Raw genomic sequence first — 115,343 nt, forward strand, 5'->3', positions numbered from 1 at the left:
GGTCGACGAAGCCCTGTGCGGCGACCTCCTGGGCGGCCGCTCCGGTCAGGCCGGTGAGCTGGTCGTCGAGGCTGCGGAGCACCTCGATCGCGGGAGCCATCAGCTCGGCGAGCAGGGCTTCCTTGTTGGCGAAGTGGTAGAGCACCGTGGCCTTGGAGCAGCCGACCTCCCGGGCGATGTCCTGCAGAGAGGTGCCCCGGTAGCCGGTCACCGTGAACTGCCGCGCCGCCGCGGCGAGGATCTCGCCGTGCGTGTCGGGTACCGCTCTGACCATGCCCGGTCCACCTCCCGCAAACCAGCATGCCTGACCGATCGGTCAGACCCTGACCGATCGGTCAGATGGAAGCGGTGGCGTTCACCACACCCGCGCCGGGCTTATCCGGCGTGCTGGGCGTCGTACCTGGTCCGCGCCTCGGCGATGGCCCGGCGGTGCCGCTCTGCCCAGCTGGTCAGCGCGACCAGCGACTCGTAGAGCTCCAGCGCCATCGGGGTGGCCGTGTATTCGACCTTGGGCGGGACGGTCGGGTAGACCGTGCGGTGCAGCAGGCCGTCCCGCTCCAGGTTGCGCAGCGTCAGCGTGAGCATCCGGCGGCTGATGCCCTCGATGTGCCGCTCCAGCTCGGTGAAGCGCACCGGCCCGTGCGACGCGGCCACCAGGATGCCGATGCTCCACTTGCCGCCGACCCGGTCGAGCACCTCGCGGACGGTGCACGCCCGGGCCTGACCCGGGGTGAACGGCACGTTCTCAGCCGCGCAGGTCAGCTCGGCCTCGACCAGCGCGGACACATCGCTGTTCCTCTGGGACATCAAAGTGCCTCCTTCCGCTCCGGTTCATGGTCACAGACGATGACCTCGGTAACAAACCGTGCACCAAGGAGGGTTCCGTGGAGCGTGTCGCCCCATCCCGTTGGCCGGCGTTGCTGGTGCTCTGCGCCGGCAGTCTGATGATCATCCTGGATGGCACCGTCGTCGCGGTGGCGCTGCCCGCCATCCAACGCGACCTGGGCTTCAGCGCCGCCGGCCTGGCCTGGGTGGTGAACGCCTACCTGGTCGCGTTCGGCGGGCTGCTGCTGCTCGCCGGCCGGCTCGGTGACCTGCTGGGCCGGCGCAGTGTCTTCCTGGCCGGCGTCGCGCTGTTCACAGCGGCCTCGCTGGCCTGCGCGGTCGCCACCGGGCCGGCAGTGCTGGTGGGCGCGCGGTTCGGGCAGGGCGTCGGCGGCGCGCTGGCCATGGCGGTCAGCCTCGGCATGATCGTCCGGCTCTACCCCGAAGCGGCCGAGCGGGCCCGCGCCATCGCCGTCTTCAGCTTCACCGGCGCGGCCGGTGCGTCGGTCGGCACGGTCGCCGGAGGGGTGCTCACCCAGGCCGCCGGGTGGCGCACGATCTTCCTGGTCAACGTGCCGATCGGGGCGGCCATCCTCATCGCTGCCGTCCGTCGGCTCCCGGCCGAACGAGGGATCGGCCTGCGCGCCGGCCTGGACCTGCCCGGCGCGCTGCTCGCCACCGCCGGTCTGATGGCCGCCGTGTTGGGCATCGTCGGAACAGGGGAGCACGGCTGGACCAGCCCTCGGACGCTCGGCGCGGTGGCCCTCGCGGCGCTGCTGCTCGGCGGGTTCGCGCTGCGCCAACGCGTGGCGGCAGCCCCGCTGGTGCCGTCCCGGGTGCTGCGCGTCCCGGGTCTGGTGGCGGCGAACGCCGTGCAGTTCCTCATGGTCTGCGCGTACTTCGGGTTCCAGTTCCTGCTCGCCGTGGAGCTGCAACTGGTGCTGGGGCTGGACGCCGCCGCGACCGGCTGGGCCTTCCTGCCCACCCCGGTCGTGATCGCCGTGGTCTCGCTCGGCCTGGCCGGTCGGCTGATCGCCCGCTTCGGCGCCCGGATGGTTCTGCTGGTCGGGCTCGGCCTGGCGACCGTCGGCTTCCTCCTGCTCGCCCGGCTGCCCGCCGACGGCGCCTACGTCGCGGACGTACTCCCCGCGATGGTGATCTTCGGGGTGGCCGGCGGTCTGACCCTGCCGGCGGTCACCACAGTGGCCATGGCCGGCGCGACCGACACCGACGCCGGGCTCGCCTCCGGCCTGGCCAACACCACCCAACAGGTGGGCGGCGCGGTCGGCCTGGCTGCCCTGGCCACACTGGCCGCCACCCGCAGCGACGGGCTGCGGGCCGCCGGCTGGGCCGAGACCGCCGCGCTCGCCGGCGGCTACCGGACCGCGTTCGCCGTGGCCGCCGCTCTGGTGGTCGCCGCGTGGCTGGTGGCGCTGACCACAGTGCCCCGACACGCGGCCCGGCCGTCGTCGGCCACCGATCCGTCGGCCCGGCCGGGGTGGGTGCCGGAACAGATCCGTACCGAAGCGCCGCGTCCGGTTGACCAACGGCAGCGAGGCCGGGAGGGTGGTCGGGTGAGCGAGGCTGACGAGACCCGGGACGGCGTGGCCCTGACCAACCTGGACCAGCCGCTGTCCGACCGAGATGACGCGACGAAGCGTGACCTGGTCGACTACCTCGACGCAGTCCGGGACCGGCTCCTCCCGCAGCTGCGGGGTCGGCCGCTGTCGGTGATCAGGGTCCGCCCCGGCCAGCCGCCGTTCATGCAGAAGAACCTGCCCCGCTACACGCCGGACTGGGTCCGGCGGGCGCCGGTCTGGGCGGAGGCGTCGCACCGGGAGATCTCGTACGCCCTCTGCGACGACCGCCGCACCCTGCTCTGGTTCGCCAACCAGCGGGCGGTGGAGTACCACCCGACGCTGGCCACCGTGGCGGATCTGCACCGCCCGACCCACCTGATCCTCGACCTGGACCCGCCGGACGGCGACGGATTCCGTGCGGCGGTGGACGCCGCCCTGCTGGTCCGTCAGGCGCTTGCCGATGCCGGCCTGGCCGGTGCCGTCAAGACCAGCGGCGCCAAGGGCGTGCACGTCTTCGTCCCGGTGACGGACGAACCTACGGCCGAGGAGTTGGCCGCCGCCACCCGGGCGCTCGCCGTCCGCGCCGAGCGGCTCGATCCGGCGCTGGCCACCACGGCGTACATCAAGGAGGACCGGGGTGGCCGGGTCTTCGTGGACGCCACCCGGGCGGGCGGGGCGACCGTGGCCGCCGCGTACAGCCCCCGGCTGCGCCCGGGGATGCCGGTCTCGTTCCCGGTCGACTGGGCCGACCTGACCGAGGTGGCCCCCGCCGACTTCACCATCCGGACCGCGCCCGCACTGCTCGCCGATGACGACCCGTGGGCCGCGCTGATGCCGGCCCCGCAGTCGCTCCCCGCCGACCTGGTCGCCGAGGGCCGGACCATCCCGGTGGCCCGGGTGCAGGCCATGCACGAGGGGAAGCGCCGGGCCCGCGCCCGCCGCGAGGCCGGCTGACCGGCGCGTCGGCCCCCGGCTCGGCTCGTGCTCGGTCCCCGGCTCGGCCCGTGCTCGGTCCCGGCTCGACCTGCTCGCGCCCGGCGGGCGGCCGATTGTCGGTGGGTTGTGGCACGATTTCGCAGGTGAGCAGCAAAGCCGACGCGACCCAGCGACTGGCCGACCTGGCGCGGCTGCGCCGGGTCCGCGACCGGATCGACCGGGAGTACGCGTCTCCGTTGGACGTCGAGGCGCTCGCGCGTGGCGCGCACATGTCGGCCGGGCACCTCAGCCGCGAGTTCCGGCTCGCCTACGGCGAGTCTCCGTACAGCTACCTGATGACCCGACGGATCGAGCGGGCCATGGCCCTGTTGCGCCGTGGCGATCTGAGCGTCACCGACGTCTGTTTCGCGGTCGGTTGTTCGTCGTTGGGCACCTTCAGCACCCGCTTCACCGAGCTGGTCGGCGTGCCGCCCAGCGTCTACCGGCGGCAGGCGGCGCAGGCGACGGCGGGGATGCCGTCGTGCGTGGCGAAGCAGGTGACCAGACCGGTCAGGAATCAAGAAGCGCGGGTCACCGAGCCGCAACTAGCGTGACCAGCATGAACATCACCATTCACTCGAGTTTTCTTCCGCACACCGACCCTGATGCCTCGCTGGTCTTCTACCGCGACATCCTCGGCTTCGAGGTCCGCCTCGACGTCGGGTACGAGGGGATGCGGTGGATCACGGTCGGGCCGCCCGGCCAGCCCAGCACGGCCATCGTTCTGCACCCGCCGGCCGCCAACCCCGGCATCACCGACGACGAGCGGCAGACCATCCTTGAGCTGATGGCCAAGGGCAGCTACTTCGGCGTCAACCTCGCCACCACCGACCTCGACGCCACCTTCGCCACGTTGGAGGCGAGCGACGCCGAGGTCGTCCAGGAGCCGACCGAGCAGCCGTACGGCGTGCGCGACTGTGCCTTCCGGGACCCGGCGGGCAACATGGTCCGCATCCAGGAAGTGCGCTGAGTCCTGCGCGCCCGAGAGATGGAGTCACGATGAGCACGGCCAGCCAGCCGTCCGCACCGCACGTCGCCGACAGCCACGACCTGATCCGGGTGCAGGGCGCGCGGGTGAACAACCTCAAGGACGTCAGCGTCGAGATCCCGAAGCGGCGGTTGACGGTGTTCACCGGTGTCTCCGGCTCCGGCAAGAGTTCGCTGGTGTTCGGCACCATCGCGGCCGAGTCGCAGCGGATGATCAACGAGACCTACAGCGCCTTCGTGCAGGGCTTCATGCCGACGTTGGCGCGGCCCGAGGTCGACCTGCTGGATGGCCTGACCACGGCGATCATCGTGGACCAGGAGCGGATGGGTGCCAACTCCCGCTCCACCGTCGGCACCGCCACCGACGCCAACGCGATGCTGCGCATCCTGTTCAGCCGGCTCGGGCAGCCGCACATCGGCTCGCCCAACGCGTACTCCTTCAATGTCCCCTCGGTGAAGGCGACCGGGGCGATCACCGTCGATCGCGGCGCCGGCAAGACGAAGACCGAGAAGGCGACCTTCAACCGTCTCGGCGGCATGTGCCCGCGGTGCGAGGGCATGGGTGCGGTGACCGACATCGACCTGTCGGCGCTCTACGACGACAACCTCTCGCTCAACGAGGGCGCGATCACCATCCCGGGTTACAGCATGGAGGGCTGGTACGGCCGGATCTTCCGGGGCTGCGGCTACTTCGACCCGGACAAGCCGATCGCCAAGTTCAACAAGCGGGAGCTGCACGACCTGCTCCACCGGGAGCCGACCAAGATCAAAGTTGACGGGATCAACCTGACGTACGCGGGCCTGATCCCGTCGATCCAGAAGTCCTTCCTCGCCAAGGACATCGACGCGTTGCAGCCGCACATCCGCGCCTTCGTGGAGCGCGCGGTGACCTTCACGACCTGCCCCGAGTGTGCCGGCACCCGGCTCAGCAAGGAGGCCCGGTCGTCGAAGATCAAGGGCAAGAACATCGCCGACGCGTGCGCGATGCAGATCAGCGATCTGGCCGCCTGGGTGCGTGGGATCGAAGAGCCGTCGGTGGCCCCGCTGCTGGCCGGCCTGCAACACCTCCTCGACTCGTTCGAGGAGATCGGGCTGGGCTACCTGTCGCTCGATCGACCGTCGGGCACCCTCTCCGGTGGTGAGGCGCAGCGCACCAAGATGATCCGCCACCTCGGCTCCTCGCTCACCGACGTCACCTACGTCTTCGACGAGCCGACGATCGGGCTGCACCCGCACGACATCCAACGGATGAACGAGCTGCTGCTTCAGCTGCGCGACAAGGGCAACACCGTGCTGGTCGTGGAACACAAGCCGGAGGCCATCGCCATCGCCGACCACGTCGTCGACCTCGGGCCCGGCGCCGGCACGGAGGGCGGGACCGTCTGCTACGAGGGCACCGTGGAAGGCCTGCGGGCCAGCGGCACCATCACCGGCCGCCACCTCGACGACCGGGCGGCCCTCAAGGAGACGGTGCGGACGCCCACCGGCAAGCTGGAGATCCGGGGCGCCACGGCCAACAACCTCCAGGACGTGAACGTCGACGTACCCCTCGGGGTGCTCGTCGTCGTGACCGGAGTCGCCGGCTCCGGCAAGAGTTCGCTCGTGCACGGGTCGATTCCGGCCGGCGCGGGCGTGGTCTCGATCGACCAGGGCGCGATCCGCGGCTCACGGCGCAGCAACCCGGCCACGTACACCGGTCTGCTCGACCCGATCCGCAAGGCGTTCGCGAAGGCCAACGGGGTGAAGCCGGCGCTGTTCAGCGCCAACTCCGAGGGCGCCTGCCCGAGCTGCAACGGCGCTGGCGTCATCTACACCGACCTGGGGATGATGGCGGGCGTCGCCGCCGAATGCGAGGACTGCGAGGGCAGGCGGTTCCAGGCATCGGTGCTGGAATACCGCTTCGGCGGCCGCGACATCAGCGAGGTGCTCGCGATGTCGGTGACGGAGGCCGAGAAGTTCTTCGGCGCCGGCGAGGCGCGTACGCCGGCAGCGCACGCCATCCTCGACCGGCTCGCCGACGTCGGGCTCGGCTACCTGAGCCTGGGGCAGCCGCTCACGACTCTCTCCGGCGGGGAGCGGCAACGGCTCAAGCTGGCCACCCACATGGCTGAGAAGGGCGGCGTCTACGTCCTCGACGAGCCGACCACCGGCCTGCACCTGGCCGACGTCGAGCAACTGCTGGGCCTGCTCGACCGCCTGGTCAACGCCGGCAAGTCAGTGATCGTCATCGAGCACCACCAAGCGGTCATGGCGCACGCCGACTGGATCATCGACATCGGCCCCGGCGCCGGCCACGACGGTGGCCGGATCGTCTTCGAGGGCACGCCTGCCGATCTCGTCGCCGCCCGTTCCACCCTCACCGGCGAGCACCTGGCGGCGTACGTCGGCAGGTGAGCTCTGGGCGGCGACCGGCGGTCAGCCCTCCGCTCGGCGCGGCCGGCTGATGGGGGCGCTGAGCATTCCGGTGATGGCGTCGACGAGGAAGTCACCGACCTCGGGCCATCGGGGGTCTTCGCCGTTGCGTTCGGCGCGCGCCTCGACCTCGGCCGTCGTGGTGCTGACGATGCGGGTGATCAGGAGCGCCCGGCCGGCGACCACCTCCGGGTCGAGGTGCCGTAGCCGCCCGGCCAGTGACTCCCGCAGCTCTACTGCCTGTGGCGTGGTGTCCTGGGCTTCCCGCATGATCGGCAAAGTGGTGGGGTTGTGCAGCACGTGATCGAGGAACCGGGCCCGCCAGCTCGGGCGCGGTAGCTGGTCGAGGACCCGCATGCTCGGTTCCACGAGACCGCGGATGTCGCCGAGGACGGAGTCCTCGGGTGGAGGCATCCCCTCGCGTTGTTCCGCCACGTCGTGCACATGGCGGGCCATCAGCGCCCTCAGCAGGCCCTCGCGCCCGCCGAAGTAGTAGCGCACCGCCGAGTGGTTGGTGTTGCCAGCCGCCTCGGCCACTCTGCGGTCGGAGACCTCGGCGACTCCCGACTCGGCGAACAGCCGCTCGGCCGCGTCCAGCAGCGCGGTGCGTGCCGCCTCGGACCGCCTCATGACCGGCCCCCTCGTGTCCTCGCCCGGATGTGACTCAGGTCAACCTAGCCGGATTCCCGGTCCCGGCATCCGCCGCCTACAGTTTGTAAGTCAACTGGCGTACAAACTTGGTCTGGAGCGTGCATGGACACCGAAGCCGTGATCGAGGCTGCCGACGTGGTGGACGGCCGCCCGCCCGGCGCGGACCGCAAGGAACAGATCATCCGAATGGTCGCCCTGTTCGTGATGCCGTTCCTCATGGTCACGATGATGTTCGCGACCTACATGTCGACCATGCACTCACCGCACCCCCGGGACATGCCGGTCGCGGTCGTGGGCAGCGGCGCCACGGCGCAGGCCGTGGTCGACGGGCTCACCTCGGGCGACAGCACCGAGGCCACCCTGGTGGCCACCCGCGACGACGCGGTCGACCTGCTGCACGACCAGGAAGCCACCGGCGCGCTCGTCCTGCCCACCGACGGCAGCGCCAACGCCACCATCCTCACCGCCTCGGCGGCCGGAGCCTCACAGAACGCCACCGTCCAGCAGTTGCTCGCGCCCGTGGCCTTCCAGAACAGCTGGCAGACCACCACCGAGGACGTCGCACCGCTACCCGCCGGTGACTCGGCCGGCATCGCGGTCCTGTTCGCCGCGATGGGAATGATGCTGGCCGGGTACGTGCCACTGAGCATCATGGTGATGGGCGTCCCCCACCTGCTGCGGCTGCGACGGTTCCTGCCCGTGCTGGCCGGCTGGTCCGCGGTCACCAGCTCGATCATTTGGCTCATCCTCGGGCCCGTCGTGGGTGCCGTCGAGGGCCACTACCTCACCTTCCTCGGCGTCGGCATGCTCGCCACCGCAGCCGTCGGCCTGGCTCAACTGCTGCTCTCCAAGCTGGTCGGGCCCCTCGCGGTGCTGCCCGGCATGCTGCTCTGGGTCGTGTTCGGCATGCCCGCGTCGAACCTGGCCCTGTCCGTGCACAACATGCCCGGGTTCTTCCAGTTCCTGCACGGTGTGCTGCCGCTCCCGGCGGCCGGTGAGGCGCTGCGCTCGGTCCTGTACTTCGACGGCAACGGCCTGGGCACCCACCTGATCGTCCTGGCCGGGTGGATCGTGGCCGCCCTCGCGCTCTGCCTGCTCAAGGAGCGCAGCGCGAGCGGGAAGATGATCCCCGGCGTCCCGCCGATCGCCGACCCCGACGCGAACGCCCCCGCCCTGGCCGGCGGGCCGCCGCGCTCCAAGCGATTCCGGTACGTGGCCGCGGCCGGCTTCCCGCTGGCCATCCTCGTGGTCGTCGTCGGCGCCATGGGGTTCTCCATGCACAAACCGCAACCGCACGACATCCCGGTCGTGGTGGTCGCCGCCGCCCCTGGGCAGGCCCAGCAGACCGCTGCCGGTCTCAACGCACAGCTCGACGGCATCCTCGACGTCACCGTCGCCGACACGGTGGATGAGGCCACCGAGCAGATCCGCTCCCGCGACGTGGTCGCCGCCTTCGTCCTGCCGTCGGCAGCGGACACTCCGGCGACGCTGTACTCGGCGTCGGCCGCCAACGCCAGCCAGCAGTCCGCGATCCGCGCGATCTTCCAGCCGATCACCGCGGCCCAGGGCCTCCCGCTCACGCTGACCGACGTGCAACCTCTGAGCGAGACCGACACCGGCGGCAGCAACAGCATGTACGTCGGCATGTCCTGGATCATGGCCGGCTTCCTGTTCCTGGCCGTCCTGCGCGGCGGCGCCCCGCACGTGCGCCGCCTGCGTCAGTTCCTGCCGCTGCTGGGCGGCTGGGCGATCGGCATGTCCGTCTGGCTGTGGTTCCTCTTCGACGTCCTCATCGGCGCGATCAGCGGCAACGTCTTCCAGACGATCGGCTACGGCGCCCTGACCATCTTCTCGGTCTCCCTGGCCACCGGAGTGCTCACCCGCACCGTCGGCCTGGCGGGCATCATCCCGATGATGGTGGTGCTCATGATGGCCGGCGTGCCCGCCTCCGGCGGTGGCATGTCGGTGTACCTGGTCCCCGAGGTGTTCCGCCCTCTCCAGGACGTGCTGCCGTTGCCCGCGGCGGTCGACGTCGCCCGGTCGCTGCGGTACTTCGACGGCGTCGGCGTCGGACAGAACCTGCTGGTCATCGCCGTGTGGGGCGCTGTCGGGCTCGTCGGAAACCTCGTGATCGACCAGTGGCTCAAACGCCGCGAGCGCCGCGCGGACGCCGCCGGCCCGGACGCGGGTACGACACCCGAGGCGTACCTGAGGTTGGTGCCGGCCGAGGCGCACTGACCGGCACCGCGGCCCACCGCCGATCCCTCGCGATCGGCGGTGGGCTGCTCCTGCTGGTCAGCCGGCGTCGTACTCGACGGCGACGTCGAGCACCCAGGTGACGCCGAACCGGTCGGTGAGCATGCCGTAGAGGGGAGCCCAGCCGGCGGGCGCGAGGTCGACCAGGACGGTCGAGCCCTCGCTGAGCTTCTTCCAGTAGCCGGTGATCTCGTCGGCGTCGCTGCCCCGGACCGAGACGAAGAACGGGCTCTCGCCCTGGCTCCACGGCCGTGCCGACGGCACGTCGTACGCCATGATCTGGAAGCCCTCGGCGGACGTGACCTGACCCCACATGATCTGGTCGGCCTCGTCCGGGTTCTGCACGCTGTGGGCGTCGGCGTAGGTCACCGCGACGAGATCCCCACCGAAGACGGACCGGTAGAACTCGAGGGCGGCCCGCGCGGTGCCCCGAAGGTTGATGTGCGCGACGGTGTTGATGCTCATTGCTGCTCCTCGTGTGACGTGACCCGTGGCTGATGCCCGGGTGCAACAACGCCGACGATGGCAGGGGTAGCGGTCAGGTTCTGGCCGCTACCTGCGGCAGACTCGGATGCATGGCCACGACCTCCGCGAGACTGCTGTCGCTGCTCTCGCTCCTCCAGGCCCGACGTGACTGGCCGGGGGGCCTCCTGGCCGAGAGGCTGAACGTGAGCCCGCGTACGGTGCGGCGCGATGTCGACCGGCTGCGCGAGCTCGGCTACCCGATCAAAGCCTTCAAGGGGCCGGACGGCGGGTACCGGCTCGACGCCGGCGCCCAACTGCCACCGCTGCTGTTCGACGACGAGCAGGCGGTCGCCATCGCCGTCGCACTCCAGGTGGCAGCCCTCTCCGGGGCGGACGTCCAGGAGGGCGCAGCGCGGGCGCTGAACACCATGCGGCAGGTCATGCCCAGCCGACTGCGGCACCGCATCGATGCTCTCCAGGTCACCGCCGTCGGACAACCCACCACCCGGCCGGACTCCCCGGTCGACGGCACCGTGCTGACAGCCATCGGCGCGGCCGTCCACGCCCACGAGGTTCTGCGCTTCGACTACGCCTCGACGAGCGACGCCACCGATGTGCCGCCCCGCCGCGTGGAGCCCCACCACCTCGTCACCTGGAAGGGGCGCTGGTATCTCGTGGCCTGGGACCTCGACCGAGGCGACTGGCGAACCTTCCGTTGCGACCGGGTCAGCCCGCGTACCCCGACCGGACCACGCTTCAGCCCACGACAACTACCCATGGGAGACGTGGCCACGTACGTCACGACCCGCTTCCGAGGTTCCACCGACACCTCGGCGTGGCCCTGCGTGGGCGAGGTCGTCCTCGACCTTCCCGCCGCCGTCGTCGCCGCGTACACCCGCGACGGGCTTGTCGAGGAACTCGGCCCCGACCGCTGCAAGCTCGTTCAGGGCTCCTGGTCCTGGGTCGGCCTCGCAGCCGCGCTCGGCAGGTTCGACGCGGACATCGAGGTGATCGGGCCGACCGGGCTCAAGGCCGCCTTCGCGGGGCTCGCCCGCCGCTACGCCGAAGCAGCGGGATGACGGCAGGTTGCCGACCCCCCAACCGCGTCATCGGGTTCCGGACAGTGGCCCACTACAACCTGTTCAAGCGGATCATCAACTCCAACCAGGCCGCAGCCCAGCCGGACACCTTCAACCTGGCGGAGATCGACATCATCAACGCGTACCTGAACGGGACCGTGCCGGCCTGACACCTCGCAGTGATCGGGTCCAACTTGCCGGGACGGTCGGAACACGAAGAAGGCCTCTGACCAGGTTTCCTGATCAGAGGCCTTTCTGCGTTGCTCGGCAGTGGTGCCCCCGGCAGGATTCGAACCTGCGCCCCCGCCTCCGGAGGGCGGTGCTCTATCCCCTGAGCTACGGGGGCTCAGCGACTGGAGAAGACTAGCAAACCTCCTCCAGGAACGCCGAATCGGTATAGGCGCCCCAATCGTGTCACCGACCCACCGACTGCCTGGTGGTCAGGCCGCCGGACCGCCCGAAGCGATCAGGCGGCCGCGATCGCCCGCCCGCAACTGGGCAGCGGGTGCAGGACGATTCGCCGAGGGAGCCGCCGCGGCCACTCGTTGCGCGGCCAGGAGCCGTCCACGATCAGGTGGACCGTGCGCTGCTCCTCGCCACTGAGCCGCAGCACGAAGTCGCGGGGGAGCGGCGGGTCCACCGTCGGCGTAGTGATCATGAAGCGCACCCGACCGCGGGACGAGACAGCGGAGATCACGTCGGCGGCCGGCATCGTGCCGCGCAGCCGGACCCGGCCGATCCAGTAGACCTCCGCGAGGTGCTCCTGGGCGGCCCGGGTGATCCCCGGGTACTCGCTGCGGACCCAACGCTCGACCGCGCTGACGCAGAGCCCACAGGCCCGCTCGCGCGGCTCCCGCGGACCCAACCCCCAGGCCCGCAGGTACGCCCCGACCGCGCCAGCGTCCAGCGGCAGCTCGAAGCGCCGCTGGATGAGCGTGGTGAGGCTCTGCCGCGTCCACAGCTCCTCGTCCAGGCCGAACTCGTCGGGATGAACGCCCCGCAGCGTGTCGATCAACTCGAGTTCCTGTTCGCGGCTGAGCATTCCCGGCTCGCCCTGCCGCTGTCCGCGACGGACGGCTGCCACCGCCCCGTCACCACCGATGGTGTGGCGTCGGCACCAACTGGTGACCGAACGCCGTGCGTCTCTGAGTGCAACCCCCACGTCTTGGGCAACGAGCCCGAATCGCAACTGGTCACGATATGTGGGGAGAAAACTCTCTAAGCAACGTAATCGCCTGTGCCACGCAAAACGCCCACAAGGGACGAGAGGGGTGTTGAGGTCATACGCGACGGTCCTGACGGCCTTGATCGACTCGAGGTGGCGCGGGTCGAGCGGCGGTGCGCCCTGTGTCGACATGGTGCGGCCCGCGTCGCCGCCACAGAGCGGCGGGGACGCGGGCCGGTGCGCCGTCCGGTCGGTCAGCCCTTGGCCTGCGCCTGGAGCTGCCGGAGGTTGTTCAGTTCGGTCTGCTGGGTGGCCTTCATGGTGTTGGCCACCCGCAGCACCTCGGCGTTGTCGGTCGCGCCGAGCGCCGCGTCGATCATGTGGATGCCGCCCAGGTGGTGGTCGTACATCAAGGTCAGGAACTGCCGGTCGACCTCGATGCCCTGAGCGTTGCGCAGGGCGGTCATCTGTTGCGGCGTGGCCATGCCCGGCATCAGACCGTCCTTGACGGTGGCCCCGTCGGACATCCACGACATCGGCGGCTTCGACCCGGTCGGGCTGAGGCCCCATTCGCGCAGCCAGGTCTGCATCGCGCCGATCTCGCCCTGCTGCCCGGTGGCGATGTCGACGGCGATCTGCCGCACCTCGGGGAGGGTCGCCGACCGGTACGCGATCAGGCTCATCTCCACCGCCTGCGCGTGGTGGGTCGTCATGTCCCGGGCGAAGCCCGCCTCGACCGAGGCGTCACCGGGTCGGGTGATCCGTGGGGTGAGCAGACCGCCCGCGTACCCGAGGAGGAGCCCCACCACCAGCATGATGGCGAGCGCCAGCACGCCGTAGCGCGACGCCGGGGCCCGGCCGCCCTCGTCCGGGGCGGCCGGGATCTCGTCGTACTCGCTGTCGGTGGTTGCCGGAGCGGTCATTGCCGTCCTTACTGGGTGGGCTGCTGCTGTTGCTGGAGTTCACGCGGCGTGGTGCCGGTGGCGGTGATGCCGGTGTTGCAGAGCGCCGTCGGGCCCTCGACGGAGGCGTTCACCCGCAGGTCCTTGATGAACTCGTCGATCCGCGAGTCGTCAGCGTTGTCGACCTTGAGCTGGTAGCCCCAGGCCTGCAGCGAGATCGGCTTGTCCAGGCCCTCGTACGGGCTCATCAGGGTCTTCTCGACACCGCGCACCTTGCTGGCGAGCTTGTCGACCTGGTCCTTGGGCAGGTCCGGGCGGTAGGTGATCCACACCGCGCCGTGCTCCAGGCTGTGCACCGCGTGCTCGTTGGCGATCGGGGCGTCGTACACGTCGCCCATGCAGTTCTGCCAGGCGGCGTTGTGCACCCCACCCACCGGCGGCGAGTAGTTCCAGGTCAGCGGGCCCGACTTGTGCGACTCGTACTTCAGGCTGTCCGGGTCGGACTTGCGGATGTTGGCGATGCCCTCGATGGCGTTGGCCCGCTTGTCCCACGGCTTGGAGCCCTGGAAGGACGCCCAGGCGCCGTAACCGATGATGCCGGCCGCGAGCACGCCAACCGCGACGAAGAGCGCGATCGGCCCCCACGCGCGGCCCTGGCTCACCTTGACCGGGGTGACCGGCTTGCGCGGGCCCTTGCCCCCCGCCCGGGGGGAGCCCGTCGGCTTGCCGGAACCGGCCTTGGCGCCGGACGCCGGCCGGCCCGCGGCCGGCTTCTTGCCGGTGCTGACCACGGTCGGGCGGCGCTCAGGGCCACCCGGGGTGCTGATGCTCATCGTGCCTCGTCAAGTCGGTCGGTCAGGGGAGTGGCGGGCCGGATGACGCGCAGGGGAGCCGCCGAGTGCCCGAGTCTACCCCCGATAACATGGTTGGGTGACTCCTGCAGAACTAGCCTCGGTCGTCCTTGCCGCCGCCCACGCCGTCTTCGAGCAGCGTGGGCTGGACCGCGCCGCACTGCCGGCGAGCACGGTGGTGGAGCGACCGCGCAACCCCGAGCACGGCGACTACGCCTCGACGCTCGCGCTGCAGTTGAGCAAGAAGGTGGGCGTCCCGCCCCGGGAGCTGGCGACGGCCCTGGCCGACGAGCTGGGCCGGGCACCGGGGGTCAAATCGGTGGAAATCGCCGGGCCGGGCTTCCTGAACATCCGGCTCGACGCCGCTGCGGCCGGTCAGCTCGCCCGGGTGATCGTGGAGACCGGTGCGGAGTACGGCCGCAGCGACCGGCTCGCCGGCGAGAAGATCAACCTGGAGTTCGTCTCGGCCAACCCGACCGGGCCGGTGCACATCGGCGGGGTCCGCTGGGCGGCCGTCGGTGACGCGCTGAGCCGGCTGCTGCGGGCCACCGGCGCCGACGTCGGCACGGAGTACTACTTCAACGACGCCGGTTCGCAGATCGACCGGTTCGCCCGGTCGCTGCTCGCCGCCGCGAAGGGTGAGCCGGCGCCGGAGGACGGCTACGGCGGGGCGTACATCGCCGAGATCGCCACCGAGGTGCAGGCCCGCCGGCCGGAGGTGCGCTCGCTCGACGACGACGCCGCCCAGGAGATCTTCCGGGTCGAGGGCGTCGCGTTGATGTTCGACGAGATCCGCACCTCGCTGCGCGACTTCGGGGTGGAGTTCGACACCTACTTCAACGAGAAGGACCTGCACGACCGGGGTGAACTCGACCTGGCGTTGAACCGGCTGCGCCAGCAGGGGCACCTGTACGAGTCCGAGGGCGCCACCTGGCTGCGCACCACCGACTTCGGCGACGACAAGGACCGGGTGCTGCGCAAGTCCAACGGCGAGTGGACGTACTTCGCCGCGGACTGCGCCTACTACCTGGACAAGCGCGAGCGCGGCTTCGAGCGGGTCGTGATCATGCTGGGTGCCGACCACCACGGCTACATCGGCCGGATGAAGGCGATGTCCGCCTGCTTCGGCGACGACCCGGAGCGCAACCTGGAGATCCTCATCGGGCAGCTGGTCAACCTGCTGCGCGACGGCGCGCCGATGCGGATGAGCAAGCGGGCCGGCACCGTGATCACCCTGGAGGACCTGGTCGACGCCATCGGCGTGGACGCCTCCCGGTACGCGTTGGCCCGCTACTCCAGCGACTCCCCGATCGACATCGACATCGAGCTGTGGACCAGGGCGACCCGTGACAACCCGGTCTACTACGTGCAGTACGTGGCAGCCCGGACGGCGGGCGTGGCCCGCAACGCCGCCGAGGTGGGGCTGGTTCCGGGCGACGCCGACGCGTTCCGCCCCGAGCTGCTCGACCACGAGAAGGAGAACGAGCTGCTCAAGGCGCTCGCCCAGTTCCCCGCGGTGGTGGCGACGGCCGCCGAGCTGCGGGAGCCGCACCGGGTGGCCCGCTACCTGGAGGAGAGCGTCGCCGCCTCCTACCACCGTTTCTACGACAACTGCCGGGTGCTGCCGCTGGGCGACGAGGAGATCACCGACCTGCACCGCGCTCGGCTCTGGCTCAACAACGCCACCCGCACCGTGATCGCCAACGGCCTGTACCTGCTCGGCGTCTCCGCACCCGAGAGGATGTGACATGAGGGCTCACGAGGCCGGTGCGCTGCACGCGGACATCAGCAACCAGGGGCCGGCCTGGCTGCGTACCCCGGCCGACGTCAACGCCCTCGTGCCGGCGCTGTGGCCGCGGTCGGTGACGCGCGGCGCCGACGGCGCGGTCGCCGTCGCGGGCCTGAGCGTCCGCGACATCGCGGCCGAGTTCGGCACCCCGGTGTACGTCCTGGACGAGGCCGACCTGCGCTCGCGCTGCCGCGACTTCCGGGCGGCCTTTCCCACGGAGGACGTGTTCTACGCGGGCAAGGCGTTCCTCTGCCGGGCGGTGGTCCGGATGATCGCCGAGGAGGGGCTGCACCTGGACGTCTGCACCGGTGGCGAGCTGGCCACCGCGCTGTCGGCCGGAATGCCGCCGGAGCGGATCGGCTTCCACGGCAACAACAAGTCGGTCGCCGAGCTGGGCCGGGCGCTGGACGCCGGGGTCGGCCGGATCATCGTCGACTCGTTCACCGAGATCGACCGGCTCACCGCGCTGGCCCGCGAGCGCGGGGTCCGGCCGCGGGTGCTGGTCCGGGTCACGGTGGGCGTCGAGGCGCACACCCACGAGTTCATCGCCACCGCCCACGAGGACCAGAAGTTCGGCTTCTCGCTGGCCGGCGGTGCCGCCGCGAACGCCGCGTTCAAGATCCTCGACGAGGGCGTGCTGGAGCTGCGCGGGCTGCACTCGCACATCGGCTCGCAGATCTTCGACGCCAGCGGCTTCGAGGTCTCGGCCCGGCGGGTGCTCGCCCTTCAGGCGCAGATCCGCGACGCGCGGGGGGTGGAGCTGCCCGAACTGGACCTGGGCGGCGGCTTCGGCATCGCGTACACCACCCAGGACGACCCGGCGACCCCGCAGGATCTGGCCAAGCGGCTTCGCAAGATCGTCGATTCGGAGTGCGCGGCGGAGAACCTGGCCGTGCCGCACCTGTCGATCGAGCCGGGCCGGGCCATCGTCGGACCGGCCGTGTTCACCCTCTACGAGGTCGGCACGGTCAAGGACCTCGACGGTCTCCGGACGTACGTCAGCGTCGACGGCGGGATGAGCGACAACATCCGCACCGCCCTCTACGACGCGTCCTACTCGGCGACGCTGGCCTCCCGGGCCTCGACCGCTCAGCCGTTGCTCGCCCGCGTGGTGGGAAAGCACTGTGAGTCCGGGGACATCGTGGTGAAGGATGAATTCCTGCCCGCCGACGTGCAGCCCGGAGATCTTGTCGCAGTGCCCGGCACCGGTGCGTACTGCCGAAGCATGGCCAGCAACTACAACCATGTGCCCCGGCCACCGGTGGTCGCGGTGCGCGACGGCCAGGCGCGTCTGATCGTCCGGCGGGAAACCGAAGAGGACCTGCTCGCATTGGATGTTGGATGACGTCACCTGTGCGCTTGGCGCTGCTCGGCTGTGGCACTGTCGGCCAGGAGGTGGTCCGGCTGCTGCATGAGCAGTCGGCCGACCTGACGGCGCGGATCGGCGCTCCGCTGGAGATCGCCGGCATCGCCGTCCGTCGGCTCGGCCGCGACCGGGGTGACCTGCCGGTCGACGAGGACCTGTTCACCACCGACGCGCTCGGCCTGATCAAGCGCGACGACGTGGACGTGGTGATCGAGGTGGTCGGTGGCATCGAGCCGGCCCGGAGTTGGCTGGTCGAGGCGCTGCGCGCCGGCAAGAGCGTGGTCACCGCCAACAAGGCCCTGCTCGCCGAGGACGGCGTGGCCCTGCACGAGGCGGCGGCCGAGGGCGGCGGCGACCTCTACTACGAGGCGTCAGTGGCCGGGGCCATCCCGTTGCTGCGTCCGCTACGGGAGTCGCTGCACGGCGATCGGATCAACCGGGTCACCGGCATTGTCAACGGCACCACCAACTTCATCCTCTCCGCGATGGACGCGACCGGCGCCGGCTTCGCCGAGGCCCTCGAAGAGGCCACCGCACTGGGGTACGCGGAGGCCGATCCGACCGCCGACGTGGAGGGCTTCGACGCGGCGGCGAAGGCGGCGATCCTCGCCTCGCTGGCGTTCCACACCCGGGTCGGCGCCGCCGACGTGCACCGCGAGGGCATCACCGAGGTGACCGCCGCGGACATGGCCAGCGCCCAGGCGATGGGCTGCACGATCAAACTGCTCTGCATCGCGGCCCGGGGTGTCGACTCCACCGGCCGGGAGACGGTCAGCGTCCGGGTGCACCCGGCGATGATCCCGCGCAGCCATCCGCTCGCCAGCGTCGGGGACGCGTTCAACGCGGTCTTCGTGGAGGCGGACGCGGCCGGGCAGTTGATGTTCTACGGTCGGGGCGCCGGTGGCGCGCCCACCGCCAGCGCGGTGCTCGGTGACGTGGTCGCGGTGTCCCGCAACCGGCTCGCCGGGGTGCGCGCGGCCAGCGAGAGCGCGTACGCGGACCTCGCGGTCCGGCCGATGGGTGAGGCGTTGACCCGCTACCACGTGAGCCTCGACGTGGCCGACCGCCCGGGTGTGCTGGCCTCGGTGGCGAGCGTGTTCGCCCGGCACGACGTGTCGATCGCGACCGTGCGGCAGGGTTCGGCGGGCGGGCCGGCGGGCCGCGACGGCGACGCCGAACTTGTCATCGTCACGCATGTGGCACCGGACGCCGCGCTCGCCGCGACCGTCGGTGAGTTGCGCGGTCTGGACATTGTCCGGTCGGTGACCAGTGTGCTGCGGGTCGAGGGCGACGCCTGAGTCGTTGCATCATCGACGGGACGGCTCGCGCGTCCCGCCAGGTGGGTAGGCGGGGGTGGGCCATTGACCACTCCAGCAGGCTGGTCCAAGGTGGCCCTGACAATCGGCTGGGCGCGGCGGTAGAGGCGAGGAGAGCGACATGTGGCGGGGTCTGATCGAGGCGTACCGGGATCGGCTGCCGGTCACCGCGGCCACGCCGGTCGTCACGCTGCACGAGGGCAACACCCCGCTGTTGCCCGCGCCGGTGCTGTCCGCCCGGCTCGGTTGCGACGTGCACCTCAAGGTGGAGGGCGCCAACCCGACCGGCTCCTTCAAGGACCGGGGGATGACCCTCGCGGTGTCCAAGGCGGTCGAGGCCGGCAACAAGGCCATCATCTGCGCCTCCACCGGCAACACCAGCGCCTCCGCCGCGGCGTACGCGGCCCGGGCCGGGTTGACCTGCGCCGTGCTGGTGCCGCAGGGCAAGATCGCGCTGGGCAAGCTGGCCCAGGCGCTGGTGCACGGCGCGAAGCTGCTCCAGGTGAACGGCAACTTCGACGACTGCCTCGCGACGGCCGCCAAGCTCGCCCAGGACTACCCGGTCGCGTTGGTCAACTCGGTCAACATCGACCGGTTGCACGGCCAGAAGACCGCCGCCTTCGAGATCGTCGAGGCGCTCGGTGACGCGCCCGACATCCACTGCCTGCCGGTCGGCAACGCCGGCAACATCTCCGCGTACTGGATGGGATACGCGGAGGAGCTGGCCGCCGGCGCCACCACCCGCACCCCCAAGATGTACGGCTTCCAGGCCGCCGGGGCGGCCCCGATCGTGACCGGTCAGGTGGTGCCGGAGCCGTCGACCATCGCCACCGCGATCCGGATCGGCAACCCGGCGAGCTGGACCAAGGCGTTGGATGCGCGGGACGCCTCCGGTGGCCTGATCGCGTCGGTGACCGACCGGGAGATCCTCTCCGCGTACCGTCTGCTCGCCCGTGAGGTGGGGGTCTTCGTCGAGCTGGGCAGCGCGGCCAGCGTGGCCGGCCTGTTGCAGCAGGCCGCGGCGGGCGCGGTGCCGCCCGGTTCCACGGTGGTCTGCACGGTGACCGGCCACGGGCTGAAGGACCCGGAATGGGCGATCTCCACCGCGCCGGCGCCGGTGACCATCGCGAACGACCCGCTGGCCGCGGCGCGCGCCCTCGACCTGGCCTGAGCGCGCCGCCGTCCGGGGCGGTGATCGACGGCGGGTAGCTGAACGGCGGTGCGGCCCGGGGGCGGCGGGGGTCGGGGTATGCGAGTCCGGCACACTTTCGGGTATCCCCGCCCGCATTCTCGTTCAGGAGTGAGCCAGGCCGATGTCGCTGCTTGCCAGATTCAGCCTCGCCAACCGAGGGCTGATTGCTCTCATCGCGGTGGTGACCACGGTGTTCGGAGTGTTCGCCGTGCCGTCGCTGAAGCAGCAACTGCTGCCGTCGCTCGAGTTCCCGGCCGCGTTCATCGTGGCCCCCTACCCCGGCGCCGGCCCCGAGATCGTCGAGTCGCAGGTGACCGAGCCGATCGAGAACGCCCTCCAGGGCATCCCGGGGCTGGACCAGGTCACCTCCACCTCGCGCGAGGGGGCGGCCACCGTCCAGGTGACGTACGAGTTCGGCACCGACCTCGACGACGTGGTCAACAAGATGCAGACCGCGTTGAGCCGGATCGACGCCCAACTGCCGGAGGACGTCGACCCGCAGGTCATCGCGGGTAGTACCGACGATCTTCCGGCGGTGGTGCTGGCAGCGGCCGGCACAGCGGACGAGCGGGCGCTCGCCGAGAAGCTGCGCGCGACAGTGGTGCCGGAGCTGGAGGGCATCGAGGGGGTACGCACTGTCGAGGTGACCGGCACCCGCGACGACGTCGTGGTGGTCACCCCGGACCCGGCGAAGTTGGCCGCCGCGAAGATCCAGCCGACGGCGATCGGCGCGGCGCTGAAGACCAACGGCGTGGCGGTTCCGGCCGGCGCGGTGACCGACGGCGCGCTGGCCCTCCCGGTGCAGGTCGGCACCCCGATCTCCACCCTTGAGGAGCTGCGCGGCATCGTGGTCGCCCCGGCCGCGGCACCCGTTCGCCTCGGTGACGTGGCGACGGTCGAGCAGCAGCTCGCCCCGGCCACGGCGATCACCCGGACCAACGGCAAGGACAGCCTCGGTATCGCGGTCACCGCGGCGCCGGACGGCAACGCCGTGGAGATCTCGCACGAGATCCGGGACCGGCTCGACGACCTGAAGGACGCCTCCGGCGCGGAGCTGACTGTGGTCTTCGACCAGGCGCCGTTCGTCGAGAAGTCGATCGAGTCGCTGACCACTGAGGGTCTCCTGGGCCTGGTGATGGCGGTCATCGTCATCCTGGTCTTCCTGCTGTCGGTGCGCTCGACGGTGGTCACCGCGGTCTCCATCCCGCTCTCCGTGCTGGTGGCGCTGATCGCCCTGTGGATCGGTGACTACTCGCTCAACCTGCTCACCCTCGGCGCGTTGACCATCGCGGTCGGTCGGGTGGTCGACGACTCGATCGTGGTCCTCGAGAACATCAAACGACACCTGGAGTACGGCGAGGAGAAACGGCACGCCATCATCACCGGCGTCCGGGAGGTCGCCGGTGCGGTGACCGCGTCCACCCTCACCACGGTGGCGGTGTTCGCGCCGATCGCGCTGGTCGGCGGGTTCGTGGGTCAGCTCTTCGCGCCGTTCGCGATCACCGTGACGGTGGCCCTGCTCGCCTCGCTGCTGGTGTCGCTGACCGTGATCCCGGTCCTCGCGTACTGGTTCCTCAAGCCGCGCGGCGGCACCGCCGACGACGAGGCGGTACGGCACGCCGCGGAGGAGAAGGAGCTGCGCAGCCCGTTGCAGCGGGCGTACCTGCCGGTGATCGGGTTCGCCACTCGCAAGCGGTCGACCCGTTGGATCACCGTCGGGCTCGGCCTGCTGGTGCTCTTCGGCACCTTCGGTCTGGCGCAGAAGTTGGAGACCAACTTCCTGGACGACTCCGGCCAGGACACCCTCAACATGAGCCAGGAGCTGCCGGCCGGCAGTGGCCTGGCGGCCACCGACGCGGCGGCCAAGCAGGTCGAGTCGGTGCTGTCCCGTACCGACGGCGTCGAGACGTACCAGGTGACCGCGGGCGGTGGGGACAACCCGTGGGCGGGCGGCGGCGGCAACAACGTCGCCAGCTGGTCGCTGGCGCTCGACGGTGACACCGACGCGAAGCAGATGCGCGAGGTGCTGCGCAAGGAGTTCGACAAGCTCGGCGCCGGTGTGGGTGAGATCAGCTTCGGTGGCGGGCAGGAGGCGTCGACCAGCCAGCTGGAGGTGATCGTCCAGGCCAGCGACCCGGAGGCGCTGACCCGGGCCGCCGAGGAGGCGCGGGCCGCGATGGCCGGGGTCCCGGACGTCGAGGACGTCTCCACCAGCCTTGCCGCGCGGGTGCCGCGGGTCGACGTGGTGGTCGACCGGGTCGCCGCCGGTCGGGTCGGGCTCACCGAGGCTGCCGTGGGGCAGCTCGTGTCGCAGGCGTTCCGGGGAGCACCGCTGGGCCAGGTCGCGCTCGACGGCCAGCAGCAGAACGTGGTGCTGCGGTTGGGCACGCAGCCGCCGATGACCGTGCAGGCGCTGCGGGCACTGCCGGTCGGTCCGGTGAAGCTGGGCGACATCGCGCAGGTCACCCAGGGCGAAGGCCCGCAGCAGGTCACCCGGATCGACGGCGAGCGCAGCGTGTCGGTGACCGGCGCGGCGACCGGCTCGAACCTGGGCGCGACCAGCCAGGAGTTGCAGAAGCGGCTGGACGGCATCAACGTGCCGGGTGCGAGCTTCACCATCGGTGGTGTCAGCGCGGATCAGGCGGATGCCTTCGCGGACCTGGGGCTGGCGGTGCTGGCCGCGATCGCCATCGTCTTCCTGATCATGGTGGCCACGTTCCGCAGCCTCACTCAGGCGCTGATCCTGCTGATCTCCATCCCGTTCGCGGCGACCGGTGCGATCGGTCTGCTGTTGATCACCGGGACGCCGCTCGGTGTGCCGGCGCTGATCGGTGTGCTGATGCTGGTCGGCATCGTGGTGACCAACGCGATCGTGTTGCTCGACCTGATCAACCAGTACCGGGCGCAGGGCATGGGGGTTCGGGAGGCGGTGGTCGAAGGTGGCCGTCGCCGGCTGCGTCCGATCCTGATGACGGCGGTGGCGACCATCTTCGCGCTGCTGCCGATGGCGTTCGGGTTGACCGGTGAGGGCGGCTTCATCTCTCAGCCGCTGGCGGTGGTGGTGATCGGTGGTCTGCTCAGCTCGACGCTGCTCACGCTGATCCTGGTGCCGACGCTGTACACGATGGTGGAGCACACCAAGGAGTCGCTGCGGGCTCGGCGCGCACGGCGGCGCACCGGACGGTCGGAGGCGACCACGACGGAGACCGACGAGGTGCCAGCGCCGAACCAGGTCGCGGTGCCGAGCGGCGCGCCCGCCCCGGTCGCGGCCGAGGGTGTGCAGCCGGCCGGGCGACCCGCGCCGTCGGCCGCGTTGGTGGAGGGCACGGACCAGTTCGAGGTGCTGCGGCTGCCGCGTAGCCGTACCTCGCCACTGCCTCCGGCGGAGCCGACCGAGTAGGTCGCGGCCCGGTTTCGGAACGCCCCCGGCGGATTTTCGCCGGGGGCGTTCCAGGTTGATTCGACCGATAACACTCCGACGCGACGGCCCATACTTTGTGTGACTTCTTGCATACTCCTCGTAGGCAGGTGGGGGTGTGGGTGAAGCGGGGGCGGGCGGATGGCCGAGGGCGCGCGCGGGTGGGGGCGACGCGACCTGCTGCGCCGTGGCCTGATGGTGGCGGGCGGTGTGGCCATCGGTGCCGGGACGTCGGAGGCGTGGCGGGCCAAGCATCGCCGGATGCCGATCGCTGGCGGCCCCGCCAGCACCACCCTCGGTAACGGTCAGCAGGGTGTCGGCTCCGGCGCGCTGGAGGTCGTCTGGTCGGGGCGGACCAACCAGCGCCTGGTAGCCCTCACCTTCGACGACGGCCCGGCACCACAGTGGACTCCCATGGTGCTCGACACCCTGGCCCAGCACCGGGTCCCGGCCACCTTCTTCATGGTCGGGGCGCAGGTCCGCCGGCACGCCGACGTCGTCCGGGACCGGCTCGTCGGGCACGAGGTGGGAAACCACAGCTGGGAGCACCGGGACCTGGCCGAACTGAACGCCGCCGAGGCGTACGACGACCTGCACCGCAGTCACGACGCGATCGCCGACCTGACCGGGGTGCCGCCGGCGCTCCTCCGCCCGCCGTACGGCCACCTGGGCGGGGCGGTGCTGCACGCGGCGGCCCGGCTGGACTATCGGCTGGTGCTCTGGTCGTTGCAGATGGTGGAGCGCGAGTTCCCCGACGACCCAGCCGGTCACGCTCAACGGATCGTGGCCGCGGTCCGACCGGGAACGATCGTGCTCGGCCACGACGTGGGGGCGCGCCGACGGCTGGTCGCACTGCGGGGGCTGACCGACATGATCAACGGGCTACGGTCGCGCGGCTACACCTTCGTCACGGTCTCGGCGCTGCTGGGAGCAGGTATGGCTTCGACGACGACCAGGTAGGGTCGCGCTCCGTGGCGTCCACCCTCTCGGTTCTGACCGGCAATCGGAGCTTCCGCAACCTGTTCCTCGCCGAACTGGTGGTCTTCGGCGCCGACTGGTTCGTCATGGTGCCGCTGCTGGTGCTGCTGCCGCACCTGACCGGCAGCGGCGTCTGGGGCGCGCTGGTGTTGGCGGTGGACACCGGCATCGTGGCGTTGCTGCTGCCGTACACCGGCACGATCGCCGACCGTTTCGACCGCCGGAAGATCATGATCGCCGCGAACGTGGCCGCGCTGGCGGGCGTGCTGCTGCTGCTCGGCGTGCGCAACGCCGGAACGGCCTGGCTGGCGCTGGTCGCGATCGGCGTGGTGGCGGTCGCCAAGGCGTTCTACTCGCCGGCCGCCCAGGCCGCCCTGCCCAACGTGCTGGAGCCGCACGAACTCGCCGCGGGCAACGCCGTCGCCGGCTCGGCCTGGGGCACCATGACCGTGGTCGGTGCCTCGCTCGGCGGGGTGCTCAGCACCGCTGCCGGCCCGTACGTCTGCTTCTGGGTGGCGGCGGCGGGCCTGGCGGCGGCCGCGGCCCTCGCCACCCGGATCCGCCGGCCGTTGCAGGCGCCCCGGGACGCCGACCAACCAGCCCAGCGGACCTGGTCGGCGGTCCGCGAGGCGCTCGGCTACATCGGTCACCGCCCCCGGGTGCTCGCGCTGGTCACGGTCAAGTCCGCGGTGGGCCTGGGCAACGGCGTGCTGACCGTGTTTCCGCTGCTGGCCGGCGTGTACGGTGTCGGCCCGCTCGGCGCCGGACTGCTCTTCGCGGTACGCGGCGCGGGAGCGTTGGTGGGGCCGATCCTGATGCGCCGGGTGTTGACCAACCGGGCCTGGCTGCTGCCCGGGCTCGCGCTGTCCATGTCGCTCTACGGCCTGTCCTACCTGGGCACCTCGGTGGTGCGATGGTTCCCGCTGGTGCTGCTGCTGGTCTTCGTGGCGCACTTCGCGGGTGGCAGCAACTGGGTGATGTCGAACTTCGCCCTTCAGGGCGAAGTTCCGGACCGGCTGCGGGGCCGCGTCTTCGCCACCGACATGATGCTGGCGACGCTGGCGATCTCGGTGAGTCAACTGGCGGTGGCCCTGGTGGTGGACTCGGTCGACGAACGGGTGGTGCTCGCCGGCTGCGGTCTGATCACCCTCGTGTACGCGGTCGGCTGGCGCATCGCCACCCGCCGGCTGTCGCTCACCGATCCGGCCGTCGAGCCGGTGCCGGACCCGGCCGGCTGAACTCCGCGGTCCCAGGCAGCGGGCGCGGGACCGGTTCGTCGGTCCCGAGCCCTAGCATGAGCGCGTGCCGACGAACTTCACCGCCGAGCCGGTCCGGGTCCGCGTCCCGGCGACCAGCGCCAACCTGGGCCCGGGCTTCGACGCGCTGGGTCTCGCCCTCGGGCTCTACGACGACGTGGCCGCCGAGGTCGCCTCGGGTGGTGTCCGGGTGACAGTGACCGGGCAGGGCGCCGGTGAGCTGCCCGACGACGACCGGCACCTGGTGGTGCGAGCCATGCGCGCCGCGTTCGACGTGCTCGGGGCCCACCCCACGGGGCTGAGCGTGGAGTGCGTCAACCGGATCCCCCAGGCCCGTGGGCTGGGCTCCTCGTCCGCCGCGATCGTCGCCGGGGTGCTGTTGGCCCGCGCCCTGGTCGTCGATGGGGAGCACCGCCTCGACGACGCCGGCGCGCTGCGGCTGGCCGCCGAGATCGAGGGCCACCCCGACAATGTGGCGCCGTGCCTGCTCGGCGGTTTCACAGTGGCCTGGTCCGAGCCGGGCGGCGCCCGGGCGGTCTCCCTGCCGGTCGCCGCCGCGGTGCGGCCCACTGTTTTCGTTCCGGCGGAACGCGGTTTGACCGCCACCGCGCGGGCGGCTCTGCCGGCAACCGTGCCGCACGGTGACGCCGCGTTGACCGCCGGGCGGGCCGCACTGCTGGTGCACGCGCTCACCACGGACCCGACCCTGCTGCTGCCGGCCACCGTCGACCGACTCCACCAGGATTACCGTGCAACCGGGATGCCGGGCACGTCTGCCCTGGTCAGCGCGTTGCGAGCGGCTGATGTGGCGGCTGTGGTCAGTGGGGCGGGGCCGACTGTGCTGGCGCTCAGCCAGCCTCCAGCGGGCTTCCCAGTGGGAACAGACTGGGAGATCTGGCAGTTACCGATAGACGTCAGCGGCGCGCGGGTCGCTCGGGGTAGACTTGGACACGCCGAGCGGGACCCTGTTGCCGCAGGTCGGAAGAGTTGATTACGCTCTAGACCTAGCACAGCCGCGAAGCACGCGATCTCCTGCGGGGCGGCGCACCCCCGAAGCTCTCGGCGGTCAGCCCGTCTACCCCTGCCAAAGGCCCACGCCGCACCGCAGTTTCCACAGGTCGCCGCAGACGGCGAGACCTGCTCACCGACGTTGGTGAGTCGGGATACCGACCGGCTGCTGTGTCACAGACTCCCGCGACGCGTCCTTGCGAGGCGGGTGCACCGAGGCCGCCCGGCCACCTGAGCTCCGACTCCGGGCAGTCCCGGCCTTATCGAGGGAAGGAATCCATTGAGCGACACCACCGACGTGACGTCGGATGTTTCCAACGTCGCTGGCGATGCCACCGCCGCCGCTCCCGCCCGTCGTCGGCGTAGCGGCACCGGTCTGTCGGCGATGCTGCTGCCAGAGCTGCAGAGCCTGGCTGCGTCGCTCGGCATCTCCGGCACGGCTCGCATGCGCAAGGGCGAGCTGATCGCCGCGATTTCCGAGCGGCAGGGCGGCAACGCCGCCGGGACCCCTCGACCACGGGCCGAGGTCGCGGCCGCGGCCGCCCCGACCCGTGAGGGGGTGCGCGCCGAGGTGCGGGAGACCGCCGACCGGCCGGCAGCCGAAGGACGCGGTGCCGAGCAGGCGCCGGCCGAGCCGGCCGCCGAGACCGAGGGCCGTAGCCGCACCCGGCGGAGCCGGACCGCAACGGCGGAGGCCCGTACCACCGAGGCTCGCCCCGCTGAGGCGCGGGCGACCGAGGCGCGGGCTACTGAGACGCGTGCGACCGAGGCGCGCACCGACGAGGCGGAAGCCGGCGAGCGTGCCGACCGTGGCGAGAACCGCCGCGACCGGGCCGAGCGTCCGGAGCGCGCCGAGCGCGCCGAGCGTGCCGATCGGGGCGAGCGGACCGAGCGTGCCGACCGGGGCGAGCGTGCCGATCGGGGCGAGCGTGCCGATCGGGGCGAGCGTGCCGATCGTGGCGAGCGTGCCGATCGTGGCGAACGTGCCGACCGGGGCGAGCGCAACGACCGGACCGAGCGTGCCGATCGTGGCGAGCGTGCCGAACGCAACGACCGGGGCGAGCGTTCCGATCGGGGCGAGCGGGCCGAGCGCAACGACCGACCCGACCGCGGTGACCGCAACGACCGCAACGACCGTGGTCAGCGTGCCGAGCGGGACAGCGACGACGACGACGAGGGCGGCGGCCGGCGCGGCCGGCGCAGCCGTTTCCGGGACCGTCGCCGCGGGCGCGGCGAGCGCACCGAGACCGGTGCCGACACTGGCGGGCGTGAGCCGCAGGTCAACGAGGACGACGTACTCGTCCCGGTGGCCGGCATCATCGACGTGCTCGACAACTACGCCTTCGTGCGGACGACCGGCTATCTTGCCGGCCCGAACGACGTGTACGTCTCGATGTCCCAGATCAAGAAGTACGGCCTGCGCCGCGGTGACGCGATCACCGGTGCGGTGCGGGCGGCCCGCGAGGGCGGCAACAGCGGCGACCAGCGGCGCGACAAGTACAACCCGCTGATGCGGCTGGACACGATCAACGGGATGGAGCCGGAGGAGGCCCGGCGTCGTCCGGAGTTCTACAAGCTCACCCCGCTCTACCCGCAGGAGCGCCTGCGGCTGGAGACCGAGCCGCACATCCTGACCACCCGGGTCATCGACCTGGTCATGCCGATCGGCAAGGGCCAGCGGGCACTCATCCAGTCTCCGCCCAAGGCGGGTAAGACGATGGTGCTGCAGGCGATCGCGAACGCGATCACCCGCAACAACCCGGAGTGCCACCTGATGGTGGTGCTGGTGGACGAGCGGCCTGAAGAGGTCACCGACATGCAGCGGTCGATCAAGGGCGAGGTCATCGCGGCCACGTTCGACCGTCCGCCGCAGGACCACACCACGGTGGCGGAGTTGGCCATCGAGCGGGCCAAGCGCCTCGTCGAGCTTGGACACGACGTCGTCGTGCTGCTCGACTCGGTGACCCGGCTCGGTCGGTCGTACAACCTGGCGGCGCCGGCCAGCGGTCGGATCATGTCGGGTGGTATCGACTCCACCGCGCTCTACCCGCCGAAGCGCTTCCTCGGCGCGGCCCGCAACATCGAGAACGGCGGGTCGCTGACCATCATCGCCACGGCGCTGGTGGAGACCGGGTCCATGGCGGACACGGTCATCTTCGAGGAGTTCAAGGGCACCGGCAACGCCGAGTTGAAGCTGGACCGGAAGATCGCCGACAAGCGGACCTTCCCGGCCATCGACATCAACCCGTCCGGTACGCGTAAGGAAGAGGTCCTGCTCGCACCGGAAGAGCTGGCCATCATCCACAAGCTCCGGAAGGTGCTGCACTCGCTGGACTCGCAGGCCGCGATGGATCTCCTGCTGGACCGGCTCAAGCAGTCCCGCACGAACATCGAGTTCCTGATGCAGATCGCGAAGTCGACGCCGGGGGAGTAACCATCCCCGGGTGACGACGAAGGGGCACGGCCATCGCGGCCGTGCCCCTTCGTCATGTCCCCGGGTCCGACACCCGCGGTCGGCGGGAGCCGCAGCGGTCGGGAGATGACGCCCACGGCCGCGAGGTAGTGGAATTTTCCTTCGGTTCAGTCGACAGGTATTGAAACTTCTATTCATTGCCGGGTTGACTGTGGTCCATGCGTACCCGCAGACGATCCGCCCGCCGTACCGGCGTCCTGCTGCTGACGCCGCTGCTCGCCCTGGCCCTGTCGCCGCCGGCCACCGCCGCGCCCACCATCGACCCGCCCACCGTGGCCTCATCGTCCCTGGCCTCACCCACCATCGCCGAGGACGCGCCGCCCGCGTCCTCCCGCCCGGCCGGCTCGGTCAGCCTGGCCGCCGCCCCGACAGTCGCGACCGCCCCGACCGCCGACGCTGGTGGTCTGGAGCCGGCCGGCGGGCTGGAGACCACGAAGGCCACCCGGCCGGTCGCGCCGGGCGTGCAGCTGACGTCCTTCGACCGGTACGACGCCGAGGGCTGGCTGCGCGCCGATGCGCTCACCACCGACCTGGCCGGCGGCTCCACCGTCGACTACGTCAACTCCGGCGCGGTCAGCCGAGCCGAGCCGCTGCGAAAGGCGGTGGACCAGTCGCACGCGGTCGCCGCTGTCAACGGCGACTTCTTCGACATCAACAACTCCGGCGCGGCCCAGGGTGTCGGCATCCGGAACGGCGAGCTGATCCAGTCAGGGGTCAGCGGTCACCGCAACGCGGTGGCGGTCACCACGAACGGGCTCGGACGGGTGATCGAGGTGAACTTCGACGGCAGCGCCACCCTGCCCAGCGGGCCGGTCCCGCTGACCCAGTTCAACAACATGGTGCAGGCCGACGGCGTCGGCGCCTTCACCGAGCTGTGGGGGACGTACTCCCGGCAGCGTGCCGTGGAGGGCGCGGCCCGGGTGGTCGAGGTCACCGTGACCGGCGGTCGGGTGGCCTCGGTGGGAAGCGTGGCCGGTAGCGGACCGATCGTCGCAGGTAGCACCGTGCTGCTCGGCCGCGACCTCGGCGCGGACGCGCTGGCCGGCCTGCGCCCCGGTGACCCGGTGGCGGTGGCCTGGCGGCCGAAGCCCTCCGACGGCAGCACCCTGCACGCGGCGGTCGGGGGCGGCAACGTCCTGGTCCGCGACGGCGTCGTGCAGAGCATCGCCGACCCGACCCTCGCCCCCCGCACCGCCGTCGGGTTCAGCGCCGACGGTCAAAAGATGATCATGCTGACGGTGGACGGTCGTCAGGTCGACAGCCGCGGCGTGACGCAGACCGAGATGGGTCGGATGATGGCCGAGCTGGGCGCCCACCACGCGCTCAACCTGGATGGTGGCGGATCGTCCACGCTGCTGGCCCGGGAGCCGGGCGCACCCGCCGTGCAGCTGGAGAACGGCCCCTCCGACGGCAGCGAGCGGGCCGTGCCCAACGGCCTGGCCATCTATGCCCCGAAGGGGAGCGGGCGACTCACCGGCTACTGGGTCGAGACGGCCAGCGACCCCACCGCCGCCCCGGGCGTCTCACCGGTGCGCGGTGGTCGGCCCGACCGGGTCTTCCCCGGGCTGACCCGCACTCTCACCGCATCCGGCTACGACGAGACGTACGGCCCGGCGGCCGGCGCGCCCACCTGGCGGGCGACACCGGCGGTACGTGGTCGGGTCGATCGTGACGGTGTCTTCCACGCCGGCGCACCAGGGGCCAGCACGGTCACCGCCGCACGGGGGCGGGCCAGCGGCTCGCTGAACCTCACGGTGCTCGGCCCGCTGGCGCGGATCGGCACCACCGCGCCGCGGGTCGGGCTGACCGGCCGGGACGGTAACGCCCTGGTCGGCGTGGTCGGGTACGACGCCGAAGGCAACACCGCACCGATCGAGCCGGCCGACCTCACCCTCGACTACGACCGGGACCTGCTGCGGATCACCCCCACCGGTGACGGCAACCTGTCCGTCGCCGCGGTGCGGGACACCGGCTCGGGACTGGTGACCGTTCACGTCGGACGCACGAGCGCCGTCCTGCCGGTCACCGTCGGGCTGACCGACGTGCCGGTCGCCGGTTTCGACGACGCCGCGTCCTGGCGGTTCAGCCAGGCCCGCGCCAGCGGTTCGGTCGCGCCGGCGCCCGGGCACACCGGCACCGGCCTGCGCATGTCGTACGACTTCAGCCAGTCCACCGGTACGCGCGCCGCGTACGCCGACCCGCCCGCCTGGATCGAGGTGCCCGGTCAGCCGCAGGCCTTCGGGATGTGGATCCACGGCAACGGCACGGGGGAGTGGCCCAGCCTGCACCTGCACGACGCCCAGGACACCCAGCACGTGCTGCGCGGCCCACTGATCACCTGGACCGGCTGGCGGTACGTGGAGTTCGCGGTGCCGGCCGGCGTGCAGTACCCGGTGCGGGTACGCCGCTTCTACGTGGCCGAGACGAACGCCGCGGCGCAGTACACCAGCGAGGTGATCATCGACGACCTGGTGGCGAAGGTGCCCCCGACGGTCGACGTGCCGCAGGTGGCCCCGCGTACCGATCGGGTGGTGGTCCGCGACGGCACTGTGGACGGTGCGCCGTGGCGGTTCGCGGTGCTCTCCGACGCCCAGTTCGTCGCCGCCGACCCGGACAGCGACCTGGTCGCCCAGGCCCGGCGGACGTTGCGCGAGGTGCGGGCGGCCCGACCGGACTTCCTCCTGATCAACGGTGACTTCGTGGACACCGCCTACCCGGCCGACTTCGCGCTGGCCCGGCGGATCCTCGACGAGGAGTTGGGCGACGCGCTGCCCTGGTACTACGTGCCCGGCAACCACGAGATCATGGGCGCCCCGATCAGCAACTTCGCGGCCGCGTTCGGTGCCACCTCCCGGGTGTTCGACCACAACGGCACCCGGTTCGTCACGCTGAACTCGTCCACTGGGACGCTGCGCGGCGGTGGCTTCGACCAGGTACGGATGCTCCGCGAGACGCTGGACGCGGCGGCCACCGACCGGCGCGTGGGTTCGGTCGTCGTCCTGCACCACCACCCGCCGCGCGACCCCAGCCCGGCGCAGGCCAGCCAGCTCGGCGACCGCAAGGAGGCGGCGCTGCTGGAGCAGTGGCTGGCCGACTTCCAGCACCGCACCGGCAAGGGCGCGCTCTTCGTGGGCGGGCACGTCGGCACCTTCCACGCCGACCGGGTGGACGGGGTGCCTTACGTGATCAACGGCAACGCTGGCAAGACGCCGTCCACCCCTGCCGACCAGGGCGGCTTCACCGGCTGGACGGAGTTCGGCGTGGACCCGGTGACCCCGGCCGAGGCCGACCGGGCCCGCCGGAACCCACTCGCCGAGGGCCCGCGCTGGGTGGACGCGGAGTTCCACGCGCACGCCGACCGCCTCACGGTGGCCGCCCCGGCCAGCGTCGCGGTCGGCACCCCCGCGGCGGTCACCGCCACGCTGACCCAACCCGGCGGGCGTACGGTCCCGGTGGCCGCGCCGGTCAGCGCCGACTGGTCGGCCTCGCCGGGAGTGCACGTCGGCTCGGCGGCCGGGGTGCGCCCCTGGCACACCGCCCGATTCGACCCGGCCACCGGCGCCCTGACGGCACTGCGGCCCGGCGGGCCGATACGCCTGACGGTCGAGGTCAACGGCGTCCGTGCCGAGGCCACCATCACCGTCACCGGGTGAACTGTCCGGACGGGCCCCACGCGCGGGGCCCGTCCGGACACCTCAGAAGTCGCCGTCGGCCACCTGGAAGACGGTGAGGCCGAGGGATCGCCACATCTGGACCACCTGGACACGGTCGTCGAAGACGCCCGCCACCCGGTAACGGTCCCGGATCTCCCGGTCGTAGATCTCCCGCTTGACGATCGAGTCCTTCCGGGAGTCGCCGACGGCCCGCAGGTGCAGGCCCAGATAGGGCACTCGTACGTGCCGGGCCAGCCACGCCTCGGTGGCCGCGCGGGCGGAGGCGTCCCGCCCGGAGCAGAAGACCACCCCGTACCCGGCCGCGTGCATCGCCCGGACCGCCGCGATCACCGCCGTGTTCGGCTCGTCCTGGCCCACCCGGGTCATGTCGTACGGGCTGCGGGAGACGGCCAGCGCGACGGTGCCGTCGATGTCCACCAGGACGATCTCCGGCGGCTCGGTCGACGGCGGGTGCACCACGGCGGGGCGTCCGGTGCGGGCCTGCGGCACCGGCAACGGCAACTCCCGACCCTCCAGGTACCGCTCGTGCAGCCGGCGGATCGCGTCCGCGCCGACCTGGTCGGCGGCCGGCCGGGCGGCGTCGCGGCGCAGGCACTCGTCCAGCGGCACGTCGGTGAAGTCGTGCACCTCGAAGTCCGCGCCGTGGCGGGCGGCCAGCTCGGCCCAGCCCCGCAGGGTCCGTGAGCGCAGGTTGGTGTCGTCCACGCAGACGTCCGTTCGGGCCCGCAGCAGCGCCTCGACCTGAGCCTGTTGTACGGCGGTCACCTGCGCCTCGGCCCACTGGGTGAACAACCGTTCACCGTGCAGCATCCGGCGCAGATCGTCCCGGTTGACCCGCACCACGGACGGCTGGAGCGTCCGGGCGAACGTCGTCTTGCCCGAGGCGGGCAGACCCCGGGTGGCGATCAGGCGGGTCATCGACGCACCTCCGGCTCGACGGACGTACCCCGGCCGGGGTACCTGGCGGCGATCCGCCGGGTGCGCGAATGCCCCGCCAGGCGGCGGGAATGCGGACGGGTAGGCACGTGTTGACGATGCCGGACGAGGTGTGCGGCCCGACTACCGGGTCGGCTCAGGCCCATGGCACACTGGTCAATCGGCCACCGGTTCCGGTTCACGCCCGAGCCCGTCGCGTACGGCGCGACGAGCGATGACGGCGACCCGGCGACCACCAACGAGAGGACCGAGGCGAGATGAAGGCAAACATCCACCCGGAGTACGTGACCACCGAGGTCAGCTGCTCCTGTGGCAACACGTTCACGACCCGCAGCACCGCCAAGGGCGGGGCGATCCACGCCGAGACCTGCAGCGCCTGCCACCCGTTCTACACCGGTAAGCAGCGCGTTCTCGACACCGCCGGCCGGGTCGCGAAGTTCCAGCAGAAGTACGCCAAGGTTCAGGCCAAGAAGGCCAAGTAACTCCTCGTTCGGCGCCCGCGTCCGGTTTTTCGCCGGACGCGGGCGCCGTCCGCATTTTCCTCCATTTCCGCCCGGCCGCTGGCCCCCCGGCCCCGGCCCGGTCGTCGCGCACCGTCGAAGGAGCATCCGCAGCATGAGCAGCGAGCGTCTGGCCGGCCTTCTCGACGAGTACGCGGAGCTGGAGAAGCGGTTGGCCGATCCGGCCATCCACGCCGACCAGGCCACCGCGCGCAGGGTCGGCCGCCGGTACGCCGAGCTGGTGCCGCTGCACAAGGCCGCCGACGAGTTGGAGCAGGCCCGCGCCGATCTGGCGGCGGCTCGCGAGCTGGCCGCCGAGGACCCGTCCTTCGCGGCTGAGGCGGACGCCATCGCCGGGTCCCTGCCGGTGCTGGAGGAGCGGCTCGCCGAGCTGCTCATTCCGCGCGACCCGCACGACGCCAAGGACGTGATCGTCGAGATCAAGGCCGGTGAGGGTGGCGAGGAGTCGGCGCTGTTCGCCGGTGACCTGCTGCGGATGTACACCCGGTACGCCGAGCGGCACGGCTGGGTCACCGAGGTGATCGACGCGCAGGATTCCGACCTCGGCGGGGTCAAGGACGTCTCCCTGGCGATCAAGACCAAGGGTGTGCCGGACGGCGGCAACGGCGTCTGGTCGCGGCTCAAGTGGGAGGGTGGCGTGCACCGGGTGCAGCGTGTCCCGGTGACCGAGTCGCAGGGCCGGATCCACACCAGCGCCGCCGGGGTGCTGGTGCTGCCGGAGGCCGAGGACGTCGACGTCACCATCGACCAGAACGAGCTGCGCATCGACGTGTTCCGCTCGTCCGGTCCGGGTGGTCAGTCGGTGAACACCACCGACTCGGCGGTGCGGATCACCCACCTGCCGACCGGCATCGTCGTCTCCTGCCAGAACGAGAAGTCCCAGTTGCAGAACCGGGAGCAGGCGATGCGGATCCTGCGGGCCCGGCTGCTCGCCGCCGCCCAGGAGCAGGCCGACGCCGCCGCCTCGGACGCGCGCAAGGCGCAGGTGCGCACCGTGGACCGCTCGGAGCGGATCCGCACCTACAACTTCCCGCAGAACCGGATCACCGATCACCGGATCGGCTACACCGCGTACAACCTGGATCTGGCGCTCGGCGGCGAGCTGGATGGCGTCCTGGACGCCCTCACCGAGGCCGACCGGGCCGCCCGGCTCGCCGGCGACACCGAGCTGACCCGCCGCTGACCGCAGCCCCCCGTCGATCATGGACTTGTGGTGGGCGGATTGTCACACCGCGGGGTTTTCGCGAGGCACCACGACTCCTTGATCGACGCCAGTGTCCGCCGGGCGATCAGCTCGCGCGGGGGCGGGTCTTGGCGCGGAGCATCTCGCGGTCGGCCTGCTCGAACGCGACGCTGAGCGCGTCGCGCAGCCCGCTGCCACCGGAGACCTCGGCGAAGCCGATGCTGACCCCGACCGGGGTGCCGGGGACCAACGACTCCCAGTCCTCCAGGCGGACCGCGGTCTCGATCCGGCGGGCCACCTCGGCGGCCTCGGTCATGCCGGTGTCCGGCAGCACCACCACGAATTCGTCACCGCCGTAGCGGGCCACGAAGTCGCCCCGGCGCATCACCCGGTTGATCACACCGGCGATGCGTTGCAGCACCAGGTCGCCCGAGTGGTGCCCGTGCCGGGTGTTGACCGCCTTGAAGCCGTCCAGGTCGCAGACGCCGATCACCACTCGATCGCCGCGGGTGACCACAGCCGTGATGTAGCGCTCCAACCGGCGGCGGTTGGGCAGCCCGGTGAGCGGGTCGGTCAACGCCTCGCCCTCGAAGCGTGCCGCCTCGCGGCGCATCTCCTCGTGGTCGATGCGGGCGGCGATCCCGTCGATGTAGACGTCGCGCAGCCGGTCGTTGCGCTGCGCGGCGAGCCGGAACGCCAGCCGGTCGGCCCGGTGCGCCGTCAGGTGGTCCCCGGCGCGGGTCAACGCGATGCTGCGCAGCCGGGCCGGCTCGGCCGCCCCGAGCGTCTCGTTGGAAACCTGGACGGTGTCCAGTCGGGCGACCGCCTCGATCGGCCGACCGTCGGCGACGGCGAGGCACACCTGCCCGAGCTGACGCAGGTCGCGGGCGCGGGCGCTGTCCCCGCCGTGGGTGATCAACCGGGCCGGCTCGGGGCCTTCGGTCGCCACCTGGTCGCCGAGCGCGGCCTGTCGGGCCGCCGCGTAGCCGTACGCGGCGAGACTGCTCGGGCGTAGCTGGCCGGCCCGCCCGGCGCGGACGAAGCGGGCGAGGTCGGCGGCCACGTCCCGGAGCACCCGCAGGCAACCGTCGCTGTCGCCGTTGTGGTCCAGGGCCACGGCGTTGCGCAGCCGGATGCCCGGCGCGGCGAACGTCTCCTCCGGGATTCCGGCGGTCAGCCCGAGCTGCCGGGCCCGCTCGATGGCCCCCAGGGCGTACCCGTGGAAGCTGAGGTAGCTGTAGGCCATGGCCAGGTCGTGCCAACCCCAGGCGGTGTCCCGGTCGGGGTCGGCCACGGCGCCCAGCGCCCGGGCCGCCCGGACGAGGTGCATGACACAGCGGTCCAGTGCGCCCTGGTGGTGCGCGGCGAGCGCGGCCAGCGCGTTGAGGTGACCGTGCAGATAGGGCTCGGCGAGGTCGCGGACCGCCGCCGACGCCTCTTCGATGGCCCGGGTGAACTCCGCGGTCCGACCGAGATTGATCAGCGCGGAGAGGCGCTGCACCATCGCGTCCGCTCGCGCCGCCGGGTCGTTGGTGGTGCGGATCACACGCTCCAGCAGGACGTACGCCTCCGCGGAGCGGCTGGCCTCCTGCAACGCCCGGGCGTGCGTCAGGGCGTCAACCTGGTCATCGACCCGGTCGAGCCAGCCCACCCGCCAACCTCCTGTCGTGCGCGCCTGGGCGCACCTGTTCGTCACGCCGCCCGCGACGCTTCATGATTATGTCGTGAGTACTTTGCCGCAACACCCCCCCGAAGGGACAGGCCCCATCCGGCCGTCCGCCGCGGTGGCCCGAGCGGCCCGCGCGCTCGCCGCCGCCGGGGTCGGCTCCGCCCGGGTGGAGGCCGAGTTGCTGGCGGCGTACGTGCTCGGGGTTCCCCGGGGTCGGTTGGCTCTCGCCGACGACCTCAGCGACGACCAGCTGGTGCGGCTGGACGAGTTGACGCGCCGCCGCGTCGCGCGCGAGCCGTTGCAGCACCTGACCGGTCGGGCCGGGTTCCGGCACCTGGAGCTGTCGGTCGGCCCGGGTGTCTTCGTGCCCAGGCCGGAGACCGAGCTGTTGGCCGGCTGGGGTGTCGAGCAGGCCCAGGGTCGGCCCGACCCGGTGGTGGTCGACTTGTGTAGCGGCTCGGGCGCGATCGCCCTGGCGGTGGCCCAGGAGCTGCCGGGAGCACGGGTGATCGCGGTGGAGCGGTCTCCGGCGGCGCTCGCCTGGTTGCGGCGCAACGCGGCGGAGCGCGCCGCGGCGGGGGACCGGCCGATCGAGGTCGTCGAGGCCGACGTGACAGCGCCGGACCTGCTGGCCGAGCTGGTGGGCCGGGTGGACGTGCTGCTCTGCAACCCGCCGTACGTGCCGGACGACGTGGTGGTCCCGCCGGAGGTGGCCGGGCACGACCCGGCGGAGGCGGTCTTCGGCGGCGCTGACGGTCTGGTGGTGATCCGACCGGTCGTCGCCCGGGCGGCGGTGCTGTTGCGCCCGGGGGGCGTGTTCGGCGTCGAGCACGACGACACCCACGGCGCGGCGGTGCCCGAGCTGCTCGCCAGGGACGGCGGCTTCACCGCTGTCGCGGAGCATCTGGACCTCACCGGGCGTCCCCGCTACGCGACCGCGTCCCGACGGGCGGACGGCCAGCACGCCCCGATCGGGGCGGCGTGGCAGACTGACTCCTCGTGATGCTCTACGACTGCCGGTCGCCCGCCGATCGGGACCGCGGCATCGCTGCGGCGATCGAGGCGGTCAAGAACGGCGAGCTGGTCGTTCTTCCGACGGACACCGTGTATGGGATCGGCGCGGACGCGTTCACCCCGTACGCGGTGAAGGCGCTGCTCGATGCCAAGGGCCGGGGTCGGCAGATGCCGCCGCCGGTGCTGATCGGCTCGCGGCACACCCTGGACGGGTTGGTCTTCTCGCTGCCCACGGCCGCACGGGACCTCGTCGAGGCGTTCTGGCCGGGTGCCCTGACGATCGTGGTCGAGCACTCGCCGAGCCTCCAGTGGGACCTGGGCGACAAGACCGGCACGGTGGCGGTGCGGATGCCGCTGCACCCGGTGGCGTTGGAGGTGCTGCGCGAGACCGGTCCGATGGCGGTCTCGTCGGCCAACAAGACCGGCCAGCCGGCGGCGGTCACCGCCGACGAGGCGCGTGACCAGCTCAGCTACTCGGTGCGGGCCTATCTGGAGGCCGGCCCCTGCCCGGACCCGGTGCCCAGCACGATCGTGGATCTGACCGGTGAGGTGCCGCAGCTGCTGCGGGCCGGGGCGATCCCGCTGGAGAAGCTGCGTGACGTGGTTCCGGATCTCGTCGACGGTCGGGCGGTCTGAGTGCCCCCGTTCACTGTTCTGCACGTCTGCATGGGCAACATCTGCCGCTCGCCGATGGCGGAGCGGCTGCTGGCCCTGGCGGTGCGGGAGCGGCTGACCCGGCGCTCGCAGGACCCGGCCCAGGCCGAGGAGTTGGTGCACAGCCACAGCGCCGGCACGGGTGGCTGGCACGCGGGCGAGGAGATGAATCCGCCGGCGGCACGGCAGGTCACCGGCCGTGGTGGCGAGGTGGCCGGGTTCGCCGCGCGCAAGCTGCGCTCGGACCACATCGACGCCGCCGACCTGGTCCTGACCGCCACGGCGGACCAGCAGGAGTACGTGGTGGCGCTTCGTCCGGACGCGGCGGCCCGCACGTTCGTGCTGGGCGAGTTCGGCCGGCTGCTGGCCGCGGTGGACGCCGCCGCGCTGCCGCCGGGTGACGCCACTCCGGAGGCCGTGTACGCGCGGGGGGTGGCCCTGGTGGCGGCGGCTCACGACGCGCGGCTGGGCGCCTCGGCGCTGGCCACCGATGATCTGGACGACCCGTGGGGTCGTGGCGACCAGTGCTTCAGCCGGGTCGCCGACGAGATCGAGGAGACGGTCCACCCGCTGGCCGGCGCGCTGCTGCCCTGAGCGTGGTGCGAGTTTCCTCCGGGTTTGGGGAAAACCCAGGGCTAAAGGGGCGTTCCGGGTCATTCTGAACGGGTCCTAGCGTGACCGGCTCCTGCGGGGAGAGCTGATGATCCGGGCCCAACTCGACAAACTGCTGACCGTGGTGATCGCCGGAGTGCTGGCCGGGTTGGTGCTGGCCGCCGCCGCCCTACCCGCGGCCCTGGTCTTCGGGATCGGCTTCAGTGCCCTGTCGACGCCGTACTCGGAGCTGCCGAACACACTGCGGACGCCGCCCACCGCGCAGCGCTCCAACCTCTACGCCAACGACGGCACCACCCTGATCACCTCCTTCTACCAGGAGGACCGGGTGGACGTGCCGCTGCACGAGGTGGCTCCCGTGATGCGCCAGGCGATCGTGGCCGCCGAGGACGTCCGGTTCTACCAGCACAGCGGGGTCGACCTGCGGGGCGTGGTGCGCGCGTTCACCGTCAACAAGCGCGACGGCCGCACCCGGCAGGGCGCCTCCACGCTGACCATGCAGTACGTGCGCAACGTGCTCAGCAACGATCCCCGACTGACCGAGGCGCAGCGGGACGCCGCCACCGAACTCACCACCGTCCGCAAGCTCCAGGAGATGCGGTACGCGCTCGCGTTGGAGCGGGAACTCGACAAGGACGAGATCATGACCCGCTACCTCAACATCGCCTACTTCGGTGCCGGGGCGTACGGCATCGCGGCGGCCAGCAAGCGGTACTTCTCCCGCTCCCCGGCCGAGCTGACTCTGGCCCAGGCGGCACTGCTCGCCGGTCTGGTGCGTTCGCCGGACAGCGACGATCCGATCAACGGAGACGCCGACAGCGCGGTCGCCCGGCGGTCGTACGTGTTGGAGCGGCTGGTGGAGTCGGGGCAGGTGCCGGCGGACGCGGCGGCGGCGGCGCGCGCCGAACCGCTGCAACTGCGGCCCAGCGAGACCCCGAACGACTGCACGGGCGTACCCGACGCGCACAACGACTGGGGCTTCTTCTGCGACTGGTTCACCCGCTGGTGGAGCAGCCAGTCCGCGTTCGGGGCGACCGCCGACGAGCGGCAGCGCGCGCTGCGCCGGGGCGGGTTCTCCATCGTGTCGTCGCTGGACCCGGGAGTGCAGCGGGCCACCACCGAGCAGGTGCTGAAGATCTATCCGAAGACCAGGGCCGAGGCGGTGCCCACCGCCGTGGTGCAACCGGGCACCGGGCGGGTGCTGGCGATGTCGGTGAACCGCGCCTACAGCGTGGCGGACAACCCGGTCGGGCAGAAGAACCGCCCGAACACCGTCAACCAGTTGGTCGCCGGCGGCGGCGCGATCGAGGGGTACCAGGGCGGCTCGACGTTCAAGCTCTTCACCCTGCTGGCCGCGCTGGAGGCCGGCCTACCGCTGTCGACCGACTTCGTGGCGCCGACCCAGTTGCTCACCCGCTTCCCGGTGACCGGGGAGGCGAGCTGCGACGGACGGTGGTGCCCGGCGAACGCCAGCCCGTCGGCGATGGACGGCCCCCGCACCATGTGGAGCGCGTTCGGTCGCTCGGTGAACACGTACTTCGCCTGGCTCACGGAGAAGGTCGGCGCCGACCGGGTGGTGGAGATGGCCGAGCGGCTCGGCATCGTGCTGCGGGCCGAGTCCGACGCCAAGCTGGCCCGCTACGGCGCGAAGGACTGGGGTCCGTTCACCCTGGGCGTGGCCGCGACCACCCCGTTGGACCTGGCCAGCGCGTACGCCACGGTGGCGGCCGAGGGGACCTGGTGTGCACCGCTGCCGGTGGTCTCGATCACCGACTCGGGCGGCCGGCCGGTCGACGCCGCCAAGCCGGACTGCCGACAGGTGCTCGACCCCGACGTGGCGCGGGCGGCCACCGACGCGGCCCGCTGCCCGGTCGGCGACCAGTCGATGTACGGGCGCTGCGACGGCGCCACCGCACCCGGGTTGCGGGCGAAGCTCGGCCGTCCGGTGGCGGGCAAGACCGGCAGTTCGGAACGGTACGAGACGGAGACGGTCGTGGCGTTCACGCCGCAGCTCGCGGTCGCCTCGATGGCCGCGAACCCGGACGATCCCCGGGACGCTGTCGGTCAGGCGGTGCAGGCGCAGATGGTGAACGCGGTCGGCGAGGTGCTCGCCTTCGCCCTGCGCGACCAACCGGTCCGCGACTTCGTCCCGCCGAGCGAACGGACCGCCTTCCAGACCCAACCCCAGGCCGGCAACTGACCCCCGCCCCACCCCGCCGCCGACCCGCCCGTCGATCTTGCACTTTCTGCCGTGACAAAACGTGCCAAGGCCCGCAAATCGGCAACACAAAGTGCAAGATCGCGGGAGCGGGGAGCGGGGAGCGGGGAGCGGGGAGCGGGGAGCGGGGAGCGGGGAGCGGGGAGCGGGGAGCGGGGAGCGGGGAGCGGGGTCAGCGGGGTTGTTCGGCGTTGCGGGCTATGTTGCGGGCCATCCCGCCGAAGACCACAGCGTGGAACGGGGCCACCGACTTCCAGTAGGCGTGCCCCGGCAGGCCGCGTGGCAGGAAGACGGCGCGTTGCTGGTAGCGGCTGCGGCCGTCGTCGGCCGGAAGTACCCGCATCTCCAGCCAGGCCCGGCCGGGTAGCCGCATCTCGGCGCGCAGTCGCAGCAACTCGCCCGGGACGATCTCCTCGACCCGCCAGAAGTCCAGCGCCTCACCGACCTGGAGGCGGTGCGGGTCGCGCCGGCCCCGGCGCAGCCCGACCCCGCCGACCAGCCGGTCCAGCCAGCCGCGGATCGACCAGGCGAGGGGGAACGAGTACCAGCCGTGTTCGCCGCCGACGCCCTCGACGACCCGCCAGAGCGCCGCGGGTGGCGCGTCCACCGTCCGCTCCCGGACGTCGGTGTAGGCGGTGCCACCGGACCACACCGGGTCGGAGGGCAGTGGCTCGGCGGGTGCGTCCGGGCCGCTCGCGTTCGACCAGCGGGTCTCCACCTGGGCGTCGCGCACCTTGGTCAGCGCCAGCGCCACCGCCTCGTCGAAGCCGGTCAGCCCACCGGGCGGGTCCGGGACGTAGCGCGCGATGTCGTGTTCGTGGGCGACCGCCTCGTGGATCAGGCTCTCCACCAGCGGACGGGCGATCTTGTTCGGCACCGGGGTGATCAGCCCGACCCAGTGCGAGGAGAGCGACGGGGTGAGCGGGCGGACCGGCACGATGATCCGCTGGCGCAGGCCGGCCACCCGGGCGTAGCGCTGCATCATCTCGAGGAAGGTCAGCACGTCCGGCCCGCCGACGTCGAAGCCCCGGTTGACCTCCGCCGGCAGGGCGACGCAGCCGGCCAGGTAGTGCAGCACGTCGCGAACGGCGATCGGTTGGATCCGGTTGCGCACCCAGCGCGGCGTGATCATGACGGGCAGTCGCTCGGTCAGGTACCGCAGCATCTCGAACGACGCCGAGCCGGACCCGATGATCACCGCGGCGCGGAGCACCGCCGTGGGGACCCCGCTACCCAGCAGGATCCGGCCCACCTCGGCACGGGAGCGCAGGTGCGGGGAGGGCACCTCCGCGTCGGACGCCGGCTCCGGGCCGCCCAGGTAGACGATCCGCCGTACGCCGGCCGCGCGCGCCGCCGCGGCGAAGTTGGTCGCCGCCGCCCGGTCGGCCGCCTCGAAGTCGGACCGGCCCAACGAGTGCACCAGGAAGTACGCGACGTCCACGTCGGCGAACGCGGCGGCCAGCGTCTCCGGTCGACTCAGGTCTCCTTCGACGATCTCGGCCGCCGAGGCCCAGGGCACGTCGCGCAGCCGCACCGCCTTGCGGGCGAGGCAGCGCACAGTGTGCCCGTCGGCGAGCAGCAGCGGCGTCAGCCGCCCGCCGATGTAGCCGGTAGCGCCGGTGACGAGGCATCTCACAGGTCCCAGTCTGCGGCCCCCTAGACTCGTTCGCTGTGGAGACCGAGACGAGCACCTTCTGGGGGCCGGATTTCGCGCAGCTCAGGGCCACCGACCCGGAGATCGCCGGGGTGGTCCTCGGCGAGCTGGACCGGTTGCGCGGCGGCCTGCAGCTCATCGCCAGCGAGAACCTGACCTCGCCGGCGGTGCTGGCCGCGCTCGGCTCGACGCTGACCAACAAGTACGCCGAGGGTTACCCGGGCCGGCGCTACTACGGCGGCTGCGCCGAGGTGGACAAGGCCGAGGAGATCGGCATCGCCCGGGCCAAGGAGCTCTTCGGGGCCGAGCACGCCAACCTTCAGCCGCACTCCGGGGCGAGCGCCAACCTGGCCGCGTACACCGCGTTGGTGCAGCCGGGGGACACGGTGCTGGCGATGGACCTGCCACACGGGGGGCACCTCACCCACGGCAGCCGGGTGAACTTCTCCGGCAAGTGGTTCCACCCGGTCGGCTACCCCGTCCGGCCGGACACCGAGCAGATCGACTACGACGAGGTACGGGACCTGGCGCGGGCGCACCGACCCAAGCTGATCATCTGTGGGGCCACCGCGTACCCGCGCCTGATCGACTTCGCGCGGTTCCGGGAGATCGCCGACGAGGTCGGCGCGTACCTGATGGTGGACGCGGCACACTTCATCGGCCTGGTCGCCGGTCGGGCCATCCCGTCCCCGGTGCCGTACGCCGATGTCGTCTGCGCCACCACCCACAAGGTGCTGCGCGGGCCGCGCGGCGGCATGATCCTGTGCCGCGAGTCGCTGGCCCAGCGGATCGACAAGGCGGTCTTCCCGTTCACCCAGGGCGGCCCGCTGATGCACGCGGTCGCCGCCAAGGCGGTCGCGCTGCGCGAGGCCGCCCAGCCGGAGTTCCAGACGTACGCCCGGCAGGTGGTCGGCAACGCCCAGGCGCTCGCCGCCGGGCTGGCCGACGAGGGGATGCGCCCGGTGTCCGGTGGCACCGACACCCACCTCGCCCTGATCGACCTGCGGGAACTGGGGGTGACCGGCGCCGAGGCCGAGCGCCGCTGCGACGCCGCGTCGATCACCCTGAACAAGAACGCCATCCCGTACGACCCGCAGCCCCCGATGGTGGCCTCCGGCATCCGGGTGGGCACGCCGAGCGTCACCACGCAGGGGATGCGCGAGGGGGAGCTGCGCCAGGTGGCGACGCTGATCGCCCGTGCGGTGCGCACCGATCCCGGTGCTCCGGGCGGGGCCGACGAGCTGACCCGGCTCGGTGCCGAGGTGTCCGAACTGGTCGCGGCGTTCCCGGCGTACCCCCGTGGCTGAGCCCGGGGTGGTCGAGCCGGACACCGACCGGCGGTGGCGGCTGCGGCACCTGCCGGTGCTGTTGGGCGCGTCGGCGGCGCTCGCCGCGGTCGCCGCGGTGGTGGGCGGGGTGACCGGCGGCGTGACGGCGGCACTCGGCGCGGCGGCCGGCGTGGGCGTCACGGTGCTCAGCTACACCCTCACCACCGTGGTGCTGGCCCGGGCCGACCAGGTCAACCCGCAGTTGCTGCTGCCGCTCGGGGTGGGCCTGTACGTGCTGAAGTTCAGCCTGCTGGGTGTGGTGCTGGTGGCGGTGGCGTCGACCGGTTGGCCCGGGTTGATCCCTCTCTGCCTCGGCATCGTCGCCGGGGTGGCAGTGTGGACAGCGGTGCACCTCTGGTGGCTGACAGCGGTCCACGCTCGCCGGCCGCGCGGCTGACCTGGCGGTCGTCCCAACCAGCGGACGCGCCGCAATGTGTCGGCCTCCGGTCATTTTCCGACGGGCGGAAGGGGAGTAGCGTGCCCACAGACGACGGCGCCCACGAGAAGCCCACACAACGACGGTTGTGCGGGGGGTGAGGCACAGCCTCGTCTTCCCGGCTGATATCGTTCGCCCCGTCATGGCTGGTGACCAAACCCCCCGTCCCGCCGGTGAACCGGACGATTATCCGTCCGGCGCCGGTCAGGGTTGGACCGCGCTCAGCTACCTCATCGGAGGAATGCTCGTGTGGGGTTTCATCGGCTGGCTGGTCGACCAGTGGCTCGATACCGGTGGCGTCGCCACCGGGATCGGCGTCGTGCTCGGCGTGACCGGGGGGATCATCCTCGTCGTCCGTCGGCTCGGCACGCCTACTTAGGAAGGGACACGGTGTTCGGACAGGCGAACGTTCTGGCAGCGGGCCAGGCGGCATTCCCACCCAGTGTGGACGACTTCTACCTGCCCGCGATCGTGCCCTGGGGCGTGGAGAACGCTCCGTGGTTCACCAAGTTCACGCTGATGATCTGGATCGCGGTCGGCGTTCTGATCATCTTCTTCCTGGCGACCTATCGGAACCCGAAGTTGGTGCCGACCAAGAAGCAGTGGTTCGCCGAGTCGATCTACGGCTTCGTCCGGAACAACATCTCGGTCGACATGATCGGTCACCAGGGCGTGCGGTTCGCTCCGTACTTCACGACGCTGTTCTGCTTCGTGCTGCTGACGAACGCGTTCGCGATCATTCCGCTCTTCCAGATCTCGCCGAACTCGCACATCGCCTTTCCGGCGATCCTCGCGGTGATCAGCTACGTGCTGTTCAACTACATCGGCATCCGGCACCACGGCTTCGGCAAATACTTCAAGCACGCCCTGATCCCGCCGGCACCGTGGTACATCCTGCCGCTGCTGATCCCGATCGAGGCGTTCTCGACCTTCATCATCCGGCCGTTCTCGCTGGCCGTTCGTCTCTTCGCCAACATGTTCGCCGGCCACATGCTCCTGCTGGTCTTCACGCTCGGCGGCTTCGCGATGCTCAACGCCAACGCCTGGCTGGCGCCGATCTCGGTGGTCTCCTGGGTGATGACCGTGGCGCTGACCCTCCTCGAGGCGCTGGTCATCGTCCTGCAGGCCTACGTCTTCACCGTGCTGAGCGCCAGCTACATCCAGGGTGCGCTCGCCGAAGAGCACTGATCCACGCACCAACCGTTGTCGTCCCGCGTGAGAGTCACGCGTGATAACCAGGAGGAACCACACCAATGGACGCTAGCGTTCTCGCCGAGGTCACCGGTAGCACCGCTGCCATCGGCTACGGTCTCGCCGCCATCGGCCCGGGCATCGGCGTTGGCCTGGTCTTCGCCGCCTACATCCAGTCGACCGCCCGGCAGCCCGAGTCGTCGCGCATGACCCTGCCGTACGTCTGGATCGGCTTCGCCGTCATCGAGGCGCTCGCGCTGTTCGGCATCGCCTTCGGCTTCATCTGGGCCGGCTGATCCCGCCCCTTCCGACCGGGAGGTCACCCATGTTGTTCCTCCTCGCCGCCGAGGGTGGTGAGTCAGACCACAACCCGATCATTCCGATCTGGCAGGAGATCGTGGTCGGCACGGTCGCCTTCGCCGTGCTCTGCTTCGTGCTGATGAAGTTCGTCTTCCCGCGCATGGAGCAGACGTTCCAGGCTCGGGTCGACGCGATCGAGGGCGGCATCAAGCGCGCCGAGGCCGCCCAGGCCGAGGCGAACCAGCTGCTCGAGCAGTACCGTGCCCAGCTCGCTGAGGCCCGGACCGACGCCGCCAAGATCCGTGACGACGCGCGGGCCGACGCCGAGGGCATCCGGCAGGACATCCTCGCCAAGGCGCGGGAAGAGTCCGACCGGGTCATCCAGGCGGGCAAGGACGCGCTCGCCGCCGAGCGGGCCACCATCGTGCGCGAGCTGCGCGCGGAGGTCGGCACGATCGCGGTGGACCTGGCCAGCAAGATCGTTGGCGAGTCGCTGGCCGACGAGGCGCGGCGTAAGGGCACCGTCGACCGGTTCCTGAGCGGTCTCGAGAGCACGGGGGCCCGCTGATGCAGGCCGCCAGCCGGGAGTCGTACAAGGCCGGGGCCGAGCGCCTCGACGCGTACGTCCGCGGCACCGACGCGGTCACGGCGGCACACACCGCCAACGACCTGCTCGCCGTTGCCGGGCTGCTGCGGCGCGAGCCGCGGCTGCGCCGGGCCCTCTCGGACCCGGCCCGGTCCGGCGCTGACCGCGCCGAACTGCTCGGCGGGATGCTGCGCGGCAAGATCGGCGACGGCGCGCTCGACCTGCTCGCCGCGCTGGTCTCCGGCCGTTGGTCGGCGCCGTCGGAGTTGCTCGACGGCGTCGAGCGGCTCGGCGTGGAGGCGGCACTGGCCAGCACCGAGGCCTCCGGCGATCTCGGCGAGGTCGAGGACGAGCTGTTCCGCTTCGGGCAGGTCGTCGCCGGCCAGCCCGAGCTCTCCGCGGTGCTCTCCAACCCCGCGGTCCCGGTGGACCGGCGGGGGGTCCTGGTCGGCGAGCTGCTCTCCGGCAAGGCCCACCTGGCCACCGTCCGCCTCATCGAGGTGGCGCTTGCCGGCTTCGGGGGGCGTTCCTTCAGCGGATCGCTCACCCGGCTCGTGGAACTCGCCGCCGAACGGCGGGACCGTCAGGTGGCGTACGTCACCGTGGCGGCCCCGTTGAGTGACGAGGAGGAGCGCCGGCTGGGTGTGAGCCTCGCCGCGATATACGGTCGAGAGGTCTCCGTCAAGCAGACGGTCGACCCCCACGTCCTGGGTGGCGTGAGCGTGCGGGTCGGCTCCGACCTGTACGACGGCACCGTCCTGCGCCGCCTCAACGAGACCCGCAACGCGCTCGCGAAGCGCTGAGCGGCTCCGCCGCCCAGCAATGCGGTGGCTTCGCCGCCCAGTAGCTGAGCGGCCTTGCCGCCCAGCTTTGGGGTGGCTCCGCCGCTCAGCGCCCGGATTGACAGACGCCATTCGGACCGGTCGGTACTAGGTATCCCGGGCCCCTGAATTTTAAGGAAGCAGAGGATGGCCGAGCTGACCATCTCGACGGAGGAGATCCGCGGCGCCCTGGAGCGCTACGTCTCTTCCTACTCGTCCGACGTCTCCCGCGAGGAGGTCGGCACCGTCGCCGACACCGGTGACGGTATCGCCCACGTCGAGGGCCTGCCCTCGACCATGACCAACGAGCTCCTGGAGTTCGAGGACGGCACGCTCGGCGTGGCCCTGAACCTCGACGTCCGGGAGATCGGTGTCGTCGTTCTCGGTGACTCCGCCAAGCTGGAGGAGGGGCAGCGCGTCAAGCGCACCGAGCGGGTTCTCTCCGTTCCGGTCGGCGACGCCTTCCTCGGCCGCGTGGTCAACGCGCTCGGTGAGCCGATCGACGCGCTCGGCGACATCGCCAACGAGGGCTTCCGCGAGCTGGAGCTGCAGGCTCCGAACGTGATGTCCCGGCAGTCCGTCGACGAGCCGCTGCAGACCGGCATCAAGGCCATCGACGCGATGACCCCGATCGGTCGGGGTCAGCGGCAGCTGATCATCGGTGACCGGAAGACAGGTAAGACCACTGTCGCCCTGGACGCCATCCTGAACCAGCGGGACAACTGGCGCACCGGCGACCCGAAGAAGCAGGTTCGCTGCATCTACGTCGCCATCGGCCAGAAGGCCTCCACGATCGCCTCCATCAAGGGGCAGCTCGAGGAGGCGGGCGCGATGGAGTACACCACCATCGTCGCCTCGCCGGCCTCCGACCCGGCTGGCTTCAAGTACCTCGCCCCGTACACCGGCTCGTCCATCGGGCAGCACTGGATGTACGGCGGCAAGCACGTCCTGATCGTCTTCGACGACCTGAGCAAGCAGGCCGAGGCGTACCGCGCCGTGTCGCTGCTGCTGCGTCGCCCGCCGGGCCGTGAGGCGTACCCGGGTGACGTCTTCTATCTGCACTCCCGCCTGCTGGAGCGCTGCGCGAAGCTCTCCGACGAGCTGGGTGGCGGCTCGATGACCGGTCTGCCGATCATCGAGACGAAGGCCAACGACATCTCGGCCTTCATCCCGACCAACGTCATCTCGATCACCGACGGCCAGATCTTCCTGGAGACCGACCTGTTCAACCAGGGCGTCCGTCCGGCGATCAACGTCGGTACCTCGGTCTCCCGGGTCGGTGGCGCCGCGCAGGTGAAGCCGATGAAGAAGGTCGCCGGTTCGCTGCGGCTCAACCTCGCCCAGTACCGCGAGCTGGAGGCGTTCGCCGCCTTCGCCTCCGACCTGGACCGGGCCTCCCGGGCCCAGCTGGACCGCGGTTCGCGCCTGGTGGAGCTGCTCAAGCAGCCGAACTACTCGCCGTTCCCGGTGCAGGAGCAGGTCGTCTCGGTCTGGGCCGGCACCGAGGGCAAGCTGGACGACATTCCGGTGGGCGAGGTCCGGCGCTTCGAGTCGGAGTTCCTCCAGTACCTGCGGCACAAGCACCAGGGTGTGCTGGCCGGCATCGCCGACAACCAGTGGAACGATGAGATCATCGGCTCGCTGGACAGCGCGATCGCCGAGTTCAAGCAGGTCTTCCTCGGCAAGGAGGACGAGCGCAAGGTCAACGACGCGCCGGCCGCGCCGCTTGAGGGAGACGAGAACCGCGAGACGGTGACCCGCTTCCGCGACGGCGCGACCGACCGCCCGGCCGAGAGCTGATCCCATGGCGGCCCAGGTACGCGTTCTTCGTCAACGGATCCGCTCGGCGAAGTCGATGAAGAAGATCACCAAGGCGATGGAGCTCGTGGCGACGAGCCGGATCGCCAAGGCCCAGGCCCGGGTGCAGGCGTCCCTGCCGTACGCCCAGGCCATCACCGGTGTGCTCACGGCGCTGGCGTCCAACGCGCGGATCGACCACCCGCTGCTCACCCCGCGTGAGCGGGTGCGGCGGGCCGGCGTCCTGTTGGTCACCAGCGACCGTGGCCTGGCCGGCGGTTACAGCTCCAACGCGATCAGGATGGCGGAGTCGCTGATCGCGCGGCTCAAGGCGGACGGCAAGGAGCCGGTGCTCTACGTCATCGGGCGTAAGGGCGTCGGGTTCTACCGGTTCCGCGAGCGGCCGATCGAGGCCAACTGGACCGGCTTCAGCGAGCAGCCGTCGTTCGAGGACGCCCGTACCGTTGGTGAGACGCTGATCAAGGCGTTCACCGCCGGTGCGGACGACGTCGACGGCGGTGCCGGAGCGGACGGGGTGCTCGGGGTCGACGAGTTGCACATCGTCTACACCGAGTTCCACTCGCTCATGACGCAGAACCCGGTCACCAAGGTCATCGGTCCGATGCAGGTGGAGGACCGGCCGCGCTCCGAGGGGTTGCTGCCGGCGTACGAGTTCGAGCCGGAGGCGGAGGCGCTGCTCGACGCGCTCCTGCCGAGGTACATCAACACGCGGATCTACGCGGCGTTGATCGAGTCGGCGGCGAGTGAGTCGGCGGCACGGCGGCGGGCGATGAAGAGCGCCACCGACAACGCCGAAGAGATGATCGAGAAGTACACGCGCGAGATGAACTCGGCTCGCCAGGCCGGGATCACCCAGGAGATCAGCGAGATCGTCGGCGGCGCCAACGCGCTGGCCGCGTCGGGAAGTGAAGTGTGATGACTGCACCAGTAGAGACCAAGACGGCCACGGGTCGCGTGGTCCGGGTCATCGGCCCGGTCGTCGACGCCGAGTTCCCGCGCGACGCCATGCCGGCCCTGTTCAACGCCTTGAACGTGAAGGTGAACCTGTCCGGCGGTGAGAAGACGCTGACCCTGGAGGTCGCCCAGCACCTGGGTGACAACCTGGTCCGTGCCATCTCGATGCAGCCGACCGACGGCCTGGTCCGTGGCGCCGAGGTGCGCGACCGCGGCGAGCCGATCACGGTGCCGGTGGGCGACGCGGTCAAGGGCAAGGTGTTCAACGCGATCGGCGAGGTGCTCAACCTCACCGAGGGCGAGACGTTCGAGGCCGACGACCGGTGGGGCATCCACCGCAAGGCCCCGGCCTTCGCGGACCTTGAGCCGAAGACCGAGATGCTGGAGACCGGCATCAAGGTCATCGACCTGCTCGCCCCGTACGTCAAGGGCGGCAAGATCGGCCTGTTCGGCGGCGCGGGCGTGGGCAAGACGGTGCTCATCCAGGAGATGATCACCCGGGTCGCCCGGAACTTCGGTGGTACCTCGGTCTTCGCCGGCGTGGGTGAGCGCACCCGTGAGGGCAACGACCTCATCGCCGAGATGACCGAGTCCGGCGTCATCGACAAGACCGCGCTGGTCTACGGCCAGATGGACGAGCCGCCGGGCACCCGGCTGCGGGTGGCGCTCTCCGCGCTGACCATGGCCGAGTACTTCCGGGACGTGAAGAAGCAGGAGGTGCTGCTCTTCATCGACAACATCTTCCGCTTCACGCAGGCCGGTTCGGAGGTGTCCACCCTGCTCGGCCGTATGCCGAGCGCCGTGGGTTACCAGCCGACCCTGGCCGACGAGATGGGCGAGCTCCAGGAGCGGATCACCTCCGTCCGGGGCCAGGCCATCACGTCCATGCAGGCGATCTACGTGCCGGCGGACGACTACACCGACCCCGCCCCGGCCACCACGTTCGCCCACCTGGACGCGACCACCAACCTGGAGCGGTCGATCTCCGACAAGGGCATCTACCCGGCCGTGGACCCGCTGGCGTCCTCGTCCCGGATCCTCGCCCCGGAGTTCGTCGGCAACGAGCACTTCCAGGTTGCCACCGAGGTGAAGCGGATCCTGCAGCGCTACCGCGACCTGCAGGACATCATCGCCATCCTCGGTATCGAGGAGCTCTCCGAGGAAGACAAGATCACCGTGGCCCGCGCCCGGCGGATCGAGCGCTTCCTCTCGCAGAACACCTACGCGGCGGAGCAGTTCACCGGCGTGCCGGGCTCGACGGTCCCGATCAAGGAGACCATCGAGGCGTTCCGCAAGATCAGCGAGGGTGAGTACGATCACTTCCCCGAGCAGGCGTTCTTCATGTGCGGCGGTCTCGAGGACCTGGAGCGCAAGGCTGAGGAGCTGATGAAGGGCTGACCAGCCCCCATCCGATCCGTAGCAAAAAGACTGCCCCGGCAATGCCGGGGCAGTCTTTTGTTCATGTTCGCGTCTTACCATCGTCGCGGTCCGTTACTCGTGGTCGTCATTCCGGAGGGTCCCGAGCTACGGTTCGTTCCGCGCTCACCTGAACGAGCGTTGATCTTTGCAACCTTTCGACGACGTGCGCCCGTCTTCCTCGTCGTGGGCGTAACGAACGGAGCTGCTCGTGGGTAAGGCCGGCAAGAGTGGCCGCAAGCCGTCCATCTGGCGAGGCGTGCCGCGGTGGGCCAGGCTCTGCACGGTGTTCGGCACCGTGCTGACCGTGCTCAGCGGCGCCGTGCTGGTCGGCACCGAGGTGCTCATGGCCCGCTACGAGGGTGCTGTCGGCAAGGCCGACCTCTTCGGCGACCAGGCGGCGGGCGCCCAGGCGAAGAAGAGCGAGATCAAGGGTCCGCTCAACATCCTGCTCGTCGGCATCGACCCACGTACGCCGACGGCCGCGCCGCTGGCCGACTCGATCATGGTGCTGCACGTGCCGGCCTCGATGGACCGGGCCTATCTGTTCTCGCTGCCTCGTGACCTCTACGTGCCGATCCCGCCGTTCAAGAAGGCCGACTTCCCGGGCGAGACCACGAAGATCAACGCCGCGATGTCGTTCGGCAGCAAGGTGCCGGGGGGCAACCCCGACGCGGCACGGGGCTTCGAGTTGCTGGCCACCACCGTGCAGAACGTCACCGGCATCAAGCGCTTCGACGCCGGCGCGATCATCAACTTCACCGGTTTCCAGAAGATCGTCGACGCCATGGGCGGTGTCGACATGTACATCGAGCGCGACGTGAAGTCCGAGCACAAGCAGCCGGACGGCAAGCCGCGGCCGGGAAACACCGGTGGTGAGGGCTACGTCGGCCCGCAGGCGATCTACAAGAAGGGCAACCGGCACCTGAGTGGGTGGCAGGCGCTGGACTACGTCCGGCAGCGGTACCCGAAGAACGGTGTTCCGGATTCCGACTACGGCCGACAGCGCCACCAGCAGCAGTTCGTCAAGGCCATGGTCGGCCAGGCGTTCAGCGCCGACGTGGTGTCCAACCCGATCAAGCTGGACAAGGTGCTCCGCGCCGCCGGCCAGTCGTTGATCTTCAACGGTCGAGGCAACAGCGTCGTCGACTTCGGGCTCGCCCTGAAGGACATCCGTCCGAACACGATCGAGATGATCAAGCTCCCCGGTGGTGGCGTCTTCGAGGGCAAGAGGTACCTGGGAGAGCAGTTCCAGCCGGGGGTCCCGGACTTCTTCACCGCCCTGCACAACGAGCAGCTCGACCCGTTCCTGCTCGAGCACCCGGAATTCGTGAACAAGACCAAGTAGTCGGGTCCGCGTTGTCCCCACCCGCGTTGGGCGCGCCGCATCGTCAGGCTAGACTTTCGGCAATCCGTAGCCGCAGCAAGGAGACAGCGTGGCACAGCAGCTTCACGTCGAGCTCGTCGCCGTCGAGGAGAAGGTCTGGTCCGGTGACGCCGAGATGGTCGTCGCCCGGACGACCGAAGGCGAGCTCGGTGTCCTGCCGGGGCACGCGCCGCTGCTCGGCCAGCTCGCCGAGCCCGGCCAGGTACGCATCAAGCTCGCCGGCGGTGAGCAGGTCGCCTACGACGTGGCCGGCGGCTTCCTCTCGGTGAGCGCCGACGGTGTCACCGTGCTGGCCGAGAGCGCAACCCCGGTCTCCGCGCAGAGCCGCTGAGCCACACCGGGGATGGAGATCGTCGAAGGATTCGGAATCGGCGTTGTCGTCATCCTCGGCGCGCTTCTGATCCTCTTCGTCCGGCGAGCTCTCGTCACCCGCAGCGGTGGCATCATCCGGCTCAGCGTCCGGGTCTCCACCATGCTCGACGGCCGCGGCTGGTCGCCCGGCTTCGGCCGGTTCGCCGGTGACGAGCTGCGCTGGTACCGGATGTTCAGCTTCGCGATCCGACCCAAGCGGGTGCTCTCCCGCAAGGGGCTGGCCGTGGAGCGCCGCCGGTTGCCCGAAGGTCAGGAACGGTTCTCCATGCCGGCCGACTGGGTGATTCTCCGCTGTACCAGTCACCACGCACCGGTGGAGATCGCCATGGCGCGATCGACCGTGACCGGTTTTCTCTCCTGGCTCGAGGCCGCCCCTCCGGGGGCGGTCTCGCCGCGTATGGCCTCCCAGGACTGGCCGGCTGCCTGATCGGCTCTTCTGTGGTTGCTCTTGGCGTCCTTGGTCACTCTTGTGGTTTCCGGGGGAGCCCGCCCGGCGCAGGGATCAAGCCTGACCGCCCGGAGCCGGACGGGCTCCCCCGGAAACCTCTCGTTGCCGCTGTGCGTCGTTCCAGCGGGCTTTGATCATCTGCCGTTACCGGTGCGGCTGGGTCCCGCCTCCTCGGCGCGCGCAGTGAGCCGGCCTGCGGGGCGAGCGCGTCGGGCGAGTTGATCTGGGCGCCGGTCGGCCGGGCTCGCCGCGGGGCCCAGGCGCTGGTCGGCCTGGCTCGCGAGGAGTCAGCCCTGGCTACGCGTGGTGGCGGGCAGAGTGGGAACCCAGACCTCGACGTGGTGCGGAGCGCCGACGTTCAGCGCTTGCCGCCCGGCACCCATAGCACGTCTCCTGCCGGATTTGCCGTTCTTGACAGGATAAAGAGCAGATCGGAGAGCCGGTTGAGATACTTTGCCGGGAGCGTGCTGGTTCGTTCCGGATCGTGGCTGACCAGCGCCCACGCTGCCCGTTCGGCACGCCGGGCAACGGTCCGCGCCACGTGCAGCAGCGCCGCACCTGCGGTGCCGCCGGGGAGGATGAAGGAGTCGAGCTTGCTCAGGCGTGCGTTGTACTCGTCGCACCAGCTCTCCAGGCGCTCGACGTACTCCTCGGTCACCCGCAGCGGCGGGTACTTCGGCTCCGGCTCGACGGGGGTGGACAGGTCGGCGCCGACGTCGAACAGGTCGTTCTGCACCGACCCCAGCACGCCGCGAAGCTCCTCGTCGAGGTTTCCCAGCGCGAGCGCGACGCCGATCGCCGCGTTGCACTCGTCGACATCCGCGTACGCGGCGATCCGTGGATCGGTCTTCGGCACCTGCTCGTTGTTACTCAGCCTGGTCATGCCGGCGTCGCCGGCCTTGGTGTAGATGCGCGTGAGGTGGACGGCCATGACGCACAGCCTACGGATTCCCGACCTGACGATCCCGGCGCGGCCGGACAGCACCGCCGGCTGGCCGGTGGTGGTGGGCCCCGGCGACGCCGGCGACTCGGCGGTCAACGATGTCGACGTCATCCGGGTACGCGGTGACGCCCGACTGTCCGGCACCGTGCACGTGGTCGGTGCCAAGAACTCGGCCTTGAAGCTGATGGCCGCCGCGCTGCTCGCGCCGGGCCGCAGTGTGATCACCAACGTCCCCCGAATCACCGACATCGCGATCATGGGCGAGGTGCTGCGTCGGCTGGGCTGCGACGTCCAGTTCGACGCGGACGACCCGGTCGACCCGATGGTCGCCCGTGGCGGCGTGGCCCGGTCCCGGTCGGTGACGATCGACGTACCCGAACAGCCCGGCGCGGAGGCCGACTACGACCTGGTGCGACGGTTGCGCGCGTCGATCTGCGTGCTCGGCCCGTTGCTGGCCCGCCGGGGGTACGTGCGGGTGGCCCATCCCGGCGGCGACGCGATCGGGTCGCGGGGGTTGGACATGCACGTCTCCGGGCTGACCCGGATGGGCGCGGAGATCTCCGGTGAGCACGGGTTCGTCATCGCCTCCGCCCCGCACGGGCTGCGTGGCGCGGACATCGTGCTGGATTTCCCCAGCGTCGGCGCGACCGAGAACCTGGTGATGGCGGCCGTGCTGGCCCAGGGCACCACGATGATCGACAACGCGGCCCGGGAGCCGGAGATCGTCGACATCTGCACGATGCTCAACCAGATGGGCGCGCGCATCGTCGGCGCGGGTACCTCGACGTTGCGGATCACCGGTGTGCCCGGTCTGCGTCCGGTGCGCCACGCCACGGTGGGGGACCGGATCGTCGCCGGCACCTGGGCCTTCGGCGCGGCGATGACCCGGGGCGACGTGACGGTGACCGGGCTGGACCCGGCCTTCCTGGAGGTCGCCCTGGACAAGGTGGTGGCCGCCGGTGGACTGGTGGAGACCCGGGGAGACGGCTTCCGCGTACGGATGGACGAGCGGCCCCGGGCGGTGGACGTGGTGACGCTGCCGTACCCCGGCTTCGCCACCGACCTGCTGCCGATGGCGATCGGGCTGGCGGCCGTCAGCGACGGTGCCTCCCTGATCACCGAGAACATCTTCGACGGTCGGTTCATGTTCGCCAACGAGATGATGCGGCTCGGCGCGGACATCAAGACCGACGGGCATCACGCGGTGGTCCGGGGCCGGGACCGGCTCTCCGGTGCCCCGGTGCGGGCCACCGACATCCGGGCCGGAGCAGGGTTGATCATCGCCGGACTCTGCGCGGAGGGGGTCACGGAGGTCTCCCACGTGCACCACGTCGACCGGGGCTACCCGGACTTCGTGGCCGACCTGCGTGCGCTCGGTGTGGCGGTCGAGCGGGGGACCACGCCGGAGGAGCCGGAACTGGAGATCTGAGGCCCCCACGACCCGGCCCGACCGCCACTTAGCCATCGTTCAGGCTCGCCGACTAGGGTGCAGGCAGGCACTCAATCGCAGCGAGGGAGAAGCAGATGGCGGGTCGACTCGCGGTCGTCGGGGCCGGGTTGATGGGTTCCGGCATCGCCCAGGTGGCGGCGCAGGCGGGCTGGCAGGTGACGCTGCGCGACCTGGACGACGCGGCCACCACCCGGGGTCTGGGCGGTATTCGGAAGTCACTGGAGAAGTTCGCCGAGAAGGGCAAAATCGAGGCGTCCGAGGTCGAGGCGACGCTGGCTCGGATCACCCCGACCACCGACCTGGAGGCGGCGGCGGACGCGGACATCGTGGTCGAGGCGGTCTTCGAGCGCCTGGAGATCAAGCACGAGGTGTTCCGCGCCCTGGACAAGATCTGCAAGTCGGACGCCGTGCTGGCCACCAACACCTCGGCGATCCCGGTCACCCAGATCGCCGCGGTGACCGAGCGGCCCGAGGCCGTGGTCGGCACCCACTTCTTCTCCCCGGTGCCGATGATGCAGCTCTGCGAGCTGGTGCGCGGTTACAAGACCAGCGACGCCACGCTGGACACCGCGCGGGCTTTCGCCGAGGAGATCGGTAAGACGGTCGTCGTGGTCAACCGGGACATCGCCGGCTTCGTCACCACCCGGCTGATCTCCGCCCTGGTGATGGAGGCGGTCAAGCTGGTCGAATCCGGGGTGGTGTCCGCGGAGGACCTGGACACCGCCTGCCGGCTGGGCTTCGGGCACGCGATGGGCCCGCTGGCCACCACCGACCTGACCGGCGTGGACGTGCTGCTGCACGCCTCGAAGAACATCTACACCGACACCGCCGACGAGAAGTTCTTCCCGCCGGAGCTGCTCCAGCGGATGGTCACCGCCGGCGACCTGGGCCGCAAGACCGGCAAGGGCTTCTACACGTACTGAGTTGTGCCGACCGGGGCGGGTGACCGCCCCGGTCGTCCGCTCAGCCGTCGCGCTTGGTGGTCCAGCGGAAGGTGGTCAGGCAGAGCACCACGCCGATCACGCACCACAGGGCCAGCACCACAGCCACCCGGCCCAGTTCGAACGAGCCGCCCGGCTCCTGGGCCCCGAAGCTCTCCGGCAGGAACACCGACCGCAGCCCCTGGCACATCCACTTGAGCGGGAACACCGCCGCCACCTGCTGCATCCAGGTGGGCAGGTCGGTGAAGACGAAGAACACCCCGGAGATGAACTGGAGCACCAGGGCCACCGGAGTGACCACCGCCGAGCCGCTGCGGGCGGTGCGGGCCAGCGACGAGATCGCGATGCCGCACAGGGTGCACGCGGTCACCCCGAGCACGGCGACCCAGCCGAAGGTGAACCACTTCGCGGCGGTGCCCGGCAGGTCGAGGTCGAACAGTGCCACCGCGACGGCCAGCAGCAGGACCGTCTCGGCGATCCCGATCGCCACCACCATGATCACTTTGCCGGCGAACCAGACCCACTTCGGCATCGGCGTGCCCCGGTAGCGCTTGAGTACGCCCCGGTCCCGCTCGATCGGGATCCAGATGCCGAGGTTCTGGAAGCTCACCGTCATCAGGCCGGTGGCGATCATGCCGGTGATGAAGTACTGGGTGAACTTGACCCCGCCGCCGATCGTGCCGTCGAAGATCGACGCGAAGATCAGGATCATGATGATGGGGAAGCCCATCGTGAAGACCACCGACTCCCGGCTGCGCAGGAACTGGGTGATCTCCAGTCGGCCCTGGCGCAGGGCGAGCGCGCCGGCACCCGGCCGCCGGCCGCGGGTCGCGGTGACCGGCGTCGCCGGCTTCGTCGTGGTCGTCATCGCGCGTGTCCGATCATGGTGAGGTAGACGTCCTCCAGGGTCGGCCGGGTCACCGTGAGCCCGGGGACCTCGCCGCCGTAGCGCGCGGCGAGGTCGGCCACGAAGGCCGTCGGCGTCGCGCTCTGCGCGCTTTCCAGCGTCCCTTCCGGGGTACGCCAGGAGACCGTCGCGAGGGCCTCCTGCCGATTGCCGAGCCGGTTGGGGGCGGCGACCTCGACCAGCCGGCCGCCGGCGATCACGCCGACCCGGTCGGCGAGGGCCTCGGCCTCGTCCAGGTAGTGGGTGGTGAGCACGATGGTGGTGCCGGCCGCGGCGAGATCGCGGATCAGCTCCCAGAACTCACGGCGGGCCTCCGGGTCGAAACCGGTGGTCGGCTCGTCGAGGAAGAGCAGCTCGGGGCGGCCGATGATGCCCAGGGCCACGTCCAGGCGGCGCTTCTGCCCGCCGGAGAGGGTGTGCGTCCGGGCCTTCGCCTTGTCGGCCAGCCCGACCCGCTCGATCACCTTGTCCGGGTCGTCCGCGTCGGGGTAGAAGCCGGAGAAGTGCCGGATCACCTCGGCCACGGTCAGCTCGTCGAACTCGCCGGTGCCCTGGAGCACGATGCCCACCCGGGAACGCCAGTCGGCATCCGGTTGGGCCGGGTCGACGCCGAGGACGGTGACCTCACCGGCGTCGCGGCGGCGGTAACCCTCCAGGATCTCCACCGTGGTGGTCTTGCCGGCGCCGTTCGGGCCGAGCAACGCGAACACCTCGCCGCGGCGGACGTCCAGATCCACGCCCGCCACCGCCACGTTGTCGCCGTACGCCTTGCGCAGCCCTCGGACGGAGATGGCCAGCTCGTCATCCATGCCGTCCAGTGTGCGTCCTGGCCTGGGCGAGGTGGTGCCCGGGGTGTGGCGGTCCACGCCACTGCGGGCGCTTGCCACCCGGACGTCCCCGACATGGACCTGTGTGGTTTTCCACAGCTCCTTTTACTGAACGGTAACTTAGACTCCGGCCATGGATGAGACGGCATTCCCGGGGCGACTGCCCGAGCGGGACCGCCCGTGGGTGATGCGCACCTACGCCGGCCACTCGTCGGCCGCCGCGACCAACGCCCTCTTCCGCCGCAACCTGGCGAAGGGGCAGACCGGCCTGTCGGTCGCCTTCGACCTGCCCACCCAGACCGGGTACGACCCGGACCACGAACTCGCCTCCGGCGAGGTCGGGCGGGTCGGCGTGCCGGTGGCCCACCTCGGCGACATGCGGGCGCTCTTCGACGGCCTCCCGCTCGCCGACACGAACACCTCGATGACCATCAACGCCCCGGCGATGTGGCTGCTCGCCCTGTACGGCACCGTCGGGCTGGAGCAGGGCGCCGACCTGGCCCGCTGCGCCGGCACCACCCAGAACGACATCATCAAGGAGTACCTGTCCCGGGGTACCTACATCTTTCCGCCGGCGGCGTCGCTGCGGCTCACCGCCGACGTGGTGGCGTACACGCTGCGCGAGATGCCCCGGTGGAACCCGGTCAACATCTGCTCGTACCACCTCCAGGAGGCCGGCGCCACGCCCGTGCAGGAGGTCGGCTTCGCGCTGGCCACCGCGGTCGCCGTGCTCGACGCGGTCCGTGACTCCGGCCAGGTGCCGGCCGAGCGGATGGGCGACGTGGTCCAGCGGATCTCATTCTTCGTCAACGCCGGGGTGCGCTTCGTCGAGGAGATCGCCAAGATGCGCGCGTTCGGCGTGCTCTGGGACGAGATCACCCGGGACCGGTACGGGGTGACCGACGCCAGACAACGGCGGTTCCGCTACGGGGTGCAGGTCAACTCGCTCGGCCTCACCGAAGCGCAGCCGGAGAACAACATCCAGCGCATCGTGCTGGAGATGCTCGGCGTGACGATGTCCCGTGACGCCCGGGCCCGCGCGGTCCAACTGCCCGCCTGGAACGAGGCGCTCGGCCTGCCCCGCCCGTGGGACCAGCAGTGGTCGCTGCGGATGCAGCAGGTCCTGGCGTACGAGTCGGATCTGCTCGAATATCCCGACCTCTTCGCCGGCTCGCACGTGATGACCGCGCTGGTCGACGAGGTCGTCACCGGGGCGCGGGTCGAGCTGGACAAGGTGCTGGAGCTGGGCGGCGTCGTCGCCGCCGTGGAGACCGGCTACCTCAAGAGCGCGTTGGTCGCGTCGCTGGCCGAGCGCCGTCGGCGGATGGAGTCCGGTGCCGACGTGGTGGTCGGGGTCAACCGGTACACCGAGACCGAACCCTCGCCGCTGACCGCCGCCGGCGCGGGCGCCGTCGAGCAGGTCGATCCCGCGGTCGAGGCGGCCGCCGTGGACGGCGTACGCCGGTGGCGGGCCGACCGGGACGCGGCCGTCGTCGACGCGGCGCTGGCCCGGCTGCGCGCGGACGCCGCGACCACCACCAACCTGATGCCGGCCACCCTGGAGTGCGTGCGGGCCGGGGTGACCACCGGCGAGTGGGCCGGCGCGCTGCGCCAGGTCTTCGGCGAGTACCGGGCGCCGACCGGCCTGGCCGGTGCCACCGGCGGCGGTGGAGAGCCGGGCCTCGTGGCGGTCCGCGAGCGGGTCACCGCCACCGCGCGGGAGCTGGGCAGCGGCCGGCTGCGCCTGCTGGTCGGCAAACCCGGCCTGGACGGGCACTCCAACGGCGCGGAGCAGATCGCCGTACGCGCCCGCGACGCCGGCTTCGAGGTCGTCTACCAGGGCATCCGGTTGACCGCGGGGCAGATCGTCGCCGCCGCCGTCGAGGAGGACGTCGACCTGGTCGGGCTCTCCGTGCTCTCCGGGTCGCACCTGGCCGCCGTGCCCGCCGTGCTGGACGGACTGCGCGCCGCCGGACGGCCGGACCTGCCGGTCGTGGTGGGCGGCATCATCCCGGCCAGTGACGCGGACACCCTCCGGGCGGCCGGTGTCGCCCGGGTCTTCACCCCGAAGGACTTCGCCCTCACCGGCATCATCGACGACCTGGTGACGGTCATCCGTCACGCCAACGACCTGCCCTGAACGCTGTTGGGGCAGGTCGCCGGCCGGCGTGGGTCAGCGGCCGGCAGGTCAGCGCCGTGGTTGGCTGGTCAGCGGCCGGCGTAGGTCATGCAGTCGGCCATGTCGTTGTCCGGGCCGACCCTGATCGACGCGGCATGGCACTCCAACTGCTCGTTGTGCCGGCAGTCGGAGCGCTGGCAGGCGCCCACCTGCGCGATCAGGCTCTCCACGCCGCCGCGGACGGGCGATTCGACGAAGGTGTGGCAGTGGGCGTGATCCATGCTGCCGATGGTGATCGCGAAGGCGTGGCAGTCACCCGACTGGTTGTACGCGCACGCGGCGACCACACACTCCTGGACTCGGGGCATCTCCAACGCTGCGGTCATGCCGACCTCCTCTAGGTTCTTGCCCCGATCCTAGGCTTTTGTCGGCCCGTGGAACCCCGGTATGGCGTGCCGCCGATCCGCCGCCCAGCGTGATCGACTCGGGTTTCCGGAACGCGGGGTGTCCCGCTGCGGGGGATGGCCCGGTCTCCAGGAACCCGAGTCGATCACGCGTCAGACGCGGAAGCCGGCGGCGCGGGCGGCCTCCCGTTCGCGGCGTCGTTCCGATCGACGACGGAAGAACCAGAAGGTGAAGAACGCCAGGCCGACCAGGGCGACGAGCACCAGCACCGGCAGGATGATCGCCACCAGCGAGACCACCACGCTGGTGGCGTCCTCGGCGGTGCTGGCGACCGGGGCGCCGATTCCGGCGGTGGTCGCGTTGATCACCGGACGGGCCGCGGACTTGAGCAGGTGCACGCCCAATGCCAGCAGTACGCCGGTGACGACCGGCACCCACTGGTGGGACGAGAAGAAGCTCCCGGGGTCGCTGACCGTCACCGTCTCCGACGAGGAGCCGGCGCCGAAGGCCAGGCCACCGGCGGTGGGTCGGACCACGGTCTGCACCACGTCGTTGATGTGGTCGACCACGGGCACCTTGTCCGCCACCATCTCCACGGCGAGCAGCACGGCCATGATGGCGATGACCCAGCCGTTGCCGAGCCAGGTCCAGCCGCTGGGCAGGTCGATCAGGTCGGTGTAACGGCCGAGCAGGCCGAGGATGAGCAGGGGTATGTAGGCGTTCAGCCCCGCCGAGGCGGCGAGACCGGTGCCGGTGAGGACTTCGAACACGGTCTCAGCATCGCATCGACGCGCCAGTGCCGCTCGCTGGCGACCGGGGGGTGCTCGGCTACCCTCGTCGGGTGCGGTTGGTCATTGCGAAGTGCTCGGTGGACTATGTCGGACGGCTCTCGGCTCACCTGCCGCTGGCCACCCGGTTGCTGATGGTGAAGGCGGACGGGTCGGTGTCCATTCATGCCGACGACCGGGCGTACAAGCCGTTGAACTGGATGAGCCCGCCGTGTCGGTTGGAGGAGGCCCCCGGTGTGTGGCGGGTCGTCAACAAGGCCGGCGAGGAGCTGCGGATCACCCTGGAGGAGATCTTCCAGGACACCTCGTACGAGCTGGGTGTGGATCCGGGCCTGCGCAAGGACGGGGTGGAGGCGCACCTGCAGGAGTTGCTGGCCGCCAACCCGGGTGCCCTGGGTGAGGGGTTCACGCTGGTCCGCCGCGAGTACATGACGGCCATCGGCCCGGTCGACCTGCTGTGCCGGGACGCCAACTCGGGCTCGGTCGCCGTCGAGGTCAAGCGGCGTGGCGACATCGACGGGGTGGAGCAGTTGACCCGTTATCTCGAGCTGATGAACCGTGACCCGCTGCTCAGCCCCGTCGTCGGGGTCTTCGCCGCCCAGGAGATCAAGCCGCAGGCCCGGGTGCTCGCCACCGACCGGGGCATCCGGTGTGTGGTCGTGGACTACGACAAGCTGCGCGGCATCGTGAAGGACGAGCTGACCCTCTTCTGAGCGGCGTCCTACCCGGTGCGCACCGCGATCAGTGACTTCGGCAGACCGAACACCCGCTCCACCAGCATGGTCGAGTCGGGGAAGTAGTGGCGCATCTGCGAGCGGTCCAACAACTCGGTCCAGAGCACCTGGTGGATGGCGGCGTCGTGGCTGCGGGTCGGCTTGTGCCCCAACGGCCAGCGTCGGGCGAACGCGGTGCGCAGTCGTACCGGCAGGAACTGCATGCCGGGCGCGATCCAGTGTGGCTCGATGGGGAAGTAGCGGTAGGGCGTCTGCACCCAGTGCCGGTCGGCCAGTGAGCGGGCGGCGGCGGCGAAGCGGATCCGGCGTTCGTGCCCGCCCACATGCTCCAGCACCGAGTTCGAGAAGACCAGGTCGTAGCTGCCCTTGGTCAGGTGCGGGGGCAGGTCGCAGGCGTCGGCCTGCTCGACGTGGGCCCATTCCGGGACGACGGTGGGCGGCTGCTCCAGGTTGACGACCGTCACCCGGGCCGGTCGGACGGTGGAGCGGTGCCAGGTGCCGAGCCGACCACCGAGATCGACCACGTGCATGTCGCCGATGTCGGGAAAGGTGCGCGCCAGCCAGTCCGAGCGGTGCCGACGCCGTCGGGCGCTCCACGACTGGTCACTGTCGACAAGGCGGTAACGCAATCGATTGGGGCCCATTTAACGCAATGTACCGCCGTGACCACAGCGTATAAACATGTGGATACACCGATCCTTGTTGATGATCGGTTATCCGACACTTACCTCCCGTACATGACCTTGATGGCCTTGACGAGTCGGGCCACGTCGGCCGGGGTGCGCTCGAAGGTCATCGACGGCAGCAGCGACCGGGCACGACGTCGGGTGATCGCCTTGGCCCGACCGAACTCACGCAGGCCGTCCTCCCCGTGGATCCGCCCGAAGCCGGAGTCGCCCACACCGCCGAACGGCAGGGTGGACATGCCGGCGAAGGTCAGCGTGGAGTTGATCGACGCCATCCCGGAGCGCAGTCGCCGGGCGGTGGCCACCGCCCGGCGCCGGCCGAAGACCGAACCCCCGAGGCCGTACGACAGGGCGTTGGCGCGGGTGACGGCCTCGTCGGCGTCGCGGACCCGGCTGATGGTCAGCGTGGGGCCGAAGGTCTCCTCGCGGACGGCGGCCGACTCCTCCGGTACGTCCACCAGCACGGTGGGGTGGACGTACGGCGGCTGCACGGCGCTCGGGCCGCCGAGCACGGCGCGCCCGCCGGACGTGATCGCGGCGTCGATGTGCCGGCGGATCACGTCGATCTGCTTGGGCATGGTGATCGGGCCGATGTCGGTGCCCTCCGGCCCGACCGTCAGCCGACCGGCGCGGGTCACCACCTTGTCGACGAAGGCGTCGAAGACGGCGTCGACCGCGTACACCCGCTCGATGCCGATGCAGGTCTGGCCGGCGTTGGTCATGCCGCCCCAGACACACGCCTCGGCGGCCGCGTCCAGGTCGGCGTCGCTGTCCACGATCATGGCGTCCTTGCCGCCGCCCTCGATGAGCACCGGCGTCAGCGTCTCGGCGCAGGCGGCCATCACCTTCCGGGCGGTGGCGGTGGAGCCGGTGAAAGCCAGCTTGTCGACGCCGGAGCGGCACAGCGCCGCGCCCACGTCGCCCAACCCGTGCACGGCGGTGAAGACCGGCTGCTCGGGCACCACCTCGGCGAAGCTGTCCACCAGCCACTGGCCGACGGCGGGCGTGTACTCGCTCGGCTTGAGCACCACGGCGTTGCCGGCGGCGAGGGCGTACGCGGCGGAGCCGATCGGCGTGAAGACCGGATAGTTCCACGGCCCGATCACGCCGACCACCCCGTGCGGCTGGTATTCGAGGTGCCCGGAGAACTCGGCGAGGATGAGCCGGGACCGCACCCGGCGTGGACCGAGCACGCGGCCGGCATTGCGGGCGGCCCAGTCGATGTGCTCGATCGCGGTGACGATCTCGACGATGGCGTCGGCGGTCGGCTTCCCGCCCTCGACGTGCACCAACTCGGCCAACTGCTCGATGCGCCTGGCGAGCAGGGCACGCCACCGCAGCATCCGCTGGCGGCGGCCGGTGAAACCGAGACCCGCCCACCACTCGCCGGCGGTGCGGGCGCTGTCGACGGCCTGCCGCACGTCGGCGTCGGTGGCGATCGGGAGGCGACCGGCCTCAGCGCCGGTCGCCGGGCTGGTGGAGACCAACTGGCCCGCGTCGATGACCGGAACGCCCGGGATATGCACTGCCGTCATGGCGGAAGTCTAGACCCGAGGATTACTCACCGGTAGGGTCGCCGATTCGGGGCCGGGGGACCGGCGTCGCACCAACCCGGCCGATCGTTGATCAGTGCAGGTCAGGGCGTTGGTGAAGGATGCGGCCCGCCCGAATCGTCGAACGGCAGGTGGCCGGGAGGTGACGAGAGGCTGACCGGCCGGTCGGTATTGACGACTACCGTCTGATGGCAAGCTGACGCGCGGAGTGACGGTGTGGGGTGGAGGGCTGACTGTCCATGGAGGAACATCCGGAACTGATGCCGCTGTTGACGGTCGCGGGTGGACCGATGCGCGGCGCGAGCTTTCGCATGCGAGCCGAAATACAGGTGATCGGCCGAGCGCCGACCGGTCAGGTGGTCATCAACGACCCACACCTGAGCCGTCGCCACGCCGAGGTGTGGTTGGCGCCGGAGGGCCCGTCCCTGCGGGACCTGGGCTCCACCAACGGCACCTGGCTCAACGACAAACGGATCACCGAGGTGGAACGACTCTCCGACGGTGACGTGATCCGGCTGGGCCGTACCGAACTGCGCCTGTTCGACCCCGGGGTGGCGCTCACCGACCCGGTGGGGCTCAGCTTCGGCCCGTCCCGGCGCGACGTCCGACCGACGCTGCCGCTGCCGCTGGCCGCACCACCGGGCTCGCGTCGCTGATCTGGCGGCCGGCCACACCTGGCAGCTTTGTTGGGTGGCGGTCCGACACCTGGACCGGCGGGTACACCCGTGGCACCATGCCGCGGATGGAGACCGAGCAGCGGACCGTGACGGCGAACGGCATCACCCAGGCGGTACGGGTGGCCGGCCCGCCGGACGGCACACCGGTGCTGCTGATCCACGGCAACTGCTCGTCCGCGCTGTTCTGGGAGCCGCTGGTCCGCCGTCTGCCCCCGACGCTGCGGGTGGTCGCCCCCGACCTGCGGGGGTACGGCGACTCTGCGACCGCCCCGGTGGACGCCACCCGGGGCCTGCGGGACTTCGCCGACGACGTGGCCGCCCTGCTGGACGACCCGACGCTCTTCGACGCCGACGCGCGCCCGGTGGTGGTCGGGCACTCCCTCGGCGGCGGGGTGGCGATGCGCCTGCTGGTCGACCATCCGCACCGGGTGGGGGCGTTGCTGCTCGCCGCACCGGTCTCCCCGTACGGCTTCGGCGGCACCCGCGACCTGACCGGCACGCCGACCACCCCCGACTTCGCCGGCACCGGCGCCGGCACGGCGAACCCGGACTTCGTCGCCCGCCTCGCGGCCGGTGACCGGAGCACGGACGCGCCGGCCAGCCCGCGCGCCGTGCTGCGAGCCACCTATGTGGCCGACCCCGCCGCTCTGGTCGAGGACGAGGAACTGCTGCTGGACACCGTGCTCTCCACCGCCACCGGCGACGACAACTACCCGGGCACGGCGGTGCCGTCGGAGAACTGGCCGGGCACCGCGCCGGGGGAGCGAGGGGTGCTCAACGCGCTCGCGCCGACCTGGTTCCGGCTCGCCGACGAGCTGGTGGCCGTCGCCGAAAAACCGCCGGTCACCTGGGTACGCGGAGACGTCGACGTCATCGTCTCGGACACCTCGCTCTTCGACCTGGCGTACCTGGGTTCACTGGATCTCGTGCCCGGCTGGCCCGGCGCGGACGCCTGCCCACCGCAGCCGATGGTCGGCCAGACCCGGGCGGTGCTCGACCGGTACGCGGCGGCCGGCGGCGCGTACCACGAGGTGGTGCTGCCCGGTTGCGGGCACAGCCCGCACCTGGAACGCCCGGCGGAGTTCGTCGCGGAGTTGTTGGCCCTGACCAGCCTGTCGGCCGGGTAGCGGTGCCGCTGGGCCGTGGGTGAAATATGCCACGGCGTCTCGACAACTCACCGTCACGTGGCAGACTCGCGCGCATAACCTTAGCGGCCGTTCAGTGGCCGTGCGGAGTCTCTGGGGAGGCCGGTCGTGGCGCGCGAGTTCAGCACCGTGGGTGTGGTGGGGCTGGGCACCATGGGTGCCGGCATCGTCGAGGTCTTCGCCCGCAACGGCATCGACGTGGTGGCCGTGGAAATCTCCGCGCCGGCGCTGGAACGCGGCCGGGCCACCCTGAAGGGCTCCACCGACCGGGCGGTCGCCAAGGGCAAGCTCGCCGAGGCGGACCGCGACGCGCTGCACGAGCGGGTGCACTTCGCGGTCGGGCTGGACGCGCTGCACTCCGTCGACCTGGTCATCGAGGCGGTGCCCGAGCACCTTGACCTCAAGCAGCGGATCTTCGCGGAGCTGGACCGGGTCTGCCGACCGGAGACGATCCTCGCCACCAACACCTCGTCGTTGAGCGTCACCGAGATCTCCGTCGCCACCAGCCGACCCAACCAGGTGATCGGCATCCACTTCTTCAACCCGGCCCCGGTGATGAAGCTGGTCGAGGTGGTCCGCACTGTCGTCACCGCACCCGAGGTGGTCGCCGACGTGGAGGCGCTCTGCGCCCGGCTCGGCAAGGTCGACGTCACCATCAACGACCGGGCCGGCTTCATCGCCAACGCGCTGCTCTTCGGCTATCTCAACCACGCGGTCGGGATGTTCGAGTCGCACTACGCGACCCGGGAGGACATCGACGCCGCCATGAAGCTCGGCTGCGGCCTGCCGATGGGCCCGCTGGCGTTGATGGACCTGATCGGCCTGGACACCGCGTACGAGATCCTGGACACCATGTACCGGCGCGGCGGGCGGGACCGCCGCCACGCCCCGGTGCCGCTGCTCAAGCAGATGGTGACGGCAGGGCTGCTCGGCCGGAAGTCGGGCCGGGGCTTCTACACCTACGAGCGGCCCGGCTCCCCGGTGGTCGTACCGGATGAGGCGACGCCGCTGGCCACGGACGCCGCGCTCGCCGACGGCGCGCGCGCCATCGCGAAGGTCGGCGTGGTCGGCTCCGGAACGATGGCCACCGGGATCATCGAGGTCTTCGCGAAGGCCGGCTACGAGGTCGTCTCGGTGACCCGCGGCATGGAGAAGTCCGCGAAGGTCTGCGAGGCGGTGAAGACCTCGCTGAACAAGGGCGTGGTGCGCGGCAAGCTCGCCGAGGCCGACCGGGACGCCGCCCTGGGCCGGATCAGCTGGTCCGCCACGCTCGACCATCTCGCCGACGTCGACCTGGTGGTCGAGGCGGTCGTCGAGGAGTTGAGCGTCAAGAAGGCTCTCTTCGCCAGTCTCGACGAGATCTGCAAGCCGGGCGTGGTGCTGGCCACCACCACCTCGTCGCTGCCGGTGATCGACGTGGCGATGGCCACCCAGCGGCCGGCCGACGTGGTGGGGCTGCACTTCTTCAACCCGGCGCCGGTCATGCCCCTGGTCGAGGTCGTCCGCACCATCCGCACCTCCCCGGAGGCCACCGCCACCGCCCGCGCCGTCTGCGCCGCGCTCGGCAAGACCGGTGTGGTCTGCGGCGACCGGTCCGGCTTCATCGTCAACGCGCTGCTCTTCCCGTACCTGAACGACGCGGTGAAGATGCTGGAGGCCAGCTACTCGACGGCCGACGACATCGACCACGCCATGAAGTTGGGCTGCGGCTACCCGATGGGCCCGTTCGAGCTGCTCGACGTGGTCGGGCTGGACGTCTCCCTGGCCATCCAGCGCGAGCTGTACCTGGAACTGCGCGAGCCGGGCTTCGCGCCCGCGCCGCTGCTGGAGCACCTGGTCACCGCCGGCTACCTGGGCCGCAAGACCCGCCGCGGCTTCCGCGACCACTCGCACCGCTGACCGGGTCAACGCTGCGCGGCTCCGGCGGCGTCTGCATGGTGTGACCTTCGAGGAGTACGTCGGCAGCCGCGGCCCGGCCCTCGTTCGGCTGGCCCGGCTGCTCACCGGTGACGAGCACCGGGCCGAGGACCTCACCCAGGAGGTGCTGTCCCGGGCGTACGTGCAGTGGCGCAGGATCTCCCGGGCGGACCGGCCCGACGTGTACGTGCGCCGGATGCTGGTCAACGCCAACATCTCCTGGTGGCGCCGCCGGTCGAACCGCGAACTGGCCGTCGACACGTTCGCGGACCGGCCGCACCGCGGCGACCTCGGCGGCGAAGCGGCGGACCGGGACGAGATGTGGCGGCTGATCCTCGGCCTGCCCGACCGCCAGCGGGCGGTCCTGGTGCTGCGCTACTACGAAGACCTCGACGACGCGACCATCGCGCAGATCCTGGACTGCTCGCCGGTCACCGTCCGCACCCACGCGATGCGGGCGCTCGCCAACCTTCGGGAGCGCTGCGGTGCCCCGGCCGCCAACGGGAGCCGACCGTGACAGACCTCGACCAGCGGATCATCTCAACCCTGCGGGAGCGCGCCGAGGGCCAGGTCGATATCGGCCAGCTGACCGGCGGGGCGGTGGCCCGGGGCCGGGCCCGGCGGACGCGGCGACGGGCCGCGGTGGGCGGAACGGCGCTCGGCGTGGCGGCGGTGCTCGGCCTCGGGGTGGCGGGCGGCGGTGGGCTGCCCGTGCAGGTGCCGTGGACGGGGGCGAAACCGGCAGCCCAGGCGGCCACGCCGGCGGCGGCCCCCGGGGTACCGGGCGCACTCGCCCGACCCGACCTGGTCGGAAAGGACCCCGGTCTGCTGCACTTCGGCGTCGACCCGGCCCGCGCTCGCTACCTGAGCTGGCGATCGGCCGCCGGCCTGGAGAGCGCCCAGCTTGATCTGGGTGGCTCCGCTCCGGTCAGTTTCCACCTCGCCCGCAGCGCAGCCGTGGCCGAGGAGGTTCACCTGGAGGGGGCCAGGTATATCCCGCAACCAGCGGACCCGCCCTACGACGGCCAGCTGGATCGGTTCTCCATGGGCGGCGCTGTACCGACCTGGGTGCTGCGGTGGCAGCCGGCGCCCGGCCTCTTCGCCCGCCTGCGCACCGTGGCACCCACCGACGCGGCGCTGCAAGCGGCCCGGAGCGCCCTCCGGCTGGATGTGGCGCACCGGTGCAGCTCCCCGGTGCGGCTGACCGTGTTGCCGTCCGGGGCGTGGCCGGCCGGCTGCGAGGTCACCGTGACCAACTTCCCGGCCACGCTGGACGTCTCGCTGGTCGTCGACGGGAGCGGGTTCCGCTCGATGGAGGTGCGGCTCCAGTACGCGCGCGACACCGCTGGTGAACGCACGAAACCCAACGCGACGGTGGCGGGTCGGCCGGCCTACCGCCACCCGCAGGGCGGGCAGATGGAGCTGCTGGGCATCCCGCAGGCTCGTCTCACCGCCGATTGGGGCCGCCCGAACGAGGGGTTCACCGAGGACGACGCGACCACCGTGCTCGGCGGGGCGCAGGTCGCCGAGCACCTGGACCGGCCCGCGACCTGGTGACCGCCCCGGGCGGCCGCACCCGCCGGACGTACGCTTGGTGACTGTGAGCCCCCGTCGCAATCGCCCTCGCCGGGACGAGAACGCCAACCTGGACGCCGATCGGGTCCGGCAGGGCGTCGCCTCGGTGCAGCAGTGGACCGACGGTGCCTGGCAGGTACGCGGCATCGGCGCGGGCGCGTCGGTCAAGACGTACCGCTGCCCCGGCTGTGACCAGGAGATCCGGCCCGGGGTGGCGCACCTGGTGGCCTGGCCGGCGGACGGCCTGGGTGACCTGACCGACCGGCGGCACTGGCACAGCGGCTGCTGGCGGGCCCGGGACCGGCGCGGCCCGGCGGTGCAGCGTGGCCGGGGCTCCCCGCGTTACTGAGCGACCTGGGTCACCCTGTTCGTGCCTGGGCGGGCGGCGGCGGCGACTTCGCGACAGACTTGGGCGGTGAGCACAGCGATCCGCGCGTCGTCGATCCTGCCCGGCCGCCGGGAGGACATCGAGCTGCACACCGCCGACGGTCTCCGGCTGGTCGGTGAGCTGGCCCTGCCGGCCGACCGGCCGCCGGTGGCCACCCTGGTCTGCCTGCACCCGCTACCGACCCACGGCGGAATGATGGACAGCCACGTGTTCCGCAAGGCGGCCTGGCGGCTGCCCGCGCTGGCCGACCTGGCGGTGCTGCGGTTCAACACCCGGGGCACCAGCAGCGTGCGCGGCACCAGCGAGGGAGCCTTCGACGGCGCGGTGGGCGAGCGGTACGACGTGGCCGCCGCCATCGAGTACGCGGAGTTCGCCGAGCTGCCCAACATCTGGCTCGTCGGCTGGTCGTTCGGCACCGACCTGGCGCTGAAGTACGGCTGCGACCCGGCGATCGCCGGGGCGATCCTGCTCTCCCCGCCGCTGCGCTTCTCCGCCCCCGAGGACCTGGCCACCTGGGCCAATTCGGGTCGGCCGCTGGTGGCGCTGGTGCCGGAGTTCGACGACTATCTGCGTCCCGCCGAGGCGCGGGAGCGGTTCGCCGCCGTGCCGCAGGCCGAGGTGGTCGGGGTGCCGGGTGCCAAGCACCTGTGGGTGGGCGACGCGGAGACGGTGCTCGACGAGATCGTCCGGCGGGTCAACCCAGCCGTCGAGGTGCCGCTGCCGACAACCTGGGACGGCCCGATGGAGGCCGGCGACGTCAGCGCGTACGCCGACCGGACGGTGGCCGCCTTCGCCGACACCCCCGTCCCCGGCCCGGCCGCCACCAAGGCCGACTGACCCGCTCGTGCCGGCCTGGCCGCCGGTCCGGCGGGGTGACGCTCAGCGGCGCTCCTGGCGGGGCAGCACCACCTCGCGCAGGATCAGTTGCAGCGCGGCCACCGTGGGGATGGCGATCAGGGCGCCCACCACGCCCAGCAGCGCCACCCCGAGCAGCGCGGCCAGCAGGGCGGCCACCTCGTTGACCTCCACCGAACGCCGCATCACCTTCGGATAGATGAGGTAGTTCTCCACCTGCTGGTAGATGAGGAAGAAGACCGCACAGGCGATGCCGGTGGGCAGGTCGGCGGCGAAGCCGACCAGACTCACGATCACGGCGCCCAGGGTGGCGCCGATCTGTGGGATCAGGTCGGTCACCGCTACCACCACGGCCAGCGCGAACGGGTACGGCAGGTCGACGATCAGCGCGAAGACGAAGGTGGTCGCGCCGGCCAGCACCGCGATGCTCAGCGCGCCGACCATGTAGGCGCCAACCTTGGCCAGTATCTCGTCACCGATCAGCTGCACCCGCTGCCGCCGCGACCGGGGCACCAACGAGTAGCCCAGCGAGCGGAGCTTGTCGAAGTAGGCCAGGAAGTAGATGGTCAGCACCAGCACGGTCAGCGTCCGGAACACCGTGCCGAAGATCAGTTGTGCGCCGCCCAGCACCCCGCCGAGCGCCCGTCCGACCGTCTCCGCGTTGGCCGCGCCCTGCACCCGCTCCACCACGTCGTACCGCTCCACCAGGTCGTTGACCGTCGGATTGCGGCGCAACTCGTCGAGCAGGCTCGGGATCTGATCGATGAACTGCCCCGACTGGGTGACGATCGGCGGGACCAGCGCCACGATGCCGCCGCAGAGCAGCAGCACCACCGTGAGGGCCACCGCCGCCACCGCCAGGCCGTGCGGCACACCCCAGCGGCCCAGGCGGACCACCGCCGGATTGAGGCCGACCGCGAGGAAGAGCGCGATCACCACCAGCACGAGGATGCCGCCGGCATTGCGAATCCCCAGATAGAGGGTGTACGCCAGCAGCACGCCCAGCGCACCGGTGAAGCCGAGCAGGAAGCTGCTGCGGCGCAGTGGTCGGCCCGGTGTGCCGAACTTTCCGGACGGGACCGCAGGCGGCTCCTCCGGGTCGACCCCCGGGGCGGGGACCGGCACCGGGGGTGGCGTCTCCGCCGGCCGCAGGGTTTCCGCTGGTGGTGGCGTCTCCGCTGGTGGTGGTGTTTCCGCTGACGGGGGACCGGGGGTCACGTCCGGCTCGTCGCCGGACGGGTCGTGCTGCGGCACCACTGACCTCCCGGCTCAGGCCGTCGGGCGACGGGAGACGGCCACGAACGCCCGCCACGCGGCGGGCGCGAACACCAGCACCGGCCCGGCCGGATCCTTGCTGTCCCGCAATCCCACGACCCCGGGCAGGTTGTCCGCCACCTCGACACACTCTCCGTTGCCGCTGCGGGTGGAGGTGCGCCAGAGCGCGCCGGTCAGGTTCATGAGGTCACAACTTCCTTCATCAGCTCGATCGACTGGCGGCGGGACAACGCACCGTTTGTGATCATCTCCCAGCGCGCCAGCAGCGTAGCCACCTCATGGTCGCCATCGACCACGAGACCGTCAATCTGATGCTCCATGTGCCCCACCCAACCACCGTCGGCGCCTCGGGCCAGATTGAACGGCCCGGAAAGGTCTCCGGTTGTGGGATACACGGCCCCACGGCCGGCCCGAACGTCGCCGAGGCTCCGCCGAATCGTGCAGATCTTGGACAGTTTCCGTTACGGCCTAACGGAAACTGTCCAAGATCTGGTGGTGGGGCGGCGCGCAACGGCGAAAGCTGTCCCGATGCTGCCCGCCGATGACGCCGACGCACTCGACTGGCTCGCGTTCGAGCAGGCGGGGGTGCTGACGACCGCGCAGATCGCCGGGTTGCTCAGCGAGGGGCGGGTGCGGGGCCGGATTCGCTCCGGTCGGTGGCGGTCGATCTGCCGCGGGATCCTGCTGGCCGGCAACGGCCGTCTCACCCGCGACCAACAGCTCTGGGTGGCGGTGCTGGCGGCCGGGCCGGGGGCGGTGCTGGCCGGGGTGTCCGCCGCCGCCGAAGCCGGGGTACGGGGACTGCGACGCGAGCCGCTGCACGTGCTGGTGCCGGCGGTCCGCCGTGGCGCGCGGGCCACCCTGCGTCGACTTCCGATCGACATGCCCGCCGTCCTGGTCCACCGCACGACGGTCCTCCCCGAGGCCCATCTCCAACGTGCCCGGCCGCCGCGTACCACGACGGCGCGGGCCCTGGTGGACGCGGCGGGCTGGGCGGCCGGCGTGGACGAGGCGCAGTCGGTGCTGGCCGCCGGTTGCCAGCAACGCCGGGTGCTGCCCGAGGAGTTGCAGGCGGTGCTCGACGTCCTCCCTCGGGCCCCTCGTCGGCGGCTGATCGGGCAGACCGTCAGCGACATCGCGGGCGGCGCACAGGCGCTTTCCGAGATCGACTTCCTGCGGCTGTGCCGCCGGCACCGGCTGCCCGTCCCGGACCTGCAGGAACACCGGGTCGACGCGGCCGGCCGGGACCGTTGGCTGGACGCGTACTGGCGGGAGTGGCGGGTGCAGGTGGAGATCGACGGCGCGCACCACATGGACGCCAAGCAGTGGGCGGCGGACATGCGTCGGCAGAACGACGTCTGGACCAGCGGCGACCGGATTCTGCGCTTCCCGGCCTGGCTGGTCCGCGCCCGCCCGGACGAGGTCGCGGACACCGTCCGCCGCGCTCTCATCGCAGCCGGCTGGACCCCCACCCCGCCCCTGCGCCACTCGACGCAGAAATGAATCCTGGGCACTTTCCGTCAACCGCTGACGGAAAGTGCCCAGGATTTCGAAGCTTCGGCGGGCGGGTGCCCGTCACTCCTTCTCGATGGTGACCTTGCTGGGCTTGGCGCTGCGCTCGTCGGTGGTCGGCTTTGTCGGGCGCTTGCCGTTCTCACCGGTGCTGGTGATCTTGGTGGGCTTGGCACCCCGGCCACCCTCGCCCGGAACGGCGGCCACGGTCGGCTCCCCGTCCACCCCGGCGCTCGCCGTCCCACCATCCACGGTGGTCACCGGCTCGGCCACCGGCCGCGTCGTGGACTGCCCGGACTCCTCCGCGCCGGCGTTCACCGGCTGCCTGGTGTCGGCGGGCTCCGTCTTCAGCCCGGTGCCCGTACCCGACCCCGAGGCCGGGCCGGCGGCAACGCTCACGCCGTCGTCCCCACCACCGGGCACGGCTGCGCTCGCGTCGGCGTCTCCGGCCGGCGCGGTCGGGCCGTCGATCGGACCGGCGACACTCTGCAACCGCAGCTCGGACATCTGACGCTGGAGCTCGTCGGACTCCTGCCGCGCCTTCCAGGTCTCCTGCCGCAGATCCGCCAACTGCTGCTGGGCCTGGGCGATCTCCAACATCACCTGGGCCAACTGCTGACGGCCAGCCGCCGACTCCTGCTGGGTCGCCGCCAGGTGCTGCTGAGTGGTGGCCAGGTGCTGCTGCGTGGTGGCCGCGTACTCCTCGAACTGCCGCCGGGACGCCGCGACATGCTCGTCGGCCTTGCGGCGTTTGTCGCTGGCCTCGGCCTCGGCCCGGCTGAGCAGCTCGGCGGCCTCCGCCTCGGACCGCTGGCGCAGCGCCGCCGCGTCCTGTTCGGCCGCCTGAAGGACGCTGGCCGCGCCCTGCTCGATCTCGTTCTTGCGAGCCGTGTACTCGGTCTCCAGCTCGTTCTTCCGGGTGGAGTATTCGGTTTCCAGCTCGTCCCGACGGGTGGTGAACCCGTCCTCCAGCTCCTGCTGACGGCTGGCGAGCCCGGCCTCCACCTCCTGCTGGCGCGCCGCGTGTTGCTTGTCCAGCTCGTCGCGGCGCTTGGCGAACTCCTGCTCGGCCGCCGACCGTCGCTGCGCCAACTCCCGGTCGGCCGCCTCCCGGCGGGAGTTGACCTCCTGCTCCACCCCGGCCCGCCACGCGCCCAGCTCCTGCTGGGTCTGCGCCCGGGTGTGCTGCACGTACGCCTCGGTCTCGGTGCGCATCCGCTGCACGTACGCCTCGGTCTCGGCCCGGCTGCGCTTCGCCGCCTCGGTGGCCTGCGTCGTCAGCCGCTCGGCCTCCTGCTGCGCCTTGGCGCGGGTCGCCCGACCGGCCATCGACGCGTCGTCGATGATCTGCTTGGCCTCCTGCTGCGCCTTGGCGTGGGTGGCCCGACCGGCCTCGGTCGCGGTGTCGGTGAGCCGCTTGGCCTCCTGGAGCGCCTTGGCGTGCACCTCCTTGGCGGCATCGCGCAGATCGCTGGCCTCCTGCCGGGCGTTGGCCAGCGTCTCGCGGGCCGTCTCGCGCAGCTTGGTGGCCTCCTGCTGGGCCCGGGTGTGGATCTCCTTGGCGGAATCCCGCAGCTGGGTGGCCTCCTGCTGGGCCTTCGCCAGAGCGTCCTGCGCGGCCTTGCGCAACTGCGCCGACTCGTCCTTGGCCGACCGCAGGGCCGCGTCCGCCTCGGCTCGCTGGGCGGCGCTGTGCCGCTCCTCCTCCGCGCGTCGGGCGGCGAGGGCGATCTCGAAGTCCTTCAGAGCCCGCGCGGCCTGCTCGCGGGCCTCCTCAATGATGTGCTCGGCCGCGGCACGACGGGCCTCGATCTCCCCGTTCGCGTCGGCGAGGATCTGCTCGGCCTGCTCCTCGGCGAGGGTGAGGATCGACTCGACCCGCGGGCCGAGATGCCGGAACGACGCCCGGTCGACCACGTTCATCTGCTTGCGCACCTGGGTCAGGTCGCGCTGGAGAACCTCGACCTGGCCGGCGAGCTTGTGGATCTGTGTGTACGCCTGTTCCCGTTCGGAGGCGAGGGTCGCGATCTCGTGCTCAGCACGTGCGACATAACGGTCGACCTGTTTCTTCTCGTACCCCCGCAGAGCGGACTCGAAGCTGGGCTCCGTCGTCACGTCCCCGCCGAGAGCGAACAGTTCCTCGCCGTGCGACATGCCCCCATCCTCACACGCAACGGGCCCTGCTGGGGCGATACGGACGGGCCTTGTGGGAGCTACTTCACTCCGTTGCGGTCAGCGAATACCAGGGGTTAGGAAACGCATACGGCGCGAGGTGGCACCGGTTACCCGGTGTCACCTCGCGCCGTCGATGCCCCGACCTGACGCCTCGCGTCAGCCGGCGGTCTCCGCGGGCACCCGCTCCTGACCGCCATCGGTCTTCTTTGCTGCTTCCGGCTTGGCAGCCGGAGCGGCCTGCGCCGGCATTCCCGGAACGATGCCGGCGAGGCCGGAGAGCATCTGACCCAGCTGCGACGTGACAGCGTCCTTCTGCCGGGTGAGGTCCTCGACCTCGCGGCGGGCGGCCTGCGTGGTCAGCTCCGCCTCGGTGCGGGCCTCGGTGAGCAGGCGCTGCGACTCGGCCTTCGCCTCGTTGAGGGTCTTCTCCGAGTGGGCCTTGGCCTTGTCGACAGTCTCGGCGGCGTTGCGCTCCGACTCGACCCGCCGCGCCTCGGCGCGCTGCTCGATCTCCTTGGCCCGCTCCTGCGCGGCCCGGGCACGCTGCTCGGCCTCGCTGACCATCTTCTGGGTCTGCGCGACCTGGGCGGCATGCCGCTCGGACTCCTCGCGCTCGGCCTTCTCCCGTCGCTCGGCCAGCTGGAGCTCCAGGGCCTGCAGGTCCTTGTCGCGCTTGTCCCGCGCATCGGTGAGCAGCTTGGTCGCCTCGGCGCGCTTCTCCTCAGCCTCGCGGGCGGCCTTCGCCCGCTGCTGGGTGATCTCCCGCTCGGCGGTGGCCCGCAGGGTCGCGACCTCCCGCTCGACGGTCGACTTCAGCTCGGCCACCTCGTGCGCGGTGACCGTACGCAGCTGCTTGGTCTCCCGGTCGGCGTCGGCGCGCAGCGTGTCGGCCTCGCGGCGTGCCTGCACCCGGACCTCGGCGGCCTCGCGCTCGGCGGCCGTACGCAGGTTGCCCGCCTCGCGCTCGGCGCTCGCCTTCATGGCGGCGGCCTCGGCGCGGGCCTTGTCGGTGATCTCGCGGGCCTCGAGGCGGGCGGCGGAGAGGATGCCTTCCGACTCGCGCTTGGCCTCGTTGCGGTGGTCGTTGGCCTGCTCCTCGGCGAGCCGGAGGATCTGCTCAACGCGCGTGCCGAGCCCGGAGAGGGTGGGTCGGCTGTTCTCTTCGAGCTGCTTGTTCGTGTCGGTGAGCTTCTGCTCCAGCGCACTCATGCGCTGCTCGGCCTGGCGGAGCCGACGCTGGGCGTCGTTCATCCGCTGCTCGGCCTCGGCACGGGCCTGCTCGGACTGGGTCAGCGCGGCGGTCATCCGGCCGAGGAAGTCGTCGACCTGATGGGTGTTGTATCCGCGCAGGCCAACGGTGAAATCTGGCTGCGAGTTCGCGTTATCGAAGAACGCGAGAGGGGAGGACTGCTGCTGGGGCATTGGGACATACTGGCAGACGCCCCAGGGTGCTTCGCAAGAGCGGTGCGCAGCTTTCGTGCCCTCTTTACATGGTCAACTCCCGCGATCGGCCAGGTTGGACCAATCGGCGATCTTGGCAGGTCCCGGCGGGTCGGACGCCACGCAGCGTGACGCGGAAAAGGGCCCCGGGGTAACCCCGAGGCCCTTTGTTCGATCCGGGTGGCTTATCCGCTAATGGGGGCGGAAGAACAATGAGCGATCAGCGCAATGGTCATCCGGCGTTCCACCGTCCGGCCGGGACCAGCCTCGGCGCCCCGGACGCCGGTCGGTGCCTCCGAGGGCCGGCGGTGCCGGTCGGTGACCCCTGGCCGGCGGTGCCGGTCACTGACCCCGGAACCGGTTGATCGCGTCCTCGTGCCGGGCCCGCAACTCCCCGTCACGGACGCCCAGCCCGTCGGTGGGTGCGAGGCAGCGCACGCCGACCTTGCCCTGGTGGGCGTTGCGGTGCACCTCGTATGCGGCCTGGCCGGTCTGCTCCAGGGGGTAGGTGCGGGACACCGTCGGGTGCACCTTGCCGAGCGCGACCAGGCGATTGGCCTGCCACGCCTCGTGGTAGTTGGCGAAGTGGCTGCCCACGATCCGCTTGAGGTGCATCCACAGGTAGCGGTTGTCGTACTGGTGCAGGAAACCGCTGGTGGAGGCGCAGGTGACGATGGTCCCACCGCGCCGGGCCACGTAGACGCTGGCGCCGAACGTCTCCCGGCCCGGGTGCTCGAACACGATGTCCGGGTCCTCGCCGCCGGTCAGCTCGCGAATCCGTTCGCCGAAGCGCCGCCACTCGTCCGGGTCCTGGGTCTCCTCGTCCTTCCAGAAGCGGAAGCCCTCCGCGGCCCGGTCGATGACCAGTTCCGCGCCCATCTTGCGGCACAGCTCGGCCTTCTCCGGCGAGGACACCACGCAGACCGGAATCGCACCGCCGTTGAGCGCCATCTGGGTGGCGTACCCGCCGAGGCCGCCGGACGCGCCCCAGATCAGCACGACGTCGCCCTGCTTCATGTTGGCGCCGTGGTGCGAGACGAGCTGCCGGTACGCGGTGGAGTTGACCAGCCCGGGGCTGGCCGCCTCCTCCCAGCTCAGGTGCCGCGGCTTGGGCATCAGCTGGTTGGCCTTGACCACCGCCAGCTCGGCCAGCCCGCCGAAGTTGGTCTCGAAGCCCCAGATCCGCTGTTGCGGGTCGAGCATGGTGTCGTCGTGCCCGGCGGCGTCCTCCAGTTCGACGGAGAGGCAGTGCGCGACCACCTCGTCGCCGGGCGCCCAGCGGGTCACCCCGGGGCCGGTGCGCAGCACCACGCCCGCCGCGTCCGAGCCGACCACGTGGTACGGCAGGTCGTGCCGGCGGGTCAGCTCGGAGACCCGGCCGTAGCGCTGGAGGAACTTGAAGGTGGACACCGGCTCGAAGATGCTGGTCCACACCGTGTTGTAGTTGATCGCACTCGCCATCACCGCGATCAGGGCCTCGCCCGGCGCCAGTTCGGGTGTGGGCACCTCCTGCACGTGCAGCGCCTTGCGCGGGTCCTTGTCCCGGGTGGCCATGCCGTCGAACATCCGGGTCTCCTCGGCGCGGACCACCACGCCGCGGTAGCTCTCCGGTACGGGCAGCCCGGCGACGCCGGCGAGCTCGCGGTCCGGATCGTTCGATTCCTCCGCCGCCATGATCGCTTCGAGGATGTCCTGCACGGTGACCTCCGGTTCGTCCGCACCCGCACGGGCCCGGGTGCTGCCATCGTCGGCGCCGGTGGGCACGACCGCCATGTCGGCATTCGACACATCCGGCACCGGTCGCGCTCCTGTGGGGCCGGACGTTACTGAACGGTAGCTAGGCCGGGAAGTCCTCTGTGAAAAACTGCATCCGCCGATGCGTGAAGGTGTCCAACCACCCCGCCAACCGCGCACTGACGTGCGCGCCCCGAGCCTCCAGCAGGCCCCCACCCCCTGTTGATCAAGAGCTTCCGGTCATCCGTGCGGCGGGGGATGACGCAAACCTCCTGATCAACAAGGGGTGGCGCGGGGAGCGCCGGGCGGTCAGTGCGGGGTGGGGGCGGGTTGGACCAGTTCGACGAGGACGCCACCGGCGTCCTTAGGGTGGACGAAGTTGATCCGGCTGTCCGCAGTCCCACGCCTCGGAGCGTCGTAGAGCAGGCGCATGCCGCGCTCACGGAGCGCCGCGCAGGCCGCGTCGATGTCCACCACGGTGTACGCGACCTGCTGCACGCCCGGCCCGTTGCGGTCCAGGAACTTCGCGATCGTCGACTCCGGGGTGAGCGGGGCGAGCAGTTGCACGCAGCCACCCTCGGTGGTCGGCCCGACGGCCAGCATCGCTTCCCGAACGCCCTGCTCGGTGTTGGTCTCCACGTGTACGCAGCGCATCCCGAACGTCCGCTGGTAGAAGTCGATCGCGGCGTCCAGGTCGGCCACGGCGATCCCGACGTGGTCAATCTTGCGAAGCCCGATGTCTGTGACGTAGTCCGCACCGGGCTCGACGGGGGAGTTCTCTGCCATGGCGCTAGTCTGGCCGAACAATCGTTAAGGCGTACAGCTCGGCACCCCCTCGGAGGCAGGCATGGCTTCGGTGATCGTCAGTGGCGCGCGGACCCCGATGGGCCGGCTGCTGGGCAACCTCAAGGACCTCCCGGCCACGAAGCTCGGCGGGATCGCCATCAAGGCGGCGCTGGAGCGTGCCGGCGTCAGCCCGGACCAGGTCCAGTACGTGATCATGGGGCAGGTGCTGCAGGCCGGCACCGGTCAGATCCCGGCTCGGCAGGCGGCGGTCGAGGCCGGCGTGCCGATGTCCGTGCCGGCGCTGACCATCAACAAGGTCTGCCTCTCCGGCCTGGACGCGATCGCCCTGGCCGACCAGCTGATCCGCGCCGGCGAGTTCGACATCGTGGTGGCCGGCGGCATGGAGTCGATGACCAACGCCCCGCACCTGCTGATGGGCCAGCGCACCGGCTACAAGTACGGCGACGTGGTGGTCAAGGACCACATGGCACACGACGGGCTCAGCGACGCCTGGGACTGCTGCTCGATGGGCGAGTCGACCGAGCGGCTCGGTGCCCGGCACGGCATCTCCCGCGCGGAGCAGGACGCCTTCGCCGCCGCCAGCCACCAGCGGGCCGCCGCCGCGCAGAAGAACGGCCACTTCGCCGACGAGATCGCCCCGGTGGTCATCCCGCAGCGCAAGGGTGACCCGCTGGTGATCACCGAGGACGAGGGCATCCGCCCGGACACCACCGTCGAGTCGCTGGCCAAGCTGCGCCCGGCCTTCGCCAAGGACGGCACCATCACCGCCGGCAGCTCGTCGCCGATCTCCGACGGCGCCGCCGCGGTGCTCGTGATGAGCAAGGCCAAGGCGAAGGAGCTGGGGCTGACCTGGTTGGCCGAGATCGGTGCGCACGGCAACGTCGCGGGCCCGGACAACTCCCTGCACTCGCAGCCCTCCAACGCCATCAACCACGCCCTGAAGAAGGGTGGCCTGAGCGTTGCGGACCTGGACCTCATCGAGATCAACGAGGCGTTCGCGCAGGTGGGTGTCCAGTCCACCCGGGACCTCGGGATCAGCCCGGACAAGGTCAACGTCAACGGCGGCGCCATCGCGCTGGGGCACCCGATCGGCATGTCCGGCGCGCGTCTCGTACTCACCCTCGCCCTGGAGCTGAAGCGGCGCGGCGGTGGCACCGGCGCGGCCGCGCTGTGTGGCGGCGGTGGCCAGGGCGACGCGCTGATCATCCACGTGCCAGGCAAGGCCGAGACCAGCCAGTGAGCGCGAGGAGTGAGCGGGTTGTGCGAGCCCCGCAGTCGCGAACAAAGATGGCACAGTGAGCGAGGCTGAGCACGTCCCGGCAGCGGGCACCACGTCGGTGCGCCGCAGTCGGGACGTACCGCTGCTGGTCGAGCGGGCCCGCGCGGGCGACCCCCGCGCGGTGGCTCGCCTGATCACGTTGGTGGAGAACGGTGACGCGCTGTTGCCGGAGATCGCCGCGACGCTGGCACCGTACGCCGGGCAGGCCCAGGTGGTCGGGCTGACCGGTTCACCCGGGGTGGGCAAGTCGACCACCACGAACGAGCTGGTCCGCGCGCTGCGGGCGCGCGGGCACCGGGTGGGCGTGCTGGCGGTCGACCCGTCCAGCCCGTTCACCGGCGGAGCGATCCTCGGTGACCGGGTGCGGATGCAGGACCACGCCACCGATCCGGGCGTCTACATCCGGTCGATGTCCAGCCGGGGGCACCTCGGCGGGCTGGCCGCGGCCACGCCGCAGGCCGTCCGGGTGCTGGAGGGCGCCGGCTGCGACGTGGTGCTGGTCGAGACGGTCGGCGTCGGGCAGGCCGAGGTGGAGGTCGCCTCGCTCGCCGACACGACGCTGGTGCTGCTGGCACCCGGTATGGGCGACGCGATCCAGGCGGTCAAGGCCGGCATCCTGGAGATCGCCGACGTGTTCGTGGTCAACAAGGCGGACCGGGACGGCGTCGACGCCACCGTCCGTGACATCCAGGGCATGATCGCGCTCGGTGAGCGCGGGCCGGGGCAGTGGCGGCCCCAGGTGGTCCGGTCGGTCGCCGCGCGGGGCGAGGGCATCGACGAGATCGCCGCCGCCATCGACAAGCACCGGGGCTGGCTGGTCGAGCACGGCGAGCTGCGCCGCCGCCAGGAGGCGCGGGCCGCGGCCGAGATCGAGGCGATCGCGCTCGGCACCCTCCGCGCCCGGATCGGCTCACTGCGCGACGGTACGGAGCTGGCCACGCTCGCCACCAAGGTTGCCGAGGGCGCGACCGACCCGTACACGGCGGCGGACGAGTTGCTCGCCCAGCTCGCGCGCTGACCCGGCGAACCGCCGGCCGGCACGTCCACCCGGAGGAACCCGATCGGCACTGTCCGGTGCGGACCGACGCCGTCGCTCGTACGCGCCGCCCGCCCGCAAGCGAAGGTCGCTCTGGTTTTAGTAGGCTCGCCGCGCGTGGCCGCAAGCGGGCTTCCGCGGAGCGGGCTGACGAGCCGGTCGGTCCACAGTGCACCGGGACCAGGGGAGATGTGATCATGACGGACGCGGTGGAGAACGCCGGCGCAGTGCAGCCCGCGACGGGCGCGGCCCGGGGTGTCACGTCGGTTTCCGACGAGGTCGTGGAGAAGATCGCCGGTACGGCCGCTCGTGCCGTGCCCGGTGTCGCCGATCTCGGCGGTGATGTCTCCCGGTTCTTCAACAGCGTGCTGGACAAGATCGGCCTGGACGAGGTGGGCGACGCCCGGCGGGGCGTGTCGGCCGACGTGAAGGGCAGCTCGGCCGTCATCAACGTGGTCCTGGTGATCGACGCCGGGCATGTCGTGGCCGACGTGACCGAGGCGGTGCGGGCCGCGGTGATCGAGGCGGTGGAGAAGTACGGCCTGACGGTCACCCAGGTCAACGTCACTGTGGACGACATCGAGCTGAACCAGCCGGGGGCGGCAGCCGGAGCCTGAGGCGTAGCCGTCCGACGGCCTGACGGCTGTCGGACCGCCCGTTGACCGTTCGCCAGGAACATCCCGGAACGCGTCGTCCCAGTAGGCTCGCACCGCCCCATCGCCACCGGGGGCCGGACGTGCCCAGACGCGGTGGTACGAGGAGCAGGGAGCGACTGTGGACCTGGAAGCAACGCGGGAGCTGACCAGGGCGTCGGTGCCGGCTGGCGGGACGACGCAGGTCGCCGACGAGGTGATCGAGAAGATCGCCGTCGCGGCGGCCCGCGCGGTACCCGGCGTGGCCGACCTGGGCGGGGACGTCGCCCGGTTCTTCAACGCGGTTCTCGACCGGGTCGGGCTGGACCAGGTGGGTGACGCCCGGCGGGGTTGCTCGGCCCACGTGACCGGGGACGCCGCCGTGGTCAACCTGGTTCTGGTGATTGAGGCGGGTCGGCCGGTACCGGAGATCACCAGTCAGGTACGCGCCCGGGTGACGGAGACGGTCGAGGCGTACGGGCTGCGGGTCGACGAGGTCAACATCCGGGTCGACGACGTGGCGATGGGTGGCCCGACCCGGTAGCGCGCAGTGGGCGTCCAGATCGCACGTTACTCGCCGGTACGGCCTGACTTAGCGATCGTTCAGGTAGGGGCCTTACACTCGACGTGCAGTCGAGGACCCGAGGAGGAGCCCTGCTCATGGACGCCGACGAGATCGACGCCGGACGGGCGCGCTGGCAGGCCCGGTACGACGCCGCGCGCAAGCGGGACGCGGACTTCACCACGCTCTCCGGCATGCCGGTGGAGCCGGTGTACGGGCCGCCGGAGGGCGCCACCTATCCGGGCTTCGAACGGATTGGTTGGCCAGGCGAGTATCCGTACACCCGGGGTCTGTATCCCACCGGCTACCGCGGACGGACCTGGACGATCCGGCAGTTCGCCGGCTTCGGCAACGCCCAGCAAACCAACGAGCGTTACAAGATGATCCTCGGTGCCGGCGGCGGCGGGCTGTCGGTGGCGTTCGACATGCCGACGCTGATGGGCCGCGACTCGGACGACCCGCAGGCGCTCGGCGAGGTCGGCCACTGCGGCGTGGCCATCGACACCGCCACCGACATGCAGGCGCTCTTCGACGGCATCGACCTGGCCGGCGTGACCACCTCGATGACCATCTCCGGTCCGGCCGTGCCGGTGTTCTGCATGTACCTGGTCGCCGCCGAGCGGCAGGGCGCCGACCTGTCCAAGCTGGACGGCACCCTGCAGACCGACATCTTCAAGGAGTACATCGCGCAGAAGGAGTGGCTCTTCGACCCGGAGCCGCACCTGCGCCTGATCGGCGACCTGATGGAGTACTGCGCCCGGGAGATCCCGCGCTACAAGCCGCTGTCGGTCTCCGGCTACCACATCCGTGAGGCCGGCTCGACCGCTGCGCAGGAGCTGGCGTACACCCTGGCGGACGGCTTCGGCTACGTCGAGCTGGGTCTCTCGCGTGGGCTGGACGTGAACGTCTTCGCGCCGGGGCTGAGCTTCTTCTTCGACTCGCACCTCGACTTCTTCGAGGAGATCGCCAAGTTCCGCGCCGCCCGCCGGATCTGGGCCCGTTGGCTGCGCGACGTCTACGGCGCGACCAGCGAGAAGGCCCTGTGGCTGCGGTTCCACACCCAGACCGCCGGGGTGTCGCTGACCGCGCAGCAGCCGGTCAACAACGTCGTACGTACCGCCGTCGAGGCTCTCGCGGCGGTGCTCGGCGGCACGAACTCGCTGCACACCAACGCGCTGGACGAGACCCTGGCGCTGCCCACCGACGAGTCGGCCGAGATCGCCCTGCGTACCCAGCAGGTGTTGATGGAGGAGACCGGTGTGGTCAACGTGGCCGACCCGCTCGGCGGCTCCTGGTACGTCGAGGCGTTGACCGACAAGATCGAGGCCGAGGCGGAGGAGATCTTCGCCCGGATCCGGCAGCTCGGCGGGGACGGGCCACACCAGATCGGCCCGATGACCTCGGGCATCCTGCGCGGCATCGAGGACGGCTGGTTCACCGGGCACATCGCCGAGTCGGCCTTCGTCTACCAGCAGGCCCTCGAAAAGGGCGACAAGAAGATCGTCGGGGTCAACTGCCACACCGGCACGGTCGCCAAGGAGCTGGAGATCCTGCGCATCTCGCACGAGGTGGAGCTGGAGCAGCGCCGGGTGCTCGCCGAGCGCAAGAGCGCGCGGGACGAGTCGGCGGTTCGCGCGGCGGTGACCCGGATGATCGAGGCGAGCCGCACCGACGAGAACATGATCCCCGCCATGCTCGACGCGGTCCGCGCCGAGGCGACCCTGGGCGAGATCTGCGACGCCCTGCGCGCCGAGTGGGGCACCTACCGAGAGCCAGCCCGCTTCTGACCCCCTCATCCCCGCGATCTTGCAGTTTCTATGCCGGCATAAGGCATAAATGCGGCTTACCGGCGACAGAATGTGCAAGATCGCGGGGGGTGGGGACGGGGCGTGAGAGTTGCAACGTCGGGGTTGCGGGTGAGCTGAGATCGGGGGCTCACGTGCGAGACTAGGTAACCATGAGCGACCCACGGATCACCTCGTCGATCTTCACCCGCGGCGCGGTCGACCTCAGCACGCTGCGTGGCCCCGCACCAGCAAGTACCCGCCCCGGCACGCCCCCGCAGGGCGGCCCGTCCAACGGCGTCCCCGGCGCGCCCACCGCCGGCGGTGACACCGCCATCGTGGACGTCACCGAGGCGACCATCCAGTCCGACGTGCTCGAACGCTCGATGGCCACGCCCGTCGTCGTGTTCTTCGGTGCGGCCGGCTTCCCGGAGAGCGACGAGTTCGCCCCGGTCCTGGAGCGGCTGAACGCCGAGGGCGGCGGCACCTGGGTGCTGGCCCGGGTCGACGTGCAGGAAAATCCCCGAATCGCCCAGATGTTCCGGGTGCAGGGCATCCCGATGGTCTACGCGGTCGTCGGCGGCCAGCCGGTCGACGCCTTCTCCGGAGTGGTTCCCGAGGCGCAGCTGCGGCAGTGGATCCAGGCCGTGCTCAAGGCCGGTGGCGTGACCGTCGCCGAGCCGGAGGACCCCCGCCTCGACGAGGCGGACGACGCGCTGATGAGCGGCGATCTGGACGCCGCCGAGCAGGCGTACCGGAAGATCCTCGCCGACGCCCCGGCGGACGCCGCGGCCACGGCGGGGCTGGCCCAGGTCGGGGTGGCCCGCAGGGTGGCCGGTGCCGACCCGTCCGCCGCGCTGGCTGCCGCCGAGAGCGCCCCCGACGACGTCGCCGCCCAACTGCTGGCCGCCGACATCGAGGTGCTCAGCGGCCTGGCCGAGCAGGCGTACGCCCGACTCGTCGGTCTGGTCCGGCGCACCGCCGGCGAGGACCGTGAGACGGTTCGCCAGCACCTGGTCTCGCTCTTCTCCATCGCCGGCCCGGACGATCCGGCGGTCGCCTCGGCGCGTCGGGCCCTGGCCAGCGCCCTGTTCTGAGTTCGTAGCACGCCAGCGCGGGCCGGCGTTCCGGCCGGCCCGCCCGACCACCGAGGACGGGAGCTCATGATGCGCCGGATCGCCGTCCTCGACGCGCCGACAAATCTCGGTCTACGGCCGCCGACGCCCACGTCGGTCCCGGGTTGCGCCAAGGCGCCCGGGGCGCTGCGCGACCACGACCTGCTGGCCCGGCTCCGCGCCCGCGACGCCGGCTGCGTGACTCCCGCCCGGTACGACCCGGGCGACTGGCGGCCCGGCGACGGGGTGTGCCACGCCCGGGAGATCGCCGACTACTCGTTGGCCCTCGCCGAACGCATCGGCTCGATCATCGACCGGGGTGAGTTCCCGGTGGTGCTCGGCGGCGACTGCTCCGTGCTCCTCGGCTCGGCCCTGGCCATGCACCGCCTGGGCGAGGCCGTCGGCGGGCGGATCGGGCTGGTCTTCGTCGACGGGCACTCCGACTTCCGGCACCCCGGCAACGCCTCCTACGTCGGCGCGGCCGCCGGTGAGGACCTGGCCCTGGTCACCGGGCGAGGGCAGGCCGACCTGGCCGCGCTGGAGGGCCGCCGGCCCTACTTCCGCGACATCGACGTGGTGGTGCTCGGCATCCGCGCCCAGGACGAATACCGGCTCGACCTCCAGGCCGCCGGGATCACCACCCGGCCGGTGCCGGCGCTACGCGCCGAAGGCGCCGCCCGCACGGCTCAGTGGGCGCACGAGCAACTCGCCGACTGCGCGGGCTACTGGGTGCACATCGACGTGGACGTGCTCGATCCGGCGGTGATGCCCGCCGTGGATGCCCCCGACCCGGGTGGAATCGCCTTCGCCGAGCTGGAGATCCTGCTCGCCGGCCTGGTCGACACCCCGCACTGCCTCGGCGTGGAGCTGACCGTCTTCGACCCCGACTACGACCCGGACGGCTCGTACGCGGCCGAGATCGTCAACACAGTTGTCGCCGGTCTGGCACCGGTGACCGCCCCGGAAGCCGTGCCGCCCCGCCTGCTGTCGGCCCGGCCCACGCCCTCCCCGCGGCGCGGCAACGGCCGGGCCGCGACCGCCACCACCGATAGCTCCGACCGTGCCGAGCGGCTCGGCCGTGCCGAGCGTCCCAACCGTGCCGAGCGGCTCGACGGGCTGGTGGGGCTTGACGGGCTCGACGGTGCTGAGCAGGTTGCGAGAGTCGAATTCCCCGCTGACATCGACCCTGCTGGCATCGAACCCGCCGATGTCGGGCCCGCTGGGCTCGGGCCTGCTGATGTCGGGCCTGCCGGCGTCAGTGTCCCCCGCGTCGGTTCGTCGGTGAGCGCGGTGCCGTACGACGTCCCGGCCGAGGGGGAGTCACCCGACACGGGCGGACGGGCCCACTCCGAGCCGTCGGGCGTCGCGGCCAGTATCGCGCCCCTGGTAGAGCGCGAACCGGTCGGCCCGCCGGCGTCGGCCGGCCCAGGTCTCCTTCGACGCACCGCCCCGTCGACCCAGAACCCGCCGGACAGGCACGAAGCCGACACCGCCTGATCCGCCCTCGGTCGCGCCCGGCGTTGGCCCCGAGGCGATGGTCGGTGGGGCCACGGGTGGTGGGGTCAGGAGGTTGGGAGGGCGCGGAGGAAGCGCTCGGCCATCGGGACGGCTGATGCGGTGCTGGCCCCGCCCTTCTCCACGAAGACCGCGAACGCCACGTCGCCGCGCCAGCCGACGAACCAGGCGTGGGTGTGCGCCGGGTTGTCGTCGTACTCGGCGGTGCCGGTCTTGCCGTACACCTCGCCCGGCACATCCTTGAGCGCGCTGCCGGTGCCGGCGGTGACCACCTCGCGCATCATCGTGCGCAGCGCCTTGACGGACTCCGGCTTGAGCTGCTCGCCCGCCGGGGCCGGCTTGGCCGGCGCCGGGTCGATCAGCAGCTTCGGCTGCTCGAAGCGGCCACGGGCGACGGCGGCGGTGGCGCCGGCCATGGCGAGCGGGCTGACCAGCGTGGTGCCCTGCCCGAACGACGCGGCGGCCTGCTCGGCCAGGCTGCCGCCCGTCGAGACCTTGCCGGTGAAGGCGTCCATGCCGAGGTCCCACTGACCCTCCAGGCCCAGCGAGCGACCGGCGGCGGCCAGCCCGTCGCCGCCGAGCTTCGGGGCCAGCGCGGCGAACGCCGTGTTGCAGGACTTGGCGAAGTCGGTACGGAACGGCACCGAGCCGAGCTCGAAGTTGTCCGAGTTCTTGAAGGACCGGCCATCCACCGTGAAGGTCTTCTTGCAGTCCACCGGCCCGTCCAGCGTGACCGCACCCCGGTCCAGCAGGCCCAGCGTGCTGACCATCTTGAACGTGGAGCCCGGAGGCACCTGGGCGTCGAAGGCCAGATTCTCCCCGGCCGGACCGGGGCCGTTCGCGGCGGCGAGCACCGCGCCGTCGCTGATCCGGATCGCCACCAGGGCGGACCGGCGCGGCTCGGCACGCAGTGCCCCGTCGGCCGCGTTCTGGACGGCGACGTCCAGCGTCGTCTTCAGCGCCTGCCCGGGCTGCGGCTCCCGGCGGAACAGCTCGGCGCCGGTGGGTTCGAGTTTGCCGCCCTCGGCCGGACGCTCGACCACCACGGTCAGCCCGGGGCCGCCGCGCAGTCGTTCGTCGTAGCGGCCCTGTAGCCCGCCGTGCCCGACCAGATCGCCGACGACGTACCGGTCGGGGTGCGCGGCGAGGTCGTCGGCCTGCGCCTGGTCGACAGTGCCGAGCAGCGCACGGGCGAACTCGCGGGTGGGCGCCAGGTCGATCTTGTCGGAGATGAACTTGGTGCCGGGCAGGTCGTAGATCCGGGGCTTGATCTGCCGGTACGCCTCCTCGCGGAGCGACACCACCTCGACGAACGCGCCCGGCTCGGCCTTGGCCACCCGGTCGGGCAGGTCGGCCAGGTCGACGCCGGGGACCAGCGCCGGGCGGATGGCCTTGAACGCCGCGTCGAGGTCCTTGACGAGCTTCTTGAGGTCGGTGACGGCGTTGGGCTGCACGCCCACCCGGACCACCGGGCGCGGCGTCACCAGCGGCTTTCCGGCGTTGTCCAGCACGGCGGCGCGGGCACCGGGGTCTCGCCGCAGCGCCAACCGGTCGCCCTTGGTGAGCTGCTCGTGCACCACCTTCGGCTCCCAGATCACCTGCCACTGGTCGTCGTCGCCGTGGGCGAGGCGCACCTCCCGGTCGTACGCCCAGCGGGTCTGACCGGGCAGGGCCCACTCCACCTGCACGGTCGTGGTGGCGATGTCCTTCGTGATCTTCGGCTCGCCGCGACGCGTCAGCTTGGGCGGGGTGGCCGCCAGCTCACCGGAGAGGTCCTTGATCTCGCGCGCCACGTCGGCCGACGGCAGTTTCGAGCCGAGCGGGTCGATCAGACCGACCGCCTGGAGGTCACCGCTGCGCCAGCCCGCCAGGAAGGCGTCGACGGTGCGCTGCGGCCCGTCGTCACCGGAACAACCGACCAGGACACCCGCCGCGAGCAGCGCCGTGGTGACGGCGGCGGCGAGCCGGCGGGCGGGGTTCGGCCGGTGGGGCCGGGGGTACGACAAGGGCATGAAGCTGGTCCTTCCGATCTCGGACTGCCCTCGCACGGTAGTACGGGAACGCCGTCCCCAACGTCCCCCAGGTGCTCGGCAGCGCTCAAAGACGGGCCGCGCCCGTGTGATGAACATCGCGTGGCGGGGTATCCCGCAGCCGGCCAACCTCGGACCCGCAACGGGTGAAAGGACAGAGTCCCGATCCGGACGTCTGGCCAGTGGTCCGCCGACGAAGGCGCAGAGCGGCAGGGCCTAGGCTGGGCGGCAGAGTGACCCACAACGCGGTGGGTCGAGGGGAGTGGCACCGATGGACCGGCGTCCGGCGATCAAACCGGAACCCGACCTCCGGCAGGATGACTCCGGCCGGGACGATGACAGCTTCGATTCGGCGACCGACGGGGACGGCTACGGCCGACTCGACACGGGAGTCACCGGGCTGACCGGGTCGAGCATCGACACCATCTACGATCTGGGTCTGCCAGCCGAGGCGCTGGCCGACGACGTGGAGGACGCCGAGCTCGACGAACCCGTCCCCAACGCGGAGCGCCTGGTGGCCCAGGCCGTCGCGCTCGCGGGGGACGACCACGACGCGGCGACACTTGTCGGCCGTTTCTGGCGGTTCGCACCGGACGAGGAGCTGGTCGGCTTCACGGCGGAAGAGATGCTCGACGCGGCCCGGGCGCACCGGGATCTCGCCCAGCAGCGGGTGCCGGGCGAGTTGAAGCTGCGGATCCACGAACCGCACGCCGACCAGCACCACACGGTCGTCGAGATCGTCACGGACGACATGCCGTTCCTGGTCGACTCGGTGACGGCGCTGCTCAACTCGTACCACCTCGACGTGCACCTGCTGGTGCACCCGCTGGTGGTGGTGCGGCGGGAGCCGCTGGGCCGGCTCACCGAGGTCTCCGCGGATGTGGAACCGGACGACGCGATCGCCGGCGACATCATCGAGAGCTGGATGCGGATCGAGATCGACCCGGTCCGGGACGCGGCCGAACGGGACCGGTTGCGCCGCGAGTTGCAGCGGGTGCTCACCGACGTGCGGGAGGCGGTGGAGGACTGGCCGAAGATGCGTCAGCGTGCCCTCGCGCTCGCCGACGAGCTGGCATCCGCCCGTACCTCCGACAACCGCCCACCCGTGCCGGAAAAGGACATCACCGACTCGGTGGAGCTGCTGCGCTGGCTCGCCCAGGACCACTTCACCTTCCTCGGCTACCGCGAGTACCGGTTGGTGGACGCCGACGGCGGCGACGCCGCCGACCCGGTCGACGGCAAGGCGTTGGAGGCGGTGCTCGGCACCGGTCTGGGCATTCTGCGCTCCGATTCGCCGGACGCGCGGTCGCTGTCCTCGATGACGCCCGAGGCGCACGAGAAGGTGCTGGAGAAGCGCCTGCTGATCATCACCAAGGCCAACTCGCGTGCCACCGTGCACCGCTCGGCGTACCTGGACTACATCGGCTTCAAGATCTTCAACGCCGACGGTGACGTGATCGGTGAGCGGCGCTTCCTGGGCCTGTTCTCGACGGCCGCCTACCGGACCAGCGTCCGGGAGCTGCCGGTGGTACGCCGCAAGGTGGCCGAGGTGCTGGACCGCTCCGGCCTGAGCCAGCGCAGCCACTCGGGCAAGGATCTGATCCAGATCCTGGAGACCTACCCGCGCGACGAGCTGTTCCAGATCAAGACCGACGACCTGTACCACGCGGTGGTCGGCGTGCTGCGGATGGCCGGCCGCCGGCAGCTGCGGGTCTTCCTGCGACGGGACGCGTACGGGCGGTTCATCTCCTGCCTGATCTACCTGCCCCGGGACCGGTTCACCACTCAGAACCGGCTGCGCATGCAGGACATCCTGCTGCGTGAGCTGAACGGCGTCGGGGTGGACTACACCACCCGGGTCACCGAGTCGATGCTGGCTCGGGTGCACTTCATCGTCCGTACCGATCCGACGCGGCCACCCGGCGACATCGACGCGGACCTGCTCGCCGAGGAGTTGGCCGACGCGACGCGGCTCTGGGACGACGACTACCGGTTGGTGCTGGAGCGCAAGCTCGGCGACGAGCAGGCCAAGCACCTGTTCACCCGGTACGCCGACGCGTTCCCGGAGGGCTACAAGGACGGGCACACGCCGTACGAGGCGATGAAGGACCTGGCGAAGCTGGAGCTGCTGGAGGAGCCCGGCCAGCTGGAGATGCACCTGTTCCGCAAGCAGTTGGCGCCCCGGCCGGGCACCCGGGTACCGGGAGCCGACCTGGCCGAGGCGATGGACGTCCGGTTCAAGGTCTACCGGTACGGCGAGCCGATGATGCTCTCCGCCGTGCTGCCGGTGCTGCACTCCCTGGGCGTACGGGTGGTCGACGAGCACCCGTACGAGGTGGACCGGATCGACGGTCGGGTCTACCTGTACGACTTCGGCCTCATGCTGCCCGAGGGGCATCACGAGCTGGCCGAGGTGCGCCCGCACGTGGAGAACGCCTTCGCGGCTGCCTGGCGCGGCGAGGCCGAGGTGGACCGGTTCAACGAGCTGGTGCTGCGCGGCGGGCTGACCTGGCGGCAGGTGGTGGTGCTGCGGGCGTACGCGAAGTACCTGCGGCAGGCCGGCACGGTCTTCTCGCAGGACTACATGGAGCAGACCTTCATCGCGTACCCGAAGCTCGCCGCGTTGCTGGTGGAGCTCTTCGAGACCCGGTTCGCGCCGGGCGAGTTGAGCACCGAGCAGCGGCAGCAGCGCAGCGGCGAGCTGGTGGAGACGATCCGGGGCGCGCTGGACGACGTGGCGAGCCTCGACCAGGACCGGATCCTTCGCTCGTACCTGACGCTGATCGAGGCGACCCTGCGGACCAGCTTCTACCAGAAGCGCGCCGACGGGCGGCCGAAGGCGTACGTGGCGTTCAAGCTCGACCCGCAGGCCATTCCGGACCTGCCCGCGCCGCGGCCGAAGTTCGAGATCTTCGTCTACTCGCCGCGCTTCGAGGGTGTGCACCTGCGGTTCGGGCCGGTGGCCCGGGGCGGGTTGCGGTGGTCCGACCGTCGGGAGGACTTCCGTACCGAGGTGCTGGGCCTGGTCAAGGCGCAGATGGTGAAGAACACCGTGATCGTGCCGGTCGGCGCCAAGGGCGGCTTCGTGTTGAAGCAGAATCCGGGCGACCGGGACGAGGCGGTCGCCTGCTACCAGGAGTTCGTCGGCGCGATGCTGGACGTCACCGACAACATCGTCAGCGGGCAGATCGTGCCGCCCGAGGACGTGGTCCGGCACGACGGCGACGATCCGTACCTGGTCGTGGCGGCCGACAAGGGCACCGCGACGTTCTCCGACATCGCCAACGAGATCTCCAAGAACCACAACTTCTGGATGGGCGACGCGTTCGCGTCCGGCGGATCCGCCGGCTACGACCACAAGAAGATGGGCATCACCGCCCGGGGCGCCTGGGAGTCGGTCAAGCGGCACTTCCGTGAGCTGGGCCTCGACACCCAGACCCAGGACTTCACAGTGGTCGGCGTCGGCGACATGTCCGGCGACGTGTTCGGCAACGGAATGCTGCTCTCCGAGCACATCCGGCTGGTGGCCGCCTTCGACCACCGGCACATCTTCCTCGACCCGGAGCCGGACGCCGCCACCTCGTACGCGGAGCGTCGACGGCTGTTCGACCTGCCCCGTTCCTCCTGGGAGGACTACAACCCGGAGCTGATCTCGGCAGGTGGCGGCATCTTCCCGCGTACCGCGAAGTCCATCCCGATCACGCCGCAGGTCCGGGCGGCGATCGGCCTGGACGACGACGTCACGCAGTTGTCACCGCAGGACCTGATGAAGGCGATCGTCACCGCCCCGGTGGACCTGTTCTGGAACGGCGGCATCGGCACCTACGTCAAGGCGTCCACCCAGACCAACGCCGAGGTGGGCGACAAGTCCAATGACGCGATCCGGGTGGACGGGCGCAACCTGCGCTGCCGGGTGGCGGGCGAGGGCGGCAACCTGGGCTGGACCCAGCTCGGCCGGATCGAGTACGCGTTGACCGGTGGCCGGATCTACACGGACTTCATCGACAACGCGGCCGGGGTGGACACCTCCGACCACGAGGTGAACATCAAGATCCTGCTCAACACGGCGGTGGCCGACGGTGAGCTGACCATGGCCGACCGGGACGAGCTGCTGGCCGGGATGACCAACGAGGTCGCGGAGCTGGTGCTGCGGGACAACTACGACCAGGCTCGGGCGATCAACAACGCCCAGGCCCAGGCCGCCTCGCTGCTCCCGGTGCACCGCCGGATGATCAACGAGCTGGAGCGTTCGGGCGGGTTGGACCGTGCGCTGGAGGCGCTGCCGCCGGACGAGGAACTGGCGGTCCGCAGCGAGTCCGGGCTGACCGCGCCGGAGTTCGCCGTGCTGCTCGCGTACGTGAAGATCGTCCTGGAGCGGGAGATCCTCACCGAGGGGTTGGCCGACGAGGAGTGGACGACCGACGTCCTGGTCAACTACTTCCCGACGCCGATGCGCGAGCGGTTCGCCGACCGGATGGGCCGGCACCGGCTGCGCCGGGACATCGTCACCACAGTGCTGGTCAACGAGGCGATCAACCGGGGTGGCATCTCGTTCATCTTCCGGGTGGTCGAGGAGACGGCGGCCAGCGCGGCCGACGTGATCCGGGCGTACGTGGTGGTCAGCGAGGTGTTCGGCCTGCGCGACCTGTGGGACGCGGTCGAGGCGCTGGACAACAAGGTGGCACCGGAGCTGCAGACCAGCGTCTACCTGGACACCCGTCGGCTGCTCGACCGGGCGGTGCGGTGGTTGGTCTCCAACCGGCGTTCGCCGATCGACGTGCCGGCCGAGATCGCCCGGCTGCGCGACGGTGTCACCCGGCTGCTGCCGGGGCTGGAGGAGCTGTTCTACGGCAACGAGCGCCAGGGCATCGCCGCGCACATGGACTCGATGACCGAGCGTGGGCTACCGCGTGAGCTGGCCGAGCGGGCCACCCGGCTGATGTACAGCTTCGGTCTGATGGACGTGGTGGAGACCGCGAACGCCAGTGGGCGGGACGTCAGCGAGGTGGCCTCGGTCTACTTCGTGTTGTCCGACCTGTTCCGGGTGGACTCGCTGCTGTCGAAGATCTCCCTGCTGCCGCGGGAGGACCGCTGGCAGACGTTGGCCCGGATGGCGCTGCGGTACGACCTGTACGCCGCGCTGGCCGCGCTCACCGCGGAGGTACTCGACTCCACCCCGGGCGACCTGCCGCCGCACGAGCGGGTGCAGCAGTGGGAGCAGTCGAACGCCACCTCGATCCACCGGGCGCGCCGGGCGATGGGTGAGTTCGACGAGTCGCGGGCGGACCTTGCCGCCCTGTCGGTGCTGCTGCGCCAGATCCGCACCCTGGTGCGGACCTCCGCGGCCGCCTGAGTCAGGTACGCCGGACGCGGGCCGGCCGGTCGGGGGTGACCCCGACCGGCCGGACCGCGTTTCGTAGCGGGTCACGCCGCCAGGGTGGCGAAGACGACGATGTTGTCCGGGTAGCTCTTCGCGGCCTGGTCGAACTGGCCACCGCAGGTGACCACCCGCAGGCTGGGCCGGTCACTCGGGCCGTACACCAGTTCGGTGGGGAAGGCCGTCTTCGGGTACGACTTCACCGAGTCGACAGTGAAGGTGGCCGGCACTCCGTCGGCGCGGCGCACGGTGACGGTGTCGCCGGGGGTGAGAGCGCCGAGGTCGAAGAAGACGGCCGGACCGAGCACCGCCGAGTCCACGTGCCCGACGATGACCGCGTTACCCGTCTCGCCGGGGCTCGCACCGGGCTCGTACCACCCGGCCTGGTCGGCCTTGTCCAGCGGAGGGACCTGGACGGTGCCGTCCGGGTTGGTGCCCAACGACATGATCGTCGCATCGACGCCGATCCGGGGAATCTCGATGCTGGTCGGTGCCGAACGGGCCAACCCGGCCGCCAGCTGCCCGTCGAGCGGGGCATCGTCGGCGGTGCCCGTCGGCGCGGTCGCCTCGGGGCCGGCCTGGGCCAGCGGCTGCGGCGGTCGCGGGGTGGGCGTGGTCTTCAGGGAGGCGCCGATCATGCCGGCGCCGATCATGGCCATGGTGACGACGACGGCCGTGCCGGCGGCACGCCACGGTTTCCCGCGACGGCCGCCGGCCGGTGTCGTCGTCACGTCAGACGAGCGAACCATCGGTCCGCCGACGACGCATCAGCACGATCCCGCCCAGCGCGGCAGCGCCGAGCAGGCCCGCCCCGCCGGTGGCCAGACCCCGGTCGGTGCCGGTGCTGACGCCGCCGTCACCACCGTCGACACCGCCGTGCGGCAGCACGACGAGCTCGCCCTCGCCGCAGGAGCCCTTGAGCTCGTAGCGACCCGGCTTGGCGTCCTTGTCGACCTTGGCTTCGCCGTAGTAGACGAACTCGCGCTCCTCGTGGCGGCCACGCTCGTCCGAGCCGTGCTCGTCCTTGCCGTAACCGTCACGCTCGTCCGAGCCGTACTCGGAGCCGTGCTCGTCCTTGCCGTAACCGTCACGCTCGTCCGAGCCGTACTCGGAGCCGTGCTCGTCCTTGGACTCCCAGCCCTTGTCCGAGCCGTATTCCGAGCCGTGCTCGTCCTTGGACTCCCAGCCCTTGTCCGAGCCGTATTCCGAGCCGTGCTCGTCCTTGGACTCCCAGCCCTTGTCCGAGCCGTACTCGGAGCCGTGCTCGTCCTTGGACTCCCAGTCCTTCTTGTCTTCGTCCTTGGAGTCCCAGTCCTTCTTGTCACGGCCCTCTTCGGCGTCCTGGCCGTGCTCCTCGCCCTTCCAGTCCTTGCTGTCCTCGTCGCCGTAGGCGTCGGCGGCAGCGCCGCCACCCTGGCCACCCTTGCCGTTCTCGTCCTTGCCCTTGTCGTCCTTGCCGTTCTCGTCCTTGCCGTTCTCGTCCTTGCCGTTCTCGTCCTTGCCTTCGTGGTCCTTGCCCTTGTCGTCCTTGCCGTGCTCGTCCTTGCCCTTGTCGTCCTTGCCTTCGTGGTCCTTGCCGTTCTCGTCCTTGCCGTGCTCGTCCTTGCCCTTGTCGTGGTCGGAGGAGTTCTCCTCCTCGCGCCACTCGCGGTCCTCGCCCCGGTCTTCATGCGCCGGCTTGAGCTTGACCTTGCCGGTGACCTTGGACCACACGTACGCGTGCTCCTGCCGATCCGGGCAGATCTCGAGGAGCTTGACCTCGTCGCCAGCCTTGACGACGTGCGGCTTGGCGTAGACCTTGCCGTCGTCGTGGCCGTCGGCGAACGCGATCCCCGGTGCGAACACCAGGAGCGACGCGCCGCCGAGCGCGGCGCCCGCAACGACCTTCCCGAGCATCTTCTTAGCCATGACCTGCGTCACTCCATCCCTGTTGTCCTGAGCTCGGCGACAACCGAGCTAAGACCGACGTTAGACCGTTTCATGACTTATGAAGTGAAAGATTCGCGTTTTGACCTTCGATCCAAGTAAGAGGTGAAGGGGTGCTACGCGGCTTTCGCCGCGCCGGGAGCCGTCTCGGGCGTCGCGGGGCCTTCTGGGTGCCCCACGGTGTTCCGCGCTCCCTGCGCCCGCCTGCCCCGCTCATCGGGTTGCGGCGGGTTCGGGCCCAGGGTGCCGGTCGGGCCCACTCGGAGGTATCGTCCGAAACAGCTCCGGCAACGCATCGAGCCATTGCCATGGAAGCGCTCCCATGCAAGAATCGGCGAACGCGGTTCAGAGAGCCACACCGTGCAGGCAGGGGAGTCGAGGGCACCCGGGTCACCGGGCGACGCACCCGCCGCCGATCGACCGGCCGACGCCTCGGTCGGGCACCACCACCACCATCGCCCGTCCGGGTCGGGCGCCCCCCAAAGAATCCCGTGGCGCCGACGGCCGTCCGTGCAGGACGCCCATCGGGCCGTCCCGCCGGGCCGTACGTGGGCCCGGTCTCGCCCAAGGAGATCAGTGGCATGAATGTGTGGAGAAGGCTATCCGGCCCACGCCGGGCCCTCGCGCTCGCCGGCGCGGGTGCCCTGGTCGCCGGTGGGCTCGTAACGATTCCGGTTACCGCGGCGCAGGCCGCGACGCAGTGCGACATCGCGTACACGAGCAACGAATGGCCCGGCGGTTTCACCGCGAGCGTCACCATCAAGAACGTCGGCGACCCGCTGAACGGCTGGACGCTGGGCTGGACCTTCCCCAACTCCGGCCAGCGGGTGCAGCAGGGCTGGTCGGCCACGTTCACCCAGTCCGGCAGCCAGGTCACCGCCCGGAGCCTGTCCTACAACGGCACCCTGGCCACCGGCGCGTCGACGAGCATCGGCTTCAACGGCGCGTGGAGCGGCAGCAACCCGAAGCCGACCTCGTTCACCCTGAACGGCGTGGTCTGCAACGGTGGCACCACCCCGCCGACCGATCCGCCGACCGATCCGCCGACTGACCCGCCGACTGACCCGCCGACTGACCCGCCGACCGATCCGCCGACCACGCCGCCGCCCGGCACCAAGGTCGACAACCCGTACGTCGGGGCGCGCGGCTACGTGAACCCGGAGTGGAAGGCGAAGGCGGACGCCGAGGCTGGCGGAAGCCGGATCTCCAACAACCCCACCGCCGTCTGGCTGGACCGGATCGCCGCGATCAACGGCACGCCGGACAGCAGCTCCAACGGGGCCTTCGGGGTGCGGCAGCACCTGGACGAGGCGCTGCGCCAGGGCGCCGGCTACATCCAGTTCGTGATCTACAACCTGCCCGGCCGGGACTGCTCCGCGCTCGCCTCCAACGGTGAGCTGGGCCCGGACGAGCTGCCGAAGTACAAGGCCCAGTACATCGACCCGATCGCCGCGATCCAGGGTGAGTCGAAGTACAGCAGCCTGCGGATCATCAACATCATCGAGATCGACTCGCTGCCGAACCTCGTCACCAACACGTCCGGTCAGCCCGGCGGCACGGCCATGTGCGACACGGTCAAGGCCAACGGCGCGTACGTCAACGGTGTCGGCTACGCCCTCGCCAAGCTGGGCGCCATCGGCAACGTCTACAACTACATCGACGCCGGCCACCACGGCTGGCTCGGCTGGGACTCCAACTTCGGCCCGACCGCCGACATCCTGAAGACCGCCGCGGTGGCCTCCGGCAGCACCGTCAACAACGTGCACGGGTTCATCACCAACACCGCGAACTACTCGGCGCTGCGTGAGCCGTACTTCAAGGTCACCGACAACGTCAACGGTCAGTCGGTGCGGCAGTCCAAGTGGGTCGACTGGAACTTCTACGTCGACGAGCTGTCCTTCGCCCAGGCGTTCCGCGACAAGCTGGTCTCGGTCGGCTTCAACTCCAACATCGGCATGCTGATCGACACCTCCCGCAACGGTTGGGGCGGCTCCGCGCGGCCCACCGGGCCGGGCGCCACGACCAGCGTCGACACGTACGTCAACGGAGGCCGCATCGACCGCCGGGCCCACCTCGGCAACTGGTGCAACCAGGCCGGCGCCGGCATCGGCGAGCGGCCGCGGGCCAACCCGGAGACGGGCATCGACGCCTACGTCTGGGTGAAGCCGCCGGGTGAGTCGGACGGCTCCAGCAAGGAGATCCCGAACAACGAGGGCAAGGGCTTCGACCGGATGTGCGACCCGACGTACGGCGGCAACGCCCGCAACGGCAACAACCCGTCCGGAGCGCTGGCCGACGCACCGATCTCCGGTGCCTGGTTCTCCGCCCAGTTCCAGGAGCTCATGCGCAACGCCTACCCGGCGCTCTGATCGGGTAGCTCACGCACCAACCCGCTGCCGGTGGTTGGTGAGGCACTGTCGGCAGCAGGTTCCCCCCGGGTCCCCGGCTCGACCGTCACAGGTCGGGCCGGGGACCCCCCTTTCCGGCCCCGATCAGGGCACCGTGCGTTCGATCGCCGCCCGGCCCTGCTCGGCCAGGTCACGGCGGGCCTTCTCCAGGTTTTCCGGTGTCAGATCCTGCCCGCGGGCCATCACCAGGTCCTCCGGCTCCCAGGGCTGTTCGCCCCCGGTGCGGATGTTGTCCCCGCCAGCGCCGGTGCCCGTCCCGGTCGCCCCGGTGCCGGCGGCGTACGGGTCACCGATCAGCTCGTCGGTGTCCGGTGCGAGGTCGTCCGGTCGACTGCGAGGCTCGGCGAAGCCCGGTGTGTCCCGGTCCGGGCCACCTCCGGTCCGCAACTGCGGCACGGTGGCGTCATCGTCCACCGCCGAGGCCACCTCGGGGCTGTCCTCCAGCGGCGGTTGGCGATCGCGATCGGTCATGGTGCTGCCTCCTGTGTCCGACACGGTGCCTGATTTCCCCCACGTACCCCTTCGTGCCGCGCTCATGCCGCACGGCCCGGCGGTCGGGCCGGGCCGTGGTCATACCGAGCGGTCGGGCGGTCAGGCGTCGGGCTGCTGCTCGTTCGGGGCCGGCGCTTCCGCTGGTCGCCACCACTGCCAGAGCAGCATGAGCAGACCGAACACGAGCATCGCCAGCCCCGCCCACAGGTTGATCCGTACGCCTTCGGCCTTGTCGATCTCGGCCCGGCTGTCGAAGATGCCGATCAGCGTCACGATGACCCCGTACGCGACGAAGAGGCCACCGATCACCCGGCGGATGTCGAACAGCCGGGCCGCGGCGGAGCGCCGCTGCTCCGCCTGCGCCTCGTCGATCAGCGGGTCCTGTGCCGGCTGGCCATCGTTGCTCATCTGCCGACCCCTTTCCTTAGAAGACCGGGATGTAGAAGACGGCGGCCAGCGCGACCGCGATCAGACCGAGCAGCACCGGGGAGCGGTACCAGGCGGCGTCCCCGGCGAGCACGTCGCCCTTCAGGTCGACGCCGCCCATGCCGTACACCAACCCGCGCAGCTCCTCGTCCCGCTTGGGTGAGGTGAGCGGCGTGACGATCGCGGCGACGACCACCGCCGTGACAAACGCCAGACCGGCGCCCCAGAAGCTCTCCTCCAGGTCGGAGTTGAAGTCGACCACCCCGCCCTTGTAGAGCAGGTAGAGGCTCAGCGACACCAGGGTGCCCAGCAGCAGCGACCAGAAGCCGGCCAGCGCGCTCATCCGCTTCCAGAACATGCCGATGATGAAGGTGGCGAACAGCGGCGCGTTGAAGACGGAGAAGAGCGCCTGGATGTAGTTCATGATGTTGCTGAATCCGGCCGCGATGAACGCGGTGCCGATCCCGATCACCACGGCGGCGACCGTCGCCCACCGGCCGACCCGCAGGTAGTACTCGTCCGACCGGTCGCGGCGGATGTACGCCTGCCAGATGTCGTAGGTGAAGACGGTGTTGAAGCCGCTCACGTTGGCCGCCATGCCGGCCATGAACGAGGCGAGCAGGCCGGTGACCGCCACACCGAGCACGCCGTTGGGGAGCAGGTCGCGCATCAGCAACGGGATGGCGTTGTTGTACTGCAGGTCGCCGCTCTCCGCGCCGAGGCCCTTCACCGTGACCAGGGCCACCAGGCCGGGGATGACCGTGACCAGGGGGATGAACAACTTCGGGTACGCGGCGATGATCGGCGTACGCCGGGCGGCGCTCATGTTCTTCGCCGAGAGGGCCCGCTGCACCTCGGCGAAGTTCGTCGTCCAGTAGCCGAACGACAGCACGAAGCCGAGTCCGAAGACGATGCCGATCCAGTGCGCGCCCAGCGGGTTGGCCGTGCTGCCGGTGTCCTGCCACGCGTGCAGGCCGGCCTCGCCGAGTTTGGTGTCGCCGACCGCGTCCATCAGGCCGTTCCACCCGCCGACCTTGACCAGGCCGATCACGGTGACCGGGATGAGACCGGCCAGGATGACGAAGAACTGGAGCACCTCGTTGTAGATCGCCCCGGACAGGCCGCCGATGGTGATGTACGCCAGCACGATCGCCGCGCCGACGACGATCGCCGTCCAGAGCGGCCAGCCGAGCAGCGCCTGCATGACGAGGGCCAGCGCGTACAGGTTCACGCCGGCGATCAGCACCTGGGCGACGGCGAAGCTGATCGCGTTGAGCAGGTGGGTGGGGCGGTTGAACCTCAGCCGCAGGTACTCCGGCACGCTGCGGACCTTGGAGCCGTAGTAGAAGGGCATCATCACGATGCCCAGGAAGACCATCGCCGGGACCGCGCCGATCCAGTAGTAGTGGACGGTCATGACGCCGTACTGGGCCCCGTTGGCGGCCATCCCGATGATCTCCAGCGCGCCCAGGTTCGCCGAGACGAAGGCGAGACCGGTCACCCAGGCCGGGAGGGAGCGGCCGGAGAGGAAGAAGTCGACGCTGGTCCGGATGGCCCGGCGCGCGGCGAAGCCGACCCCCAGGACGGTGACGAAGTACAGCGCCAGGATCAGGTAGTCCAGGCCGTTCATGTTGAGCCGAAGACCGTCGCCGTCCATCCCGCCACCCCTCGTCCCGACGTCCGCGCTGGTTTGGTGTGTGCGCGCGCGCCCTATTACCCCGTCCGCGCGGTTTCACTCCTGGAGGTCGGGACCGCCGTGTTCGTGCCGTTCGGGCGGTCTGGCGGGCTCCGCGACGATCGGTACGCAAGGTGGCGCCCCGGCCGTTTCGGCCGGGGCGCCAGTGTTGGTGAGGTGACTCAGCGACCGAGTACGCGGTCCAGGAAGTCCCGGTAGTTGCGGACCGCCATCCGCAGTTGTTCGGTGTCGGCCGAGCCGGCGTCCTGCCACCCGCCCAGCGTGTTCTTCTGGGCGGCCAGCGCCGAGGAGAGGGCCTGGATGGCCTCCTCCACCAGCGACTGCGCCTCGCCGGCAGCCGCCTGCGGGTCGTCGACGAAACGCAGCTGCACGTCCCGCCAGCGGTCCCGGAAGCCCTGTGCGGTGTCCGTGTCGAGGAGTGTGACCGGCTCGGCCGCGACCGTCGACCCGGCGGGTCGGGATGTTCCGGCGGACTCCAGCGTGGGGCTGGTGTCGTCGCCGGGGACCGGTTCGCCGTCCGCGTCCGGGTCGACCATCTCCGGTGTCGCGCTGCCGTAGCCGGCCGCGCCCGCTGCGGCGGCGTCCCGGTCGCCGGTCAGATCGCCGCGCCGCTCCGGGTCGCCGTCCGTGCTCCCCGGCGGGACGACGGTCCGCGCGGAGGTGTCCGCGTCGGCGCTGTCGTCCAGGTCGGTGGGGTCGACGTCCGCGCTGTCGTCGACGTACGCGTCGCGGCGGTGCAGCTCCGCGGTGGGGTCGGCGCGCAGACCCTCCCGCTCACCGTCCTCGGCGCCGTCGCCCGGCCGGGCGGTCCGCTCGGCCCTCGGGTCCGGCTGATCCTGTGGGTGCGGGCTGGCCAGCGCCGAGGCGGCCACTGCGTCGGCCACCGTGGTGGCGCCGAATGTCGTCGGCAGCGGCCCCGGCTCGTGGAAACCGCCCTCGTCGGTGGACCGGTCGTCGCGCCGGCGGCGCTGGTCGGAGTCGTCGGTCAGCTCGTCGTCGGCCGGGTCGTACGCGGTGTCCCGGTCGGTGTCATCGGCCCGCTCATGGACGGCGGCCTGGTCGTCGAAGGTGCCCCGGTCGTCGAGGGCGTCCTCCGGAACGTCGGAGCGGGCGGACCGGTCGCCGGCCGGGGGTACCGGCACGGGCTCGGACCGGACGGCCTCCGGGTGGTCGTTGCTCACCTGCTGCTCTTCCTGGCGCATCGGTGGCCTCCTCAGCGGCTCGTGGCGTCGTGGTCCGGGTGGTGGCGCTGTTCGGGCGTGCGTTGGCCGACCGGCTCCTCGCCCAGCAGGTCGGCGAAGAGTGCGCGGTAGTGCACGACCGCCTGCCGCAGCTCCTCGGTGCTGGCCTCGCCCCGGGAGTTGCGCAGGTGGATCTCGTGCGCGTCCCGGTAGTTGGTCAGCGTGCGGGCGTGCTCGACGGAGAGGTGGGCGATCTGGTCGGAGAAGTCACCGGTCGGGTAGCCCTGCTCCTCGATGAGCCGGGTGACCAGTTCGTCTGCGTCGCCCACGGTCTCGCCGGGGGAGTCGATGAAGCGGACCTGGAGTTCCTCCCAGGCGGCGGCGTACCGGGCCCGGGACTCCGGGGTGAGTGGGGTGAGCGTGAGCTCGGCATGCCGGCGTTCCCGGTCGCGCAGTTCGCGCTCCGCGGCGGACCGGCTGTCCTGTTCCGCCACCACCCGGTCGTACTCCGGTCCGAACCGGTTGCGCAGGGCCCGGCGGTTGTTGAGCGAGCGGGCGGCCAGAGCCAGCACCGCGACGATCACCAGCACGACGAGCACGATGACGACGATCTGCGTGGGCGACAAGGGCTCCTCCTTCGTCATCTGCTATTCCCTCCGCGCAGTGATCGCCAATCCCGATCCGAGGCACTTTCCTGACGAGGGGCCCAACTACTCACCGGCCAAAAACCCGATTCCGCCCAGAAGAGGCGCTTGGGCGGTGAAGACACGGTGAAGACACGGGCGGTAGTGAAACAGCCTCCGATTACGTATCCTGCCCAAGGCGCCCGCGCCGGTGCCCGGCGACGCGGCCGGGCGCGCAGCCGGCAGGCGCGGTGCCCGGCGGTGCCGGCACCCCTCCTGCCACCCTGTACGGGCGAGGTCTGATGAAAACCCGCGACTGGCCGATCCGCTCGAAGCTGACCGCGTTGGTCGTCGCGCCGGTGACCGCGCTTCTGGCGCTCTGGATGTTCGCTACCACGCTGACCTTCGGTCCCGCCCTGAACCTGCTCTCCGCCCGCACCCTGCTGTACGACCTGGGTCGCCCCGGCGAGACAGTGGTCACCGAGTTGCAACGGGAACGCCGACTCTCGGTGGTGCAGCTCGCCGGCAACACCGAGCTGCCCGCCCTCGCCGAGCAGCGCGGACGCACCGATCGGGCGGTCGCCGAGCTGCGCCGCCGGGTGGACGGGGAACCGCTGCGCGACGCTGCGGACGACCCGCTGGAGACCCGGATCGACCAGCTGGTCACCGCCCTGTCGGCGCTGCCCAACGGGCGGAAGTTCATCGACGAGCGCAAGGTGGACCGGGCCGGCGCGATCGGCCTGTACAGCGGCATGGTCTCCGCGGCCTTCCAGGCGTTCGCCGGCATGGCGACCCTGACCGACCCGGACATCAACCGGCAGGCCCTGGCGCTCACCGCCCTGGGTCGCTCCCGGGAACTGCTCGGCCAGAGCGACGCGCTGCTGGCCGGCGCGCTGACCGCCGGACGGTTCGCCGAGGGGGAGCACACCCAGCTCGTACAGGCCATCGGCAACCAACGGTGGCTCACCGAGAGCGCCGTGGCCGACCTGCCCGAGAGCAGCCGGGTCGCGTACCAACGGTTGACCGAGAGCGAGGCGTTCACCCGGCTGCGCAGCATGCAGGACGCGCTGGTCGTACCCAACCGGTCCGGCCGGCCGACGGTCGACGCGGCGGCCTGGCAGGCCAGCCAGGACGCGGTGCAGCAGCAGTTGCGGGACTTCGAACTGTCCGAGGCCGACGCTCTCACCGACCGTTCGGTGCCGATGGCGGTCCGCATCCTGGTGCGGCTGGCCGCCGCCGGCGTACTCGGGCTCGTCGCCGTGGTCGTCTCGGTGCTGGTGGCGTTGCGGGTCGGCCGCACCCTGGTCCGCCGGCTCAGCGGCGTCCGCACCGCCGCGCTGGAGCTGGCCGAGCACCGGCTGCCCGACGTGGTGGCCCGGCTGCGCCGGGGCGAACAGGTCGACGTCGCCCGGGAGGCGCCGCCGCTGGAGTACGGCCACGACGAGATCGGCGAGGTCGGGCGCGCCTTCACCGAGGTGCAGCGCACCGCCGTCCAGGCCGCGGTGGACGAGGTCACCCTGCGCCGCGGGCTCAACGAGGTCTTCCTCAACATCGCCCGACGGAGCCAGAGCCTGGTGCACCGTCAGCTGCACCTGCTGGACCGGATGGAGCGGCGTAGCGAGGACCCGGACGAGCTGGCCGAGCTGTTCCAGGTCGATCACCTGGCCACCCGGCTGCGCCGGCACGCCGAGGATCTGGTCATCCTCGCCGGCTCCGCGCCGGGCCGGGGTTGGCGGAACCCGGTCGCGATGGTCGACCTGATCCGCGGCGCGATCTCCGAGGTCGAGGCGTACGAACGGGTGGACGTCAAGGCCGTACACCCGGCCGGCGTACTGGGGCGGTCGGTCGGCGACATCATCCACCTGCTCGCCGAGCTCGTCGAGAACGCCACCGCCTTCTCGCCGCCGGACACCCGGGTCACCGTCACCGGGGCGCAGGTGGCCAACGGGTACGCCCTGGAGATCACCGATCAGGGGCTGGGCATGTCCGACGCGGCACTGGAGACCGCCAACACCCGACTGGCCAGCTCGCCCGAGTTCGACCCGGCGCAGAGCGCCCGACTCGGCCTGTTCGTGGTGGCCCGGCTGGCGGCCCGGCACGGCGTACGGGTGCGGTTGCGCCCATCCGGGGAGGGTGGCGTGACAGCAGTGGTGCTGGTCCCCGGCGACCTGGTCACCACCGAGCCACCGGCCGGCCCCGACCCCGCCACGCTCGGTACCGCGTCGGCCGACCCGAGTCGGCGGCCGGCTCGGACGGCGCGCCGGGGTGCCGTGACCCGCCCCCGGACCCGCCCGCCGACGGTCCCGTCCGCCAGCACAGCCCCGCCCGCCCCACCCACCGGGGCGCCGACCTCGACCATCCCGCCTGCCAATGGGCGCGACGAGGGGTCGGCGACCCCCGACGAGCCGGACGATGAGCTGGATGGCCTGCCCCGCCGGGTGCGACGTCGTACCCCCACCGCCCAGCCCCGGTCGACCGTCACCGACACGCCGTCGCCCCGCTCGCCCGAGGAGGTCCGCCAGGTGATGGCGGCGCTCCAGGCCGGCACGGCGCGCGGACGCGCCACCGCAATCACCCCGACGGTGCCAACCGGCCCGGCGGCGTCAACCGGCCCGGCGGTGTCAACCGGCCCGACGGTGCCAACCGGCCCGGCGGTCGAGGCGGCGCCCACCGACCCGCCGACGACCCCCGAACCCCCGACCGTGACTGAGAGGGACGCCTAGTGCGGCATTCGACGAAGCAGAGCGCCGGCCTGGACTGGCTGCTCGACGAACTGGTGCAACGGGTACCGGCCGCCCGCGAGGCGGTGGTGCTCTCCGCCGACGGCCTGCTGCTCGGCTGCTCGGCCGAGCTGGAGCGCTCCGACGCCGAGCACCTCTGTGCGCTCGCCGCCGGCTTCTCCAGCCTCGCCCGAGGGGCCAGCCGGCACGTGGACGGCGGCCCGGTCCGGCAGACCGTGGTGGAGATGGAGGCGGCGTACCTCTTCGTCACCACCGCCGGGCAGGGTGCCTGCCTGGCCGTGGTGAGCGACGCCGACGCGGACATCGGGCTGGTCGCGTACGAGATGGCGATGCTGGTGATCCGGGTGGGGGAGAGCCTCGCCGCGCCGGCCCGATCGGCAGCGGGTGCCGGAGATGCGGACTGAGCCGCCCGGGCCGCAGCACGAGTGGCTGGACGGTGAAGCCGGCCCGGTGATGCGCCCGTACACGCTCACCGGAGGCCGGGTACGCTCCGCCGTCGACGATTTCAACCTGGTCGCGTTCGTGTTGGCCGGCTCGGACGTCGATACGACGAGCCATTCGCATCTGCTGCCGGAGCATCGACGGCTGGTCACGTTGGCCCACCGGCCGGTGTCGGTGGCCGAACTGGCAGCCGAGCTGGACCTCGCGGTCGGCGTGGTCCGGGTACTGCTCGGTGATCTCCTCGCCGAGGGCCTGGTAGCGGTGCACGAGCCGCCGGCCGCCGGCATCCTTCCCGACGACGACATCCTCAAGGCGGTGGTCAGTGGACTCCGTGCGCTATGACCAGGTGGGCACCAGCACCACCATCCCGCTGGCACTGAAGATCCTCATCGCGGGAGGCTTCGGGGCTGGCAAGACGACCTTGGTGAGCGCCCTGAGCGAGGTCCGTCCGTTGCAGACCGAGGAGGTGCTCACCGGTGCCGGGATCGGCACCGACGACATCTCCGGCGTGGAGGGCAAGTCCACCACCACGGTGGCGATGGACTTCGGCCGAATCACCATCAACGACGACCTTCAGGTGTACCTGTTCGGCACGCCGGGCCAGGACCGGTTCTGGTTCCTCTGGGACGAGCTGGCCTTCGGCGCGCTCGGCGCGGTGGTGCTCGCCGACACCAGGCGGTTGGCCGACTGCTTCCCCTCCATCGACTACTTCGAGCAGCGGGGCATTCCGTTCGTGGTGGGCGTGAACTGTTTCGACGACTCCCGCCGATTCAACCTGGAGACCGTACGCCGAGCGCTCGACCTGGACCCGGACGTGCCGATGGTGCTCTGCGACGCCCGGGACCGGCAGTCGGGAAAGATGGTGTTGATCTCTCTGGTGGAGCACGTGGCGCGACAGCGCGGCGAGCCGGTGCCGGCGGCCTGAGATCCGGGCCGGAAAGCCGGTTAACGGGCGGGCAACGCGGGCAGCCTCTGGTTGGATCAACGAAGGATGCCGGCGGAGGAGTTGGGCGTGAGCGGTCAGGGTGAGGTCGTCCACATCGGGGGTTACACCGCGCAGAGCGACGGGCGGGGCAGCGGCATCGTCGCCGCTCGCCGCGACCCGGGGACCGGGGCGCTGACCCCGCTCGGCACGGTGGCGGTCACCCCGTCCCCCTCCTTCCTGGCGCGGCACCCCACCCAGCCGGTGCTCTACGCGGTCAACGAGCTGACGGATGGCGAGATCAGCGCCTGGCAGGTCGGGGTGGACGGCGCGCTGGACCCGCTCGGTAGTCGGTCGACCGGCGGTGCCGAGCCCTGCCACCTGGCGGTGCTGCCCGGCGGGGGTCACCTGTTGGCGGCCAACTACGGCAGCGGCAGCATCGCGGTCTTCCCGCTCGACCCGCAGGGCGTGCCCGGCGAGCGCACCGACCTGGTCGTACACGAGGGACACGGCCCCGACCCGGAGCGCCAGGACCACGCCCATGCCCACATGGTCTCGCCCGGGGCGGGCCAGGGGCCGATCTTCGGTGTGGATCTCGGCACCGACTCGGTCTACCGGTACGACCTGGACGAGGCGACCGGACGACTGGTGCCGCGCGCACCCCGGATGCGTACGAAGCCCGGCACCGGCCCCCGGCACCTGGCCCGGCACCCCGACGGACGGCGCTGCTACCTCGTCGGTGAGCTGGACGCCTCGGTCACCGCCTACGAGCTGACCGACGACGGCGCGTTGCACCAGCGCGGGCGGGTCGAGGCGAGCGGACGCGCCGGTCACGTCCAGCCGTCGGAGGTCACGGTCGCGCCGGACGGCCGGTTCCTCTACGTCGCCAACCGCGGGGTGGGGACCGTGGCGGTCTTCGCCCTGGCCGGGGAGCTGCCCGAGCTGGTGGCCGAAGTGGACACCGGCGGGGAGTGGCCCCGGCACTTCGCCCTCATCGGGGAGCACCTCTACGTCGCCGACGAGCGGGCGGACATGGTGCGGGTGTTCCGTCGCGACGCCGACACCGGCGTCCCGGAGGCGGTCGGCGAGCCGGTGCCGGTGCCGAGCCCGACGTGCGTACTGCCCTGAACGATGATTCAGAGACGTGAGGGCGACACTGATTTGGCAACGCCGTGAGGCTGTCGCGTCACTCTGTGTTGCAAAAAGGTGGTCAACTGTTTCTCCTCCGTAACTTTAGTCCGAACGGATGTGGCAGAGACGGCACCTTGTACGCAAGATGGTCACCGTGTCAGCAGGCCGCCATCGCATGCGTTCGAAACTCCATCTAGCCGCCGCCGCCGCAACGGCGGGGGTGCTCGTCGTGACGACGGGCGCGTGGTTCGGCTATCAGGAGTTGATCCAGCCCAGCTGCTCGGGAGAGATCCGACTCGCCGTGGCGGTCGCCTCCGAACTCGCGCCAGCGGTGGATGCCGCCGCGTCCCAGTGGGTGAAGGATGGCGCCGCGGTGGGCCCGACCTGCATCCGCGTCGACGTGTCCGCGTCCGACCCGGTCGACGTGGCGGCCGTGGTGGCGGCCAAGCACGGCGCTGTGCTGGCCGGCGTGGGGCAGGCCAGTGGCACCGCCGTCAGCCCGGACGTCTGGGTGCCCGACTCCTCGACCTGGCTGCTGCGGTTGAAGAAGGACGCGACCGCGTTCGCTCCGACCAACGGCGCCTCCATCGCGCGCAGCCCGATCGTCGTCGCGATGCCCGAGCCGATCGCCAGCCGGCTGGGCTGGCCGGACAAGAAGTTCAACTGGACCGACCTGCTCAAGCAGGTCACCAACACCGGCACGCCGCTGCGGACCGGAATCGTCGAGCCGACCCGCGACGCGGCGGGCCTGTCCGGTCTGCTCTCGCTGACCGCGGCCGCCAACGGCGCCGGTGGCGACGCCCAACGCAACACCGTCGGCGCGCTCCGCGCACTGGCCACGGGGCGCTCCTCGCTCCGCAACGACCTGCTGGCCCGCTTCCCCACGGCCAACGACGCGACGTCCATCGCCAGCGGTCTCGGCGCGGCGGCCCTGTCCGAAGAAGACGTGATCGCGTACAACAGCAAGAAGCCGCCGGTGCCGCTCGCCGCGCTCTACATGGAGCCGGCGCCGATGCCGCTGGACTACCCGTACGCGGTGCTGCCGGGCATCGAGCCGACCAAGGCGTCGGCGGCCAAGGTGCTGTTCGAGCTGCTCACCAGCCCGACCTTCCGCAACCGGCTCGCCGCGCAGTCGCTGCGTGCGCCGGACGGCAACTGGGGCGAGGGTTTCAAGGCGCCGCAGGGTGCTCCGAGCCCGTCCGGCGGAGCGCCCACCGCACCGGCGAACGGCGGCACCGCGGCGGGTGGCCTCGACCCGGCCGCCATCCAGCGGGTCGTCTCCAGCTGGTCGATCGCCACCCAGTCCGGTCGGATGCTCGCCGTCATCGACGTCTCCGGCTCGATGAAGGACCCGGTGCCCAGCGCCAACAACCGCAGCCGGGAGGAGGTCACCGTGGACGCGGCCCGTCGCGGCCTCGGCCTCTTCGACGACTCCTGGTCGATCGGCCTGTGGACCTTCTCCACCAAGCTCGTGGGCAGCAGGGACTACCGGGAGCTGGTCCCGATCGGGCCGCTCTCCGGCCAGCGGGCCCAGTTGGAGGGCGCGCTCGCCACCATCAAGCCTTCCAGCGGCGACACCGGCCTCTACGACACCATGCTGGCCGCGTACCAGGCGGTTCAGGAGAACTGGCAGCCCGGCCGGGTCAACTCGATCGTGCTGTTCACCGACGGCAAGAACGAGGACGACAACGGTCTGAACCAGCAGCAGCTGCTCGCCAAGCTCAAGCAGATCGCCGACCCGGAACGGCCGGTCCAGGTCATCATGATCGGTATCGGCGAGGGCGTCAGCAAGGCGGAGCTGGAGTCGATCACCAAGGTGACCGGTGGCGACGTCTTCGTCACCAAGGATCCGAGCGAGATCGGCAGCATCTTCCTCAGCGCCATCGCACGGCGTCCGCCAGCGCCGCGCTGATCCGACGCTCAGACGTCCAGGGGCCTGCCGTACCGTCGATTCGGTGTGGCAGGCCCCTTTCGGCCACCAGGTTGTTGAAGAAAAGTGACGGCAATACGTCGGAAGCAATCGGCAGTCATAGTTGTCAAGGCAGGATGTCGACTGTTCCGGCACAGTCGGTCCGCCTCCGGTCCGACCCGTCGGCCGGGGCCATCCTGTACAGAGTGGGAGGGCCGGTGAGCGTGGCGACACTGTTGACCCCCGCCACGTCGGCGGAGCCGGACGATCGACGCGCCGGGTTGGTGGCGCGCGCTGACGAACGGTCCTACGTCCGGGTCCTGGTGGTGCTGGACACCACCATCCTCATCATCGCGCTGCTGATCGGGTACGTCGCCCGTTTCGGTGACGACGAGCCGACCGGCTCGGAGATCCCGTACGTGCTGGTCGCCCCCGGATTGGTGCTGGCCTGGCTGGTCTCGCTCAAGGCGCTCGGCTGCTACGACGACCGGGTGATCGGCTACGGGGCGGACGAGTACCGGCGGGTCAGCTCAGCCAGCCTGCGCCTGGCCGGGGCGATCGCCATCATCGGCTACATCGCCGACGTCGGCGTCTCCCGGGGCTTCCTGGGCATCTCCTTCGCCGTGGGCACCGTCGGGCTGGAGGTGGCGCGGTTCGCCGCCCGCAAGCGACTGCACCGGGCCCGCTCGCTGGGCGCCGGCTGGTCCCGCAAGGTGCTGGTGGTCGGCGACACCGCCCACGTGTTGGAGTTGGTCCACACCCTGCGCCGTGAGCCGTACGCCGGCTACCAGGTGGTGGGCGCCTGCATCCCGGACGCGCTGCTCGCGCCGGTGGCGCAGCGGCTGGGTGACGTGCCGGTGGTGGGGTCGTTCCGGGGTATCCCGGAGGCCGCGACCGCGATCGGCGCGGACACTGTCGCGGTGACCGCCTCCGGTGAGCTGACCGCGACCCGGCTGCGCCGCCTCGGCTGGCAGTTGGAGGGGACCGGCATCGACCTGGTCGTGGCACCCGCGCTGACCGACGTCGCCGGCCCGCGCATCCACACCCGCCCGGTCGCCGGCCTGCCGCTGATCCACGTCGAGGCGCCCGAGTTCCGCGGGGTCCGCAAGCTGGTGAAAGGTCTCGTCGACCGGTCCGTCTCGTCGTTGGCGCTGGCGGTGCTGCTGCCGCTGATCGCGCTCATCGCGCTGGCCATCAAACTGGACAGCCGGGGTCCGGTGCTGTTCCGGCAGGTGCGGGTCGGCCGGGGCGGGCAGGAGTTCGGCGTGTTCAAGTTCCGCACCATGGTGGTGAACGCGGACGCGCTGCTCGCCGAGTTGACCGCGCGCAACGAGACTGACGGCCTGATGTTCAAGATGCGCCACGACCCCCGGGTGACCCGCGTCGGCCGGCTGCTGCGCAAATGGTCACTGGACGAGCTGCCGCAGCTGGTCAACGTGCTGCTGGGGCAGATGAGCCTTGTCGGGCCCCGCCCGCCGCTGCCCTCGGAGGTGGCCCGCTACGACGGCGACGTGGCCCGGCGGCTGCTGGTCAAGCCCGGCATGACCGGCCTGTGGCAGGTCAGTGGCCGCTCCGACCTGAGCTGGGAGGACGGCATCCGGCTCGACCTCTACTACGTGGAGAACTGGTCCCTCGCCGCCGACCTCACCATCCTCTGGAAGACCTTCGGCGCGGTGTTGAACGGCCGCGGCGCGTACTGACCACCGCTCACGCCTGCGGGCCGGTCCAGTCCAGGCAGACGACCACCGCGTCGTCGACCAGGTCACCGGCCACGAACGCGCGCAGATCACCGATCAGCGACCGGACGGCGTCCAGCGGGGCCATCGGCCCGGTCCGCCGCAGGAACCGGTCCAGCGCCGTCTCGCCGTAGCGCATGTCCTGACCGGTGGCCTCCACCACCCCGTCGCTGACCACGAAGAGCCGGTCGCCGCGTTGCAGCGGGAACTTCTGCTCGTGGTAGTCGGTCGCCTCGAACATGCCCAGCGGGAACTGCGCCTCCAGGGGCTGCTCGGTGACGTCCCCGTCGCGGAGCAGGACCAGTCGGGGTGACCCGGCGTCCACCACGGTCATCATCCCGGAGCGCAGGTCCAACTCCATCAGCAACGCGGAGAGGTGCTGCTCGCCCCGGTACAGGTCGTAGATGGCCTGATCGGCGAGGGCGGCCTGGTCGGCGAGGCTCAGCCCGGCCCGACGCGCGTTGCGCAGCGCGTGGGTGGCCAGCGAGGTGAGCAGGGAGGCGGCCACCCCCTCACCGGTGCCGTTGATGGTGGACAACCAGACCCGTTCCCCGTCGTCGGACCAGTCGAAGCTGTCGCCGCGCACCGCGTACGCCGGCTCCAACTGCCCGGCCAGGCTGAACGAGGGACGGATCCGGCTGCGGCCGGGGAGCAGGTCCCACTGCATCTCGGCGGCCAGGGTGAGGCGTTGGGTGCGCCGGGCTGCCAGATAGACGTCGGTGCCGGCGGAGACGGCCGCCACCTCGTGGGCGAGCGCGGTGGCGATGTCGGCCAGGTCGGCGACGATCTCCTGGTCGTCCGGGACGGGCGACAGGCACAGCACCCCTCGACGCTCGCCACGCATGGTGACCGGGAACCAGGCGGTGCCGTCGGTCAGTATCGGCGACTGGTGGTCGAAGGCGCGCCAGGCCGGGTGCCCTGGGTTCGTGATCGAGTCACCGTCGGTGAGGGGCAGTAGTTCCGCGAGTCGGTAGTCGACCTGGTAGAGCTCGACGTCGGTGATCCCGTACGCCTGGGCGAGCACGTCGCCGATCCCACCGACGAGCCGGTCAGCTGGTGTCTCGTTCAGGGCACGTCGTGCCCGATTGACCGGTTCGCTCATCGTCAGTCCTTCACTGAAAGCTCGACCACCAGGGGGTTCGGAGTACTCTCGGGCCACCATGGCCGAACTGAATCGTCCGACGGACCCTGAGACGAGTATGGCTGCCGCGCTGGATTCGGCAGCCGCTGCCCTGCTGGGCATCTGGGAGTCTGCCCGGGAGGGGACCGCCAACCGCGTGTCCGGTGCCCAGTTGCGCGCGGTGATGGTGGTGGAGCAGTACGACGGGATCAACCTACGTCGGCTCGCCACCCGACTCGACATGCTGCTCAGCTCCGCCAGCCGCCTCTGCG

At 71.1% G+C, this 115,343-nt stretch carries 97 protein-coding genes, 1 tRNA gene and 2 pseudogenes (2 of these 100 only partly in view); 66 read left to right on the forward strand and 34 right to left on the reverse strand.

The window, feature by feature from the left end:
• Both ABTW72_RS14025 and ABTW72_RS14030 read right to left on the reverse strand, forming a co-directional pair.
• Positions 1 to 274 carry the 5' portion of a TetR/AcrR family transcriptional regulator gene (locus tag ABTW72_RS14025; protein WP_350858443.1) on the reverse strand. 314 nt of this gene lie to the left of the window's left edge, so 274 of the gene's 588 nt are visible here — the first part of the coding sequence; the start codon lies at positions 272 to 274; the stop codon falls past the left edge of the window.
• A 101-nt stretch (positions 275 to 375) separates the two neighbouring features.
• A complete protein-coding gene (locus tag ABTW72_RS14030) occupies positions 376 to 810 on the reverse strand; it encodes a winged helix-turn-helix transcriptional regulator (RefSeq protein WP_225855116.1) in 435 nt (144 codons plus the stop codon).
• Between the two features lie 134 nt (positions 811 to 944).
• Between ABTW72_RS14030 and ABTW72_RS14035 the strand changes: the two are divergent.
• The 5 genes and pseudogenes from ABTW72_RS14035 to ABTW72_RS14055 form a co-directional block, all read left to right on the forward strand.
• Positions 945 to 2,054, forward strand: a pseudogene (locus tag ABTW72_RS14035) (MFS transporter); the annotation flags it as partial.
• Between the two features lie 345 nt (positions 2,055 to 2,399).
• Positions 2,400 to 3,359 carry a DNA polymerase domain-containing protein gene (locus ABTW72_RS14040; RefSeq protein WP_350858915.1) on the forward strand — a complete coding sequence of 320 codons (960 nt, stop codon included), beginning with the start codon at positions 2,400 to 2,402 and terminating at the stop codon, positions 3,357 to 3,359.
• A 125-nt stretch (positions 3,360 to 3,484) separates the two neighbouring features.
• Entirely contained in the window at positions 3,485 to 3,934 is a 450-nt protein-coding gene (locus ABTW72_RS14045) for a helix-turn-helix transcriptional regulator (RefSeq protein ID WP_350858446.1), read from the forward strand.
• 5 nt (positions 3,935 to 3,939) lie between these two features.
• Positions 3,940 to 4,350, forward strand: a complete 411-nt coding sequence (locus ABTW72_RS14050; protein ID WP_350858448.1) for a VOC family protein — start codon at positions 3,940 to 3,942, stop codon at positions 4,348 to 4,350.
• Between the two features lie 29 nt (positions 4,351 to 4,379).
• A complete protein-coding gene (locus tag ABTW72_RS14055; protein WP_350858451.1) occupies positions 4,380 to 6,761 on the forward strand; it encodes an ATP-binding cassette domain-containing protein in 2,382 nt (793 codons plus the stop codon).
• A 21-nt stretch (positions 6,762 to 6,782) separates the two neighbouring features.
• Here the strand turns inward: ABTW72_RS14055 and ABTW72_RS14060 are convergent, their stop codons facing one another.
• The gene (locus ABTW72_RS14060) at positions 6,783 to 7,409 is read right to left on the reverse strand and encodes a TetR/AcrR family transcriptional regulator (protein WP_350858454.1); all 627 of its coding nucleotides are present in this window, start codon (positions 7,407 to 7,409) and stop codon (positions 6,783 to 6,785) included.
• Between the two features lie 123 nt (positions 7,410 to 7,532).
• On the opposite strand from ABTW72_RS14060, the gene ABTW72_RS14065 reads away from it, so the two are divergent.
• On the forward strand, positions 7,533 to 9,668 hold the full coding sequence (locus tag ABTW72_RS14065) for an ABC transporter permease (protein ID WP_350858457.1): 2,136 nt from the start codon (positions 7,533 to 7,535) through the stop codon (positions 9,666 to 9,668).
• Positions 9,669 to 9,725: 57 nt separating this feature from the next.
• Here the strand turns inward: ABTW72_RS14065 and ABTW72_RS14070 are convergent, their stop codons facing one another.
• Positions 9,726 to 10,151, reverse strand: coding sequence for a VOC family protein (locus tag ABTW72_RS14070; RefSeq protein ID WP_350858460.1), 426 nt, complete (start codon positions 10,149 to 10,151; stop codon positions 9,726 to 9,728).
• A 110-nt stretch (positions 10,152 to 10,261) separates the two neighbouring features.
• Here ABTW72_RS14070 and ABTW72_RS14075 point away from each other — a divergent pair, with 110 nt between their 5' ends.
• The gene (locus ABTW72_RS14075) at positions 10,262 to 11,230 is read left to right on the forward strand and encodes a helix-turn-helix transcriptional regulator (RefSeq protein WP_350858462.1); all 969 of its coding nucleotides are present in this window, start codon (positions 10,262 to 10,264) and stop codon (positions 11,228 to 11,230) included.
• Positions 11,227 to 11,400, forward strand: a complete 174-nt coding sequence (locus ABTW72_RS14080) for a hypothetical protein (protein WP_350858465.1) — start codon at positions 11,227 to 11,229, stop codon at positions 11,398 to 11,400. The genes ABTW72_RS14075 and ABTW72_RS14080 overlap by 4 nt, the downstream gene beginning before the upstream one ends.
• A gap of 101 nt (positions 11,401 to 11,501) precedes the next feature.
• On the opposite strand, the gene ABTW72_RS14085 is transcribed toward ABTW72_RS14080, so the two are convergent.
• The 4 genes from ABTW72_RS14085 to ABTW72_RS14100 all read right to left on the reverse strand — a co-directional run bounded on the left by ABTW72_RS14085 (position 11,502) and on the right by ABTW72_RS14100 (position 14,130).
• Positions 11,502 to 11,576 (reverse strand) — tRNA-Arg (locus tag ABTW72_RS14085).
• A 120-nt stretch (positions 11,577 to 11,696) separates the two neighbouring features.
• A complete protein-coding gene (locus ABTW72_RS14090) occupies positions 11,697 to 12,392 on the reverse strand; it encodes a winged helix-turn-helix domain-containing protein (RefSeq protein WP_350858468.1) in 696 nt (231 codons plus the stop codon).
• A gap of 257 nt (positions 12,393 to 12,649) precedes the next feature.
• Positions 12,650 to 13,318, reverse strand: a complete 669-nt coding sequence (locus ABTW72_RS14095) for a DUF305 domain-containing protein (protein WP_112583608.1) — start codon at positions 13,316 to 13,318, stop codon at positions 12,650 to 12,652.
• Between the two features lie 8 nt (positions 13,319 to 13,326).
• The gene (locus ABTW72_RS14100; RefSeq protein ID WP_350858471.1) at positions 13,327 to 14,130 is read right to left on the reverse strand and encodes a thioredoxin-like domain-containing protein; all 804 of its coding nucleotides are present in this window, start codon (positions 14,128 to 14,130) and stop codon (positions 13,327 to 13,329) included.
• Between the two features lie 97 nt (positions 14,131 to 14,227).
• On the opposite strand from ABTW72_RS14100, the gene argS reads away from it, so the two are divergent.
• From argS to ABTW72_RS14150, 10 genes are all read left to right on the forward strand, one after another.
• Positions 14,228 to 15,895: an arginine--tRNA ligase gene (gene argS / locus ABTW72_RS14105; protein WP_350858473.1), complete on the forward strand. Its 1,668-nt coding sequence runs from the start codon at positions 14,228 to 14,230 to the stop codon at positions 15,893 to 15,895.
• Between the two features lies 1 nt (position 15,896).
• On the forward strand, positions 15,897 to 17,282 hold the full coding sequence (lysA, locus tag ABTW72_RS14110; protein ID WP_112583605.1) for a diaminopimelate decarboxylase: 1,386 nt from the start codon (positions 15,897 to 15,899) through the stop codon (positions 17,280 to 17,282).
• A gap of 8 nt (positions 17,283 to 17,290) precedes the next feature.
• Entirely contained in the window at positions 17,291 to 18,601 is a 1,311-nt protein-coding gene (locus tag ABTW72_RS14115; protein ID WP_350858918.1) for a homoserine dehydrogenase, read from the forward strand.
• A 139-nt stretch (positions 18,602 to 18,740) separates the two neighbouring features.
• Entirely contained in the window at positions 18,741 to 19,790 is a 1,050-nt protein-coding gene (gene thrC, locus ABTW72_RS14120; RefSeq protein ID WP_112625875.1) for a threonine synthase, read from the forward strand.
• Positions 19,791 to 19,932: 142 nt separating this feature from the next.
• Positions 19,933 to 23,211, forward strand: coding sequence for an efflux RND transporter permease subunit (locus tag ABTW72_RS14125; RefSeq protein WP_350858477.1), 3,279 nt, complete (start codon positions 19,933 to 19,935; stop codon positions 23,209 to 23,211).
• Positions 23,212 to 23,370: 159 nt separating this feature from the next.
• Positions 23,371 to 24,189, forward strand: a complete 819-nt coding sequence (locus tag ABTW72_RS14130; protein ID WP_350858480.1) for a polysaccharide deacetylase family protein — start codon at positions 23,371 to 23,373, stop codon at positions 24,187 to 24,189.
• 11 nt (positions 24,190 to 24,200) lie between these two features.
• Positions 24,201 to 25,445 carry an MFS transporter gene (locus tag ABTW72_RS14135; RefSeq protein WP_112583600.1) on the forward strand — a complete coding sequence of 415 codons (1,245 nt, stop codon included), beginning with the start codon at positions 24,201 to 24,203 and terminating at the stop codon, positions 25,443 to 25,445.
• Between the two features lie 64 nt (positions 25,446 to 25,509).
• Positions 25,510 to 26,454 (forward strand): homoserine kinase, encoded by a 945-nt coding sequence (thrB, locus tag ABTW72_RS14140; protein ID WP_350858483.1) that lies wholly within the window; start codon positions 25,510 to 25,512, stop codon positions 26,452 to 26,454.
• A gap of 297 nt (positions 26,455 to 26,751) precedes the next feature.
• Entirely contained in the window at positions 26,752 to 28,905 is a 2,154-nt protein-coding gene (gene rho / locus ABTW72_RS14145) for a transcription termination factor Rho (RefSeq protein WP_350858486.1), read from the forward strand.
• A 197-nt stretch (positions 28,906 to 29,102) separates the two neighbouring features.
• Positions 29,103 to 32,597 carry a phosphodiester glycosidase family protein gene (locus ABTW72_RS14150; RefSeq protein WP_350858489.1) on the forward strand — a complete coding sequence of 1,165 codons (3,495 nt, stop codon included), beginning with the start codon at positions 29,103 to 29,105 and terminating at the stop codon, positions 32,595 to 32,597.
• 42 nt (positions 32,598 to 32,639) lie between these two features.
• Here the strand turns inward: ABTW72_RS14150 and ABTW72_RS14155 are convergent, their stop codons facing one another.
• A complete protein-coding gene (locus ABTW72_RS14155) occupies positions 32,640 to 33,536 on the reverse strand; it encodes a phosphatase domain-containing protein (RefSeq protein ID WP_350858496.1) in 897 nt (298 codons plus the stop codon).
• A 275-nt stretch (positions 33,537 to 33,811) separates the two neighbouring features.
• On the opposite strand from ABTW72_RS14155, the gene rpmE reads away from it, so the two are divergent.
• Both rpmE and prfA read left to right on the forward strand, forming a co-directional pair.
• A complete protein-coding gene (rpmE, locus tag ABTW72_RS14160) occupies positions 33,812 to 34,036 on the forward strand; it encodes a 50S ribosomal protein L31 (RefSeq protein ID WP_030333150.1) in 225 nt (74 codons plus the stop codon).
• Positions 34,037 to 34,169: 133 nt separating this feature from the next.
• Complete coding sequence (gene prfA, locus ABTW72_RS14165) at positions 34,170 to 35,258, forward strand: peptide chain release factor 1 (protein WP_091405908.1); 1,089 nt, start codon at positions 34,170 to 34,172, stop codon at positions 35,256 to 35,258.
• 106 nt (positions 35,259 to 35,364) lie between these two features.
• Here the strand turns inward: prfA and ABTW72_RS14170 are convergent, their stop codons facing one another.
• Positions 35,365 to 36,909, reverse strand: a complete 1,545-nt coding sequence (locus ABTW72_RS14170; RefSeq protein WP_350858501.1) for a GGDEF domain-containing protein — start codon at positions 36,907 to 36,909, stop codon at positions 35,365 to 35,367.
• Positions 36,910 to 36,982: 73 nt separating this feature from the next.
• Between ABTW72_RS14170 and prmC the strand changes: the two genes are divergently transcribed.
• The 4 genes from prmC (at position 36,983) to ABTW72_RS14190 (ending at position 41,407) form a co-directional block, all read left to right on the forward strand.
• Entirely contained in the window at positions 36,983 to 37,930 is a 948-nt protein-coding gene (gene prmC / locus ABTW72_RS14175; RefSeq protein WP_091405903.1) for a peptide chain release factor N(5)-glutamine methyltransferase, read from the forward strand.
• Positions 37,930 to 38,577, forward strand: coding sequence for an L-threonylcarbamoyladenylate synthase (locus ABTW72_RS14180; protein ID WP_091406475.1), 648 nt, complete (start codon positions 37,930 to 37,932; stop codon positions 38,575 to 38,577). The genes prmC and ABTW72_RS14180 overlap by 1 nt, the downstream gene beginning before the upstream one ends.
• A complete protein-coding gene (locus ABTW72_RS14185) occupies positions 38,578 to 39,189 on the forward strand; it encodes an arsenate reductase/protein-tyrosine-phosphatase family protein (protein ID WP_112677024.1) in 612 nt (203 codons plus the stop codon). It begins immediately after the preceding gene.
• A 106-nt stretch (positions 39,190 to 39,295) separates the two neighbouring features.
• Positions 39,296 to 41,407, forward strand: a complete 2,112-nt coding sequence (locus ABTW72_RS14190) for a transglycosylase domain-containing protein (RefSeq protein WP_350858505.1) — start codon at positions 39,296 to 39,298, stop codon at positions 41,405 to 41,407.
• A 190-nt stretch (positions 41,408 to 41,597) separates the two neighbouring features.
• On the opposite strand, the gene ABTW72_RS14195 is transcribed toward ABTW72_RS14190, so the two are convergent.
• Positions 41,598 to 43,061: an SDR family oxidoreductase gene (locus ABTW72_RS14195; protein ID WP_350858508.1), complete on the reverse strand. Its 1,464-nt coding sequence runs from the start codon at positions 43,059 to 43,061 to the stop codon at positions 41,598 to 41,600.
• Positions 43,062 to 43,096: 35 nt separating this feature from the next.
• Between ABTW72_RS14195 and glyA the strand changes: the two genes are divergently transcribed.
• From glyA to ABTW72_RS14260, 13 genes are all read left to right on the forward strand, one after another.
• Positions 43,097 to 44,386: a serine hydroxymethyltransferase gene (gene glyA, locus ABTW72_RS14200; protein WP_350858511.1), complete on the forward strand. Its 1,290-nt coding sequence runs from the start codon at positions 43,097 to 43,099 to the stop codon at positions 44,384 to 44,386.
• Entirely contained in the window at positions 44,379 to 44,804 is a 426-nt protein-coding gene (locus ABTW72_RS14205; RefSeq protein WP_181541090.1) for an ATP synthase subunit I, read from the forward strand. Before glyA ends, ABTW72_RS14205 begins: the two co-directional genes overlap by 8 nt.
• Positions 44,805 to 44,985: 181 nt before the next feature.
• Entirely contained in the window at positions 44,986 to 45,222 is a 237-nt protein-coding gene (locus tag ABTW72_RS14210; RefSeq protein ID WP_091405894.1) for an AtpZ/AtpI family protein, read from the forward strand.
• An 11-nt stretch (positions 45,223 to 45,233) separates the two neighbouring features.
• Positions 45,234 to 46,031: a F0F1 ATP synthase subunit A gene (atpB, locus tag ABTW72_RS14215; RefSeq protein ID WP_350858515.1), complete on the forward strand. Its 798-nt coding sequence runs from the start codon at positions 45,234 to 45,236 to the stop codon at positions 46,029 to 46,031.
• 65 nt (positions 46,032 to 46,096) lie between these two features.
• Positions 46,097 to 46,330, forward strand: a complete 234-nt coding sequence (locus tag ABTW72_RS14220) for an ATP synthase F0 subunit C (RefSeq protein WP_091405890.1) — start codon at positions 46,097 to 46,099, stop codon at positions 46,328 to 46,330.
• A 32-nt stretch (positions 46,331 to 46,362) separates the two neighbouring features.
• Positions 46,363 to 46,902, forward strand: coding sequence for a F0F1 ATP synthase subunit B (locus ABTW72_RS14225; protein ID WP_112584053.1), 540 nt, complete (start codon positions 46,363 to 46,365; stop codon positions 46,900 to 46,902).
• Complete coding sequence (locus tag ABTW72_RS14230) at positions 46,902 to 47,723, forward strand: F0F1 ATP synthase subunit delta (RefSeq protein WP_112584021.1); 822 nt, start codon at positions 46,902 to 46,904, stop codon at positions 47,721 to 47,723. Before ABTW72_RS14225 ends, ABTW72_RS14230 begins: the two co-directional genes overlap by 1 nt.
• Before the next feature lie 165 nt (positions 47,724 to 47,888).
• Positions 47,889 to 49,541: a F0F1 ATP synthase subunit alpha gene (gene atpA, locus ABTW72_RS14235; RefSeq protein WP_350858519.1), complete on the forward strand. Its 1,653-nt coding sequence runs from the start codon at positions 47,889 to 47,891 to the stop codon at positions 49,539 to 49,541.
• Positions 49,542 to 49,545: 4 nt separating this feature from the next.
• Complete coding sequence (locus ABTW72_RS14240; RefSeq protein ID WP_210785814.1) at positions 49,546 to 50,475, forward strand: F0F1 ATP synthase subunit gamma; 930 nt, start codon at positions 49,546 to 49,548, stop codon at positions 50,473 to 50,475.
• Positions 50,475 to 51,911, forward strand: coding sequence for a F0F1 ATP synthase subunit beta (gene atpD / locus ABTW72_RS14245; RefSeq protein ID WP_350858522.1), 1,437 nt, complete (start codon positions 50,475 to 50,477; stop codon positions 51,909 to 51,911). The genes ABTW72_RS14240 and atpD overlap by 1 nt, the downstream gene beginning before the upstream one ends.
• Positions 51,912 to 52,134: 223 nt before the next feature.
• Positions 52,135 to 53,277 (forward strand): LCP family protein, encoded by a 1,143-nt coding sequence (locus ABTW72_RS14250; RefSeq protein WP_350858922.1) that lies wholly within the window; start codon positions 52,135 to 52,137, stop codon positions 53,275 to 53,277.
• An 88-nt stretch (positions 53,278 to 53,365) separates the two neighbouring features.
• Entirely contained in the window at positions 53,366 to 53,647 is a 282-nt protein-coding gene (locus ABTW72_RS14255; protein WP_112584025.1) for a F0F1 ATP synthase subunit epsilon, read from the forward strand.
• A 12-nt stretch (positions 53,648 to 53,659) separates the two neighbouring features.
• Positions 53,660 to 54,115, forward strand: a complete 456-nt coding sequence (locus tag ABTW72_RS14260) for a DUF2550 domain-containing protein (protein WP_124857610.1) — start codon at positions 53,660 to 53,662, stop codon at positions 54,113 to 54,115.
• Between the two features lie 379 nt (positions 54,116 to 54,494).
• On the opposite strand, the gene ABTW72_RS14265 is transcribed toward ABTW72_RS14260, so the two are convergent.
• A complete protein-coding gene (locus tag ABTW72_RS14265) occupies positions 54,495 to 55,067 on the reverse strand; it encodes a cob(I)yrinic acid a,c-diamide adenosyltransferase (RefSeq protein WP_350858525.1) in 573 nt (190 codons plus the stop codon).
• Here ABTW72_RS14265 and murA point away from each other — a divergent pair.
• Complete coding sequence (gene murA, locus ABTW72_RS14270) at positions 55,066 to 56,508, forward strand: UDP-N-acetylglucosamine 1-carboxyvinyltransferase (RefSeq protein WP_350858528.1); 1,443 nt, start codon at positions 55,066 to 55,068, stop codon at positions 56,506 to 56,508. The two genes, ABTW72_RS14265 and murA, sit on opposite strands and share 2 nt — an antisense overlap.
• Before the next feature lie 95 nt (positions 56,509 to 56,603).
• Positions 56,604 to 57,452, forward strand: a complete 849-nt coding sequence (locus tag ABTW72_RS14275) for a 3-hydroxyacyl-CoA dehydrogenase family protein (protein WP_110561611.1) — start codon at positions 56,604 to 56,606, stop codon at positions 57,450 to 57,452.
• Positions 57,453 to 57,492: 40 nt separating this feature from the next.
• On the opposite strand, the gene ABTW72_RS14280 is transcribed toward ABTW72_RS14275, so the two are convergent.
• Both ABTW72_RS14280 and ABTW72_RS14285 read right to left on the reverse strand, forming a co-directional pair.
• The gene (locus ABTW72_RS14280) at positions 57,493 to 58,338 is read right to left on the reverse strand and encodes an ABC transporter permease (RefSeq protein ID WP_091405863.1); all 846 of its coding nucleotides are present in this window, start codon (positions 58,336 to 58,338) and stop codon (positions 57,493 to 57,495) included.
• Positions 58,335 to 59,186, reverse strand: a complete 852-nt coding sequence (locus ABTW72_RS14285) for an ABC transporter ATP-binding protein (protein ID WP_350858533.1) — start codon at positions 59,184 to 59,186, stop codon at positions 58,335 to 58,337. The genes ABTW72_RS14280 and ABTW72_RS14285 overlap by 4 nt, the downstream gene beginning before the upstream one ends.
• 151 nt (positions 59,187 to 59,337) lie before the next feature.
• On the opposite strand from ABTW72_RS14285, the gene ABTW72_RS14290 reads away from it, so the two are divergent.
• Entirely contained in the window at positions 59,338 to 61,344 is a 2,007-nt protein-coding gene (locus ABTW72_RS14290; RefSeq protein WP_350858536.1) for an ethylmalonyl-CoA mutase, read from the forward strand.
• A gap of 68 nt (positions 61,345 to 61,412) precedes the next feature.
• On the opposite strand, the gene ABTW72_RS14295 is transcribed toward ABTW72_RS14290, so the two are convergent.
• The gene (locus tag ABTW72_RS14295) at positions 61,413 to 61,709 is read right to left on the reverse strand and encodes a DUF1540 domain-containing protein (RefSeq protein ID WP_196919484.1); all 297 of its coding nucleotides are present in this window, start codon (positions 61,707 to 61,709) and stop codon (positions 61,413 to 61,415) included.
• A 171-nt stretch (positions 61,710 to 61,880) separates the two neighbouring features.
• A complete protein-coding gene (locus ABTW72_RS14300) occupies positions 61,881 to 62,498 on the reverse strand; it encodes a DUF4126 domain-containing protein (RefSeq protein ID WP_124857624.1) in 618 nt (205 codons plus the stop codon).
• Positions 62,499 to 62,569: 71 nt separating this feature from the next.
• Here ABTW72_RS14300 and nucS point away from each other — a divergent pair, with 71 nt between their 5' ends.
• Positions 62,570 to 63,229, forward strand: coding sequence for an endonuclease NucS (gene nucS / locus ABTW72_RS14305; RefSeq protein WP_112584054.1), 660 nt, complete (start codon positions 62,570 to 62,572; stop codon positions 63,227 to 63,229).
• An 8-nt stretch (positions 63,230 to 63,237) separates the two neighbouring features.
• Here the strand turns inward: nucS and ABTW72_RS14310 are convergent, their stop codons facing one another.
• On the reverse strand, positions 63,238 to 63,894 hold the full coding sequence (locus tag ABTW72_RS14310) for a methyltransferase domain-containing protein (protein ID WP_350858541.1): 657 nt from the start codon (positions 63,892 to 63,894) through the stop codon (positions 63,238 to 63,240).
• Positions 63,895 to 63,974: 80 nt separating this feature from the next.
• The gene (locus ABTW72_RS14315) at positions 63,975 to 65,471 is read right to left on the reverse strand and encodes an aldehyde dehydrogenase family protein (protein WP_350858544.1); all 1,497 of its coding nucleotides are present in this window, start codon (positions 65,469 to 65,471) and stop codon (positions 63,975 to 63,977) included.
• Between the two features lie 308 nt (positions 65,472 to 65,779).
• Between ABTW72_RS14315 and ABTW72_RS14320 the strand changes: the two genes are divergently transcribed.
• From ABTW72_RS14320 to ABTW72_RS14350, 7 genes are all read left to right on the forward strand, one after another.
• On the forward strand, positions 65,780 to 66,145 hold the full coding sequence (locus ABTW72_RS14320; RefSeq protein WP_350858547.1) for an FHA domain-containing protein: 366 nt from the start codon (positions 65,780 to 65,782) through the stop codon (positions 66,143 to 66,145).
• Between the two features lie 77 nt (positions 66,146 to 66,222).
• Positions 66,223 to 67,293: an alpha/beta hydrolase gene (locus ABTW72_RS14325; protein ID WP_502892198.1), complete on the forward strand. Its 1,071-nt coding sequence runs from the start codon at positions 66,223 to 66,225 to the stop codon at positions 67,291 to 67,293.
• Between the two features lie 126 nt (positions 67,294 to 67,419).
• Entirely contained in the window at positions 67,420 to 69,210 is a 1,791-nt protein-coding gene (locus tag ABTW72_RS14330; RefSeq protein WP_350858553.1) for a 3-hydroxyacyl-CoA dehydrogenase family protein, read from the forward strand.
• Between the two features lie 40 nt (positions 69,211 to 69,250).
• Entirely contained in the window at positions 69,251 to 69,745 is a 495-nt protein-coding gene (locus ABTW72_RS14335) for a SigE family RNA polymerase sigma factor (RefSeq protein ID WP_350858556.1), read from the forward strand.
• Entirely contained in the window at positions 69,742 to 70,785 is a 1,044-nt protein-coding gene (locus ABTW72_RS14340) for a hypothetical protein (RefSeq protein WP_350858559.1), read from the forward strand. Before ABTW72_RS14335 ends, ABTW72_RS14340 begins: the two co-directional genes overlap by 4 nt.
• Positions 70,786 to 70,828: 43 nt before the next feature.
• Entirely contained in the window at positions 70,829 to 71,152 is a 324-nt protein-coding gene (locus ABTW72_RS14345; RefSeq protein ID WP_350858561.1) for an Rv1322 family protein, read from the forward strand.
• A 66-nt stretch (positions 71,153 to 71,218) separates the two neighbouring features.
• On the forward strand, positions 71,219 to 72,028 hold the full coding sequence (locus tag ABTW72_RS14350; protein WP_112621600.1) for an alpha/beta hydrolase: 810 nt from the start codon (positions 71,219 to 71,221) through the stop codon (positions 72,026 to 72,028).
• A gap of 42 nt (positions 72,029 to 72,070) precedes the next feature.
• On the opposite strand, the gene ABTW72_RS14355 is transcribed toward ABTW72_RS14350, so the two are convergent.
• The 3 genes from ABTW72_RS14355 to ABTW72_RS14365 form a co-directional block, all read right to left on the reverse strand.
• Entirely contained in the window at positions 72,071 to 73,171 is a 1,101-nt protein-coding gene (locus ABTW72_RS14355; protein ID WP_112675988.1) for an AI-2E family transporter, read from the reverse strand.
• Between the two features lie 144 nt (positions 73,172 to 73,315).
• Positions 73,316 to 73,504: a DUF397 domain-containing protein gene (locus ABTW72_RS14360; RefSeq protein ID WP_350858564.1), complete on the reverse strand. Its 189-nt coding sequence runs from the start codon at positions 73,502 to 73,504 to the stop codon at positions 73,316 to 73,318.
• Positions 73,501 to 73,716, reverse strand: coding sequence for a Scr1 family TA system antitoxin-like transcriptional regulator (locus ABTW72_RS14365; RefSeq protein ID WP_502892199.1), 216 nt, complete (start codon positions 73,714 to 73,716; stop codon positions 73,501 to 73,503). The genes ABTW72_RS14360 and ABTW72_RS14365 overlap by 4 nt, the downstream gene beginning before the upstream one ends.
• Positions 73,717 to 73,849: 133 nt before the next feature.
• On the opposite strand from ABTW72_RS14365, the gene ABTW72_RS14370 reads away from it, so the two are divergent.
• A complete protein-coding gene (locus ABTW72_RS14370; protein WP_350858567.1) occupies positions 73,850 to 74,824 on the forward strand; it encodes a hypothetical protein in 975 nt (324 codons plus the stop codon).
• Between the two features lie 72 nt (positions 74,825 to 74,896).
• On the opposite strand, the gene ABTW72_RS14375 is transcribed toward ABTW72_RS14370, so the two are convergent.
• The 4 genes from ABTW72_RS14375 to mce form a co-directional block, all read right to left on the reverse strand.
• Entirely contained in the window at positions 74,897 to 76,987 is a 2,091-nt protein-coding gene (locus ABTW72_RS14375; RefSeq protein ID WP_350858569.1) for a coiled-coil domain-containing protein, read from the reverse strand.
• A 177-nt stretch (positions 76,988 to 77,164) separates the two neighbouring features.
• Complete coding sequence (locus ABTW72_RS14380; protein WP_091405818.1) at positions 77,165 to 78,430, reverse strand: DivIVA domain-containing protein; 1,266 nt, start codon at positions 78,428 to 78,430, stop codon at positions 77,165 to 77,167.
• 360 nt (positions 78,431 to 78,790) lie between these two features.
• Positions 78,791 to 80,146 (reverse strand): crotonyl-CoA carboxylase/reductase, encoded by a 1,356-nt coding sequence (gene ccrA, locus ABTW72_RS14385; RefSeq protein ID WP_350858926.1) that lies wholly within the window; start codon positions 80,144 to 80,146, stop codon positions 78,791 to 78,793.
• Positions 80,147 to 80,491: 345 nt separating this feature from the next.
• Entirely contained in the window at positions 80,492 to 80,968 is a 477-nt protein-coding gene (gene mce / locus ABTW72_RS14390; RefSeq protein ID WP_112621592.1) for a methylmalonyl-CoA epimerase, read from the reverse strand.
• A 61-nt stretch (positions 80,969 to 81,029) separates the two neighbouring features.
• Here mce and ABTW72_RS14395 point away from each other — a divergent pair, with 61 nt between their 5' ends.
• The 7 genes and pseudogenes from ABTW72_RS14395 (at position 81,030) to ABTW72_RS14425 (ending at position 88,682) form a co-directional block, all read left to right on the forward strand.
• On the forward strand, positions 81,030 to 82,229 hold the full coding sequence (locus ABTW72_RS14395) for an acetyl-CoA C-acetyltransferase (protein ID WP_091405811.1): 1,200 nt from the start codon (positions 81,030 to 81,032) through the stop codon (positions 82,227 to 82,229).
• A gap of 55 nt (positions 82,230 to 82,284) precedes the next feature.
• Positions 82,285 to 83,286, forward strand: coding sequence for a methylmalonyl Co-A mutase-associated GTPase MeaB (gene meaB / locus ABTW72_RS14400; RefSeq protein ID WP_350858574.1), 1,002 nt, complete (start codon positions 82,285 to 82,287; stop codon positions 83,284 to 83,286).
• A gap of 215 nt (positions 83,287 to 83,501) precedes the next feature.
• On the forward strand, positions 83,502 to 83,921 hold the full coding sequence (locus ABTW72_RS14405) for an Asp23/Gls24 family envelope stress response protein (RefSeq protein WP_112584058.1): 420 nt from the start codon (positions 83,502 to 83,504) through the stop codon (positions 83,919 to 83,921).
• A gap of 157 nt (positions 83,922 to 84,078) precedes the next feature.
• On the forward strand, positions 84,079 to 84,480 hold the full coding sequence (locus tag ABTW72_RS14410; RefSeq protein ID WP_350858577.1) for an Asp23/Gls24 family envelope stress response protein: 402 nt from the start codon (positions 84,079 to 84,081) through the stop codon (positions 84,478 to 84,480).
• Positions 84,481 to 84,596: 116 nt separating this feature from the next.
• Positions 84,597 to 86,285 (forward strand): coenzyme B12-dependent isobutyryl-CoA mutase large subunit, encoded by a 1,689-nt coding sequence (gene icmA, locus ABTW72_RS14415; protein ID WP_091405796.1) that lies wholly within the window; start codon positions 84,597 to 84,599, stop codon positions 86,283 to 86,285.
• Between the two features lie 170 nt (positions 86,286 to 86,455).
• Positions 86,456 to 87,379, forward strand: coding sequence for a tetratricopeptide repeat protein (locus ABTW72_RS14420; protein WP_350858580.1), 924 nt, complete (start codon positions 86,456 to 86,458; stop codon positions 87,377 to 87,379).
• Positions 87,380 to 87,445: 66 nt separating this feature from the next.
• A pseudogene (locus ABTW72_RS14425) lies at positions 87,446 to 88,682 on the forward strand (arginase family protein).
• A 277-nt stretch (positions 88,683 to 88,959) separates the two neighbouring features.
• On the opposite strand, the gene ABTW72_RS14430 reads toward ABTW72_RS14425, so the two are convergent.
• A complete protein-coding gene (locus ABTW72_RS14430; protein WP_350858583.1) occupies positions 88,960 to 90,924 on the reverse strand; it encodes a penicillin-binding transpeptidase domain-containing protein in 1,965 nt (654 codons plus the stop codon).
• A gap of 289 nt (positions 90,925 to 91,213) precedes the next feature.
• Between ABTW72_RS14430 and ABTW72_RS14435 the strand changes: the two genes are divergently transcribed.
• Positions 91,214 to 96,295 (forward strand): NAD-glutamate dehydrogenase, encoded by a 5,082-nt coding sequence (locus ABTW72_RS14435; RefSeq protein ID WP_350858585.1) that lies wholly within the window; start codon positions 91,214 to 91,216, stop codon positions 96,293 to 96,295.
• A 71-nt stretch (positions 96,296 to 96,366) separates the two neighbouring features.
• Here ABTW72_RS14435 and ABTW72_RS14440 read toward each other — a convergent pair whose 3' ends face one another.
• Together ABTW72_RS14440 and ABTW72_RS14445 are read right to left on the reverse strand one after the other, a co-directional pair.
• Entirely contained in the window at positions 96,367 to 97,050 is a 684-nt protein-coding gene (locus ABTW72_RS14440) for a class F sortase (RefSeq protein ID WP_350858588.1), read from the reverse strand.
• Position 97,051: 1 nt separating this feature from the next.
• Positions 97,052 to 98,227 carry a hypothetical protein gene (locus ABTW72_RS14445; protein WP_350858591.1) on the reverse strand — a complete coding sequence of 392 codons (1,176 nt, stop codon included), beginning with the start codon at positions 98,225 to 98,227 and terminating at the stop codon, positions 97,052 to 97,054.
• 599 nt (positions 98,228 to 98,826) lie between these two features.
• Here ABTW72_RS14445 and ABTW72_RS14450 point away from each other — a divergent pair.
• Positions 98,827 to 100,614 carry a glycoside hydrolase family 6 protein gene (locus ABTW72_RS14450; protein ID WP_350858594.1) on the forward strand — a complete coding sequence of 596 codons (1,788 nt, stop codon included), beginning with the start codon at positions 98,827 to 98,829 and terminating at the stop codon, positions 100,612 to 100,614.
• A 123-nt stretch (positions 100,615 to 100,737) separates the two neighbouring features.
• On the opposite strand, the gene ABTW72_RS14455 is transcribed toward ABTW72_RS14450, so the two are convergent.
• The 5 genes from ABTW72_RS14455 to ABTW72_RS14475 form a co-directional block, all read right to left on the reverse strand.
• Positions 100,738 to 101,124, reverse strand: coding sequence for a hypothetical protein (locus ABTW72_RS14455; protein WP_091405768.1), 387 nt, complete (start codon positions 101,122 to 101,124; stop codon positions 100,738 to 100,740).
• 120 nt (positions 101,125 to 101,244) lie between these two features.
• Complete coding sequence (locus ABTW72_RS14460; RefSeq protein WP_238670491.1) at positions 101,245 to 101,553, reverse strand: hypothetical protein; 309 nt, start codon at positions 101,551 to 101,553, stop codon at positions 101,245 to 101,247.
• A gap of 16 nt (positions 101,554 to 101,569) precedes the next feature.
• Positions 101,570 to 103,228 (reverse strand): sodium:solute symporter family protein, encoded by a 1,659-nt coding sequence (locus ABTW72_RS14465; protein WP_350858598.1) that lies wholly within the window; start codon positions 103,226 to 103,228, stop codon positions 101,570 to 101,572.
• A gap of 200 nt (positions 103,229 to 103,428) precedes the next feature.
• Positions 103,429 to 104,469, reverse strand: coding sequence for a hypothetical protein (locus ABTW72_RS32730; RefSeq protein ID WP_502892200.1), 1,041 nt, complete (start codon positions 104,467 to 104,469; stop codon positions 103,429 to 103,431).
• Positions 104,470 to 104,480: 11 nt separating this feature from the next.
• Positions 104,481 to 105,074 (reverse strand): hypothetical protein, encoded by a 594-nt coding sequence (locus tag ABTW72_RS14475; RefSeq protein ID WP_350858929.1) that lies wholly within the window; start codon positions 105,072 to 105,074, stop codon positions 104,481 to 104,483.
• Between the two features lie 299 nt (positions 105,075 to 105,373).
• Between ABTW72_RS14475 and ABTW72_RS14480 the strand changes: the two genes are divergently transcribed.
• The 7 genes from ABTW72_RS14480 (at position 105,374) to ABTW72_RS14510 (ending at position 113,915) form a co-directional block, all read left to right on the forward strand.
• A complete protein-coding gene (locus ABTW72_RS14480; RefSeq protein ID WP_350858601.1) occupies positions 105,374 to 107,794 on the forward strand; it encodes a sensor histidine kinase in 2,421 nt (806 codons plus the stop codon).
• Entirely contained in the window at positions 107,794 to 108,216 is a 423-nt protein-coding gene (locus ABTW72_RS14485; protein ID WP_350858603.1) for a roadblock/LC7 domain-containing protein, read from the forward strand. The genes ABTW72_RS14480 and ABTW72_RS14485 overlap by 1 nt, the downstream gene beginning before the upstream one ends.
• Positions 108,206 to 108,595: a DUF742 domain-containing protein gene (locus tag ABTW72_RS14490; protein WP_091406461.1), complete on the forward strand. Its 390-nt coding sequence runs from the start codon at positions 108,206 to 108,208 to the stop codon at positions 108,593 to 108,595. The genes ABTW72_RS14485 and ABTW72_RS14490 overlap by 11 nt, the downstream gene beginning before the upstream one ends.
• Positions 108,576 to 109,178: a GTP-binding protein gene (locus tag ABTW72_RS14495; RefSeq protein WP_091405745.1), complete on the forward strand. Its 603-nt coding sequence runs from the start codon at positions 108,576 to 108,578 to the stop codon at positions 109,176 to 109,178. Before ABTW72_RS14490 ends, ABTW72_RS14495 begins: the two co-directional genes overlap by 20 nt.
• A gap of 87 nt (positions 109,179 to 109,265) precedes the next feature.
• Positions 109,266 to 110,303, forward strand: a complete 1,038-nt coding sequence (locus ABTW72_RS14500; RefSeq protein WP_350858606.1) for a lactonase family protein — start codon at positions 109,266 to 109,268, stop codon at positions 110,301 to 110,303.
• Between the two features lie 157 nt (positions 110,304 to 110,460).
• Entirely contained in the window at positions 110,461 to 112,218 is a 1,758-nt protein-coding gene (locus tag ABTW72_RS14505) for a substrate-binding domain-containing protein (RefSeq protein WP_350858608.1), read from the forward strand.
• Positions 112,219 to 112,433: 215 nt separating this feature from the next.
• Positions 112,434 to 113,915 carry a sugar transferase gene (locus ABTW72_RS14510; RefSeq protein ID WP_502892201.1) on the forward strand — a complete coding sequence of 494 codons (1,482 nt, stop codon included), beginning with the start codon at positions 112,434 to 112,436 and terminating at the stop codon, positions 113,913 to 113,915.
• Positions 113,916 to 113,922: 7 nt separating this feature from the next.
• On the opposite strand, the gene ABTW72_RS14515 is transcribed toward ABTW72_RS14510, so the two are convergent.
• Positions 113,923 to 115,053 carry a PP2C family protein-serine/threonine phosphatase gene (locus tag ABTW72_RS14515; protein WP_350858611.1) on the reverse strand — a complete coding sequence of 377 codons (1,131 nt, stop codon included), beginning with the start codon at positions 115,051 to 115,053 and terminating at the stop codon, positions 113,923 to 113,925.
• A 97-nt stretch (positions 115,054 to 115,150) separates the two neighbouring features.
• On the opposite strand from ABTW72_RS14515, the gene ABTW72_RS14520 reads away from it, so the two are divergent.
• Positions 115,151 to 115,343: the 5' end (the start) of a MarR family winged helix-turn-helix transcriptional regulator gene (locus ABTW72_RS14520; RefSeq protein WP_350858614.1), read on the forward strand. Its footprint extends 434 nt past the window's final position; 193 of the gene's 627 nt are visible here — the first part of the coding sequence; it begins with the start codon at positions 115,151 to 115,153; its stop codon lies off the right edge, out of view.

Origin of the sequence: Micromonospora sp. NPDC127501 (assembly GCF_040302185.1) — a bacterium.
Lineage (GTDB): Bacteria > Actinomycetota > Actinomycetes > Mycobacteriales > Micromonosporaceae > Micromonospora.

Bases quoted from the DNA above. Each gene is read 5' to 3' on its own strand.
- ABTW72_RS14050 (WP_350858448.1), top strand. From the start codon at position 3,940: ATGAACATCACCATTCACTCGAGTTTTCTTCCGCACACCGACCCTGAT.
- ABTW72_RS14055 (WP_350858451.1), top strand. From the start codon at position 4,380: ATGAGCACGGCCAGCCAGCCGTCCGCACCGCACGTCGCCGACAGCCAC.
- ABTW72_RS14060 (WP_350858454.1), bottom strand. From the start codon at position 7,409: ATGAGGCGGTCCGAGGCGGCACGCACCGCGCTGCTGGACGCGGCCGAG.
- ABTW72_RS14065 (WP_350858457.1), top strand. From the start codon at position 7,533: ATGGACACCGAAGCCGTGATCGAGGCTGCCGACGTGGTGGACGGCCGC.
- ABTW72_RS14070 (WP_350858460.1), bottom strand. From the start codon at position 10,151: ATGAGCATCAACACCGTCGCGCACATCAACCTTCGGGGCACCGCGCGG.
- ABTW72_RS14075 (WP_350858462.1), top strand. From the start codon at position 10,262: ATGGCCACGACCTCCGCGAGACTGCTGTCGCTGCTCTCGCTCCTCCAG.
- ABTW72_RS14080 (WP_350858465.1), top strand. From the start codon at position 11,227: ATGACGGCAGGTTGCCGACCCCCCAACCGCGTCATCGGGTTCCGGACA.
- ABTW72_RS14095 (WP_112583608.1), bottom strand. From the start codon at position 13,318: ATGACCGCTCCGGCAACCACCGACAGCGAGTACGACGAGATCCCGGCC.
- ABTW72_RS14100 (WP_350858471.1), bottom strand. From the start codon at position 14,130: ATGAGCATCAGCACCCCGGGTGGCCCTGAGCGCCGCCCGACCGTGGTC.
- lysA (WP_112583605.1), top strand. From the start codon at position 15,897: ATGAGGGCTCACGAGGCCGGTGCGCTGCACGCGGACATCAGCAACCAG.
- thrC (WP_112625875.1), top strand. From the start codon at position 18,741: ATGTGGCGGGGTCTGATCGAGGCGTACCGGGATCGGCTGCCGGTCACC.
- ABTW72_RS14125 (WP_350858477.1), top strand. From the start codon at position 19,933: ATGTCGCTGCTTGCCAGATTCAGCCTCGCCAACCGAGGGCTGATTGCT.
- ABTW72_RS14130 (WP_350858480.1), top strand. From the start codon at position 23,371: ATGGCCGAGGGCGCGCGCGGGTGGGGGCGACGCGACCTGCTGCGCCGT.
- ABTW72_RS14150 (WP_350858489.1), top strand. From the start codon at position 29,103: ATGCGTACCCGCAGACGATCCGCCCGCCGTACCGGCGTCCTGCTGCTG.
- ABTW72_RS14155 (WP_350858496.1), bottom strand. From the start codon at position 33,536: ATGACCCGCCTGATCGCCACCCGGGGTCTGCCCGCCTCGGGCAAGACG.
- rpmE (WP_030333150.1), top strand. From the start codon at position 33,812: ATGAAGGCAAACATCCACCCGGAGTACGTGACCACCGAGGTCAGCTGC.
- prfA (WP_091405908.1), top strand. From the start codon at position 34,170: ATGAGCAGCGAGCGTCTGGCCGGCCTTCTCGACGAGTACGCGGAGCTG.
- ABTW72_RS14180 (WP_091406475.1), top strand. From the start codon at position 37,930: ATGCTCTACGACTGCCGGTCGCCCGCCGATCGGGACCGCGGCATCGCT.
- ABTW72_RS14190 (WP_350858505.1), top strand. From the start codon at position 39,296: ATGATCCGGGCCCAACTCGACAAACTGCTGACCGTGGTGATCGCCGGA.
- ABTW72_RS14210 (WP_091405894.1), top strand. From the start codon at position 44,986: ATGGCTGGTGACCAAACCCCCCGTCCCGCCGGTGAACCGGACGATTAT.
- ABTW72_RS14220 (WP_091405890.1), top strand. From the start codon at position 46,097: ATGGACGCTAGCGTTCTCGCCGAGGTCACCGGTAGCACCGCTGCCATC.
- ABTW72_RS14230 (WP_112584021.1), top strand. From the start codon at position 46,902: ATGCAGGCCGCCAGCCGGGAGTCGTACAAGGCCGGGGCCGAGCGCCTC.
- atpA (WP_350858519.1), top strand. From the start codon at position 47,889: ATGGCCGAGCTGACCATCTCGACGGAGGAGATCCGCGGCGCCCTGGAG.
- ABTW72_RS14240 (WP_210785814.1), top strand. From the start codon at position 49,546: ATGGCGGCCCAGGTACGCGTTCTTCGTCAACGGATCCGCTCGGCGAAG.
- atpD (WP_350858522.1), top strand. From the start codon at position 50,475: ATGACTGCACCAGTAGAGACCAAGACGGCCACGGGTCGCGTGGTCCGG.
- ABTW72_RS14260 (WP_124857610.1), top strand. From the start codon at position 53,660: ATGGAGATCGTCGAAGGATTCGGAATCGGCGTTGTCGTCATCCTCGGC.
- murA (WP_350858528.1), top strand. From the start codon at position 55,066: ATGACGCACAGCCTACGGATTCCCGACCTGACGATCCCGGCGCGGCCG.
- ABTW72_RS14265 (WP_350858525.1), bottom strand. From the start codon at position 55,067: ATGGCCGTCCACCTCACGCGCATCTACACCAAGGCCGGCGACGCCGGC.
- ABTW72_RS14275 (WP_110561611.1), top strand. From the start codon at position 56,604: ATGGCGGGTCGACTCGCGGTCGTCGGGGCCGGGTTGATGGGTTCCGGC.
- ABTW72_RS14280 (WP_091405863.1), bottom strand. From the start codon at position 58,338: ATGACGACCACGACGAAGCCGGCGACGCCGGTCACCGCGACCCGCGGC.
- ABTW72_RS14285 (WP_350858533.1), bottom strand. From the start codon at position 59,186: ATGGATGACGAGCTGGCCATCTCCGTCCGAGGGCTGCGCAAGGCGTAC.
- ABTW72_RS14290 (WP_350858536.1), top strand. From the start codon at position 59,338: ATGGATGAGACGGCATTCCCGGGGCGACTGCCCGAGCGGGACCGCCCG.
- ABTW72_RS14295 (WP_196919484.1), bottom strand. From the start codon at position 61,709: ATGACCGCAGCGTTGGAGATGCCCCGAGTCCAGGAGTGTGTGGTCGCC.
- ABTW72_RS14310 (WP_350858541.1), bottom strand. From the start codon at position 63,894: ATGGGCCCCAATCGATTGCGTTACCGCCTTGTCGACAGTGACCAGTCG.
- ABTW72_RS14315 (WP_350858544.1), bottom strand. From the start codon at position 65,471: ATGACGGCAGTGCATATCCCGGGCGTTCCGGTCATCGACGCGGGCCAG.
- ABTW72_RS14320 (WP_350858547.1), top strand. From the start codon at position 65,780: ATGCGCGGCGCGAGCTTTCGCATGCGAGCCGAAATACAGGTGATCGGC.
- ABTW72_RS14325 (WP_502892198.1), top strand. From the start codon at position 66,223: ATGCCGCGGATGGAGACCGAGCAGCGGACCGTGACGGCGAACGGCATC.
- ABTW72_RS14360 (WP_350858564.1), bottom strand. From the start codon at position 73,504: ATGAACCTGACCGGCGCGCTCTGGCGCACCTCCACCCGCAGCGGCAAC.
- ABTW72_RS14370 (WP_350858567.1), top strand. From the start codon at position 73,850: ATGCTGCCCGCCGATGACGCCGACGCACTCGACTGGCTCGCGTTCGAG.
- ABTW72_RS14375 (WP_350858569.1), bottom strand. From the start codon at position 76,987: ATGTCGCACGGCGAGGAACTGTTCGCTCTCGGCGGGGACGTGACGACG.
- ABTW72_RS14380 (WP_091405818.1), bottom strand. From the start codon at position 78,430: ATGCCCCAGCAGCAGTCCTCCCCTCTCGCGTTCTTCGATAACGCGAAC.
- mce (WP_112621592.1), bottom strand. From the start codon at position 80,968: ATGGCAGAGAACTCCCCCGTCGAGCCCGGTGCGGACTACGTCACAGAC.
- ABTW72_RS14395 (WP_091405811.1), top strand. From the start codon at position 81,030: ATGGCTTCGGTGATCGTCAGTGGCGCGCGGACCCCGATGGGCCGGCTG.
- ABTW72_RS14405 (WP_112584058.1), top strand. From the start codon at position 83,502: ATGACGGACGCGGTGGAGAACGCCGGCGCAGTGCAGCCCGCGACGGGC.
- icmA (WP_091405796.1), top strand. From the start codon at position 84,597: ATGGACGCCGACGAGATCGACGCCGGACGGGCGCGCTGGCAGGCCCGG.
- ABTW72_RS14420 (WP_350858580.1), top strand. From the start codon at position 86,456: ATGAGCGACCCACGGATCACCTCGTCGATCTTCACCCGCGGCGCGGTC.
- ABTW72_RS14430 (WP_350858583.1), bottom strand. From the start codon at position 90,924: ATGCCCTTGTCGTACCCCCGGCCCCACCGGCCGAACCCCGCCCGCCGG.
- ABTW72_RS14435 (WP_350858585.1), top strand. From the start codon at position 91,214: ATGGACCGGCGTCCGGCGATCAAACCGGAACCCGACCTCCGGCAGGAT.
- ABTW72_RS14445 (WP_350858591.1), bottom strand. From the start codon at position 98,227: ATGGCTAAGAAGATGCTCGGGAAGGTCGTTGCGGGCGCCGCGCTCGGC.
- ABTW72_RS14450 (WP_350858594.1), top strand. From the start codon at position 98,827: ATGAATGTGTGGAGAAGGCTATCCGGCCCACGCCGGGCCCTCGCGCTC.
- ABTW72_RS14455 (WP_091405768.1), bottom strand. From the start codon at position 101,124: ATGACCGATCGCGATCGCCAACCGCCGCTGGAGGACAGCCCCGAGGTG.
- ABTW72_RS14460 (WP_238670491.1), bottom strand. From the start codon at position 101,553: ATGAGCAACGATGGCCAGCCGGCACAGGACCCGCTGATCGACGAGGCG.
- ABTW72_RS14465 (WP_350858598.1), bottom strand. From the start codon at position 103,228: ATGGACGGCGACGGTCTTCGGCTCAACATGAACGGCCTGGACTACCTG.
- ABTW72_RS32730 (WP_502892200.1), bottom strand. From the start codon at position 104,469: ATGCGCCAGGAAGAGCAGCAGGTGAGCAACGACCACCCGGAGGCCGTC.
- ABTW72_RS14480 (WP_350858601.1), top strand. From the start codon at position 105,374: ATGAAAACCCGCGACTGGCCGATCCGCTCGAAGCTGACCGCGTTGGTC.
- ABTW72_RS14490 (WP_091406461.1), top strand. From the start codon at position 108,206: ATGCGGACTGAGCCGCCCGGGCCGCAGCACGAGTGGCTGGACGGTGAA.
- ABTW72_RS14515 (WP_350858611.1), bottom strand. From the start codon at position 115,053: ATGAGCGAACCGGTCAATCGGGCACGACGTGCCCTGAACGAGACACCA.